The sequence below is a fragment of the Methylibium sp. genome (assembly GCF_013817345.1).
GTDB lineage: Bacteria > Pseudomonadota > Gammaproteobacteria > Burkholderiales > Burkholderiaceae_C > Methylibium.
In genome coordinates this window covers 1-112,684 of record NZ_JACDCW010000001.1, presented here as the reverse complement: position 1 = coordinate 112,684, position 112,684 = coordinate 1, and the positions used below count along the sequence as shown (strand labels likewise).

The 112,684-nt window shown below is 68.0% G+C and carries 101 protein-coding genes (1 of these 101 cut by a window edge); 46 read left to right on the top strand and 55 right to left on the bottom strand.

The genetic code is table 11. The features are described 5' to 3' along the window. Positions 1-646 carry the 5' portion of a 3-oxoadipate enol-lactonase gene (gene pcaD / locus H0W40_RS00505; protein WP_292441992.1) on the bottom strand. It extends 629 nt beyond the left edge of the window, so only the first 646 of its 1,275 coding nucleotides appear in the window; it begins with the start codon at positions 644-646; its stop codon lies off the left edge, out of view. Positions 647-782: 136 nt separating this feature from the next. On the opposite strand from pcaD, the gene H0W40_RS00500 reads away from it, so the two are divergent. Both H0W40_RS00500 and H0W40_RS00495 read left to right on the top strand, forming a co-directional pair. Further along, entirely contained in the window at positions 783-1,838 is a 1,056-nt protein-coding gene (locus H0W40_RS00500; protein WP_367153713.1) for a septal ring lytic transglycosylase RlpA family protein, read from the top strand. A gap of 438 nt (positions 1,839-2,276) precedes the next feature. Further along, positions 2,277-3,212, top strand: coding sequence for a DUF4394 domain-containing protein (locus H0W40_RS00495; protein WP_292441991.1), 936 nt, complete (start codon positions 2,277-2,279; stop codon positions 3,210-3,212). Positions 3,213-3,372: 160 nt separating this feature from the next. Here the strand turns inward: H0W40_RS00495 and H0W40_RS00490 are convergent, their stop codons facing one another. Next, positions 3,373-4,893 (bottom strand): CoA-acylating methylmalonate-semialdehyde dehydrogenase, encoded by a 1,521-nt coding sequence (locus H0W40_RS00490; RefSeq protein ID WP_292441989.1) that lies wholly within the window; start codon positions 4,891-4,893, stop codon positions 3,373-3,375. 102 nt (positions 4,894-4,995) lie between these two features. On the opposite strand from H0W40_RS00490, the gene H0W40_RS00485 reads away from it, so the two are divergent. After that, on the top strand, positions 4,996-5,943 hold the full coding sequence (locus H0W40_RS00485; protein ID WP_292441988.1) for a LysR family transcriptional regulator: 948 nt from the start codon (positions 4,996-4,998) through the stop codon (positions 5,941-5,943). 352 nt (positions 5,944-6,295) lie between these two features. Here H0W40_RS00485 and H0W40_RS00480 read toward each other — a convergent pair whose 3' ends face one another. After that, the gene (locus H0W40_RS00480; protein WP_292441986.1) at positions 6,296-7,606 is read right to left on the bottom strand and encodes a D-amino acid dehydrogenase; all 1,311 of its coding nucleotides are present in this window, start codon (positions 7,604-7,606) and stop codon (positions 6,296-6,298) included. 131 nt (positions 7,607-7,737) lie between these two features. On the opposite strand from H0W40_RS00480, the gene H0W40_RS00475 reads away from it, so the two are divergent. Beyond that, the gene (locus H0W40_RS00475; protein WP_292441984.1) at positions 7,738-8,676 is read left to right on the top strand and encodes a LysR family transcriptional regulator ArgP; all 939 of its coding nucleotides are present in this window, start codon (positions 7,738-7,740) and stop codon (positions 8,674-8,676) included. Between the two features lie 173 nt (positions 8,677-8,849). Here H0W40_RS00475 and H0W40_RS00470 read toward each other — a convergent pair whose 3' ends face one another. Together H0W40_RS00470 and H0W40_RS00465 are read right to left on the bottom strand one after the other, a co-directional pair. Continuing rightward, complete coding sequence (locus H0W40_RS00470; protein WP_292441983.1) at positions 8,850-9,641, bottom strand: metallophosphoesterase; 792 nt, start codon at positions 9,639-9,641, stop codon at positions 8,850-8,852. A gap of 56 nt (positions 9,642-9,697) precedes the next feature. Continuing rightward, the gene (locus H0W40_RS00465; protein ID WP_292441980.1) at positions 9,698-10,462 is read right to left on the bottom strand and encodes a UPF0149 family protein; all 765 of its coding nucleotides are present in this window, start codon (positions 10,460-10,462) and stop codon (positions 9,698-9,700) included. A gap of 104 nt (positions 10,463-10,566) precedes the next feature. Between H0W40_RS00465 and H0W40_RS00460 the strand changes: the two genes are divergently transcribed. Then, complete coding sequence (locus H0W40_RS00460) at positions 10,567-10,791, top strand: hypothetical protein (RefSeq protein WP_292441978.1); 225 nt, start codon at positions 10,567-10,569, stop codon at positions 10,789-10,791. A gap of 93 nt (positions 10,792-10,884) precedes the next feature. Here the strand turns inward: H0W40_RS00460 and H0W40_RS00455 are convergent, their stop codons facing one another. Beyond that, entirely contained in the window at positions 10,885-12,807 is a 1,923-nt protein-coding gene (locus tag H0W40_RS00455) for a phosphoenolpyruvate carboxykinase (GTP) (protein ID WP_292441977.1), read from the bottom strand. Between the two features lie 235 nt (positions 12,808-13,042). Between H0W40_RS00455 and H0W40_RS00450 the strand changes: the two genes are divergently transcribed. The 6 genes from H0W40_RS00450 (at position 13,043) to H0W40_RS00425 (ending at position 19,299) form a co-directional block, all read left to right on the top strand. After that, positions 13,043-13,888 carry a substrate-binding domain-containing protein gene (locus H0W40_RS00450; RefSeq protein ID WP_292441974.1) on the top strand — a complete coding sequence of 282 codons (846 nt, stop codon included), beginning with the start codon at positions 13,043-13,045 and terminating at the stop codon, positions 13,886-13,888. Between the two features lie 98 nt (positions 13,889-13,986). Next, a complete protein-coding gene (locus tag H0W40_RS00445) occupies positions 13,987-14,571 on the top strand; it encodes an MOSC domain-containing protein (protein WP_292441972.1) in 585 nt (194 codons plus the stop codon). Further along, the gene (locus tag H0W40_RS00440) at positions 14,568-15,437 is read left to right on the top strand and encodes a ChaN family lipoprotein (protein WP_292441970.1); all 870 of its coding nucleotides are present in this window, start codon (positions 14,568-14,570) and stop codon (positions 15,435-15,437) included. The genes H0W40_RS00445 and H0W40_RS00440 overlap by 4 nt, the downstream gene beginning before the upstream one ends. Positions 15,438-15,605: 168 nt before the next feature. Continuing rightward, positions 15,606-16,460, top strand: a complete 855-nt coding sequence (locus H0W40_RS00435; RefSeq protein ID WP_292441968.1) for a 23S rRNA (adenine(2030)-N(6))-methyltransferase RlmJ — start codon at positions 15,606-15,608, stop codon at positions 16,458-16,460. 63 nt (positions 16,461-16,523) lie between these two features. After that, positions 16,524-18,434, top strand: a complete 1,911-nt coding sequence (locus H0W40_RS00430) for an MFS transporter (RefSeq protein WP_292441967.1) — start codon at positions 16,524-16,526, stop codon at positions 18,432-18,434. A gap of 187 nt (positions 18,435-18,621) precedes the next feature. Next, positions 18,622-19,299 carry a CAAX prenyl protease-related protein gene (locus H0W40_RS00425; protein WP_292441965.1) on the top strand — a complete coding sequence of 226 codons (678 nt, stop codon included), beginning with the start codon at positions 18,622-18,624 and terminating at the stop codon, positions 19,297-19,299. A gap of 21 nt (positions 19,300-19,320) precedes the next feature. Here the strand turns inward: H0W40_RS00425 and tgt are convergent, their stop codons facing one another. Both tgt and queA read right to left on the bottom strand, forming a co-directional pair. Next, positions 19,321-20,466: a tRNA guanosine(34) transglycosylase Tgt gene (gene tgt, locus H0W40_RS00420; RefSeq protein WP_292441963.1), complete on the bottom strand. Its 1,146-nt coding sequence runs from the start codon at positions 20,464-20,466 to the stop codon at positions 19,321-19,323. 44 nt (positions 20,467-20,510) lie between these two features. Then, positions 20,511-21,617 carry a tRNA preQ1(34) S-adenosylmethionine ribosyltransferase-isomerase QueA gene (gene queA, locus H0W40_RS00415; RefSeq protein WP_292441962.1) on the bottom strand — a complete coding sequence of 369 codons (1,107 nt, stop codon included), beginning with the start codon at positions 21,615-21,617 and terminating at the stop codon, positions 20,511-20,513. A gap of 50 nt (positions 21,618-21,667) precedes the next feature. On the opposite strand from queA, the gene recG reads away from it, so the two are divergent. From recG to katG, 6 genes are all read left to right on the top strand, one after another. After that, on the top strand, positions 21,668-24,001 hold the full coding sequence (recG, locus tag H0W40_RS00410; RefSeq protein WP_292441961.1) for an ATP-dependent DNA helicase RecG: 2,334 nt from the start codon (positions 21,668-21,670) through the stop codon (positions 23,999-24,001). A gap of 114 nt (positions 24,002-24,115) precedes the next feature. Beyond that, on the top strand, positions 24,116-25,039 hold the full coding sequence (locus H0W40_RS00405; protein ID WP_292441959.1) for a LysR substrate-binding domain-containing protein: 924 nt from the start codon (positions 24,116-24,118) through the stop codon (positions 25,037-25,039). A 50-nt stretch (positions 25,040-25,089) separates the two neighbouring features. After that, positions 25,090-25,404, top strand: a complete 315-nt coding sequence (locus H0W40_RS00400) for a polyhydroxyalkanoic acid system family protein (protein ID WP_292441958.1) — start codon at positions 25,090-25,092, stop codon at positions 25,402-25,404. 241 nt (positions 25,405-25,645) lie between these two features. Next, positions 25,646-26,143: a Dps family protein gene (locus H0W40_RS00395; protein ID WP_292441956.1), complete on the top strand. Its 498-nt coding sequence runs from the start codon at positions 25,646-25,648 to the stop codon at positions 26,141-26,143. A gap of 12 nt (positions 26,144-26,155) precedes the next feature. Beyond that, positions 26,156-27,079 (top strand): 4-hydroxybenzoate octaprenyltransferase, encoded by a 924-nt coding sequence (gene ubiA / locus H0W40_RS00390; protein ID WP_292441955.1) that lies wholly within the window; start codon positions 26,156-26,158, stop codon positions 27,077-27,079. Between the two features lie 189 nt (positions 27,080-27,268). Then, entirely contained in the window at positions 27,269-29,524 is a 2,256-nt protein-coding gene (katG, locus tag H0W40_RS00385) for a catalase/peroxidase HPI (protein ID WP_292441954.1), read from the top strand. 86 nt (positions 29,525-29,610) lie between these two features. On the opposite strand, the gene H0W40_RS00380 is transcribed toward katG, so the two are convergent. The 5 genes from H0W40_RS00380 to H0W40_RS00360 form a co-directional block, all read right to left on the bottom strand. Then, a complete protein-coding gene (locus H0W40_RS00380; protein WP_292441951.1) occupies positions 29,611-30,018 on the bottom strand; it encodes a type II toxin-antitoxin system VapC family toxin in 408 nt (135 codons plus the stop codon). 12 nt (positions 30,019-30,030) lie between these two features. Beyond that, positions 30,031-30,273 (bottom strand): AbrB/MazE/SpoVT family DNA-binding domain-containing protein, encoded by a 243-nt coding sequence (locus H0W40_RS00375; protein WP_292441948.1) that lies wholly within the window; start codon positions 30,271-30,273, stop codon positions 30,031-30,033. Positions 30,274-30,356: 83 nt separating this feature from the next. Next, positions 30,357-31,658, bottom strand: coding sequence for a Glu/Leu/Phe/Val dehydrogenase (locus H0W40_RS00370; RefSeq protein WP_292441946.1), 1,302 nt, complete (start codon positions 31,656-31,658; stop codon positions 30,357-30,359). A 287-nt stretch (positions 31,659-31,945) separates the two neighbouring features. Beyond that, on the bottom strand, positions 31,946-32,770 hold the full coding sequence (proC, locus tag H0W40_RS00365) for a pyrroline-5-carboxylate reductase (RefSeq protein ID WP_292441944.1): 825 nt from the start codon (positions 32,768-32,770) through the stop codon (positions 31,946-31,948). Between the two features lie 171 nt (positions 32,771-32,941). Beyond that, positions 32,942-36,082, bottom strand: a complete 3,141-nt coding sequence (locus tag H0W40_RS00360) for an L-glutamate gamma-semialdehyde dehydrogenase (protein WP_292441942.1) — start codon at positions 36,080-36,082, stop codon at positions 32,942-32,944. 283 nt (positions 36,083-36,365) lie between these two features. On the opposite strand from H0W40_RS00360, the gene H0W40_RS00355 reads away from it, so the two are divergent. From H0W40_RS00355 to H0W40_RS00335, 5 genes are all read left to right on the top strand, one after another. Beyond that, positions 36,366-37,136 (top strand): ABC transporter ATP-binding protein, encoded by a 771-nt coding sequence (locus tag H0W40_RS00355; protein WP_292441941.1) that lies wholly within the window; start codon positions 36,366-36,368, stop codon positions 37,134-37,136. Continuing rightward, entirely contained in the window at positions 37,136-37,852 is a 717-nt protein-coding gene (locus H0W40_RS00350) for an ABC transporter ATP-binding protein (protein ID WP_292441940.1), read from the top strand. The genes H0W40_RS00355 and H0W40_RS00350 overlap by 1 nt, the downstream gene beginning before the upstream one ends. Positions 37,853-37,888: 36 nt before the next feature. Further along, entirely contained in the window at positions 37,889-39,100 is a 1,212-nt protein-coding gene (locus tag H0W40_RS00345) for an ABC transporter substrate-binding protein (RefSeq protein WP_292441939.1), read from the top strand. A gap of 47 nt (positions 39,101-39,147) precedes the next feature. Beyond that, positions 39,148-40,035, top strand: coding sequence for a branched-chain amino acid ABC transporter permease (locus H0W40_RS00340; protein WP_292441937.1), 888 nt, complete (start codon positions 39,148-39,150; stop codon positions 40,033-40,035). A gap of 130 nt (positions 40,036-40,165) precedes the next feature. Beyond that, positions 40,166-41,149, top strand: coding sequence for a branched-chain amino acid ABC transporter permease (locus H0W40_RS00335; protein ID WP_292441936.1), 984 nt, complete (start codon positions 40,166-40,168; stop codon positions 41,147-41,149). A 31-nt stretch (positions 41,150-41,180) separates the two neighbouring features. Here the strand turns inward: H0W40_RS00335 and H0W40_RS00330 are convergent, their stop codons facing one another. Continuing rightward, entirely contained in the window at positions 41,181-41,879 is a 699-nt protein-coding gene (locus H0W40_RS00330) for a YggS family pyridoxal phosphate-dependent enzyme (RefSeq protein ID WP_292441934.1), read from the bottom strand. Between the two features lie 53 nt (positions 41,880-41,932). On the opposite strand from H0W40_RS00330, the gene H0W40_RS00325 reads away from it, so the two are divergent. The 4 genes from H0W40_RS00325 to H0W40_RS00310 all read left to right on the top strand — a co-directional run bounded on the left by H0W40_RS00325 (position 41,933) and on the right by H0W40_RS00310 (position 45,728). Further along, entirely contained in the window at positions 41,933-42,976 is a 1,044-nt protein-coding gene (locus tag H0W40_RS00325; protein ID WP_292441933.1) for a type IV pilus twitching motility protein PilT, read from the top strand. A gap of 31 nt (positions 42,977-43,007) precedes the next feature. Then, positions 43,008-43,595, top strand: a complete 588-nt coding sequence (locus H0W40_RS00320) for a cyclic nucleotide-binding domain-containing protein (protein WP_292441932.1) — start codon at positions 43,008-43,010, stop codon at positions 43,593-43,595. Between the two features lie 35 nt (positions 43,596-43,630). After that, positions 43,631-44,767: a PilT/PilU family type 4a pilus ATPase gene (locus tag H0W40_RS00315; RefSeq protein ID WP_292441930.1), complete on the top strand. Its 1,137-nt coding sequence runs from the start codon at positions 43,631-43,633 to the stop codon at positions 44,765-44,767. Positions 44,768-44,834: 67 nt separating this feature from the next. Continuing rightward, positions 44,835-45,728, top strand: coding sequence for an NAD(P)-dependent oxidoreductase (locus tag H0W40_RS00310; RefSeq protein WP_292441928.1), 894 nt, complete (start codon positions 44,835-44,837; stop codon positions 45,726-45,728). Between the two features lie 24 nt (positions 45,729-45,752). Here the strand turns inward: H0W40_RS00310 and H0W40_RS00305 are convergent, their stop codons facing one another. From H0W40_RS00305 to H0W40_RS00295, 3 genes are all read right to left on the bottom strand, one after another. Beyond that, a complete protein-coding gene (locus H0W40_RS00305; protein ID WP_292441926.1) occupies positions 45,753-46,439 on the bottom strand; it encodes a BON domain-containing protein in 687 nt (228 codons plus the stop codon). Between the two features lie 53 nt (positions 46,440-46,492). Beyond that, positions 46,493-47,089 carry a phosphoheptose isomerase gene (locus H0W40_RS00300; RefSeq protein WP_292441925.1) on the bottom strand — a complete coding sequence of 199 codons (597 nt, stop codon included), beginning with the start codon at positions 47,087-47,089 and terminating at the stop codon, positions 46,493-46,495. 159 nt (positions 47,090-47,248) lie between these two features. Then, the gene (locus H0W40_RS00295) at positions 47,249-47,617 is read right to left on the bottom strand and encodes a YraN family protein (RefSeq protein WP_292441923.1); all 369 of its coding nucleotides are present in this window, start codon (positions 47,615-47,617) and stop codon (positions 47,249-47,251) included. Between the two features lie 10 nt (positions 47,618-47,627). Between H0W40_RS00295 and rsmI the strand changes: the two genes are divergently transcribed. The 4 genes from rsmI (at position 47,628) to H0W40_RS00275 (ending at position 52,766) form a co-directional block, all read left to right on the top strand. After that, on the top strand, positions 47,628-48,527 hold the full coding sequence (gene rsmI / locus H0W40_RS00290; protein ID WP_292441921.1) for a 16S rRNA (cytidine(1402)-2'-O)-methyltransferase: 900 nt from the start codon (positions 47,628-47,630) through the stop codon (positions 48,525-48,527). Positions 48,528-48,701: 174 nt separating this feature from the next. After that, positions 48,702-50,165, top strand: coding sequence for a metalloprotease TldD (tldD, locus tag H0W40_RS00285; RefSeq protein ID WP_292441919.1), 1,464 nt, complete (start codon positions 48,702-48,704; stop codon positions 50,163-50,165). Between the two features lie 38 nt (positions 50,166-50,203). Beyond that, complete coding sequence (locus tag H0W40_RS00280; RefSeq protein WP_292442008.1) at positions 50,204-51,424, top strand: threonine ammonia-lyase; 1,221 nt, start codon at positions 50,204-50,206, stop codon at positions 51,422-51,424. A gap of 223 nt (positions 51,425-51,647) precedes the next feature. Then, positions 51,648-52,766: a 3-deoxy-7-phosphoheptulonate synthase gene (locus H0W40_RS00275; protein ID WP_292441917.1), complete on the top strand. Its 1,119-nt coding sequence runs from the start codon at positions 51,648-51,650 to the stop codon at positions 52,764-52,766. Between the two features lie 187 nt (positions 52,767-52,953). Here H0W40_RS00275 and H0W40_RS00270 read toward each other — a convergent pair whose 3' ends face one another. Then, positions 52,954-53,535, bottom strand: coding sequence for a cob(I)yrinic acid a,c-diamide adenosyltransferase (locus H0W40_RS00270; protein WP_292441915.1), 582 nt, complete (start codon positions 53,533-53,535; stop codon positions 52,954-52,956). Between the two features lie 152 nt (positions 53,536-53,687). On the opposite strand from H0W40_RS00270, the gene H0W40_RS00265 reads away from it, so the two are divergent. Continuing rightward, positions 53,688-55,103: an FAD-linked oxidase C-terminal domain-containing protein gene (locus H0W40_RS00265; RefSeq protein ID WP_292441913.1), complete on the top strand. Its 1,416-nt coding sequence runs from the start codon at positions 53,688-53,690 to the stop codon at positions 55,101-55,103. Positions 55,104-55,187: 84 nt separating this feature from the next. Next, complete coding sequence (locus H0W40_RS00260; RefSeq protein ID WP_292441911.1) at positions 55,188-55,745, top strand: hypothetical protein; 558 nt, start codon at positions 55,188-55,190, stop codon at positions 55,743-55,745. A 118-nt stretch (positions 55,746-55,863) separates the two neighbouring features. Here the strand turns inward: H0W40_RS00260 and H0W40_RS00255 are convergent, their stop codons facing one another. The 11 genes from H0W40_RS00255 to mnmG form a co-directional block, all read right to left on the bottom strand. Then, positions 55,864-57,480, bottom strand: coding sequence for a SpoVR family protein (locus H0W40_RS00255; RefSeq protein ID WP_292441909.1), 1,617 nt, complete (start codon positions 57,478-57,480; stop codon positions 55,864-55,866). Next, positions 57,477-58,787: a YeaH/YhbH family protein gene (locus tag H0W40_RS00250; protein WP_292441908.1), complete on the bottom strand. Its 1,311-nt coding sequence runs from the start codon at positions 58,785-58,787 to the stop codon at positions 57,477-57,479. Before H0W40_RS00250 ends, H0W40_RS00255 begins: the two co-directional genes overlap by 4 nt. A gap of 24 nt (positions 58,788-58,811) precedes the next feature. Further along, positions 58,812-60,734 carry a PrkA family serine protein kinase gene (locus H0W40_RS00245; RefSeq protein WP_292441906.1) on the bottom strand — a complete coding sequence of 641 codons (1,923 nt, stop codon included), beginning with the start codon at positions 60,732-60,734 and terminating at the stop codon, positions 58,812-58,814. Between the two features lie 407 nt (positions 60,735-61,141). Further along, positions 61,142-62,119, bottom strand: coding sequence for a ParB/RepB/Spo0J family partition protein (locus tag H0W40_RS00240; RefSeq protein WP_292441905.1), 978 nt, complete (start codon positions 62,117-62,119; stop codon positions 61,142-61,144). 4 nt (positions 62,120-62,123) lie between these two features. Further along, positions 62,124-62,654 (bottom strand): alpha/beta hydrolase, encoded by a 531-nt coding sequence (locus H0W40_RS00235; protein WP_292441903.1) that lies wholly within the window; start codon positions 62,652-62,654, stop codon positions 62,124-62,126. 91 nt (positions 62,655-62,745) lie between these two features. Next, on the bottom strand, positions 62,746-63,573 hold the full coding sequence (locus tag H0W40_RS00230) for a GNAT family N-acetyltransferase (RefSeq protein ID WP_292442006.1): 828 nt from the start codon (positions 63,571-63,573) through the stop codon (positions 62,746-62,748). A 10-nt stretch (positions 63,574-63,583) separates the two neighbouring features. Next, positions 63,584-64,357 carry a ParA family protein gene (locus H0W40_RS00225; RefSeq protein ID WP_292441902.1) on the bottom strand — a complete coding sequence of 258 codons (774 nt, stop codon included), beginning with the start codon at positions 64,355-64,357 and terminating at the stop codon, positions 63,584-63,586. Positions 64,358-64,362: 5 nt separating this feature from the next. Next, positions 64,363-64,779, bottom strand: a complete 417-nt coding sequence (locus H0W40_RS00220; RefSeq protein WP_292441900.1) for a type II toxin-antitoxin system VapC family toxin — start codon at positions 64,777-64,779, stop codon at positions 64,363-64,365. Beyond that, positions 64,776-65,018, bottom strand: a complete 243-nt coding sequence (locus H0W40_RS00215) for a type II toxin-antitoxin system Phd/YefM family antitoxin (RefSeq protein WP_292441898.1) — start codon at positions 65,016-65,018, stop codon at positions 64,776-64,778. Before H0W40_RS00215 ends, H0W40_RS00220 begins: the two co-directional genes overlap by 4 nt. 140 nt (positions 65,019-65,158) lie before the next feature. Beyond that, positions 65,159-65,845, bottom strand: coding sequence for a 16S rRNA (guanine(527)-N(7))-methyltransferase RsmG (gene rsmG / locus H0W40_RS00210; protein WP_292441896.1), 687 nt, complete (start codon positions 65,843-65,845; stop codon positions 65,159-65,161). Further along, positions 65,842-67,839, bottom strand: a complete 1,998-nt coding sequence (gene mnmG, locus H0W40_RS00205; protein WP_292441895.1) for a tRNA uridine-5-carboxymethylaminomethyl(34) synthesis enzyme MnmG — start codon at positions 67,837-67,839, stop codon at positions 65,842-65,844. Before mnmG ends, rsmG begins: the two co-directional genes overlap by 4 nt. Before the next feature lie 291 nt (positions 67,840-68,130). Between mnmG and H0W40_RS00200 the strand changes: the two genes are divergently transcribed. Together H0W40_RS00200 and H0W40_RS00195 are read left to right on the top strand one after the other, a co-directional pair. Continuing rightward, positions 68,131-68,394 (top strand): YkgJ family cysteine cluster protein, encoded by a 264-nt coding sequence (locus H0W40_RS00200; protein WP_292442004.1) that lies wholly within the window; start codon positions 68,131-68,133, stop codon positions 68,392-68,394. Beyond that, a complete protein-coding gene (locus tag H0W40_RS00195; RefSeq protein ID WP_292441893.1) occupies positions 68,391-69,170 on the top strand; it encodes an SDR family oxidoreductase in 780 nt (259 codons plus the stop codon). The genes H0W40_RS00200 and H0W40_RS00195 overlap by 4 nt, the downstream gene beginning before the upstream one ends. Positions 69,171-69,228: 58 nt before the next feature. On the opposite strand, the gene otsA is transcribed toward H0W40_RS00195, so the two are convergent. The 6 genes from otsA to H0W40_RS00165 form a co-directional block, all read right to left on the bottom strand. After that, the gene (otsA, locus tag H0W40_RS00190; protein ID WP_292441892.1) at positions 69,229-70,614 is read right to left on the bottom strand and encodes an alpha,alpha-trehalose-phosphate synthase (UDP-forming); all 1,386 of its coding nucleotides are present in this window, start codon (positions 70,612-70,614) and stop codon (positions 69,229-69,231) included. Between the two features lie 18 nt (positions 70,615-70,632). After that, positions 70,633-72,432, bottom strand: coding sequence for a glycoside hydrolase family 15 protein (locus H0W40_RS00185; RefSeq protein WP_292441891.1), 1,800 nt, complete (start codon positions 72,430-72,432; stop codon positions 70,633-70,635). A 94-nt stretch (positions 72,433-72,526) separates the two neighbouring features. Then, a complete protein-coding gene (gene otsB / locus H0W40_RS00180; protein WP_292441889.1) occupies positions 72,527-73,309 on the bottom strand; it encodes a trehalose-phosphatase in 783 nt (260 codons plus the stop codon). Between the two features lie 105 nt (positions 73,310-73,414). Continuing rightward, on the bottom strand, positions 73,415-75,565 hold the full coding sequence (locus H0W40_RS00175) for a peptidase domain-containing ABC transporter (RefSeq protein ID WP_292441888.1): 2,151 nt from the start codon (positions 75,563-75,565) through the stop codon (positions 73,415-73,417). Between the two features lie 165 nt (positions 75,566-75,730). Next, on the bottom strand, positions 75,731-77,014 hold the full coding sequence (locus H0W40_RS00170) for an HlyD family efflux transporter periplasmic adaptor subunit (RefSeq protein ID WP_292441887.1): 1,284 nt from the start codon (positions 77,012-77,014) through the stop codon (positions 75,731-75,733). A 361-nt stretch (positions 77,015-77,375) separates the two neighbouring features. Then, positions 77,376-78,101: an autoinducer binding domain-containing protein gene (locus H0W40_RS00165; RefSeq protein WP_292441885.1), complete on the bottom strand. Its 726-nt coding sequence runs from the start codon at positions 78,099-78,101 to the stop codon at positions 77,376-77,378. Between the two features lie 135 nt (positions 78,102-78,236). Here H0W40_RS00165 and H0W40_RS00160 point away from each other — a divergent pair, with 135 nt between their 5' ends. Further along, positions 78,237-78,707 carry a hypothetical protein gene (locus H0W40_RS00160; RefSeq protein WP_292441884.1) on the top strand — a complete coding sequence of 157 codons (471 nt, stop codon included), beginning with the start codon at positions 78,237-78,239 and terminating at the stop codon, positions 78,705-78,707. A 132-nt stretch (positions 78,708-78,839) separates the two neighbouring features. On the opposite strand, the gene H0W40_RS00155 is transcribed toward H0W40_RS00160, so the two are convergent. The 7 genes from H0W40_RS00155 to H0W40_RS00125 all read right to left on the bottom strand — a co-directional run bounded on the left by H0W40_RS00155 (position 78,840) and on the right by H0W40_RS00125 (position 86,983). Beyond that, positions 78,840-80,033 (bottom strand): ABC transporter permease, encoded by a 1,194-nt coding sequence (locus H0W40_RS00155; protein ID WP_292441883.1) that lies wholly within the window; start codon positions 80,031-80,033, stop codon positions 78,840-78,842. Further along, positions 80,030-80,815: an ATP-binding cassette domain-containing protein gene (locus H0W40_RS00150; RefSeq protein ID WP_292441882.1), complete on the bottom strand. Its 786-nt coding sequence runs from the start codon at positions 80,813-80,815 to the stop codon at positions 80,030-80,032. The genes H0W40_RS00155 and H0W40_RS00150 overlap by 4 nt, the downstream gene beginning before the upstream one ends. Further along, the gene (locus tag H0W40_RS00145; protein ID WP_292441881.1) at positions 80,812-82,368 is read right to left on the bottom strand and encodes an alpha/beta fold hydrolase; all 1,557 of its coding nucleotides are present in this window, start codon (positions 82,366-82,368) and stop codon (positions 80,812-80,814) included. The genes H0W40_RS00150 and H0W40_RS00145 overlap by 4 nt, the downstream gene beginning before the upstream one ends. A 154-nt stretch (positions 82,369-82,522) precedes the next feature. Then, positions 82,523-83,284 (bottom strand): TSUP family transporter, encoded by a 762-nt coding sequence (locus H0W40_RS00140; RefSeq protein ID WP_292441879.1) that lies wholly within the window; start codon positions 83,282-83,284, stop codon positions 82,523-82,525. Positions 83,285-83,678: 394 nt separating this feature from the next. Then, positions 83,679-85,349: a GMC family oxidoreductase gene (locus H0W40_RS00135; RefSeq protein WP_292441877.1), complete on the bottom strand. Its 1,671-nt coding sequence runs from the start codon at positions 85,347-85,349 to the stop codon at positions 83,679-83,681. A 181-nt stretch (positions 85,350-85,530) separates the two neighbouring features. Further along, positions 85,531-86,169, bottom strand: a complete 639-nt coding sequence (locus tag H0W40_RS00130) for a MarC family protein (protein ID WP_292441876.1) — start codon at positions 86,167-86,169, stop codon at positions 85,531-85,533. A gap of 34 nt (positions 86,170-86,203) precedes the next feature. After that, a complete protein-coding gene (locus H0W40_RS00125) occupies positions 86,204-86,983 on the bottom strand; it encodes a helical backbone metal receptor (RefSeq protein WP_292441875.1) in 780 nt (259 codons plus the stop codon). 207 nt (positions 86,984-87,190) lie between these two features. Here H0W40_RS00125 and H0W40_RS00120 point away from each other — a divergent pair, with 207 nt between their 5' ends. Further along, on the top strand, positions 87,191-87,718 hold the full coding sequence (locus H0W40_RS00120; protein ID WP_292441874.1) for an RNA-binding protein: 528 nt from the start codon (positions 87,191-87,193) through the stop codon (positions 87,716-87,718). 122 nt (positions 87,719-87,840) lie between these two features. On the opposite strand, the gene H0W40_RS00115 is transcribed toward H0W40_RS00120, so the two are convergent. From H0W40_RS00115 to H0W40_RS00100, 4 genes are all read right to left on the bottom strand, one after another. Then, positions 87,841-88,641 carry an SDR family oxidoreductase gene (locus tag H0W40_RS00115; protein ID WP_292442003.1) on the bottom strand — a complete coding sequence of 267 codons (801 nt, stop codon included), beginning with the start codon at positions 88,639-88,641 and terminating at the stop codon, positions 87,841-87,843. 109 nt (positions 88,642-88,750) lie between these two features. Continuing rightward, entirely contained in the window at positions 88,751-89,452 is a 702-nt protein-coding gene (lptC, locus tag H0W40_RS00110) for an LPS export ABC transporter periplasmic protein LptC (protein WP_292441872.1), read from the bottom strand. Positions 89,453-89,513: 61 nt separating this feature from the next. Further along, positions 89,514-90,137 carry an HAD family hydrolase gene (locus tag H0W40_RS00105; protein ID WP_292441870.1) on the bottom strand — a complete coding sequence of 208 codons (624 nt, stop codon included), beginning with the start codon at positions 90,135-90,137 and terminating at the stop codon, positions 89,514-89,516. Further along, on the bottom strand, positions 90,137-91,096 hold the full coding sequence (locus H0W40_RS00100; protein ID WP_292442002.1) for a KpsF/GutQ family sugar-phosphate isomerase: 960 nt from the start codon (positions 91,094-91,096) through the stop codon (positions 90,137-90,139). The genes H0W40_RS00105 and H0W40_RS00100 overlap by 1 nt, the downstream gene beginning before the upstream one ends. 147 nt (positions 91,097-91,243) lie before the next feature. Here H0W40_RS00100 and H0W40_RS00095 point away from each other — a divergent pair, with 147 nt between their 5' ends. The 4 genes from H0W40_RS00095 to H0W40_RS00080 all read left to right on the top strand — a co-directional run bounded on the left by H0W40_RS00095 (position 91,244) and on the right by H0W40_RS00080 (position 95,656). Beyond that, a complete protein-coding gene (locus tag H0W40_RS00095) occupies positions 91,244-93,247 on the top strand; it encodes a cation:proton antiporter (protein ID WP_292441869.1) in 2,004 nt (667 codons plus the stop codon). Positions 93,248-93,413: 166 nt separating this feature from the next. Then, positions 93,414-94,373 carry an MBL fold metallo-hydrolase gene (locus H0W40_RS00090; RefSeq protein WP_292441868.1) on the top strand — a complete coding sequence of 320 codons (960 nt, stop codon included), beginning with the start codon at positions 93,414-93,416 and terminating at the stop codon, positions 94,371-94,373. Positions 94,374-94,443: 70 nt separating this feature from the next. Continuing rightward, entirely contained in the window at positions 94,444-95,046 is a 603-nt protein-coding gene (locus H0W40_RS00085; protein WP_292441867.1) for a histidine phosphatase family protein, read from the top strand. Positions 95,047-95,116: 70 nt separating this feature from the next. Beyond that, complete coding sequence (locus H0W40_RS00080) at positions 95,117-95,656, top strand: adenine phosphoribosyltransferase (protein WP_292441865.1); 540 nt, start codon at positions 95,117-95,119, stop codon at positions 95,654-95,656. 94 nt (positions 95,657-95,750) lie between these two features. Here the strand turns inward: H0W40_RS00080 and H0W40_RS00075 are convergent, their stop codons facing one another. The 6 genes from H0W40_RS00075 to rpmH all read right to left on the bottom strand — a co-directional run bounded on the left by H0W40_RS00075 (position 95,751) and on the right by rpmH (position 100,396). After that, on the bottom strand, positions 95,751-96,209 hold the full coding sequence (locus H0W40_RS00075; RefSeq protein WP_292441864.1) for a cyclic nucleotide-binding domain-containing protein: 459 nt from the start codon (positions 96,207-96,209) through the stop codon (positions 95,751-95,753). Between the two features lie 104 nt (positions 96,210-96,313). Further along, complete coding sequence (gene mnmE, locus H0W40_RS00070; protein ID WP_292441862.1) at positions 96,314-97,684, bottom strand: tRNA uridine-5-carboxymethylaminomethyl(34) synthesis GTPase MnmE; 1,371 nt, start codon at positions 97,682-97,684, stop codon at positions 96,314-96,316. Between the two features lie 103 nt (positions 97,685-97,787). Continuing rightward, on the bottom strand, positions 97,788-99,467 hold the full coding sequence (gene yidC, locus H0W40_RS00065; RefSeq protein WP_292441860.1) for a membrane protein insertase YidC: 1,680 nt from the start codon (positions 99,465-99,467) through the stop codon (positions 97,788-97,790). Next, entirely contained in the window at positions 99,464-99,769 is a 306-nt protein-coding gene (gene yidD / locus H0W40_RS00060; RefSeq protein WP_292442000.1) for a membrane protein insertion efficiency factor YidD, read from the bottom strand. The genes yidC and yidD overlap by 4 nt, the downstream gene beginning before the upstream one ends. Before the next feature lie 5 nt (positions 99,770-99,774). Beyond that, positions 99,775-100,236: a ribonuclease P protein component gene (locus H0W40_RS00055; protein WP_292441859.1), complete on the bottom strand. Its 462-nt coding sequence runs from the start codon at positions 100,234-100,236 to the stop codon at positions 99,775-99,777. Between the two features lie 25 nt (positions 100,237-100,261). After that, complete coding sequence (gene rpmH / locus H0W40_RS00050; RefSeq protein WP_292441858.1) at positions 100,262-100,396, bottom strand: 50S ribosomal protein L34; 135 nt, start codon at positions 100,394-100,396, stop codon at positions 100,262-100,264. A 416-nt stretch (positions 100,397-100,812) separates the two neighbouring features. Here rpmH and dnaA point away from each other — a divergent pair, with 416 nt between their 5' ends. From dnaA to gyrB, 3 genes are all read left to right on the top strand, one after another. Beyond that, positions 100,813-102,216, top strand: coding sequence for a chromosomal replication initiator protein DnaA (gene dnaA / locus H0W40_RS00045; RefSeq protein ID WP_292441856.1), 1,404 nt, complete (start codon positions 100,813-100,815; stop codon positions 102,214-102,216). Between the two features lie 235 nt (positions 102,217-102,451). Continuing rightward, positions 102,452-103,570 (top strand): DNA polymerase III subunit beta, encoded by a 1,119-nt coding sequence (gene dnaN, locus H0W40_RS00040; RefSeq protein WP_292441854.1) that lies wholly within the window; start codon positions 102,452-102,454, stop codon positions 103,568-103,570. Between the two features lie 107 nt (positions 103,571-103,677). Continuing rightward, on the top strand, positions 103,678-106,233 hold the full coding sequence (gene gyrB / locus H0W40_RS00035; protein ID WP_292441853.1) for a DNA topoisomerase (ATP-hydrolyzing) subunit B: 2,556 nt from the start codon (positions 103,678-103,680) through the stop codon (positions 106,231-106,233). A 69-nt stretch (positions 106,234-106,302) separates the two neighbouring features. Here gyrB and H0W40_RS00030 read toward each other — a convergent pair whose 3' ends face one another. Beyond that, positions 106,303-106,980 carry a hypothetical protein gene (locus H0W40_RS00030; protein ID WP_292441852.1) on the bottom strand — a complete coding sequence of 226 codons (678 nt, stop codon included), beginning with the start codon at positions 106,978-106,980 and terminating at the stop codon, positions 106,303-106,305. Positions 106,981-107,035: 55 nt separating this feature from the next. Then, positions 107,036-108,127, bottom strand: a complete 1,092-nt coding sequence (locus H0W40_RS00025) for an NAD(P)H-dependent oxidoreductase (RefSeq protein ID WP_292441851.1) — start codon at positions 108,125-108,127, stop codon at positions 107,036-107,038. 201 nt (positions 108,128-108,328) lie between these two features. On the opposite strand from H0W40_RS00025, the gene H0W40_RS00020 reads away from it, so the two are divergent. Continuing rightward, positions 108,329-109,066, top strand: a complete 738-nt coding sequence (locus tag H0W40_RS00020) for a hypothetical protein (RefSeq protein ID WP_292441850.1) — start codon at positions 108,329-108,331, stop codon at positions 109,064-109,066. Positions 109,067-109,072: 6 nt separating this feature from the next. Here the strand turns inward: H0W40_RS00020 and H0W40_RS00015 are convergent, their stop codons facing one another. Continuing rightward, positions 109,073-110,695: an MFS transporter gene (locus H0W40_RS00015; RefSeq protein ID WP_292441849.1), complete on the bottom strand. Its 1,623-nt coding sequence runs from the start codon at positions 110,693-110,695 to the stop codon at positions 109,073-109,075. 227 nt (positions 110,696-110,922) lie between these two features. Here H0W40_RS00015 and H0W40_RS00010 point away from each other — a divergent pair, with 227 nt between their 5' ends. Further along, positions 110,923-111,654: an ABC transporter ATP-binding protein gene (locus H0W40_RS00010; RefSeq protein WP_292441848.1), complete on the top strand. Its 732-nt coding sequence runs from the start codon at positions 110,923-110,925 to the stop codon at positions 111,652-111,654. Then, positions 111,638-112,684, top strand: a 1,047-nt coding sequence (locus H0W40_RS00005; protein ID WP_292441847.1) for an FtsX-like permease family protein, incomplete at its 3' end; no start/stop codon positions are given. The genes H0W40_RS00010 and H0W40_RS00005, both read left to right, overlap by 17 nt.

Below are 112,684 nucleotides of genomic sequence, written 5' to 3'. Positions count from 1 at the left end.
GGTCGTAGCAGATCACGCGGTGCTGCGCGGCCAGCGCGTTGGCCAGTTCGTCCCACAGGCTCGCGTCGCAGCCGAGCGCGTGGCTGAGCACGAAGGTGTGCGGGGCCGGCGCGCCGCTGCGCGGCTCTCGCAGCGTGTAGTGCAGGGCGGGGCTGCCCTGGCTGCGCCGCGAGCGGCCGGTACCGGGGTGCACCGCCTCGGTGGCCGGCAGCGGCGGCAGTTCGCGACCGATTTCGCGCAGCAGCCGGGTGGCGATCGCCACGCCCGTGTTGGCGGCCGGCACGCCAGCGTAGATGGCGGCTTGCATGAGCACTTCCTTGACCTCGTCGGGCGTGAGCCGCGTGTCGGCGTGATCGCCCGCGCCCAGGCCGGCGCCGCTGCCGCCGGTGAGTGCAGCTCGCAGGTGCAGCTCGTATTCCTCCCAGCGGCCGAGCGCACAGGTGATGGCCAGCACGATGATGCGGCGCGTCCTGGCGTCCAGGCCAGGGCGGCCCCACACGTCGTTCCAGGCGTAGCGGGTGATGAAGTTCTGGAAGTCGGCGTTGAACGCGTTGGCGTTGGCGACCGACTTGTCGACCCAGGCGTCGCCGAGGATGGCGCGGCGGTTGCGCATGCCGCGTTCGAGATCGTGGTCGTAGGGGTCCATGAACGAGGCCTCGCAATGAATCGAGTTGAGAGCCCGGCCGGCAAAGACGCACCGACCGCGACATGTTCGACAGTGTCGCGCCAGCGGGCGATGCGCGCGGCGGTGGTCCGCGGATCGCTCGGTTATGGTCGCGGCCATGCACGATCGCGCCGCCCCGCCCGTCGGCCCGTTGCCCGGCTTCATCGCCGCGGCCCCCTCGATGGGTGCTGCTCGGCGCTTCGCCGTTAGGCCCGGGCGTTGCGCCCCCGTTGCTGCGCTGCTGCTGGCCCTGCTGCTCGGCGCTTGCGCCTCCGGTCCGCGCACCGGCGGCGGCGACGGCCCCCCTTCGGACCCACCGCGTGGCCTGGAACGCACGCCGGACGCAGTTCCCCGCATCGAGCCGCTGCGTTCGGGCGGCCCGAACAAGCCCTACCGGGTGCTGGGCCGCAACTACACGCCGGAGGCGCGAGACGTCCCCATGCGCGAGCAAGGCCTCGCTTCCTGGTACGGCCGCAAGTTCCACGGCCGGCGCACTGCCAACGGCGAGGTGTACGACATGTACGCGATGACGGCGGCGCACAAGACGATGCCGCTGCCCAGCTATGCGCGGGTGCGCAACCCGTCCAACGGAGCCGAGATCGTCGTGCGGGTCAATGACCGCGGGCCCTTCGTTCAGGGCCGCGTCATCGACCTGAGCTACGCGGCGGCCCGGAAGCTGGGCGTCGACGGCGTGGCGCCGGTGGAGGTGGAGCGCCTCACCTTCGAGGCGATCCGCACCGGCGAATGGCGCCGGCCGACGCGGGTCGCGCCCGGCGACATCACTTCGGGCGGCGCCGTGGCCGCTGCGCCGACGACGGTCTCGCCGCCGCCCGCTCAGACGCAGCCGGCGGTGAGCATGCCGTCGCCATCGGCGGCTCCGGCCACTCCGGCGGCAGAGATGGTTCAACGCGCCGCGGAGCCCACCGCGAGTGCCGACACGCATGGCTTCTGGGTGCAGCTCGGCGCCTTCCGCGAACGCGGTGGTGCCGAAGAGTTCCAGCAGCGCGTCTCGGCCGATCTCGACTGGCTCGCGCCGCTGATGGCGGTGTTCAGCGATGCGCCGCTGTTCAGGCTCCAGGCCGGCCCTTATGCGTCTCTCGACGACGCGCGCGGCGCCGCCGAGCGGGTGCGCGAGGCGCTGCGGCTGGTGCCGGTGATCGTCGAGCGGCGTTGAGCCGCGGCTCGCCGCCGGGCTCGGCCCCCTGCGAGGTCGATGATCGCGATCGACGACACGTTGCCGATCGCGCCTCCGTGACCCGTGGGGTCGACATCAGGGCCTGCGCCGCTGCCTCGTCGCGCACGAATTAACGGCAACGGCCCCGCCGCGGCGTGCGGCCAGGCGTGCGGTGGATGCAACGATGCCGCGGCCAGCGAGGGCGATGGCGATGGCGATGGATGGCGCTGCCGCTGGCGCCGGTGACGAGCCGCACGTTTTTCATGCCTGCACGGCCATCAGGTCGGTTGTTATCCCGCGTTCAGGGGGGGTCCAGCACAAAAGCGGCATTCATAAGCATCTGTGCACATCTTTTGCCCGTTGTCTCGGTGTGTGCTGGTGGATTCCCACTGCGCACGTCCGGACGTCAACCACCCATTCTTCAGCACAGGAGTTCCCATGCAGAAATTCTTCAAGCGCAGCGGCGTCGCCGCTGCCATGGCCACCGCGTTGGTCGCGGCCGCCCCGGCTTCTGCCGAAACACTGATCGGCCTGACCGTGACCAACAGGCTGGTCACCTTCGACAGCGGCAACCCGATGTTCGGCGGCCCGGAGATCGCCATCACCGGCCTGGTCGGCGACGAACGCCTGCTGGGCATTGACCTGCGCCCCAAGACCGGTGAACTTTTCGCTGTGTCGAACGCGAACAACCTGTACACCCTGAATGCCGGCACCGGCGCGGCGAGCTTCGTGGCGGCACTCTCTTCACCGCTAGCCGGCAGCTCCTTCGGCTTCGACTTCAACCCGGTGCCCGACAACGCCGCCGCCGGCCCCAACTCGCTGCGCATCATGTCCGACAGCGGCCAGAACCTGCGCGTGCAGGTCGCCACCTCCGGCGGCGCCACGCCGGCCGGCAACGTCATCGTCGACGGTGCACTCAACGGCGCCACCAATCGCCTGGACGGCGTGGCGTATGCCAACAACGACCGCGATCCGGCCACCGGCACCATGCTGTTCGGCATCGACGCCACCTCGGATTCGCTCTACAGCCTGAACGCCAACGCCGGCACGAGCACCCTGCTCGGCGGCCTGGGCCTGGACGTCACCGCGGTGGTCGGCTTCGACATCGCCGGCACCGGCAACCGAGCCTTTGCAGCGCTGGTGATCGACGGCGTGGGCGATGCCAAGACCGGCCTGTACGAGATCGATTTGGCAAGCGGGGCGGCCACGTCGCTGGGCCTGTACGGCATCGGCGGCCTGAGTTCGGGCGCTTCGCAGCTGCAGGGGCTGACCGTGGCGGCGATCCCCGAGCCTTCGACCTATGCGCTGATGCTGGCCGGCCTGGCCGGCGTCGGCTTCATGGCCCGCCGCCGCTCGGCGAACGCCAAAAGCTGAGGCCCGCGTGCGCCGCTGAACGCGGCAGCCGTTGCGATAGTCAAGGCACCCGCGAGCCGGAAGGTGGCCGTGGAGCCTCTTCGGAGCGCAAGCGGCTGCCGGCGCCCCGGCAGACAACGAAAAAGCGAGGCTTTCCGGCCTCGCTTTTTTTCACCGGGTCTTACTTGGCCGTCGGCATCGCGAATTCGGCGCCCTTACCAGTGCTCTCCGGCCAGCGCTGCATGATCGACTTCTGCCGGGTGTAGAAGCGCACGCCCTCTTCGCCGTAGGCGTGGGTGTCGCCGAACAGGCTCTTCTTCCAGCCGCCGAAGCCGTGCCAGGCCATCGGCACCGGGATCGGCACGTTGATGCCGACCATGCCGACCTCGATGCGCCGCGCGAACTCGCGGGCAACGTGGCCGTCGCGGGTGAAGCAGGCCACGCCGTTGCCGAACTCGTTGGCATTGACCAGAGCGACCGCGGCCGCGAAGTCGGGGACGCGCACGCAGCACAGCACCGGGCCGAAGATTTCCTCGCGGTAGATCGTCATCTCCGGCGTGACGCGGTCGAACAGCGTGCCGCCGATGAAGAAGCCTTTCTCGTGACCGGCGACGCGGTGGCCGCGGCCATCGACCACCAACTCGGCACCTTCTTGCGCTCCCTTCGCGATCAGGCCCTCGATGCGCTCCTGCGCCGCCGCGGTGATGACCGGGCCCATTTCCGCATCGAGCTCCATGCCGTTCTTGATCTTCAACGATCGCGCCCGCTCGGCCAGCTTGGGCACGATCTTGTCGGCCACGTCACCGACCAGCACGGCCACGCTGATCGCCATGCAGCGCTCGCCGGCCGAGCCGTAGGCCGCGCCGATCAGCGCATCGACGCTTTGCTCGAGGTCGGCGTCGGGCATCACCACCATGTGGTTCTTCGCGCCGCCGAGCGCCTGAACGCGCTTGCCATGGCGCGCGCCGGTTTCGTAGATGTAGTGCGCGATCGGCGTGGAGCCGACGAAACTGATGGCCTTGACGTCGGGGTGTTCCAGCAGCGCATCGACCGCCAGCTTGTCCCCCTGCACGACGTTGAACACGCCGTCCGGCAGTCCGGCGCGCTTGAACAACTCGGCGATGAAGAGACTGGCGCTCGGGTCCCGCTCGCTCGGCTTGAGCACGAAGCTGTTGCCGCAGGCGATGGCCACCGGGAACATCCACATCGGCACCATGACGGGGAAATTGAACGGCGTGATGCCGGCCACCACGCCCAGCGGCTGGCGCAGCACCCAGTTGTCGATGCCGGTGCCGATCTGGTCGGTGAAGGCCGACTTGAGCAGCTGCGGCGCGCCGCAGGCGAACTCGACAATCTCGATGCCGCGCGTGACCTCGCCCTGGGCGTCGGTGAAGACTTTGCCGTGCTCGGCGGTGAGCATCGCGGCGAGCGTGTCGCGCTCCTCGATCAAAAGCTGCAAAAACTTGTTGAGCACCCGCGCTCGCTTGAGCGGCGGCGTGTCGGCCCAGGCCGGAAAGGCCGCTTGCGCGGCGGCCACCGCGGTGTTCACTTCGGCCTGGGAGGCCAGTGCCACTTGGCGCGCGACCGCGCCGGTGGCCGGGTTGAACACCGGCTGGCGGCGCCCGCTGGTGCTCGCGACCTTGCGGCCGTCGATGTAGTGGCCGATTTCGGCCGTGGCGGTGAAAGCTTCGGGGGCGCCCATGATGATCTCCTTGCAGGTACAACGCTTAAGACTAGGCGCTGCACGCCGGGCTGAACAGGCGAAGGAGCTGACTTCATTGTTCGCTGTAGTGAACAATGGGCGATGACGACGACACCGACGCCGCCGCTGTGGGCCCACGTGCATGCGCTCGGGCTGGTTGCGCAGCTCGGCAGCTTCACGCAGGCCGCCCAGCGGCTCGGCCTGTCGAAAGCGGCGGTGAGCCAGCGCATCGCCGAACTGGAGCGCAGCGTGGGCGTGCCGCTCCTGCAGCGCACCACGCGCAGCGTGCGGCTCACCGAAGCCGGCCGGCAACTGGTCGACGAGACCTCGGCCGGCTTCACGCAGATCGAGCAGGGCCTGGCCGCCGTGCGCGACCTCGCCCTGCAGCCGCGCGGCCTGCTACGGGTGAGCGCCCCGGTCGCCCTCGGTCGCCAGCAGGTGGCGCCGCAGCTCGAACCCTTCCTGCGCGCCTGGCCGGGTATCCGCGTGGACCTCGCCCTCGAGGACCGGGTGGTCAACCTGGCGCACGAGGGCTTCGATCTCGGCGTGCGCCACACCAGCACGCCGCCCGACAGCCACGTCGCCTGGAAGCTGTGCGCGTCGCGGACTTTGCTGGTCGCCACCCCTGCTTACCTGCGCCGGCGCGGAGTGCCCGAGCATCCGGGCGATCTGGCCGCGCACGACTGCGTGGCCTATCTGCGCCCCGGCCCGGCGGTCTGGCCCTTCGAGCGGCTGCCGGTGCGCGGCTCCCGTGCCGCGGCGGAGCCGGAGCGCGTGCGCGTGACAGTGAGCGGCGCGCTGCGCGTCAACAATTCCGAAGTGCTGCGCGACGCGGTGCTGGCGGGCCTGGGCATCGGCCTGTTGCCCGACTTCAGCGCCGCGGCCGCGCTCAAGGCTGGGCGCCTGCGCGAGTTGCTGCCGCTGTGGCGGCCGATCGGCTTTTTCGGCGATGCGGTGTACGCGCTGCGGCCGTGGAGCCCGCAGGTGCCGCGAGCGGTGCGTGCGCTGGTCGAGCATCTGCGTGCCGCGCTCGCCGCCGGTTTCGGCTGAGCCAAAAAAACAGCCCACCCGTTGAAGGGTGGGCTGGGGAAGTCCTTCAGAAAGGACGTCGTTGGGACCGGTCACTTCGCGGGGCACAGCCGCCTGCGAGGGCCGACACGCCGAGTTCCGAAGAACAGCGCGGCAGCGAATCCGAAGACTGTAGAAGTCGGCTCGTTGCGAACCCATCCCAAGAATGTAGGACCGGGCTTGCACACCGGCTGTGCGCACCGTCCATAGCGACGCAGCGAGACTTCTGCGGCGGCCATAAAGACCCGGCAACCTTGCCCCGGCTGTGCGCACGGTCCATAGCGACGTAGCGCGACCGCAGCATGCTCCCCGTTGCGTGCGGCGCGCCGCGTCTTCACACGCTCGCCGCGAGTTCTCCCAAGGCCCGCGGCGCCGGCTGGCCGTGAAAGCGAAAGTCCAGCGCCGGGCGCTTGCCGCTGATCAATTCGGCCAGCGCGCGCCCGGAGCCGGCGCCATGCGTCCAGCCCAAGGTGCCGTGGCCGGCGTTGAGCCACAGGTTGGCGATGCGGCTGCGGCCGATGTAGGGAATGTTGGTGGGCGTGCTCGGTCGCAGGCCGGCCCAGAAACTCGGCTCGTCCAGATGCGCCACGCCGGGAAACAGCTCCTCGTAGCGGCTCACCAGCGCCGCGCAGCGGGTGCGCGCGGTCGGGCCGTCCAGGCTCGTGTCGTAGCCCGCGAGCTCGGCGGTGCCGGCGATGCGCACCTGGTCGCCCAACCGCGAGATCGCGATCTTGCGGCTGTCGTCGATCATGCTCACGACGCTCGCGCGCTCGGGCACCTTGAGCTTCAGAGTCGCGGAGTAGCCCTTGGCCGGATAGATGTTCAGGTTCACGCCCAGCGGCCGCAGCAGCGGCGCGGTGAAGCTACCCAGCGCGGCGACGAAGGCATCGGCGCGCAATTCGCGGCGCTGCTGTGTCGCCGTGTCGATGACGTGCGCGGCGCTGATCTCGCCGCCGGTGCGCTCCAGCGCCTGCACCGCATGGCCGAACAGGAAGCGTGCCCCGCGCAGGGTGCAGCGCTGCGCGAGCTGTTGCGTGAACACGCGCGCATCGCCCGACTCGTCGCTGGGCGTGTAGGTGCCGCCGGCCAACTGCGGGCCGTAGGCGGCCAGAGCCGGCTCCACCTCGAGCACCTGCCCGGGCGACAACACGCGCCGGTCCACGCCGTGCCGGCGCATCAGCTCGGCGCCCGCGGCACCGGCCTCGAAGTCCCTCTCGCTGGAGAAGAAATGCAGGATGCCGCGCTCGATGCGGTGATAGTCAATGCCCGTCGCCGCAACCAGGGACTTGAGCGACTCCTGGCTGTACCGGCCGAGGGCGACGAGCTGTTGCACATTGCGCTCGAAGGCGGCGTCGCTGCATTGGCTCAGAAAAGCGAGGCTCCAGCGCCACTGCCAGGGATCGAGCCGGGGGCGAAACAGCAACGGCGAATCGGCCCGGGTGAGCCACTTCAGCAACTTGAGCGGCGCCTGGGCATTGGCCCAGGGCTCGCAAAAGCTCACGGAGATCTGCGCGCCGTTGGCAAAGCTGGTTTCCATGGCCGCGTCGCTCTGGCGATCAACGACGGTGACCTCGTGGCCTTGCTCGAGCAGGTACCAGGCGGTGCTCACGCCGACGATGCCGGCACCCAGGACGATGACTTTCATGAAAGATCCCTTCGAGGCTTCAGGCCGTTCGCGGTGCCTCGATTTTGCGGAGACGCCCCGCTGAAGTGAAGCGACATTAACGTTATTCTTTATTCATTAGCTTTTCTGATAGCGGAAGCGCAGAACACGCCATGCAAGACCTCGATCCCGCCGCCCTCGACTGCCTGGCCGCGCTCGCCGACGACGGCAGCTTCGAGCGTGCCGCGCAGCGCCTGTCGATCACCCAGTCGGCCGTCTCGCAGCGGCTGCGCGCACTCGAAACGCAGTCGGGGCAGTTGCTGGTGGTGCGCTCCCGGCCGCTGCGGCTCACCGAACCGGGCAAGGTGCTGCTGCGCTTCGCCCGCCAGATGCAGGCAATGCGTGCCGACGTGGCGCGCGAACTTGGCGAGCAGGTGCAGTCGCAGTCGCGGCTGCCGATCGCCGTCAATGCCGACAGCCTGGCGACCTGGGTGCTGCCGGCCCTGGACCCTCTGGTGCAGCAGGGGCTGCAGGAGGGATTCGGGCTGGAGCTCATCGTCGACGACCAGGACTTCACTCACGAGTGGCTGCGCCAGGGCCAGGTGCTGGGTTGCGTTTCCACCGTGGCGCGGGCGCTTCGGGGCTGCCGCGTCACGCCGCTGGGGGCGATGCGCTACATCGCGGTGGCCAGTCCCGGCTTCGTTCAGCGCGAGCTGGGCGGTGACGCAGCCGGCGGTCTGCACCGCGGGAACTTTGCGCGCACGCCTTTCCTGGTCTTCAACCGCAAGGACGACATGCAGGCGCAGTGGGTGGCTCGCGCCTTCGGCGTGCGCGCGCCGAAGCTGGCAGAGCGCTTCGTGCCTTCATCGGAGGCCTACGTGCGGGCGGCGGAACTGGGCTGGGGCATCGGGGTCGTGCCTGAGCTGCAGGCGCGCGAGCGCATGCAGCGCGGCGGGTTGCTTCAGTTGCGACCGGAAGTCGGCATCGACGTGATGCTGCATTGGCACCAGTGGAAGCTGGGCAGCGAGCTCGCGGCACCGGTACGTGCGGCGCGGCTCGATGAAGTCGGGGCGGCACTGGTTGCGGGCGCTGAGCAGGCCCTGCGCCATTGAACTGGTGCGGTGCCGGCGGCCGGCCGGAGCGTTGTGGCAACGAGTTACGGGCGCGCGACTTCGAGCCCTCCTGATCCATCGAGCGTTCGAGCCCGATCCTGCTGGACCCTCTTACTTACTGGCGTGCCGCCTCGACGAGGCGTCTTAGCATGAACCCATACCGCCCCGCACCATCACACAGTCATGCACTTCAAACCGTCGTGCCCGTTCGACTCGCCTTTCTGGCTGTGACCGCGCGCGTTGCTGACCACGCGGGTGAAAGCGCGCGGCGTGCCTGCGGGGTGGGCAACCCGGTAGTCATGTCGGCAGTGCAGGTGCCCGTGCAGCCACAGGTCAGCGAGCGGCAGCAGGTCGTCATCGGCATTGCAGAAGCTCGCTGTGCCCGGCTGCTCGCCGTAACGCGGATCGACGCTTCGTAGGCTCGGAGCATAGTGAGTGATAACTACTGTTGCATCGGCCTGCTTGGCGTCATCGGCAGGCCCCGAAAGCGTTCGGACCAGCCAGTCGCGACAAGCCAACGCCTCTTCGCGCACGGCCGCCGCGTCGAGCACCAAGCCGTCCCGCGTGGACCGCATCACCTCGACGAAATACCGCGCAGCGCGTTGGCAGCGGTCACGCCGGGCCTCGCCGAAGAGGTCGAAATCGCACCAGCGCGTGGTGCCGACGAAGCGGATGCGCCGCCCGTCGTCACCGCGCAGCACCCGCTCCTCGCGTTCGAGCAGGTCGATGCCGAGCGCGGTGCAGCGCGCCCGCAAGGCCGGCCAGGCGGTGTTCAGTTCGCGCCGGTCGAATTCATGGTTGCCGGCGACGAAGAGCACCGGCCGCGGCCAGGACGCAAAGCGCTCCAAGCCGACCCAGGTGCTGTCGATGTCGCCGGCCAGTATTAGCAACTCGGCGTCGGGCGCCGGCTGCGGCGCGAAGGCTTCGGTTTCTAGGTGCAGGTCGGACAGCAGTTGCAAGCGCATCGCGGCTGGCCCGGTTCAAACCGCGCAGACCGCGTACACCGCGCCGCGCGTGCGGCTCACGCCTCGCGGCCGTGGCATTGCTTGAACTTCTTTCCGCTGCCGCAAGGGCAGGGATCGTTGCGCCCGACCTTGGGGCCTGCGCGGCGCACGGTCTCGACCTTGAGCCGTTCGCCGCGGGCAAGATCGCAGATCGCGACCACGTTGCCGACGAGATCCTCGATGGCCTCGTCCAGAGTGCGCAGCGGGTGTTCGCTGTCGAGCGCCCGGGTGAAGGCCTGGTCATCGCCTTCCTGCTCCGGCAGATGACGGCGCACGCAGGCCAGCAGGTCGGGCAGTTCGCTGGCCGTCAAGGACTCGAGGGCAACGAACTGATTGAGCGCGTGCTCGAAGCCGACCGCCCACGGCGCCAGAGCCGGCACAACGGCGGCGGTGCCTTCGAGCGGCAGGCCTTCGTCGCTCTCGGGCTGCATCACCAGCGGATCGAACCAGGCGTCTTCGCGCAACTGGCGCTCCAGCACCGCGTGATGGCGCATCACCAGTGCGAGCAGTCGCTCGTGCTTGGCGGCGTGCCAGCCGGGTGTTTCCAGCGTGAGCGCCTGGCCGGCGCCGGGCTGTTCCGGGTCGCCCCAGTTCCAGTCGAATGCCGGCGGCAGCCAGTCGGCGGCGTCGATCAGCACCGGCTGCGCCAGTACGCCGCACAGGTAGCCGTCGAGCATCACCACGTCGAGCGCTTGGAGCGGCTCGGGAATCGCGGCCAGCAGATCGTCGAGTTCGCCGATTTCGGCGTCGCTCAGGGGTGTCGAAGTCATTGAATCAGGCATCGAACAATTGTCCTATGGCCGCAAGCGTGGCAAACGACCGACCAAGGATCTGACGAGGAATGAGGGTTTACCCTAGAATCAGGCTTCTCTTCTGAAAGCTTCTCATGACCACGCTGTCCATCCAACTGCCCACCTTTCGCACCCAGGCGCCGCGTGGTGCAGAGCCGCTTGCTCAAGCGGCCTATGCACTGTGGCACTTCTTCGATCTGATGGTGAGCGCTCGCAAACCTAACGCTTGGGCCGATCAATTCAGCGCCGTGTCGCTGAACGAACCCGATGCTCGTCGCAACGTGGACGCGCTTTACCGCGGCGGTTCCGTGCGCCCGTGACCGCGCACGTGAACGATTGAGTCCGACATGAAAAGGGCCGCTCGAAGGCGGCCCGAATCAGCCCAGGGCTGTCCGCGGAGGGGCTCCGACTGTTCAGGCCGCTAGCCGCTGCTCTATGCGCAGCTTGGTGTCGATCAGTTCGCCCGGCAGATGATGGGCGAGCTGGCTGAACAGCTCCTCGTGGAGCTTGAGCTCCTGCTGCCAAGCGGCGCGATCGATGCCGATCACGCTAGCGAACTGGTCCGGCGTGAAAGCAAGGTCGCGCCACGCCAGGTCTTGATAGCGCGGGCTGATGCCGAAGGCGTGCTCGGTGCCCTGCGCCCGGCCACGCACGCGTTCGAGCATCCACTGCAGCACGCGCATGTTTTCGCCGTAACCCGGCCAGACGAACTTGCCATCTGCTCCCTTGCGGAACCAATTGACGCAGTAAATCTGCGGCAGCTTCGCCCCTGAGCGCTCGCACAGCGTTTGCAGCTTGCGGCCCAGCGCCAGCCAATGGCCGAAGTAGTCGCTCATGTTGTAGCCCATGAAGGGCAGCATCGCGAACGGGTCGCGTCGCACGACGCCCTGCGCGCCGGCCGCCGCGGCGGTGGTTTCCGAGCCCATGGTCGCGGCCATGTAGACGCCTTCGACCCAGTTGCGCGCCTCGGTCACCAACGGCACCGTGGTCGAACGGCGGCCGCCGAAGATGAAGGCGTCGATCGGCACGCCCACCGGGTTGTCCCAGTTGGCGTCGAGCACCGGGTTATTGGTGGCGGCCACGGTGAAGCGCGCGTTGGGATGCGCGGCCGGCTTGGGCTTGCCGAGCGTGGCCTGCTCGCGGGCCAGCGCCGGCGTCCAGTCCTTGCCCTGCCAGTCGATCAGGTGAGCAGGCGGCTGCTCGGTCATGCCTTCCCACCACACATCGCCGTCGTCGGTGAGTGCCACGTTGGTGAAGATCGCGTCGCGTTTCAGCGAAGCCATGCAGTTCGGATTGGTCTGCTCGTTGGTGCCCGGCGCCACGCCGAAATAGCCGGCTTCGGGGTTGATGGCGTAGAGCCGGCCGTCCGCGCCGGGTTTGATCCAGGCGATGTCGTCGCCGATGGTGGTGACCTTCCAGCCCTCGAAGCCGGACGGCGGCACGAGCATGGCGAAATTCGTCTTGCCGCAGGCGCTGGGGAAGGCGGCGGCAACGTGGAATTTCTCGCCCTGCGGGTTTTCGACGCCCAGCACCAGCATGTGCTCGGCCAGCCAGCCCAGGCCATCGGCCTCGACGTCCCGGCGGCCCATCGTCGACGCGATGCGCAGTGCAAAGCACTTCTTGCCGAGAAGCGCATTGCCGCCGTAACCGGAGCCGTAGCTCCAGATTTCGCGCGTGTCCGGGTAGTGGACGATGTACTTGGTCGGGTTGCACGGCCAGGGCACGTCTTTCTGTCCCCGCTCGAGCGGCGCCCCCACGGTGTGCATGCAGGGCACGAATTCGCCGTCTTCGCCCAGCACCTCCAGCACCGGCCGCCCCATGCGCGTCATCAGTTTCATGTTGACGGCCACGTAGGGCGAGTCGCTGAGCTCGATGCCGATGTGTGCGATCGGCGAGCCGAGCGGGCCCATCGAGAAGGGCACCACGTACATCGTGCGCCCGCGCATGCACCCCTTAAAAAGGGCCGGCGTGCCATCGGCCCGGCCGGTCTGCAGCAAGGCGCGCATCTCGGCCGGCGCCATCCAGTTGTTGGTCGGGCCGGCATCGTCCTGCTGGTCGGAGCAGATGAAAGTGCGGTCCTCGACGCGGGCCACGTCGCTCGGATCGCTGCACGCAAGGAAACTGTTGGGACGCTTGGTCTCGTCGAGCTTGCGAAACGTGCCCGCCGCGACGAGTTGCGCGCATAGCCGGTCGTATTCCGCCTGCGAGCCGTCGCACCAGTGAATTGCCTGCGGCTCCGTCAACGCAGCCATCTCGGAAACCCAGGCGATCAGCCGTGCGTTCTTGACATAAGCCGGCGCATCGATGCGCAGACCTTGCATTGCGGGATGGTTCATCGCGGTTCCAGTAAGGGGTTGAGGGATCTCGCCAGTTCCCGTCGAATCAGACGCTGGCGGCATCCATCGCACGACTGACCGAGTTCATTAGGCACAGGCGTTCATAAAAGTGTAGAGATGTGACTAAGCCATGACAGCGGCCCTTCATGCGCTTTATGCATAGCGACATGCGCCGGGCTTTAGCAAGGCGACGCATGAGGACGGCCTACCCCTATAGCGCTCTTAATATGTGGCCATGTCCGCCGTCGATTTCGGTTCCTTGCAGCGTCGGCACCTGGCCGGCGTGCTGGCAGTCTGGGCGCTGCCCGCTTGGGCGCAGCGCCCCGCTTCCAAGCGTTTGCACGTCGCGGTGGAGGGCGCCCTGCTGAGCTCCGGGCTGGCCCATCACCTGCAGCAGGCGATCGGACGCGATACCGGCTTGGCGATCGAGTGGCGCCCCGGCCCGGGCGGTGCGCTGCTGCCCTTGCTGGAACGCGGCGAAGTCGACGCCGCGCTCACCCAGTCACCCGAACACGAACTGGCTTTGGAACGCCGCAACCTCTTGCACGACCGCCGGCCGGTGGCGCGCAGCGAAGTGGTGCTGGTCGGGCCGGCGCCGCGGCGGACGGGCCGCAAGCAGGTAGCCGACGGCGATCCGGCCGGGATCGCCGGGGGTCGCGATGCCTTGGCAGCGCTGCAGCGCGTCGCCCAGGCCGGGGCCAGCGGCACGGCTGGATTCGTCGCCCATGGCGAGCCGAGCGGCACGCGTGAAGTGGAACAGGCGCTGTGGAAAACGCTCGGCCCGCAGCCGCTCGGTCCCTGGCTCCGCACGGCCGCCGCAGGTCCCACCGCGGTGCTTGACCTCGCGCAGCAGACGCAGAGCTATGCGCTGATCGAGCGCGGCGTGTGGCAGGCGCGCGGGGCGAAATCAGGCTTGGCAATCATGGTCGCCGGCGATGCGCGCCTGGCGGCGACCTATCACATCATGCGATCCTTTCGCGTCAATCCGCCCGGCGGCAAGCTGCTGGTGAATTGGCTGGCCGGCCCTAGCGGGCAAGGCGCGGTGCGCAGTTTCGGCCGGGGCTACCGGCCGGCCGCCTGAGCGGGCCGCCGCGCGGCACCGCCCCTGGAGCCAGCCGCGATGAACACTGCCGCCACGAACGCATCGAGCGCCCCGCATGCGCCCACGGGCGCTGCGCCATGACGGCGGCGCCGCGCTTGCTCAGCGTGAACGTCGCCATGGCGCAGCCGTTGCGCATCGGCAGCCGCGAAGTGCTCAGCGGCATCCACAAGCGTGGCGTCGCCGGAGACGTCGAGGTCCGCCCGCTCGGCCTGGCCGGCGATGAACAGGCCGACCCCAGCCTGCACGGCGGCCTGGACAAGGCGGTGTACGCCTATCCCAGCGAGCACTACCGCGTCTGGCAGACCGTGCGTGCACAAGCCGGGCTGGCGACCTGGGACGCCGAACTGCCCGCCGGCTTCTTCGGCGAGAACTTGACACTCGAAGGCCTGCTCGAGAACCAGGTCTGGATCGGCGACGTGCTGAAGTTCGCGCACTGCGAACTGGCCGTGGCGGGTCCGCGCCAGCCTTGCTTCAAGTTCAATGCGGTGATGGGCCTCGGGCAAGCGAGCAAACTGATGGTGCAGTCGGGCTACTGCGGCTTCTATCTGGCCGTGCGCACACCCGGCACGATTGCTGCCGGCGAAGCTTTCGAGCTGGCACCCGGTCCGCGCGAGGTGGGCATCCCCGAGCTGTTCCGCTCGGTCAGGGCCAAGCACCGATGAGAGCACCGCCGCGTGCCTTCGCCGTCCCTTTGTCGCTGGCGCTTGCCGCGGTAGCCTGCGTCGCGCCACCGGCGCCCGGGGGCGCGGCCGAGCCGAGCGTGCGGGTGCCCGCCAGCACGGCAGGGCCTGGCGCCTTGCGCGCCGGCTGGCCTGCCGCCGAGGTGCTGCTGATCGGCGAGCAGCACGATGCGGCCGAGCACCAGCGCCTCGCCGCACAAGTGGTGGAGCGCCTAGCAACACAGGGCCGCCTCATCGCCGTCGTGCTCGAGATGGCCGAGCAGGGCCGCAGCACCGCGGCCCTGCGCCACGATGCGGACGAAGCACGGATGCGCGCCGCACTCGCCTGGGACGAGCGCGGCTGGCCCTGGGCCGCTTACGGGCCGATCGTGATGGCCGCCGTGCGCGCCGGGGTGCCGGTGATCGGCGCCAACCTGGCGCGCAGCTCGCTGCGCGAGGTCATGCGTGATGAGCGGCTCGACACCGAGGTGAACGACGCCCTGCGCGAGCGCCTGCTCACCGACGTGCGCGACGGGCATTGCGGCCTCCTGCCGGCGTCGCAGCTGCCGGGCATGACGCGGGTGCAGATCGGCCGCGACCGCGCGATGGCCACCGCACTGGCGGCGCAGGCGAAGTCAAGCGGTGTGGTGATGCTGGTGGCCGGCGCCAACCACGTCGACAAGACCCGGGGCGTGCCTGAGCACCTCCGCGCGCAGGCGCCCGGCTTGCGCGTGCATGCGCTGGGCCTGGCGGCCGGAAAGCCCGAGGGCGCCGCCGCCGCCGGCTTCGACGAGATCTGGGTCACGCCCGCGCTGCAGCGCCCCGATCCCTGCGAAGGGCTGGCCGAGCGCTTCGCGCCGGCGCGCTGAGCCCGCGCCTTCGTCTTCGGACCGCGCGCCACAACCCTCGCGGGGGCGGCTCGATGCCCGCGATGGCGAGCCCCTGCCATCGGCCGCCAGCGAGCGCCGCGGTCAGCCCTCGCGCCGACCGTCGTCCCTGCGGCGCCCACCGCTCCGAGCGCACGCGACAATCGCGCCATGCTTGCCTACCGACACGCCTTTCACGCGGGCAACCACGCCGACGTCCTCAAGCACACCGTGCTCGCACAGGTGCTGCGCCACATGGGGCAAAAGGACAAGCCTTACTGGCTGATCGACACCCATGCCGGCGCCGGCGGCTATTCGCTCGCAAGCCCCGAGGCGAAGAAAAAGGGTGAGTTCGAGCACGGCATCGCGCGGCTGATGGAGCGTGATGACCTGCCCGAAGCGGTGGCTGATTACGTGGCGCTGGTGCGCGCCTTCAACCCCGAAGGCGGGCTCGGCCGCTACCCGGGCTCGCCTGAGATCGCGCGCGCGCTGCTCCGCCCGCAGGACCGGCTGCGGCTGTTCGAGCTGCACCCGGCCGACGTGCGCATCCTTGCCTCGCACCAGTCGGCCGGGCCCAACACCGAGGTGCACCACGAGGACGGCTTCGAGGGCCTGAAGGCGCAATTGCCGCCGCCCTCGCGGCGCGCGGTGGTGCTGATGGACCCGTCCTACGAGCTCAAGGCCGATTACGGCCGGGTGGTGGCCGCCGTGCGCGAGGCGCTGCAGCGTTTCGCCGAATGCGTGGTGGTGGTCTGGTATCCGCAGATCAACCGGCTCGAATCGGCGCAACTGCCCAAGCGGCTGCAGTCGCTCGCTCAGGAGGTGAAGACGCGCAGTTGGCTGCACGCCCGGCTCACGGTGCAGCCGCTCGACCGGCTCGGCTTCGGGCTGGCCGGCAGCGGGGTGTTCGTGATCAACGCGCCTTGGACGCTGCACGCCGCGTTGAAGGACAGCCTGCCCTATCTGGCGAAGACGCTGGGGCAGTACGAGGGCGCCAGCCAGCTCCTGCAACACAAGGCGGTCTGAGCGCTGCGTCGAGCAGAAGATGCGGGCGCTTGCGCGACACTCGCGCGCAACCAAAGCCCCCTTGTGAGCCTTGCCCCTCCCCGCGCCGACCCCGCGCTCCACGAGCGTGCGAACCAGTTCTCGCTGCTCACCCAGCGCCGCTTCGCGCCCTTCTTCTGGACCCAGTTCCTGGGCGCCGGCAACGACAACCTGTTCAAGTTCGCCCTGACGGTGCTGGTGACCTACCAGCTGCAGCTCGCCTGGCTGCCGCCGGCACAGGCCGGCGTGGTGATCGGTGCACTCTTCATCCTGCCCTTCCTGCTGTTCTCGGCCACCTGCGGGCAGCTGGCCGACAAGTTCGAGAAGTCGCGCCTGATGCGCTTCACCACGAGCCTGGAGATCGCCATCATGGCTCTCGCCACGCTGGGCCTCCTGTGGCAGAACGTCCCGTTGCTCCTGGCCTGCATCTTCCTCATGGGGGTGCAAGCGACCCTGTTCGGCCCGGTCAAGTACGCCTACCTTCCGCAGCACCTGGGCGAGCGGGAGTTGACGGGGGGCAACGGCATGGTGGAGATGGGCACCTTCGTCGCCATCCTCCTCGGCAACGTGGCGGGCGGCCTGCTCATCTCGGTGCCCGAGGTCGGCCGGCACTGGGTCGCCTTCGCCTGCCTCGCGCTGGCGGTGCTGGGCCGCCTCACCGCGCAGTCCGTGCCGCATTCGCCCGCCACCGCGCCGCAGCTCGTCATCAACTGGAACCCGGTCAGTGAAACCTGGCGCAATCTGAAGCTCGCGCACGGCAACCTGACGGTGTTCCGCTCGATGCTCGGCATTTCGTGGATGTGGTTCTTCGGCGCGGTGTTCCTGAGCCTGTTCCCGGCCTTCGCCAAGGAAGTCCTGGGCGGCGACGAACGAGTCGCCTCGCTGCTGCTGGTGGTGTTTTCCATCGGCATCGGCACGGGCGCGCTGCTGTGCGAGAAGCTGAGCCGCCGGCATGTGGAGATCGGCCTGGTGCCCTTCGGCGCGATCGGCATGAGCGTGTTCGCGATCGACCTCTACTTTTCCTCGCGCGGTGCGCCGCCGGTGGCGCTGACGGGCATCGGCGAGTTCGTGCAGCAGCCCGGCCGCTGGCGGGTGATGGTCGATCTGGCGCTGCTGGCGCTGTTCGCTGGCTTGTACAGCGTGCCGATGTACGCGCTGGTCCAGTCGCGCTCGCAGGCCACCCACCGCGCACGCATCATCGCGGCCAACAACATCCTCAATGCCCTTTTCATGATCGTGAGCGCTGTCATGGCCGGCGGGCTGCTGATTGCCGGCTTCACGGTGCCGGAAATCTTCCTCGTCACCGGCATCCTCAACGCGCTGGTCGCCGCCTACGTCTTCCTGCTGGTGCCCGAGTACCTGTTGCGCTTCACGGCCCTGCTCGTGGCGCGGTTGATGTACCGCTTTCGCGTTCGCGGCGACGAGCACATCCCGACCACGGGTGCAGCGCTGCTCGTGTGCAACCACGTGAGCTTCGTCGACCCGATCCTGCTTATGGCGGCGAGCCCGCGGCCGATCCGCTTCGTCATGAATCACCGGATCTTCGCCACCCCGGTGCTCGGCTGGCTGTTCCGCCTGGCCGGCGCGATTCCCGTGGCTCCCCGGTCCGAGCATCCGCAAATCTATGAGCGCGCATTCGCCGAGGTGGACCGTGCGCTGGCCGAAGGCGAACTGGTGTGCATCTTTCCGGAAGGCGGCCTCACGCACGACGGCAGCTTGCAGCCCTTCAAGGCCGGCGTGATCAAGATCCTGCAGCGCCGGCCGGTGCCCGTGGTGCCGCTGGCGCTGCACAACCTCTGGGGCTCGTTCTTCTCGCGCCGCGACGGCGCCGCGATGTCGAGGCCGTTTCGCCGTGGCGTGTGGAGCCGCGTGGGCCTGCGCGCCGGCGCGCCGCTGTTGCCCGCCGAGGTGACGCCCGCCTTGTTGCAGCAACGAGTGCAAGCGTTGCTTGCCTGAGCGAGAACTCGCTCGCGAGGCCGGACGCGGCAGCCGTTGCGCAGCGAACCCCCCGTCCGCCGGAATTGGCCGCAAGGGCCACGTCGAGTCAAGCCCCCCGCGAGCCGGCGTACGGCATCGCTTGCCGGCCGGCGAGCGCTCAGCGGACACTCGCGGCGCCGTTACACCACTTACTGGAGCATCCCGAATGGGAGGACTGATGGACCGGGCCGCGTTGATCCGCGTGCTGCCCTTTGGCGTTTTCATCGTGCTGCTGGCACTGCGCGGCCTGCTGCCCGAGGGCAGCGCGCCCTTCGGCATCGATCCGCGCTGGCTCTATGCGCTGCAGGCCGGCGCGGCCGGCGCATTGCTGCTGTGGTTCTGCCGCGAATACGTCGAACTGGCCGCCTGGCCGAAGCTTCGCGATACGGCGCTGGCCGTCGCCGTGGGCCTGGCGGTGTGCTGGCTGTGGGTCGCACTCGACGAGCCGTGGATGCGCATCGGCGTGCCCAGCGCCGTGTTTCACCCGGTCGACGACAACGGCGACCTGCAGTGGGGACTGATCGCCGTGCGCTGGCTCGGTGCGGCGCTGATCGTGCCGGTGATGGAAGAGCTGTTCTGGCGCAGCTACCTCATGCGCTGGCTCGAGCGCGTCGATTTCCTGAAGGTCGATCCGCGCACGGTCGGCTTGAAGGCGGTGCTGCTCTCCACCTTCGTCTTCACCCTCGCGCACACCGAATGGCTGGCCGCGGTCATCGCCGGGCTCGCCTATGCCTGGCTCTACCGGCGCACCGGCTCGCTGTGGGCGCCGGTGATTGCGCACGCGGTGACCAACGGCGTGCTGGGCATCTGGGTCGTAGGCGGCGGGCACTGGGCTTATTGGTAGCGTCGAGCCAGCGAGGGCTGCTCAAACGCCACGTGCCCGATCAGCCTTGAACTGCGCGCGCCACGCCTCGAAACGACCCGCCTCCAGCGCCTCACGCATCTCGCGCATGAGGTTGAGGTAGTAATGCAGGTTGTGGATGCTGGTGAGCATGGGCGCCAGCATCTCGCCGCAACGGTCGAGGTGATGCAGGTAGGCCCGGCTCACGCCTCCTGCGGCGCCCGAGCCCGCGCAGGCCTGACAGCCGCAACTCTCGTCGATCGGGCGCTCGTCGAGCCGGTAGCGCGAATTTCGGATGCGCAGATCGCCGTAGCGGGTGAAGAGGTGGCCGTTGCGGGCGTTGCGCGTGGGCATCACGCAATCGAACATGTCCACACCGCGGGCCACGCCCTCGACCAGGTCTTCGGGCGTGCCCACACCCATCAGGTAGCGGGGCTTGTCGGCGGGCAGGCGGTGCGGGGTGTGCGCCATGATGCGCAGCATTTCTTCCTTCGGCTCGCCGACGCTCACGCCGCCGACCGCGTAGCCGGGCAAGTCCATCGCCACCAGGGCCTCGAGCGATTCCTGACGGAGATGCTCGAACATGCCGCCCTGCACGATGCCGAACAGCGCGTTCGGGTTCTCCAGCCGGGCGAACTCGGCCTTGCAGCGCTCGGCCCAGCGCAGGCTCAGCGCCATCGAGCTGCGCGCCTCGGGTTCGGTGGTGAGCCGGCCCTTGCTCTCGTAGGGCGTGCATTCGTCGAACTGCATGACGATGTCGCTGTTCAGCACGGCCTGGATCTGCATGCTGATCTCGGGCGTGAGGAAAAGCTTGTCGCCGTTGACCGGCGAAGCGAACCTGACGCCCTCCTCGCTGATCTTGCGCATCTCGCCGAGCGACCAGACCTGGAAGCCGCCGCTGTCGGTGAGCATCGGCCGCTGCCAGCCCTCGAAGCGGTGCAGGCCGCCGAACTGCTTCAGCACTTCCAGCCCCGGTCGCAGCCACAGATGGAAGGTGTTGCCGAGGATGATCTGCGCGCCCATCTCCTCGAGCGAACGCGACATCACGCCCTTGACCGTGCCGTAAGTTCCTACGGGCATGAAGACCGGCGTTTCGACGACGCCGTGCGTGAGCGTCAAGCGGCCGCGGCGGGCCTGGTTTTCGGTGGCGAGCAGGTCGAAACAAAGCATCGGGCGGATTGTCGCAGCGCCGTTGTCGTCGTGTTGCCGACGGCTCAGCGAAACGGGTCGCCGCTGCGTTCGAGCAGCATCGCGTCGCCATAGCTGAAGAAGCGGTAGCGCTCGTCGATCGCATGCGCATACAGCGCGCGGATGCGCTCAAAACCGGCGAAGGCGCTGACCAGCATCAGAAGCGTGCTCTTGGGCAGATGAAAGTTCGTGAGCAGCACGTCGACCACGCGGAACTCGAAGCCCGGCGTGATGAAGATGTCGGTCTCGCGCGCGCCCGCCTGCAGCCGGCCGTCGCTGCCGCGGGCGGCCGATTCGAGCGCGCGCAGCGTGGTCGTGCCGATGGCGACGATGCGTCCGCCGGCGGCCCGGGTGCGCACGATCGCATCGATGGTGGCCTGTGGCAGATCGAACCATTCGCTGTGCATGCGGTGCCGGGCGATGTCGTCCGCACGCACCGGCAGGAATGTGCCGGCCCCCACGTGCAGGGTCACGGCGGCGCTCGCGACGCCCCGCGCGGCGAGTTCGGCCAGCACCGCATCGTCGAAGTGCAGTGCGGCGGTCGGCGCGGCCACTGCGCCGGGCGCACGGGCGAACACGGTCTGGTAACGGCGTTCGTCATCGGCATCGTCGGCATGGCCGATGTAGGGCGGCAGGGGCACATGGCCGTGGCGCTCCAGCAGCGCATGAGGGTCGGTCGGAAAGCACAGGCGGAACAGATCGCCCTCGGGTCCGCAGCGGCCCAGCACCTCGACCTCGAAGGCCGCGCTGCCGTCGCGCGCGCAGAAGCAAAGGCGGCTGCCGGGCCGCGGCGACTTGCTCGCGCGCAGATGAGCCCAGACCTCGAAGCCGGCGTCGGCGGCCGGGGGCAACACCCGCTCGACGAGCGCCTCGACCGCGCCGCCGCTCGCCTTGAACCCGTGCAGTCGCGCCTTGATCACGCGCGTGTCGTTGAACACCACCAGGTCGCCCGCTCGCAGCAGAGCGGGCAATTCGCGGAAGCGGCGGTCCGCCGGCGGCAGCAGGCGGCCATCGAGCAAACGCGAGGCGCTGCGCTCGTCGGCGGGATGCTGGGCGATCAAGTCGGCCGGCAGGGCGAAGTCGAAATCGGCGAGGGTCAAGCGCGGCGGCGCGCCGTCTGGAACAGGGGGCATGGGCGTTCAGGCTGGACCGGCCTGAGGGGAGCAAGGGGCAGAATTGTTCCATGCCCGAGTCCCGCCACGACGCCGTGACCGCTGCCCGCGCTGCGACCGGCCCGGTTGCAGCGCGCAGCGCTGAAGCGACTGCGACTGCGACTGCGACCACGGTCGCGGCCGCGGCCGCGACCGCAACCGCGACAGCCTCACCCGAGGCCGGGCCGGCCGGCACGAGCGCTGCAGCCACCGCCTCCGAACACCGCGCGGTCCGTGCGAAGAGCCCCAAGCAAATCGCGACGAAACCGGCAAGCCAGACCGCCCCCAAGTCCGGCCCGGCCCGCGCGCTCGAAAAGCTCGGCCTCGTGCGCGACATCGACCTGGCGCTGCACCTGCCGCTGCGCTATGAGGACGAAACCAGGATCAGCCGCCTGGCCGATGCACGCGACGGCCAGACGGTGCAGATCGAGGGCGTCGTCACCGGCAGCCGCATCGAGCAGCGCGCACGCCGACAACTGCTGGTGCATATCGACGACGGCAGCGGCGAGCTGCTGCTGCGCTTCCTGCACTTCTACCCGTCGCACCAGAAGGCGCTCGCCGTCGGCGCGTGCGTGCGGGTGCGCGGCGAGCTGCGCGGCGGCTTTCTCGGTCGCGAAATGGTCCATCCCAGTTTCAAGCCGGTGACGGGCGAGACGCCGCTGGCGACGGCGCTCACGCCGGTCTATCCGACCAGCGCGCAGCTTCCTCAGGCCTACCTGCGCAAGGCCGTCGCGTCGGCGTTGCAGCGGGCGCCGCTTGCCGAGCTGCTGCCGTCGGGCTGCGTCCCGCGAGGCCTGCCGCCGCTGAAGGAGGCGCTCGAGTTCCTGCACCAGCCGGCGCCCGAAGTGCCGCTGGGTGCACTCGAAGACCGCAGTCATCCAGCCTGGCAGCGGCTGAAATTCGACGAGTTGCTGGCGCAGCAGCTCTCGCGCTTGCAGGCTCAACGAGAACGCGCCGCCCTGCGTGCGCCGGCGCTTCGCACACCGGCCCCTCGCGCCGCGGTGCCCGCTGACCCCGCGTCGCCCGATGGCGCTCGGGGCCTGCATGAGCGCTTGCTCGCCGCGCTGCCCTTTCAGCTAACGGCCGCACAGCGCCGCGTCGCCGAGGAAATTGCGCACGACCTGGCCCGGCCCCAACCGACGCACCGGCTGCTTCAGGGCGACGTGGGCTCCGGCAAGACGGTGGTGGCCGCGCTGGCCGCGACGATCGCGATCGATGCCGGCTGGCAATGCGCGCTAATGGCGCCCACCGAGATCCTGGCCGACCAGCACTTCCGCAAGCTCGTCGGCTGGCTCGAGCCGCTGGGCGTGGGCGTGGCCTGGCTCACCGGCGGCCAAAAGGGCAAGGCGCGCGCGCAGATGATGGCGAGCGTGGCCGACGGCAGTGCGCGGCTGGTGGTGGGCACGCACGCCGTCATCCAGGACCGCGTGGTGTTCCAGCGCCTGGGCCTGGCCATCATCGACGAGCAGCACCGCTTCGGCGTGGCGCAGCGGCTCGCCTTGCGGCAAAAACTCGTCGAACAAGCCGGGGCTTCCCCCGCGCTCGAACCGCACCTGCTCATGATGTCGGCCACGCCGATCCCGCGCACGCTGTCGATGACCTACTTTGCGGACCTTGACGTCAGCACCCTCGACGAGCTGCCGCCGGGCCGCACGCCCATCGTCACCAAACTCTTCGCCGACACCCGCCGCGACGACGTGATCGCCCGCGTGCGCGAAGCGGTGGCGAGCGGGCGGCAGGTGTACTGGGTCTGCCCGCTGATCGAGGAATCTGAAACGCTGGATCTGAAGAACGCCACCGCGACGCACGCCCAGCTCGCCGCTGCGCTGCCCGAAAGCGCGGTCGGCCTGCTGCACGGGCGCATGGGGGCCGCCGAGAAGGCGGCGGTGATGGAAGGCTTCACCGGCGGCCACATGGCGGTCCTGGTCTCGACCACCGTGATCGAAGTCGGCGTCGATGTGCCGGGCGCCAGCCTGATGGTCATCGAACATGCCGAGCGCTTCGGCCTGTCGCAGCTCCACCAGCTGCGCGGGCGCGTCGGCCGCGGCAGCGCGGCCAGCGTGTGCGTGCTGCTCTACACCCCGCCGCTGTCGGACACCGGCCGGGCTCGCCTGAAGGCCATGTCCGAAACCAACGACGGTTTCGAGATCGCCCGCCGCGACCTCGACATCCGCGGCCCGGGTGAGTTCATGGGCGCGCGGCAAAGCGGCGCGGCGCTGTTGCGTTTCGCCGACCTCAACGAGGACGACGTGCTGCTCGCGCACGCCCGTGCGATGGCGCCGGGCCTCCTCGCGAACCACCCGGGCGCGGCTCGGGCGCACGTGGAGCGGTGGCTCGGCGGCAAGGCCGACTACCTGAAGGCTTAGGAGCGTTGTCGCTTGCTCCGTCTCCCATGAGCGCGCGGGGAGAGAGCGAAGCAAACCTTCGCTGCCGCCCTTCTCGCGCGAATCGCATCGCGATCGGCTGCGATATCCTGCTTCATGACCTTGACCGAGCTGCGCTACATCGTCGCCGTCGCGCGCGAGCGGCATTTCGGCCGGGCGGCCGAGGCCTGTTTCGTGTCGCAGCCCACCCTGTCGGTGGCGATCAAGAAGCTGGAAGACGAGCTCGAGGTCAAGCTGTTCGAGCGCGGCAGTTCGGAGGTTTCGGTCACGCCGCTGGGCGAGGAGATCGTGCGTCAGGCGCAGTCGGTGCTCGAGCAGTCGCAGGCCATCCGCGAGATCGCCAAGCGCGGCAAGGACCCGCTGGCCGGGCCGCTGCGGCTCGGCATCATTTACACGATCGGGCCCTACCTGTTGCCCGATCTGGTCAAGCAGGCGATCGAGCTGTTCCCGCAGATGCCGCTGGTGCTGCAAGAGAACTTCACCGTCAAGCTGCTGGAGATGCTGCGTGCCGGCGAGCTGGATGCCGCCATCCTGGCCGAGCCCTTTCCCGACGCCGGACTGGCCATCGCGCCGCTCTACGACGAGCCCTTCGTGGTGGCGGTGCCCGACAGCCATCCTCTGGCCCGGCGCGACAGCATCTCGTCCGAGGAGCTGAAGAAGGAGACCATGCTGCTGCTCGGCACCGGCCACTGCTTTCGCGACCACGTGCTCGAGGTCTGCCCGGAATACGCGCGCTTCGCCAGCGACGCCGAGGGCATCCGCAAGAGCTTCGAGGGCTCCTCGCTGGAGACCATCAAGTACATGGTGGCTTCCGGCATGGGCATCACGGTCGTGCCGCAGCTTTCGATGGCCAGCGGCCAGCAGCAGCACATGAGCTATGTACCCTTCGCCGCGCCCGTGCCGACGCGCCGCGTGGTGCTCGTCTGGCGACGCAGCTTCACACGCTATGAGGCCATCGCCGCGCTGCGCAATGCCATCTACGCCTGCCAGCTGCCGGGCGTGAGCCGGCTCACCGGGTGAGACGCTTACGGCCTCGGTGTTCAGCGCACGCGTCTTGCTACACCCGCTAGATGACGACCCCGATCACCGTCGACATTCCGCATCAGCTCGGCCGCGCCGAGGCGCGCCGCCGCATCGAGGACGGCTTTGCCAAGATGCTGCAGCAATTGCCCGGCGGGGGCGCCGGCCACGTCACCGAAAGCTGGGACGGCGACCGCCTGGCCTTCAGCGCTTCGGCGCTCGGCCAGACCGTGCGCGGCGTGATCGACGTGCTCGACAACACGGTGAAGATGGAGATCGAGCTGCCGGGCTTCCTCGGCGCCATCGCGAACGGCCTCAAGGGCCGCCTGCAGAAAGCGGGGCAGTTGCTGCTCACCCGCAAGTAGGGCCGCCAACCTGCGGCGCGGCCTTGCGCCAGGTTCGGTCCGGAAATTGAGAATCCGGGCTCCCGCGGAGGTGTATGGATCCAGCGATGTGCACCGGGCCTTCGTGCAGAGCTTCGTGGCCGCCCGGACCACGGTGATGAACCGGGATCGCTACGACCTCCTCGCCTGATCCAGTACACGCCGGCGGCCCTTTTGGCTACAGTGACAGTCACCCCGCTGCAGTGATCAAGGAGCTCCCGCGATGGCAAAGCCCAAGAACAAAGTGCCCATTGTGGACATCGGCATCGCCGAAAAGGACCGCAGCGCCATCGCCGACGGCCTGAACGCCCTGCTGGCCGACACCTACACGCTCTATCTCACGACCCACAACTTCCACTGGAACGTGACGGGGCCGATGTTCAACACGCTTCATACCATGTTCATGGAGCAGTACACCGAGTTGTGGAACGCGGTCGATCCGGTGGCCGAGCGCGTGCGCGCGCTCGGCTTTCCGGCCCAGGGCTCGTATCGCCAGTTCGGCGAGCTCAGCTCGCTGGCCGACGTGCCGGCCACGCCGCCCAAGGCGATGGAGATGGTGCGCATCCTGGTCGCAGGCCACGAGGCGGTAGCGCGCACGGCGCGCAAGCTCTTCCCACTCGCCGACAAGGCCCACGACGAGCCGACCGCCGATCTGCTGACTCAGCGCCTTGCCGTGCATGAGCAGTCGGCGTGGATGTTGCGCAGCTTGCTGGAGGAGTGAGGAATCGCGCGGGTGAGCAACTCCTCGGTCGCGCCCACCTCCACCTCGCGCCTGGCGCTGTGGCTGGACCTGATCCGCTGGCGGCGCCCCGCTGGCTGGCTGCTGCTGCTGTGGCCCACCTTGTCGGCGCTGTGGCTGGCCGCGGGGGGCTTTCCGGGCTGGCACCTGCTGGCCGTCTTCACGCTCGGCACCATCCTCATGCGCAGTGCCGGCTGCTGCATCAACGACGTCGCCGACCGCGACTTCGACCGTCATGTAAAGCGCACGGCGCAGCGACCGGTGACGCGCGGCGCGGTGTCGGTGCGCGAGGCCCTTTTGCTCGGGGCTTTCCTGGCGCTGGCTGCCTTCGCGCTGGTGATGACGACGAATCGGGCGACCGTGCTGCTGTCGTTCGCGGCACTCGCCATCACCATGGCCTATCCGTATGCGAAGCGTTTCGTGTCGGTGCCGCAGGCCGTGCTGGGAGTGGCCTTCAGCTTCGGCATCCCGATGGCTTTTGCGGCCGTGCACGGTGGCACGGTCGAGGGTGTTGCTGCCGGATTCGGCAAGGCCGTGCCGCCGCTCGCCTGGGCCCTGCTCGCCGGCAATCTCTTCTGGGTGCTGGCCTACGACACCGAATACGCGATGGTCGACCGCGACGACGACCTGAACATCGGCATCCGCACCTCGGCCATCACGCTCGGCCGCTTCGACGTCGCCGCGGTGATGGGCTTTTACGGCATCTACCTGGCAAGCTGGGGCCTCCTCGGCGTTCAGCAGGGCCTGCGAGGCCCCTTCATGCTCGGTCTGTTGGCCGCGCTCGCGCAGGCGTTGTGGCACTGGGCGCTCATCCGCGAGCGAGGCCGCGACGGCTGCTTCAAGGCCTTCCGGCTGAACCACTGGCTCGGCCTCGCGGTGTTCGCCGGAATTGCTGCCGACTTCATGCTGCGCCGCTGAAGGCGAGTCGCACGAGCCAGCGAACTCGATCGGCAATGCCGGGGCGTCCAGGTAGGGTGTGAGCCTGCCCCAGGCCCGCGGGCTATCGACGGGATAGCGTGTTTCTCGTCGAGTCAGGCCGCTTGTGCAAGAGAATTTGCTGGCCCCTGATCACTTTCCCTCTCACTGCAAAAAATAGGAGTTGCCAAGATGGGTAGCGAAAAGACCGAAGCGAAGTGTCCGTTCAGCCAAGACGCAACCAGTGGCACGACCAACCGCGAGTGGTGGCCCAAGCAATTGCGCGTGGATCTGCTCCATCAGCATTCCTCCAAGTCCGACCCGATGGGAAAGGGCTTCGACTACGCCGAGGCTTTCAAGAGCCTCGATCTCGCTGCAGTGAAGCAGGACCTCGCAGCCTTGATGACGGACTCCCAGGACTGGTGGCCGGCGGATTTCGGACACTACGGTCCGCTGTTCATCCGCATGGCGTGGCACAGCGCCGGTACCTACCGCATCGGCGACGGCCGTGGGGGTGCTGGCCGCGGCCAGCAGCGCTTCGCGCCGTTGAATAGCTGGCCGGACAACGTGAGTCTCGACAAGGCCCGCCGCCTGCTGTGGCCGATCAAGCAAAAGTACGGCAACAAGATCTCGTGGGCCGACCTGATGATCCTCACCGGCAACGTCGCGCTGGAAAGCATGGGCTTCAAGACCTTCGGCTTCGGCGGCGGCCGCGCGGACGTGTGGGAGCCCGACCAGGACGTGTACTGGGGTCGCGAGACGAAGTGGCTCGGCGGCGACGAGCGCTACGCGCGAGGCTCGCCCGGTGTCTCGGGCCAGAGCGTGCTCGACTCGGAGGACGACAGCCAGGTCGAGCACACGCGCGACCTCGAAAACCCGCTCGGCGCCGCGCAGATGGGCCTCATCTACGTCAACCCCGAAGGCCCGGACGGCAAGCCCGATCCCATCGCTGCCGCGAAGGACATCCGCGAGACCTTCGCCCGCATGGCGATGGACGACGAAGAGACGGTGGCGCTGATCGCCGGCGGACACACCTTCGGCAAGACCCACGGCGCGGCGCCCGCGACGAACGTCGGCGACAACCCCGAGGCCGTCGAGCTCGAGCACCAGGGCTTCGGCTGGAAGAACGGCTTCGGCACCGGCAAGGGCGGCGACACCATCACCAGCGGCCTGGAAGTCACCTGGACGAGCAAGCCGACGCAGTGGACCAACGAATACTTCGAGAACCTGTTCGGCTTCGAATGGGAACTGACGAAGAGCCCGGCCGGCGCGCAGCAGTGGGTGGCCAAAGGGGGCGCCGGCGCAAACAAGATTCCGCACGCCCACGACCAGGCCAAGCGCCTGCCGCCGACGATGCTGACCACCGACCTCTCGCTGCGCCTGGACCCGGCCTACGAGAAGATCTCCCGGCGCTTCATGGAGAACCCCGACCAGTTCGCCGATGCCTTCGCGCGGGCCTGGTTCAAGCTGACGCACCGTGACATGGGGCCCCGCGCCCGCTATCTGGGCCCCGAGGTGCCTGCCGAAGAACTCCTCTGGCAGGACCCGGTCCCCGCGGTCGATCACGCGCTGGTCGACGAACAGGATGTCGCTTCCCTCAAGAAGAAGGTGCTGGCATCGAGCCTGACGGTGGCGCAACTCGTCTCGACCGCCTGGGCGTCGGCGTCCACCTTCCGCGGCTCGGACAAGCGCGGCGGCGCGAATGGCGCGCGCATCCGTCTCGCGCCGCAGAAGGACTGGGCCGTCAACCAGCCGGAGCAATTGGCGAAGGTGCTGCAGGGGCTGGAAGGCATCCGCAACGAGTTCAATGCGGCGCAGGCGGGCGGCAAGAAAGTCTCGCTGGCCGACCTGATCGTGCTGGCCGGCGGTGCTGGTGTCGAGAAGGCCGCCCGCGATGCCGGCCACGAGGTCACGGTGCCGTTCACGCCGGGCCGCACGGATGCCTCGCAGGATCAGACCGACGTGCCGGCCTTCGCGCCGCTCGAACCGGTCGCGGAGGGCTTTCGCAACTACCAGAAGGCGCGCTACAGCGTGCCGGCCGAGGCACTGCTGATCGACAAGGCGCAGTTGCTGACGTTGACGGCGCCGGAAATGACCGTCCTCGTGGGTGGCTTGCGCGTGCTGGGTGCCAATGTCGGCCAGAACCGGCACGGCGTCTTCACCAAGAAGCCGGGCACCTTGACCAACGACTACTTCGTCAACCTGCTCGACATGGGCACCGAGTGGAAGGGCGTCTCGGACGGCCAGGAACAGTTCGAAGGCCGTGACCGCAAGACCGGCGAACCCAGGGGGACCGCCACGCGGGTCGATCTGGTCTTCGGTTCGAACGCGCAGCTGCGCGCCATCGCAGAGGTCTACGGTGGCTCGGACGCGCAGAAGAAGTTCGTCGAGGACTTCGTGGCTGCGTGGGCCAAGGTGATGAATCTCGACCGTTTCGACATCGCCTGAGACTGGCGCCGCCGTCCCTTCGCCGGGCCGGACAACGTCCGGCTTGCCAATCGAGCATGACGGCGGCGCCATGCATGTCGACGACTTCAGTCCTTCTCCGGAGCGATCAACGCCACACTCGGAAAGTAGCCACGGTAGCGACGCACGTCACGCGTCAGGATGGCGCAACCGAGCACCGCGGCGTGTGCGCCGATGAAGAAATCGGCCAGCACGTTGCTCTTGCGACCGCCGGCTCGGCGATATTTGACAAACGCCTTGCCGGCAAGGAACAAGGCCGGGCGCGGCAATTCCCGAATCTCCAGCCCCATGCCGCCGATGGCCTCGTCGAGCGCTTCGACGGATTCGAAGGTCAGCGACAACTCCGAGTAAATCACCGGGTTGATCAACAGTTCGTGCACCTGCGACTGCGCGCGCAACTGGCGCACCGACCAATTGGCCCAATCGGGATCGTCCTCGAGCACGTCGACGAGGACGTTTGTGTCGATCAGCAGCACGCGGCGGGCTCTTCAATCCGTCCCGCGGAGCAACTTCATCAAGTCGTCGGTGCGCCACTTCACCTGCGCGGTGCCGCGTGCCGCCTCGAAGCGATCACGCTTGCCGGTGGGTCGGTTGCCCCCGGCCTTGTTGACGACAATCTGGCCCTCGCGATTGACGCCGAAGTCCACGCTGTCGCCCGGGGCGAGCCGCAGCGCGTCTCGCACCTTCTTGGGAATGGTGACCTGCCCCTTGACGGTCATGGTGGTGGCCATTGGCGACTCCGCGAGTAATACACAAAGCCGCAGTGTATTACTCGGTGGCCGGGCAAATGTGCCGGGGTCGGCGACCTGGACTATCAGGGATACAAGCCGCGCTCCTCGCGCGCGATGAGGATGCGTTCGCAGGCCACCGCGAAGGTGGCGGTGCGCAGGGTGGTCTTGTGGCGGTCGGCGGTGTCCCAGATCTTGCGCAGCGCATCGACCATGATCTTGTCGAGCCGCACGTTGATCTCGTCTTCCGTCCAGAAGAAGGACGAGAAGTCCTGCACCCATTCGAAGTAGCTGACCGTCACGCCGCCGGCGTTGCAGATCACGTCGGGCACGATCAGCACGCCGCGGTCGTGCAGGATGTCGTCGGCCTCGGGCACGGTCGGGCCGTTGGCGCCTTCGAGCACGAGCTTGGCCTTGATGCGGTGGGCACGCGCCGCGGTGATCACGCCTTCGAGCGCAGCCGGGATGAGGATGTCGCAATCGACATCCCAGAAATCCTCGTCAGCCGCCTTCTCGCAGCCGGCGAAGGTGCCGATGCCGCCTTCGCGCCTGAGCAGCGGCATCAGTTCGGAGAGGTCCAGGCCGCCGGTATTGACGATGGTGCCGGTGTGGTCCTGCACCGCGACGATCTTCGCGCCGGCCTGCGCGAACAGTTCCGCCGCCGAGCTGCCCACGTTGCCGAAGCCCTGCACCGCCACGCGTGCGCCGTCCAGGCTCATGCCCAGGCGCCGCGCCGCCTCGCGGCCGGTGACGAACACCCCGCGGCCGGTGGCCTTCACCCTGCCCAGCGAACCGCCCAGGTGGATGGGCTTGCCGGTGACGACGCCGGTCGCGGTGGCGCCGGTGTTCATCGAATAGGTGTCCATCATCCAGGCCATGATCTGGCCGTTGGTGTTGACGTCCGGCGCCGGGATGTCGCGTTGCGGGCCGATGATGATGCCGATCTCGCTGGTGTAGCGGCGCGTCATCTTCTCCAGCTCCTTGAGGCTGAGCAGCTTGGGATCGACGCGGATGCCGCCCTTCGCACCGCCATAGGGCAGGTTCACCGCTGCGCACTTCACCGTCATCCAGGCCGACAGCGCCATCACCTCCTCGAGCGTCACGTCCGGGTGATAGCGCACGCCGCCCTTGCCCGGCCCGCGCGAGAGGTTGTGCTGCACGCGGTAGCCCTCGAAGTGGCGCACGCTGCCGTCGTCCATTTCCATCGGCACATCGACGATGAGCGCGCGCTTGGGGCGCTTGAGCGTTTCGGCCCAGCGGCCGAGTTCGCCCAGATAGGGCACCACGCGATCGACCTGCGACAGATAGGTGCCCCAGGGGCTGGTCGGCGAGGGCGTGACGTAGGAGAGGAAGGAGGTCTGCGGCGGCATCGGCGAGGTCGGGCTCATGCGGTGTCCTTGGGGGTCGTCGTGATGCGGCCGTGCGGGCGGCGCGGTACGAAGCACTTTAGGCCGGAGAAGGGGAACGCGCGAGGGGCATCGATGCCGGCTTTGCATGCGGGCCGGCGAAGCTGCTCATGCCCCGACGCCGCCTGCGGCGGCGGGCGGCGCCGCCCGGCTCGGTCCCGGCGATGCCGATCCGCCGAAGGAGGCCCTTCCGGCGCTCGATCACCTTGAACCCGCGGATACCGCCGCCGAGAACACGGCGCATAGACACCGCCGCCCCGCAAGGGCGCTCAGCGCCCGAACTCGTCGCCCAGCTCGGCGGCCCGGCGCTGCGCCGCGCGCACCGCGCGCACGATCGCCTCGCGCACGCCGTCGGCCTGCATGGCGCTCAGTGCGGCGTGCGTCGTGCCGCCCTTGGACGTGACGCGCTCGCGCAGCACGGCAGGCGGCTCGGGGCTCTGCTCGGCCAGGGCAGTGGCCCCCGCAAAAGTGCCCAGAGCCAGTGCGCGGCCTTGCTCCGCGCTCAGGCCCATGTCGCGCGCTGCCTCGATGAAGGCCTCGAGGAAGAGGAACACGTAGGCCGGGCCGGACGCCGACAGCGCGGTCACCGCATCGAGGTCCGCTTCCCGATCGACCCAGAGCAGGCGGCCGGTGGGCGCCAGCAGCGTCTCGACGCCGGCACGTTCTTGGGCACCGACTTCGGGCCGCGCATACAGCCCGGCGATGCCCTGGCCGATCAAGGCCGGCGTGTTGGGCATGGCGCGCACCACGCGCTCGCTGCCGCTGGCGCGCACGATCGCGTCGCTGCGGATGCCGGCCATCACGCTGAGCTGCGCCGCGCCGGCGACATGCGCCCTGCAAGGCGCCGCTGCCTCCTGGAAAAGCTGCGGCTTCACCGCCCACACCACCAGTCTCGCCGCAGCCAGGGCCGGCGTGGCCTGCTCGTGGGCCACGATCTCGAACTCGCGCCTCAGCCGTTCGCGCTGCTCGGCCCAGGGCTCGACCACGATGATGTCGGCGGCCGCGACGCCGCTGCGCCGCAGGCCCCCGATCAAGGCGCTGGCCATGTTGCCGCCGCCGATGAACGCGATCGCGGAGGAAGAGGCAGTTGTCATGTCACGGCTCCATGAAGGGGGCGTTGAGGGCGTGGCGGAGCGGTTCTGGCGGAGTCTAGCCAGCGAAAAGGCCGCAGCACACGGCGGGCGATCGCCGATGCTCGAAGCGCAATCGCCGATCGATCGCGCCCCTCCAGCAAGCCGTTTCGCCCCCGCGCCGGCAGTTTCACGTCACGTCATCAGCTCAACGTTGCCTCCTGCCGCCGCCGTATTGACCGTCACCGTCTGTTCACCGCAGAAGCGGTACAGATAAAGCGGCCCGCCCGCCTTCGGTCCGGTACCCGACAGGCCCTCGCCGCCGAAGGGCTGCACGCCGACCACGGCGCCGATCATGTTGCGGTTCACGTAGACGTTGCCCACACGCGCGGCGGCGGCGATGTGTCGCGCGCGCGAGTCGATGCGGGTCTGCACCCCCAGGGTCAGGCCATAGCCCAGTGCGTTGATCTGCGCCACCAGCGTCTGCACATCCGGCGCTGCCGTGCCCGGGCCCCAGCGCAGCACGTGCAGCACGGGGCCGAAGACCTCGTGCCTCAAGTCGCTCACCTGTGCGATCTCGTAGGCGACCGGGGCGATGTAGGCGCCGACCAGTCCGTCAGGCAGCTCGCGCCGCGCGATGCGTCGCGCTTCGCGCTCCAGCCGCTCCACATGCGCCTGGATGCCGGCTTGCGCCTCGGCGTCGATCACGGGGCCGACGTCGGTGCTCAGCTCGGCGGGATCGCCCACGCGCAGCTCCTGCATCGCGCCCGCCAGCATGCTCAGCAGACCGTCGGCGACGCTGGCGTGCACGCACAGCAGCCGCAGGGCCGAGCAGCGCTGGCCGGCCGAGCGGAAGGCGCTCTGCACGACGGCATCGACCCCCTGCTCGGGCAGCGCACTGCTGTCCACGATCATCGCGTTGAGGCCGCCGGTCTCGCAGATCAGCGGCACGATGGCGCCGTCCTTCGCGGCCAGGCTGCGCTGGAGGGCCTTGGCGACCGCCGTGGAGCCGGTGAAGCACACGCCTGCCGCAAGAGGGTGGGCCACCAGGCCGGCGCCGACCGTCTCGCCGGGCCCGTGCAGCAGCACAAGCACCTCGCGCGGCACGCCCGAACGGTGCAGCAGATCGACAAAAGCGCGCGCCACGCCGGGGGTCTGCTCGGCCGGCTTGGCCGCCACGCTGTTGCCCGTGACCAGCGCCGCGGCGACCTGGCCCGCGAAGATGGCAAGAGGAAAGTTCCACGGGCTGATGCAGACGAACACGCCGCGGCCACGCAGGTGCAACGTATTGCTCTCGCCGGTGGGCCCGGGCAGTTCGCGCGGCGCCAACTGTTCGCGGGCCTGGCTGGCGTAGTAGCGGCAGAAGTCGATGGCCTCGCGAACTTCGGCCACGCAGTCGCCGAAGGTCTTGTGCGCCTCCTCGACGAGCAGCGCGCACCACGCCGGCAGATCGGCTTGCAGCGCGTCGGCGGCGCGCTCGAGCACCGAGGCACGTTCGGCCAGCGGCACGACGCTCCAGGCTGGGAAACCGCTTGCGAGCCGCTGCATCGTCGCGTCGATCGCAGCAGCAGGCGTCTCGGGCACCTCGGGCACGGAGCCCACCGCCACGGCCGCAAGCAGCGGCTCGCACTGGGCCGTGATGCTCAGGTCCACGCCCGCCGAATTTCGGCGCGCCGCTCCGTACAGCGCTGCCGGCGCCGGCTGACCGGGCGCCGGCGCAGCATGCACAGGCGAGGCCAGCAGCTCCTCCACATCGATCTGCGGATCGGCAAGCTGATGCACGAATGACGAGTTCGCGCCGTTCTCCAGCAGCCGCCGCACCAGATAGGCCAGCAGATCACGGTGCTCGCCCACCGGCGCATAGATGCGCAGTGGCGGCGAACCAGAGCCGCGCCCTCCGCCCTTGCGTGTCAGGCCCCCTTCCTGGGAAGGGAGAGGGGGGGAACGGGGCGACCTCTCCTCCGAAGGAGAGAGTCTGTACCGCGAGATTTCGCGGTACAGACTCTCTCCCATGCCGTGCAGGCGCTGCAGCTCGAAGTCCGCGCCTCGCACCTGCGCCATCTGCACGATCGCCGCGATCGTGCCGGCGTTGTGCGTCGCGAACTGCGGGTAGATCACCTCGGCGTGGTCGAGCAGCGCCTTGGCGCAGGCCAGGTAGGAGATGTCGGTGTGGTGCTTGTGCGTGAACACCGGATAGGCGGCCAGGCCGAGCTCCTGCGCACGCTTGACCTCGCTGTCCCAGTAAGCGCCCTTGACCAGCCGCAGCATGAAGCGCAGGCCGTGCGCGCGGGCGATGGCAGCCACGGTATGCACGCACTCTTCGGCGCGTGTCTGGTAGGCCTGGATCGCCAGGCCGAAGCCGCGCCACCGCGGGTGATGAGTCTGAATATGCGCCGCCGCCGCCTCGATCAGCTCCAGCGAAAGTTCGAGGCGGTCGCTCTCCTCGGCATCGACCGTGAGGTTGATGTCGGAGCGCGCTGCGTCGTCGATAAGCAGCAGCAGGCGCGGCAGCAGCTCGCCCAGCACGCGGTCGCGCTGCGACGCCTCGTAGCGCGCGAACAGCGCCGAGAGCTTGATGGAGATGCCGTCGCGGTCCTCCGGGCCACCAGAGTGCCCACTGTGCCTCGCCCCACGGCCACTCGCGGCGATGGCCGCGATGGCCTCGCGGTAGGAAGCCAGATAGCGCTGCGCCGCAGCGTCGGTGCGCGCCCCTTCGCCGAGCATGTCGAAGCTGTAGCGCAGGCGGGGCGTGCTGCGGCGCTGTGCTGCGGCGTGTTCGAGCGCTTCGCCGATCGACTGCCCGAGCACGAACTGCCGGCCGAGCAACTGGATGGCCCGCACGGTGGCCGCCACCACGGTCTGCGCGCCGAGCCGCCTGAACAAGCTGGGCGGCTGCTCGCCTTGCGGGAGGAACTTCTTCGACAACTCGATGGCGCTGGCCGACAGGCCGGCCATCAGTTGCTGCGTGCCGCCGGCCCTGCCGTGCGCGCCGCCTTCGAAATCTGCGCGGCCGAGCTGATCCGCCGTCAGCGCGATGGCAGTGGCGGCATCGGGCACGCGCAGCAGCGCTTCGGCCAGCCGCATCAGCGCCAGGCCTTCGCTGCTCGAAATCGGGTACTCGCGCAGCAGCGACTCCATCGCCCAGAACGGCGCCGGCTCGTCGCGCGCCGCCCGCACCCAGGGCCGGGCCATGGCCTGCACGGCGGACCAGTCGAGCGCGCCGGCCAGCCCGTGCAGGTGTGCCTGCAGCACGAGCAGCTCGTCGCGCAGCGGACAGGGCAGGCGCGCAGCCGGCAGGCGCGACAGCACGGCAGACACGTGAACAAGCTCAGGCATGGCGGGTGTTCCTCCGCAAGCGGCTGGCCGGCGTCAAGCGCAGGCCGAGCCGCAAGCGTAAGGCCGTACCGCGAAACGCCTTGCCGTCACAGACTTTCCGACACCGACAAGAGGCTTCCGATGCTTCGTGCCTGCGCCCCTCGTGCCCTCACCGTCTTCCCATGCAGCATGACTGTCGCCTAAGCGACTGTTCAAGCTTGCAACTCGTTCGCAACTTAGGGGCAACCCCGCTACTGCACCGCAACACGCCTGCCTACAGTCTCAAACCTTGCCTGCCACCCCCATGAGCGACTTCATACTCGAGACACGCGAGCTCACCAAGGAGTTCAAGGGCTTCACGGCCGTGGACCGAGTGAACCTGCAGGTGCAGCGCGGTCACATCCACGCCCTGATCGGCCCCAACGGCGCCGGCAAGACCACGTGCTTCAACCTGTTGACCAAGTTCCTTGCACCCACGCGCGGCACGATTCATTTCAACGGCCACGACATCACCGGCGAAGCGCCGGCGCAGATCGCCCGGCGGGGCGTGATCCGCTCCTTCCAGATCTCGGCGGTGTTTCCGCATTTGAGCGTGTTGGAGAACGTGCGCATCGGCCTGCAACGCTTCACCGGCACCTCATTTCACTTCTGGAAGAACCTGAGCGGCCTGCGCGCGCTCGACGCCAAGGTGCTCGAGCTGCTGGAGCTGGTCGATCTGCGCGACATGGCGCAACTCCAGGCCGCCGATCTGCCCTACGGCCGCAAGCGCGCGCTGGAGATCGCCACCACCATGGCGATGAGTCCCGAACTGATGCTGCTCGACGAACCCACGCAGGGCATGGGCCATGAAGACGTGGAGCGCGTCACCGCGCTCATCAAGCGCGTGGCCGAGGGCCGCACCGTGCTGATGGTCGAGCACAACATGCGCGTGGTCGCCAGCATCGCCGACCGCATCACCGTGCTGGCGCGCGGCGCGGTGCTGGCCGAAGGACCGTACGAAGAGGTGTCGCGCCATCCTGCGGTGCTGGAGGCCTACATGGGCAGCGAGGCCACTGAACTGCAAGGGGCGCATTGATGGCCGACGCACCGGCGATCGAAATCCGCAAGCTGCACGCCTGGTACGGCGAAAGCCACATCCTGCACGGCATCGACCTCACCGTGCCGCGCGGCCAGGTCGTCACGCTGCTCGGGCGCAACGGCGCCGGACGCACCACCACCTTGCGCGCCATCCTGGGCCTGACCGGCGATCGCAAGGGCTCCATCAAGGTGCACGGCGAAGAGACGATCGGCTGGCCCACGCACCGCATCGCCCACCTCGGCATCGGCTACTGCCCGGAGGAGCGAGGCATCTTCGCGTCGCTCTCCGCCGAAGAGAACCTCCTGCTGCCGCCGCGCCTGAAAACCAGCCGCGGCAAGCCGATGAGCGAGGCCGACATCTACGCGATGTTCCCCAACCTGGCCGAACGCCGCGCCAGCCAGGGCACGCGGCTGTCAGGCGGCGAACAGCAGATGCTGGCGGTGGCGCGCATCCTGCGCACCGGCGCCGACATCCTGCTGCTCGACGAGATTTCCGAAGGCCTCGCCCCCGTGATTGTGCAGGCGCTCTCGCGCATGATCACCACGCTCAAGACCCAGGGCTTCACCATCGTGATGGTGGAGCAGAACTTCCGTTTCGCCGCGCGCCTGGCCGACCATTTCCACGTGATCGAGCACGGCAACGTGGCCTTGTCTTTCCCCGCGGCGCAGCTTGCCGACAAGCAGGCGGCGCTCGACGAGCTGCTCAGCGTCTGATCCCGACGCTTTCTTATCTACCAAGGAGATATCGACATGACCTTCGCCCTCAAACGCATCGCACTTGCCGCCGTTGCCGCCTGCGGCTTCAGCGCCGCTGCCCAGGCTCAGATCTCGGACGACGTGGTGAGGATCGGCATCATCACCGACATGTCGGGCCTGTACGCCGACATCGACGGCGCCGGTGGCGTCGAGGCCATCCGGATGGCGGTGGAAGACATGAAGGGCCAGGTCGCCGGCAAGAAGATCGAGGTGCTCTACGCCGACCACCAGAACAAGGCCGACGTCGCCGCGAGCAAGGCGCGCGAATGGTTCGACCGGCAGGGCCTGGACATGCTGATCGGCGGCACGAACTCGGGCACCAACCTGGCGATGGCGAAGATTGCCGCCGAGAAGAAGAGGCCGTTCATCTCGATCGGCGCGGCCTCGGCCCGGCTGACCAACGAAGACTGCACGCCCTTCACCGTGCACTACGCCTACGACACCGTCGCGCTGGCCCGCGGCACCGGCAATGCGGTGGTCAAGTCGGGTGGCAAGACCTGGTTCTTCCTCACCGCCGACTACGCCTTCGGTCATTCGCTCGAGGCCGATACTGGGGCAGTGGTCAAGAAGGCCGACGGCAAGGTAGTCGGCGCAGTGCGGCACCCGCTGTCGGCCAGCGATTTCTCCAGCTTCCTGCTGCAGGCGCAATCCAGCGGTGCGCAGGTGCTCGGCCTGGCCAACGCCGGCGGCGACACCATCAACTCGATCAAGGCCGCCAACGAGTTTGGCATCACCAAGTCGATGAAGCTGGCCGGCCTGCTGATGTTCATCAACGACATCCATTCGCTCGGACTCAAGCCCACGCAGGGCATGTACCTGACCGACGGCTGGTATTGGAACCAGAGCCCCGAATCGCGCGCCTGGAGCCGCCGCTTCTTCGAGAAGATGAAGCGCATGCCCTCGATGCTGCAAGCCGGCGACAACTCGGCGACGACGCACTACCTGAAGGCGGTCGAGGCGCTCAAGAGCGACGACGGCGCGAAAGTCATCGCCAAGATGAAGGAGACCAAGATCAACGACTTCTTCGCCAAGAACGGCACGATCGGGCCGGACGGCCGCATGCGCTACGACATGTACCTGATGCAGGTCAAGACGCCGGCCCAATCGAAGGAGCCCTGGGACTATTACAACGTCGTGCAGACGATCCCGGCCGCCGAGGCCTACACCTCCCTGGCCGAGTCGAAGTGCCCGCTGGTCCAGAAGTGATAGCCCCGCGCGCCTAACTTCGAAGATGACGCAAGGCTGAGCCGAGCATGATCGAAATCTTCGGCATTCCGCTGTCCGCGTTTCTCAGCCAGCTGCTGCTGGGCCTGGTGAACGGCTCGTTCTACGCGATGCTGTCACTGGGCCTGGCCGTCATCTTCGGCATGCTCAACATCATCAACTTCGCGCATGGCGCGCTGTACATGATGGGCGCCTTCCTGGCGTGGATGGGGCTCGAATACCTGGGCCTGAACTACTGGGCGATGCTGCTGCTGGCGCCGCTGGCGGTCGGCGTCCTCGGCATCCTGATCGAACGGCTGATGCTGCGGTGGCTCTACAAGCTCGACCACCTGTACGGCCTGCTGCTGACTTTCGGCATCACCCTGGTGGCCGAGGGCGTGTTCCGCTCGTTCTACGGCGTGTCGGGCCAGCGGTACGCTGTGCCCGACCTGCTCACCGGCGCCACCGACCTGGGCTTCATGGTGCTGCCGAACTACCGCGCCTGGGTGGTTGTCGCTTCGATCACCGTGTGCCTGGCGGTCTGGGCGCTGATCGAGAAAACCACGCTGGGCGCCACGCTGCGCGCCGGCACCGAGAACCCCCGCCTCGTGCAGGCCTTCGGCATCAACGTGCCGCGCATGGTCACGCTCACCTATGCCGGCGGCGTGGCGCTGGCCGCCTTTGCCGGCGTGCTGGCCGCGCCCATCCTGCAGGTTCAGCCGCTGATGGGCAGCAACCTGATCATCGTGGTGTTCGCGGTGGTGGTGATCGGCGGCATGGGCTCGATCCTGGGCTCCATCCTCACCGGGCTGGGCCTGGGCGTGATCGAGGGGCTGACCAAGGTGTTCTATCCCGAGGCCTCCAACACGGTGGTGTTCCTCATCATGGACATCGTGCTGCTGATCCGCCCGGCCGGGCTGTTCGGCAAGGAGAGATGACGCCCACCCCCGTTGCGGCTTCGCCGCTCCCCCTCGAGGGGGCGCCGCTGGCGGACCGGCGAAGCCGGATCCGCGGCGGCTGCTGGATGGGCTGGCGCGCCTTTTGCGCCTTGCAGCTCGAAGGAATCAGATGACCGCTGTTCGTTCGCCACTGATCGGCTACGCCGTGCTCTTCGCGGCGGTGGCGCTGCTGCCGGCCATCGGCGCGTATCCGATCTTCGTGATGAAGGTGATGTGCTACGCGCTCTTCGCGTGCGCCTTCAACCTGCTGATCGGCTTCACCGGGCTGCTGTCCTTCGGACATGCCGCCTTCCTCGGCACCGCGGCCTACTGCGCCGGCCACGCGCTCAAGGTCTGGGGCCTGCCGGCGCCGATGGGCCTGCTGGTCGGCACCGGTGCTGCGGCCATCGTCGGCCTGGGCTTCGGCTGGCTGGCGATCCGCCGCTCGGGCATCTACTTCTCGATGATCACCCTGGCGCTCGCCCAGATGCTGTTCTTCGTGTTCCTGCAGGCGCCTTTCACCTACGGCGAAGACGGCCTGCAAGGCGTGCCGCGCGGCAACTTTCTCGGCCTGGACCTGAGCAGCGACCTGACGCTGTACTACGTGGTGCTGGGCATCTTCATTGCCGCCTTCTGGCTGATCTACCGCACCGTGCATTCGCCTTTCGGCCAGGTGCTGACGTCCATCCGCGAGAACGAGGCGCGCGCCGTTTCGCTCGGCTACGACGTGGAGCGCTTCAAGCTGGTCGCCTTCGTGCTGTCGGCCGCGCTGGCCGGCTTGGCGGGCGCCACCAAGACGCTGGTACTGGGTTTTGCCACGCTGTCCGACGCGGTATGGACCACTTCCGGTCTGGTCATCCTGATGACGCTGGTGGGCGGCATGGGCACGATGATCGGCCCCATCGTCGGCGCGCTGATCATCATTGCGCTCGAGAACAAGATCGGCAATCTGGGCCGGGCGCTGGCCGAGATGACCGGCGTCGAGTGGTTCAACACCCTGGGCGAATCGGTGACGCTGGTAACCGGGCTCATCTTCATCGTCTGCGTGCTGGCGTTCCGGCGAGGCATCGTGGGCGAGCTGCATCACTTCGTGACCAGGAAGCGCAAGGCCTGAGCGTCCGGCTTCGCTCGGCGACTTGCACCGTTCAGACTGCGGTGGATCGGCCGCCGAAGATCGCCGTGCCCACGCGCACGATCGTCGCGCCTTCGAGCACGGCGGCCTCCAGATCGGCGGTCATGCCGATGGACAAGGTGTCCAGCGCCAGTCCCGCGGCGTTCAGGCGGTCGAGCAGGTCTCGAAGCGCCCGGTGCGGCCGGCGCTGCGAGTCGAGATCGCCGCCGCCCTCGGGAATCGCCATCAGGCCGCGCAGTCTCAGCCGAGGCAAGGCCGCCACCGCGCGTGCCACCGGCTCCACTTCTGCCGGTGCCAGGCCGCTCTTGCTGGCCTCGCCGCTGATGTTGACCTGCAGGCAGACCTGCAAGGCCGGCAGATGCGCCCCCCGCTGCTCCGACAGGCGCTGCGCAATCTTCAATCGATCGACCGAATGCACCCAGTCGAAGTGTTCGGCCACCACGCGCGTCTTGTTGCTCTGCAGCGGGCCGATCAGGTGCCATTCGAGCTGCTCGCGCGCCGCGGCCAGCGCGGCCATCTTGTCGAGCGCCTCCTGCACATAGTTCTCGCCGAAACGCGTCTGCCCCGCCGACATCGCCTCAAGCACCGCGTCGGCGGAAAACGTCTTGCTGACCGCGAGCAGCGTGACGCTTGACACGGGCCGCCCCGCCGCATCGCAGGCGCGTGCGATGCGCCCGCTCACTTCGTCCAACTTGCTCGCTATCGTCGCCATAATCGTTTCGATCCCTCGTCTTTCGGGCCCGCCCTGGCCTCGTCTCCGCCTCCATGGACATTACCCAACTGCTGGCGTTTTCGGTCAAGAACAAGGCTTCCGACCTGCACTTGTCTGCCGGCCTGCCGCCGATGATCCGGGTGCATGGCGACGTGCGGCGCATCAACGTGGACCCGCTGGACCACAAGAACGTGCACGAGATGGTGTACGACATCATGAACGATGCCCAGCGCAAGGCCTACGAGGAGCTGCTGGAATGCGACTTCTCTTTCGAGATCCAGGGTCTGGCCCGCTTTCGCGTCAACGCCTTCAACCACAACCGTGGCGCCGGCGCGGTGTTTCGCACCATCCCCAGCAAGATCCTTTCGCTAGAGCAGCTACAGGCCCCCAAGATCTTCGCCGACCTCGCGCTCAAGCCGCGCGGCCTGGTGCTGGTGACGGGTCCGACCGGTTCGGGCAAGTCGACCACGCTGGCCGCGATGGTCAATCACCTCAATGAGCACGAATACGGCCACATCCTCACCGTCGAGGACCCGATCGAGTTCGTGCACGAGTCCAAGCGCTGCCTGATCAACCAGCGCGAGGTCGGGCCGCACACGCTCTCCTTTTCCAACGCGCTGCGCTCGGCACTGCGCGAGGACCCGGACTGCATCCTGGTCGGCGAAATGCGCGACCTGGAAACGATCCGCCTGGCCCTCACCGCCGCTGAAACCGGCCACCTCGTGTTCGGCACGCTGCACACATCGTCGGCTGCCAAGACCATCGACCGCGTGGTCGACGTGTTCCCGGCCGCCGAGAAGGACATGGTGCGCGCCATGCTCTCCGAATCGCTCATCGGCGTGATTTCGCAGACGCTGTGCAAGACGAAGGACGGGGCGGGGCGCGTCGCCGCGCACGAGATCATGCTGGGCACGCCGGCCATCCGCAACCTGATCCGCGAGAACAAGGTCGCGCAGATGTACAGCTCGATACAGACCGGCAACAGCATGGGCATGCAAACGCTCGACCAGAACCTCACCGACCTGGTCCGCCGCAACCTGATCTCGCCCGCCGAAGCGCGCGGCCGCGCCAAGACGCCGGAAAACTTCCCCGGTTGAAGTGGTGCACACCGTTTTGCCCGATGTCGCCGTGAAACCGTCGCTCGAACGCCCGGACGAGAGCCAGGCCGCCATCGACGGCGAGGACACACCGCTGCCCATCAGCTGGACCGCCCGCGCCGAGCGCGTGATGGCTCAGCCCTTCGCCGCCGAACGAGGCCGCGAGCTGTTTACCGCGGTATGGCGGGCCGACCGTCAGGGCATGGCGCTGACGCCCATCGAGGCAAACCGCTTGGCAGGTCATTTCGATTTCGTGCTGGTGCCCGCGGCGCAGGCGGTGATCGGCCAGGACGAGGCGGGCGACTACCTCCTTGTCGTCCTCGAAGGCCGGCTGTCGGTCGATCGGGTGCAAGGCGACGGCTCGCGCGTGCGTCTGGCCGAGGCGCACGCCGGCGATCTGCTCGGCGAGATGGCGCTGCTCGACGCCGGCGCACGCTTTTCCGCCTGCACCACCCTGACGCCCTGCGTGCTGGCGGTGCTCGACGCACGCAGGCTCGAGGCGCTGATGGCGAGCGAGCCGCGACTGGCGCTCGCGCTGTTGGCCTCGCTGGCGCGCCGCCTTTCGCTGCGGCTGCGCCAGGTCAGCACCCGTTTGTCGGCGCTGCTGGCCGGCGGCTGAGCGCCCCTCGATAAAACGCACACGAAAGAGTATTCATGGAACGCGACCAGGCATCGAAATTCGTCAACGACCTGCTGCGGCTCCTGATCGCCCGCACCGGCTCGGACCTGTTCCTCACCGCGGACTTTCCGCCGGCCGTCAAGGTCGACGGGCGCGTAATTAAGGTCTCGCCGCAGCCGCTGACGCCGCAGCACACGATCGCGCTCGCCCGCTCGATCATGAACGACAAGCAGGCAGCCGAATTCGAGCGCACGAAGGAATGCAACTTCGCCATTGCGCCGAGCGGCATCGGCCGCTTTCGCGTCAACGCCTTCATGCAGCAGGGCCATGTGGGGCTGGTGCTGCGCACGATTCCGAACACCGTGCCCACCATCGACTCGCTGCGCCTGCCGAGCGTTCTGAAAGAAGTGGCTTCGAGCAAGCGCGGGCTGGTGATCTTCGTCGGCGCCACCGGCTCGGGCAAGAGCACTTCGCTGGCGGCGATGGTGGATCACCGCAACGAGAGCTCCTTCGGCCACATCATCACGATCGAGGATCCGGTGGAGTTCGTGCACCCGCACAAGAACTGCATCGTCACCCAGCGCGAGGTCGGCATCGACACCGACGGCTGGGAGGCGGCACTGAAGAACGCGCTGCGCCAGGCGCCCGACGTGATCCTGATGGGGGAAATACGCGACCGCGAGACGATGGAGCATGCGGTGGCGTTCGCCGAGACGGGCCACCTCTGCATGGCCACCCTGCATGCCAACAGCGCCAACCAGGCGCTCGACCGGATCATCAACTTCTTTCCCGAGGAACGGCGCGCCCAACTGCTGATGGACTTGTCGCTCAACCTCAGGTCGCTGGTGTCGCAGCGCCTCTTGCCGCGCCAGGAAGGCACGGGCCGTGTGGCGGCAGTCGAGATTCTGCTCAACACGCCGCTGATCTCGGAGCTGATTTTCAAGGGCGAGGTGGCCGAGATCAAGGAGATCATGAAGAAGAGCCGCGAGCTCGGCATGCAAACCTTCGACCAGAGCCTGTACGACCTCTACGAAGGCCAGATGGTCACCTACGAAGACGCCCTGCGCAACGCCGACTCGGTCAACGACCTGCGGCTGCAGATCAAGCTCAACAGCCGCCGTGCGCGCAACGCCGACCTGTCCGCCGGTACCGAGCACCTGACGATCGTTTAGAGCATCATTCGCCCCTTCAAGCCGGCCTCCTTTCGAGGCCGTTCGCTTTACAGGAGACGAAAAACCGATGAGCACCCGCACTTACGAATCCACCCCCCCGCGCACCGTGGCCTTCCTCGGCCTGGGCGTGATGGGCGCGCCCATGGCCGGCCACCTGGCGAAAGCCGGCCACCGCGTGACCGTCTACAACCGCACCGCCGCCAAGGCCAAGGCATGGGTCGCGGAGAACGGGGGCGCTTCTGCCGCCACGCCGCGTGAGGCCGCCGCGGGCGCCGACATCGTGTTCGCGTGCGTCGGCAACGACGCCGACCTGCGGGCCGTGACGCTCGGCGAGAGTGGCGCCTTCGGCGGCATGAAGCCCGGCGCGGTGTTCGTGGATCACACCACCGCCTCGGCCGACATTGCGCGCGAGCTCGACAAGGTGGCACGTGAGCGCGGCCTGGCCTTCATCGACGCGCCGGTCTCGGGCGGCAACCTCGGCGCCATCAACGGCGCACTGACCGTCATGTGCGGGGGCGAGGCAAGCGCGTTCGAGCGCATCCAGCCGGTGGCGATGGCCTTTTCGAAGGCGGTCACCCTGCTCGGTGCGGCCGGCTCCGGCCAGCTTGCCAAGATGGTCAACCAGATCGCCATTGCCGGCCTGGTGCAGGGCTTGGCCGAAGCCATCGCCTTCGGTCAGAAGGCCGGGCTGGACATGAAGGCCGTGCTCGGCGTGATCGGCAAGGGCGCCGCGCAGAGCTGGCAGATGGACAACCGCGGCCCGACCATGATCGAAGACAAGTTCGACTTCGGCTTCGCGGTCGACTGGATGCGCAAGGACCTGGGTTTGTGTCTGGCCGAGGCGCAGCACCATGGCGCCCGGCTGCCGGTCACGGCCTTGGTCGACCAGTTCTACGCCGACCTGCAAGCCAGCGGCGGCGAGCGGCAGGACACCTCTAGCCTGATCCGCCGCTTGCGCTGATCGTCCCCGCGCGACGTGGCCCGCTCAGAGCGGGCGCGGCGTAAGCCCCGTCGGCGAAGCCGGCGCGGAAGCCGGGGCACGCGTTGCGGCAGGTGCGGAAGCAGCGGCCGCCCGCGGGGCGCGCCGCGCCAGATCTTCCTCGCTGATGATCTCGAAGGCCTTGACCACCTTCCTCACGCCGCTCACGCCACGCGCCAGTTCGACGGCGCGGTCGGCCTCGCGCTCGGTGACGAGGCCCATCAGGTAGACAACGCCGTGCTCGGTGACGACCTTGAAGGCGTTGGCCGAAATGTCGCGCGCGTCGACATAGCTGGCCTTGACCTTGCTCGTCAGGAGCGAGTCGTTGGACATCTCCGCCAGCGAGGCGATCGGCGTCACGGCCAGCTCGTTGAGCGTGGAGCGCACGTTTTCCACGCCGGCGATGGCGGTACCGACGGCGGCCTTGTCGGCCTCCTTCGGCACCTCGCCGGTGATCAGCACGGTGCGGTTGTAGCTGGTCACGTTGACATGGGCGCGGTCGCCGACCGTCTCGCGCACGCGCGCCTTGGCCTTGAGCTCGATGGTCTGGTCTTCGATCTGCATGCCGGAGGTGCGGCGGTCGCTGTACATCATCGCGCCGCCGACCGCGCCGCCGACGGCCAGCGCGGCGCAGCCGCTCAAGGCGCCGGTCAGCGACGAGGCGACCAGCAGGCCGAGGCACAACGAGCGCATCGGCAGGTGTCGAAGGCTCGAAAACCGGGGAGCAGCAGAGTTGAAACTGGGTGTCATGTAGGGTCCTGATCGCCGAGCAATTGCACATCGACCGCGTCGCACAGGCAGTGGATCGCGAGGATGTGGACTTCCTGGATGCGTGCCGTGCGTTCGTGCGGCACGCAGATATGCACGTCGGTTTCCAGCAGCCGCGCGCCGAGTTTGCCGCCGCCACGACCGGTGAACGCGATCACCGTCATGTCCTTGTCGTGGGCCGCATCGACCGCGGCCAGCACGTCAGCCGAATTGCCGCTGGTCGACAGCGCGATCAGCACGTCGCCCGGGTTGCCCAGTGCCTGCACCTGCTTGGAGAAGATCAGGTTGAAGCCGTAGTCGTTGCCGATAGCGGTGAGGATGGAGCTGTCGGTGGTGAGCGCGATGGCCGCCAGGCCGGGCCGTTCACGCTCGAAGCGGCCGATGAACTCGGCTGCGAAGTGCTGCGCGTCGCTGGCCGAGCCGCCGTTGCCGCAGGCCAGCACCTTGCCACCGGCGGTGATGCAGCCGAGCACCGCCTGCACGGCATCGGCGATGGGCTTGCTCAGCACCTCGGCGGACTGGTTCTTCAGGTCGGCGCTGTCGAAGAAATGCCGCTGGATGCGTTGTTCAAGCATGCTCATGATGATAAGACACCGCCTCGAAGCGGCGGGTTCCGGGGGCAGGGGTGCCGATGACCGAAACGCGCCCGCGCGCCAGACGCTTGCCGGAGAACTTTTCGCCGATTCGCATGCCTCGCATGACTCTCCTTGTTCGCCAGTGCAGGCCTTCGCACTTCAAGCAGCATTGAACGCGCCGGCCAACCACTCCAGCCGCTCGCCGTCGATCGCTACTACATCGAAGCGGCAGGGCGGCGGCGTCGAGTACCGCCGCAGATAGTGCTGCGCGGCCAATACCAGGCTGCGCTGCTTGCCATATGACACGCTGGCCGCAGCCCCGCCGTAAGCGGCGGCAGCGCGCTTGCGCACCTCCACGAACACCAGCGTGCCGTCGCGCGCACGCAAGACCAGGTCGATCTCGCCGCCGCGCGCCCTCGGCCCGCGGGCGACTCGATAATTGCGCTCCACCAGCTCGAGGCCGGCGCGCTGCAGATGAGCCAGCGCACGGGCCTCGCCCTCGTCTCCCACTGCCTTGGTCGTCAGCATCGATGCCTCGTTGATCCAGCAAGCTGCCGCCGGCGCGGCGGGCGCGCAGCAGTATCCCAAAGGCGCGCTCTACGTCGTGGCCACGCCGATCGGCAATCTGGCCGACATCACGCTGCGGGCGGTGCATGCCCTCGTGTTGGCCGACGCGGTGGCCTGCGAGGACACGCGGGTCAGCGCCGGGCTACTGCGCCACCTGGGCCTGGACAAACCGCTGCTGGCGCTGCACGAGCACAACGAGGCGCAGGCGGCGCAGGCGGTGATCGAACGGCTGGCGCGCGACGAGCGAGTGGCCTACATGAGCGACGCCGGCACGCCGGCCGTCAGCGATCCGGGCGCCAGGCTGGTCGCGGCCGTAGGCGCGGCTGGCTACCGCGTTCTGCCGCTGCCGGGCGCCAGCAGCGTGACCACGGCGCTCAGCGCAGCGGGCGACGCAGGAAGCGACGGCTTTCGATTCGTCGGTTTTCTCGCCGCCAAGGCCGCCGAGCGCGCCGGCCAGCTGCGCGAACTGGCGCAGCGTGCCGAGACCACCGTGCTGTTCGAGGCGCCGCACCGCATCGGCGCCCTGGCAGCGGCGTTGGCCGAGGCGATGCCCACCCGCAGATTGACGCTGTGCCGCGAATTGACCAAGCAGTTCGAGAGCATTGCGACGATGCCGGCCGCCGAGCTGTCCGCCTGGCTGGCTGCAGACGCCAACCGCGTGCGTGGAGAGTTCGTGCTGGTGCTGCACGCGCAGCCACAGCACGAAGACTCCGGCATGGCCGCCGACACCGATCGGCTTCTGCGCACCTTGCTTGCCGCGCTGCCGCTGAAGCAGGCCGTGGCGCTGACGGCCGAGGCCAGCGGCGCGGCGCGCAACGCCCTCTATGAGCGCGCGCTGGCATTGCGCAACGAAGATCAAGTACCCGAGTAAGCGAACGCGGGCCGAGCCGAGCAGCACAAAAAGCTGCGCCGCTGCGCACCGACCGCCGCTAGACAAGCCGGAGCCGCGTTAGCCCGCGACGACCACCGACTCGGCGTACAGCGGCAATCGCGGCGGCATGGATTCTCCAAAACGCAGACCGGGCTCGCTGCCTAGAATGAAACCATGATTTCACGCGAACCCACCATCGAACGCTTGGCCATCGCCCGGCAACTCCTGCTCGAGCCCTTCGGCCTCGACGAAGCCAAGCTGGCCGGCGCGCTGCGCGTGATCGGCGAGCACCGCATCGACGACGCTGACCTTTACTTCCAGTACACGCGCAGCGAGGGCTGGAGCCTGGAAGAAGGCATCGTCAAGAGCGGCAGTTTCGGCATCGACCAGGGCGTGGGCGTGCGCGCCGTGGCTGGCGAGAAGACCGCGTTCGCCTACAGCGACGACATCTCCGAGGCCGCACTGCTCGATGCCGCGCGCACGGTGCGCAGCATCGCCGCCAGCGGCGCCAGCAAGCGAGTCAAGGTCGGCCCCGCCCGCAGGCTGGCGTCCAGCCGCGTGCTGTACGCGCCGATGGACCCGATCGCCACGCTCGACAGCACGCAGAAGGTTGCCCTGCTCGAACGCATGGAGAAGATGGCGCGCGCCAAGGATCCGCGCATCAAGCAGGTCATGGCGGGGCTCGCCGGCGAATACGACGTGGTGCTGGTCGCGCGCGCCGACGGCACGATTGCCGCCGACGTGCGGCCGCTGGTGCGCCTGTCGGTCACCGTCATCGCCGAACAGGACGGCCGGCGCGAAATGGGTTCCGGCGGCGGCGGCGGGCGTTTCGGGCTGGGTTACTTCCACGACGACGTGATCGCCGGCTACGTGGACCAGGCCGTCAACGCGGCGCTCACCAACCTGGAGAGCCGCCCGGCGCCGGCCGGCGAGATGACGGTGGTGCTCGGCCCCGGCTGGCCCGGCATCCTGCTGCACGAGGCCATCGGCCACGGCCTGGAAGGCGACTTCAACCGCAAGGGCTCGAGCGCCTTTGCCGGGCGGGTCGGTCAGCGCGTGGCCGCCAAGGGCGTGACGGTGCTCGACGACGGCACCATCCCCGACCGGCGCGGCTCGCTCAACGTCGATGACGAGGGCAACCCGAGCCAGCGCAACGTGCTGATCGAGGACGGCATCCTCAAGGGCTACATCCAGGACTCGATGAACGCCCGGCTGATGAAGGTTGCCCCGACCGGCAACGGCCGCCGCGAGAGCTATGCCCATGTGCCGATGCCGCGCATGACCAACACCTACATGCTGGGCGGCGACAAGTCGAAGGAAGAGATCGTTGCCTCGATGAAAAAGGGCCTGTACGCCACCAACTTCGGCGGCGGCCAGGTCGACATCACCAGCGGCAAGTTCGTGTTCTCGGCGAGCGAGGCGTTCTGGGTCGAGAACGGGAAGATTCAGTACCCGGTGAAGGGCGCCACCATCATCGGCAACGGCCCTGATTCGCTCACCCGCGTGAAGATGATCGGCAACGACCTGGCGCTCGACACCGGCATCGGCACCTGCGGCAAGGAAGGCCAGAGCGTGCCGGTCGGCGTGGGCCAGCCCACGTTGCGCATCGACGGGCTGACCGTCGGGGGCACCGCCTGAGCCTTGGCGGGGAGCCCGCCCCGGCCAGCGCCGCCGCGCTGGCTTCAGTCGGCTTGGCTGACGTGCAGGCCGCTGCGGAGCGGTTGGCAGGGCATGTGCTGGAAACGCCTTGCGTCGAGTCGAAGACGCTTTCGCAGATCACCGGCGCGCATGTCTTCCTGAAGTTCGAGAACCTGCAGTTCACCGCCTCCTTCAAGGAGCGGGGCGCACTCAACAAGCTGCTGGCTCTGGTGGCCGAGCGCGGCGCCGGCGGGGCACCGCTGACCGGAGTGATCACCGCCTCGGCCGGCAACCATGCCCAGGGGGTCGCCCATCACGCGCAACGTCTGGGCCTGCGGGTGGTGATCGTGATGCCGCTGGCCACACCGGCGGTGAAAGTCGAGCGCACACGCGGCTTCGGCGCGGAGGTGCTGCTGCACGGCGACGGCTTCGACGAAGCGCGCGCCCATGCGCTGCGCCTGGGCGAGGCGCAAGGACTGGCCTTCGTGCATCCCTTCGACGACCCGCTCGTCATCGCCGGCCAGGGCACCATCGGCCTGGAGATGCTGCGTGCGCAGCCCGACCTGGACACGCTGGTGGTCGCTGTCGGCGGCGGCGGGCTGGTTTCCGGCATCGCCACGGTCACCCGCGCAATGAAGCCGCGCCTCGAGGTGATCGGCGTGCAGACGGCCCGCTATCCGGCAATGTTCAATCTGATCAAGGGCACTGCTCACGCGCAGGGCAGGAATTCGATCGCCGAAGGCATTGCGGTGGGCGAGCCGGGGCACATCACCCGCGAGCTCGTGCGCAACTTGGTGGACGATCTGGTGCTGGTCGAAGAGGGCGACATCGAGCAGGCCATCGTCATGCTGCTCGAGATCGAGAAGACGCTCGTCGAAGGCGCCGGCGCCGCCGGTCTGGCGGCACTGCTGAAGGAGCCGCAGCGCTACGCCGGCAGACGGGTCGGGCTGGTGCTGTGCGGCGGCAACATCGATCCGCTGTTGCTGGCGGCGATCATCGAGCGCGGGATGGTGCGGGCGGGGCGGCTGACCCGCATCCGCGTCGACGCGCGCGATTCGCCGGGAGTCCTGGCAAGAATCACGGCGCTTGTGGCCGAAGCGGGCGCCAACATCGAAGAGGTGCATCATCAGCGCGCCTTCACCAGCCTGGCCGCTCAAAACGTGGAAGTCGAACTGGTGCTGCAGACCCGAAACGCGGCCCATGTGGCGGCGCTGATCGCGCGGCTCGAACACGAGGGCTTCGGCGCCAAGGCCTGTTGAGGCGCCTCAGGGTCAGCGGATGCGCCCGTGCTACATTCGCGCCCATGCTCCGCAGCACCTTCTTTTTTGCGTATTTCTGGTTCTCGCACCGCTCTGGCGGAGGAGAGGCCAGCGCCTAAGCAAGAAAGCGCTGCCGAATCCCCAACCGCCGGGCCTGTCCCTCGGCGGTTTTTTTTCGTCTTTGCGTTTGACCCCGTTCCCGACTCGTCGCCAGGAGATCCCGATGAATGCCCTGTCCACCAACGCCCCCGACGGCTGGGCCCCGCCCGCCGACAAGACCAGCCAGACCGATGACGAACGGATCGAAAACGTCATGCCGCTGCCGCCCCCGGAACACCTGATCCGCTTCTTTCCGGTGCGCGGCACGCCGGTCGAGGCGCTGGTCGGCAACACCCGGCGCGCCATCCGCGAAATCATGGCGGGCACCGACGACCGGCTGCTCGTGGTGATGGGGCCGTGCTCCATCCACGACCCGGTGGCCGCCGTGGAGTACGCCCGCAAGCTCAAGGCCGAGCGCGACCGCTATGCCGGCACGCTGGAGATCGTGATGCGCGTGTACTTCGAGAAGCCGCGCACCACGGTCGGCTGGAAGGGCCTGATCAACGACCCTTACCTCGACGAAAGCTTTCGCATCGACGAGGGCCTGCGCATCGCCCGCCAGTTGCTGATGGAAATCGGCCGCCTGGGCCTGCCGGCCGGCAGTGAGTTTCTCGACGTGATCTCGCCACAGTACATCGGCGACCTCATTTCCTGGGGCGCCATTGGCGCGCGCACCACCGAGAGCCAGGTGCACCGCGAGCTGGCTTCGGGCCTGAGTGCGCCGATCGGCTTCAAGAACGGGACCGACGGCAACATCCGCATCGCCACCGATGCGATCCAGTCGGCCGGCCGTCCGCACCACTTCCTTTCGGTGCACAAGAACGGCCAGGTGGCGATCGTCGAGACGCGCGGCAACAAGGACTGTCACGTCATCCTGCGCGGCGGCAAGGCGCCGAATTACGACGCCGCCAGCGTGGCGGCGGCGTGCGCCGATCTGACGGCGGCCAAGCTGCCGGCCAGCCTGATGGTCGACTGCTCGCATGCCAACAGCGCCAAGCAACACCAGCGACAGGTCGAGGTGGCAAAGGAGATCGGTCAGCAGATTGCCGGCGGCAGCCGGCAGGTGTTCGGCCTGATGGTCGAGAGCCACCTCAACGCCGGTGCCCAGAAGTTCAGCGCCGGCCGCGACGACCCCACTCAGCTAGCCTACGGCCAGAGCATCACCGATGCCTGCATCGGCTGGGATGATTCGTTGGCGGTGCTGGAGGTGTTGAGCGGGGCGGTGAAGGCGCGGCGCGGCTAGTGCCTTGCCCGCGCCGCCGGACGCGGCAGCCGTTGCGAAGCAAGGCACCCGCGAGCCGGAACGGGGCCGCGTAGCCTTGCCGAATGGGATGCCCTTTGGGGGCACGACAGACGATGCGGCGCCAGCCCAGTGACACGCAGGCGCTTGTTTTGCGAAGCGCAAAGCCAACAAGGGGCCTGCGGCCCCGTCAGCCCGGGCTGGCCTGCATCCTCGTGCTATGCCAGTACACGTCGTCGCCGCCCAGGCCGTCGAGGTTGGCCCGGTTGAGCACACGAGCCAGCACAAACAACAGGTCGCTCAGCCGATTGAGGTACAACCGCGGCGCGGCGCGCACGGCGTCGGGCTCGGTGTTGACCAGCGCGATCACGGTGCGCTCGGCGCGGCGCGCCACGGTACGGCCAACATGCGCGAGCGCGGCGCTGCGCGTGCCGCCCGGAAGAATGAACTCCTGCAGCCGAGGCAGCGCAGCGTTGTGTTCAGCGAGCGCGGCATCCAGCGATAACACCGCCTCGTCCTTGAGCAACGCGTAGCCAGGAATCGAAAGCTCGCCGCCCAGATTGAACAGCTCATGCTGGATGTCGACCAGGAGCTTTCGCACCTGATCAGGCAAGGGCTCGCACAGCAGCACGCCGAGGGTCGAATTGAGTTCGTCCACATCGCCCATCGCCTGCACGCGAAGGTGATCCTTGGGGACGCGGCTGCCGTCGCCCAGGCCGGTGGTGCCGTCGTCGCCGGTGCGCGTCGCGATCTGGGATAGTCGATGGGCCATCGGTCGATGCTAGCAGCGCCCCGCGGGTCACTGATGCGAGCGCAAGCAAGAGCGCAAGCCTTGCCTGGCTCACGAGTTCAACGCGGCCGAGGCGGCTCCCTACCTCCCTACAATTGCGCCGCAACGCAAGGCCGCTCAGGAGAACCGCCCCCATGAACGCTCCGGTCGAACTGCTGCCCCAGCTAGCTCCTCGGCCGATACCCGCCGTGATGCTGGACGCGCTCGGAGCCCGCTTCGGTGCGCGCTGCTCGACCGCCCGAGCGGTGCGCGAGCAGCACGGCCGCGACGAATCGCCTTTCGACGTGCCGCCGCCGGATGCCGTGGTCTATTGCGAATCAACCGAAGACGTGAGCTTCGTCGTTGCGCTCGCCAATGCGCATGCGGTGCCGGTGATCGCTTACGGCGCCGGCTCTTCGCTCGAAGGGCACCTGCTGGCGGTTCAGGGCGGCGTCAGCCTCGACCTGAGCTGCATGAACCGCGTGCTGCGCGTCGATGCCGAGGATCTGACGATCACCGTGCAGGCCGGCGTGACCCGCAAGCAGCTCAACGAGCACATTCGCCACGATGGCCTGTTCTTCCCCATCGACCCCGGTGCCGACGCCTCGATCGGCGGCATGGCCGCCACCCGCGCCAGCGGCACGAACGCCGTGCGCTACGGGACGATGCGCGAGAACGTGCTGGGCCTGACGGTGGTCACGGCCAGCGGCGAGGTCGTTCGCACCGGCACCCGCGCGCGCAAGAGCAGCGCCGGCTACGACCTGACCCGCCTCTTCGTCGGCAGCGAAGGCACCCTGGGCGTGATGACCGAGATCACGCTTGAGCTCCATCCGCTGCCCGAGGCGATCAGCGCGGCGGTGTGCAGCTTTCCGAGCATCGACGCGGCGGTGCGCACGACGATCCGCATCATCCAGACCGGCGTGCCGATCGCACGCTGCGAGCTGCTCGACGTGCATGCCGTGCGCGCCGTCAACGCGCACGACCGCCTCGGCCTGCGCGAGGCCCCGCTGCTGCTGATGGAGTTCCACGGCAGCCCGGGCGGCGTGAAGGAGCAGGCCGAGACGGTGCAGGCCGTCGCGGCAGAGTTCGGCGGCGAGGACTTCGATTGGGCGACGACGCCCGAGGCGCGCACGCGGTTGTGGACCGCACGCCATCACGCCTACTTGTCGGCATTGCAGACGCGGCCGGGCTGCCGGGCGGTGACGACCGACACCTGCGTGCCGATCTCGCGACTGGCCGAGTGCATCGACGAGACGGTGAAGGAAGTCGATGCCAGCGGCCTGCCCTACTTCATCGTCGGCCACGTCGGCGACGGCAATTTCCACGTCGGCTATCTGATCGATCCCCTGCAGCCGCAGGAGCGCGAGACGGCCGAACGGCTCAACGCGCAGCTCGTCGCCCGCGCGCTGCGGCTCGAGGGCACGTGCAGCGGCGAGCACGGCATCGGCCTGCACAAGATGGGCTTTCTGATCGACGAAGCCGGTGCGGGCGGCGTGGCGCTGATGCAGGGCATCAAGCGCGCGTTCGATCCGAACAACATCCTCAATCCGGGCAAGATTTTTGTGCTGTGAGCCGCGGACCCGGACGTGTCCCGCGGCAACACCTGCTTGCGTCGGCTCACGCCTGCGCGGCCCTCGCTGCGATACACCCTCGACATGATCAACATGGCTTTTCTCGCCCTGGCGCTCACGCGTCCCACGCTGGTCGGAGCACTGGCGCCTTCGTCACGCCGGCTGGCGCGCGCGATGGCTGAGCAGGTGGGATCGGCAAGCACGGTCATCGAGCTCGGCGCCGGGACCGGCGCCGTGACCGCCGCGTTGCGCGCCGTGGCGCCGCATTCGCCGCTGCTTGCCGTGGAGCTGCAGCGCCATCTCGCCGCCGGCCTGAAGCGTCGCTTTCCCGACGTCGAGGTCAGTTGCGCGGCCGCACATGAGGTGCTGGAGGAGCGCGCCCTGGCACCCGGCGACACGGTGCTCGTGTCGTCGCTGCCCTTTCGCAGCCTGCCCGAGCCCTTGCGCACGACCACCTTGCAGTCGCTGCTGGTGTTCGTCGAGGCGCACCCCGGACGCCGCCTGGTGCAGTACACCTACCAACCCCGCGCACCGTTCGCACTGCCGCGCGCGAGCCGGCTGCAATGGACGCTGCGCGAGGTGGTGTGGGGCAATTTGCCGCCCGCCGGCGTGTGGGTGCTGAAAAACGCCGGCGCCGCCTGATGAGCCGCTGAGCGACCACAAGCTCCGGTATTCGCCGGGCGCTCTGACCGGCCCCGGCTTGTGGCATGACGGCCGCAGGCGCAGCAGGGGGCGGGCACTTGGCCTGCAATGAGACGGATCAGTGCCGCGGACCCGTCACCGTCCAGCGCTTCTCGACTTCGCCCTCGCTGTCCACGCTCTCCAGGTGCGCATCGAAACCCCAGAGCCGCGCCACGTGCTTGAGCACCTCCTGCGTCGCGTCGCCCATGGGGCGGGCGTTGTGCTGCGTGTGCCGCAGGGTGAGCGAGCGGTCGCCGCGCAGGTTCACGCTCCAGACCTGGATGTTGGGCTCGCGCGAGCCCAGATCATATTGCCGAGATAGCGCTTCACGCAACTTGCGGTAGCCCGCTTCGTCGTGGATGGCGCTGACTTCGAGTTCCGGCTCGTCAGAATCGTCCCTGATCGCGAACAGGCGGAATTCCCGCATGAGCCGCGGTGACAGGTACTGGCCGATGAAGCTCTCATCCTTGAAGTTGCGCATCGCATGGTCGAGCGTCGCCAGCCAGTCGCTGCCCGCAAGATCGGGAAACCAATGGCGGTCCTCCTCGTCGGGCTTCTCACAGATGCGCTTGATGTCCGTGTACATCGCGAAGCCGAGCGCATACGGATTGATGCCGCTGTAGCCCGGGTGATCCACCGGCGGCTGGAACACCACGTTGGTGTGCGACTTGAGCCACTCGATCATCATGCCGTCGCTCAGCAGGCCGTCGTCGTACAGCGTGTTGAGCAGGGTGTGGTGCCAGAAGGTGGCCCAGCCTTCGTTCATGACCTGGGTCTGACGCTGCGGATAGAAGTACTGCGCCACCTTGCGAACGATGCGCACGATCTCGCGCTGCCAGGGCTCTAACAGCGGGGCGTTCTTCTCGATGAAGTAGAGCAGGTTCTCCTGCGGCTCGGCCGGAAAACGCTGCGCCTCCGCATCTTCGACCGACTTGTCCGCCTTCTTCGGCAGTGTGCGCCACAGGTCGTTGATCTGCTGCTGTGCGTACGCCTCGCGATCCTCGCGGCGGGCACGTTCCTGAGCCAGGCTGAGCTTGCTCGGCCGGCGATAACGATCGACGCCGTGGTTCATCAGGGCATGGCAGGAGTCGAGCGTTTCCTCGACGGCGTTCAGGCCGTGGCGCTCCTCGCATTCGGCGATGTAATTCTTGGCATAAACCAGGTAGTCGATGATCGACGACGCATCGGTCCACATGCGGAACAGGTAGTTGCCCTTGAAGAAGCTGTTGTGGCCGTAGGCGGCGTGGGCAATGACCAGCGCCTGCATCGCCATCGGGTTCTCCTCCATCAGGTAGCTGATGCAGGGGTCGGAATTGATGACGATCTCGTAGGCCAGGCCCATGTGACCGCGCCGGTAGTTCTTCTCGTTGGAGATGAACTCCTTGCCGAAGCTCCAGTGCCGGTAGTTCACCGGCATGCCGACCGACGAATACGCATCCATCATCTGCTCGGCCGTGATGACCTCGAGCTGGTTGGCGTAGGTGTCCAGCCCGTAGCTTTCGGCGGTGGCGCGGATCGCGTCGTGGTACTGCTCGATCAGCTCGAAGCTCCAGTCACTGTGGCTGGGCAGCGGCTGCGCCGCGCGCTCTCGCCGGACGATGTCGCGGGCGAAACGAACGCGCGCTTTCCCACTCGCGCCCGGGACGTCGAAGAGATCCGGCGTCGGGTCGGGCGCCGCCTCGAAGCGTTTGTTCATGCCGCGCTCCCTTCCTTCTTGAACAACTCCCGGAACACGGGGTAGATCTGGGCAGCCTCGAGCACCTTGCGCATGGCGAAGTGCGGGTGCTGCGCGGCGATCTGGGCGTACTCCTCCCAGAGGTTCTGCTCCGGCTCGGCCACCTGCACGTAAGCGAAGTAGCGCACCAGCGGCAGGAGCTGCTCGGAGACGATCTGGCGGCAGCGGCCGCTGTCGTGATGCCAGTTGTCGCCGTCGCTGGCCTGCGCGCCGTAGATGTTCCACTCACTGGTGGGGAAGCGGTTGCGAATGATCTCTTCCATCAGCACCAGCGCACTGGACACCACGGTGCCGCCGGTCTCGGTGGAGTGGAAGAAGCCTTCTTCATCCACCTCCTGCGCCTGCGTGTGGTGTCGGATGAAGACCAGCTCGATGCGCTCGTAGTGGCGCGTGAGAAAGAGGTAGAGCAGGATGAAGAAGCGCTTGGAAAGATCCTTGCGCGCCTCGTCCATCGACCCCGACACGTCCATGACGCAGAACATGACCGCCTTGGTGGTCGGCACCGGCACGCGGATACGGCTGCGGTAGCGCAGGTCTATCGGATCGAGGTAGGGAATGCGCGCGACCTTCTGACGCAGCAACTCGATCAAGGCCTCCGTGTCGCGGATTTCGCGCAAGCGCATTTCGCGGCCCGGGTCGAGATCGAGCCAATCGCTGTCGGCCCGCATGTGCTGCTGGAGGTGCAGCAGGTGCGCCTCGAGCTGGCGCAACTCGCGCCTGGCATCCGCGCCCAGCGCGATGCGCCGGCCGATCGCGCCGCGCATCGAACGCACGACGTGCAGGTTGTTCTGCGTGCCGTCGGTGCTGTAACCCGCGCGCTGCGTCTTAAACTCCGGCGTGTCCGCCAGGGTGGTTTTGATCAGGTTGGGCAGCGCCAGATCGTCGAAGAAGACCTGCATGAACTCCTCGCGGCTGAGGTGAAAGACGAAATCGTCCTCGCCTTCGCCCGAGTCGCTGGCCTGGCTACCGCCGCGGCCGGCGCCGCCTTCGGGCCGCTTGATGCGGTCACCGCGGACGTACTCGCGGTTGCCCGGGTGCACCATCTCGCGCGAGCCGCCCTGGCCGTGGTGGAACACCGGCTCGGAGACGTCGCGCTTGGGCAGCGAGATGTCCTCGCCCTGCTCGATGTCGCGGATGCCGCGGCCGCTGACCGCCCGGCGCACCGCCTCGCGGATCTGGTCCTTGTGGCGGCGCAGGAAGCGCTCGCGATTGCCAATGGACTTGTTCTTGCCCGCGAGCCGCCGGTCGATGATCTGCTGCAGCGCCATGGAGTGCCCGGTCGCCCCGCTGGTTCAGGAGCTCTTGCGCACGCGCAGGTACCACTCGCACAGCAGGCGCACCTGCTTGGGCGTGTAGCCCTTGTCGACCATGCGGTTGACGAAGTCCTCGTGCTTCTTGGCCTCGTCGGCGCTGGCCTTGGCGTTGAAGCTGATGACCGGCAGCAGTTCCTCGGTGTTCGAGAACATCTTCTTCTCGATCACCGCGCGCAGCTTCTCGTAGCTGGTCCACAGCGGGTTCTTGCCGGCGTTACCGGCCCGCGCACGCAGCACGAAGTTGACGATCTCGTTGCGGAAGTCCTTCGGGTTGGAGATGCCGGCCGGCTTTTCGATCTTCTCGAGCTCGCCGTTCAGCGAGCCGCGGTCGAACACCTCGCCGGTGTCGGTGTCGCGGTACTCCTGGTCCTGGATCCAGTAGTCGGCGTAGGTCACGTAGCGGTCGAAAATGTTCTGACCGTATTCGCTGTAGCTTTCCAGATAAGCAGTCTGGATCTCCTTGCCGATGAATTCCGCATAGCGCGTCGACAGGAACTCCTTGATGTAGCCCAGGTACTTCTGCTCGGTTTCGCTGGCGAACTGCTCGCGCTCGATCTGCTGCTCCAGCACGTACATCAGGTGCACCGGGTTGGCTGCGACCTCCATGCTGTCGAAGTTGAAGACCTTGGACAGGATCTTGAAGGCGAAGCGGGTCGAGACGCCGCTCATGCCTTCGTCGACCCCCGCGTAGTCCCGGTATTCCTGGTAGCTCTTGGCCTTGGGGTCGGTGTCCTTGAGGCTCTCGCCGTCGTAGACCAGCGCCTTGCTGAACAGCGACGAGTTCTCCGGCTCCTTCAGGCGGGTGAGCACCGAGAACTGCGCCATCATCTTCAAGGTGCCCGGCGCGCACTTGGCCTCACTGAGCGACGAGGTGCGGATCAGCTTCTCGTAGATCTTGACCTCTTCGCTTACGCGCAGGCAGTACGGCACCTTGACGATGTAGATGCGGTCGAGGAAGGCTTCGTTGTTCTTGTTGTTGCGGAAGGCCTTCCACTCGCTCTCGTTGCTGTGCGCCAAGACAATGCCGTCGAAGGGAATCGCGCCGAAGCCCTCGGTCCCTTTGTAGTTGCCTTCTTGGGTAGCGGTCAGCAGCGGGTGCAGCACCTTGATCGGTGCCTTGAACATCTCGACGAATTCCAGCAGGCCCTGGTTGGCCAGGCACAGGCCGCCCGAGTAGCTGTAGGCGTCGGGGTCGTCCTGGGCGTAAGTTTCGAGCTTGCGGATGTCGACCTTGCCGACCAGCGAGCTGATGTCCTGGTTGTTCTCGTCGCCCGGCTCCGTCTTGGAGATGCCGACCTGCTTGAGGATGCTCGGCCGGCGCTTGACCACCTTGAACTTGCGGATGTCGCCGCCGTACTCGTCGAGCCTTTTCACCGCCCAGGGCGAGAGAATGCGATTGAGGTAGCGGCGCGGGATGCCGTATTCCTTTTCCAGCGTGGCAGCGTCTTCGATCGCGTCGAAAAGCCCCAGCGGCGACTCGTTCACGGGAGAACCCTTGATCGCGTAGAAGGGCACTTCCTGCATGAGCTGCTTGAGCCGCTCGGCGATCGAGCTCTTGCCGCCGCCCACCGGGCCGAGCAGGTAAAGGATCTGCTTGCGCTCCTCCAGGCCCTGCGCGGCGTGGCGGAAGTAGGAAACGACCTGCTCGATCGCGTCTTCCATGCCGTAAAACTCGGCAAACGCCGGGTAGCGCTTGATCACCTTGTTGGCGAAGAGGCGCGACATGCGCGGCTCGTTGCGCGTATCGAGCAGCTCCGGCTCGCCGATCGCCTTGAGCATGCGTTCGGAGGCGGTGGCGTAGGCCGTTGCTTCGCGCTTGCAGATATCGAGGTATTCCTCGAGCGTGAATTCCTCTTCGCGGCTGCGCTCGTAGCGCGCTGCAAAGCTCGTGATCACATCCATCGCTTCCTCCAATTCGGTATCGGGAGGCGGCGTCGCCACGGGCTGGCCGGCATTCGGCTCGCCGTGCAGCGCTGCCTTCGGTTTCTCACTCTATCGGTCCAACGATCATGCGTGCGTTTCACATCGGTGTGATGCCCGGAGAACCCGGTCTTTTGACCGCATCTTCACGATGAACCAGATGCAACGGCTTTGCCACGCTGTGCAATTAGCATGCCCCTTTCGTGCCGCGAGCGCCACGCCGAAGTAGGAGCCCGTGTGCAGCAGTGTGGTTCCGCGGGCACAGCGTGCATCGTCCTCGTTAACGTGCGAACGCGGCTCGGTTCGCCGAGATTGCACCGCGTGCAAGGCGCGCGAACTCGTCAAGCATTCCGGCGCGGTGGGCAGTAGCGCGCGCCGAAACCCGACGGTCAGCCGCCCGAGGGCGTCGCACGCCGAAGCTTGTCGAGCAGGCCGCCGAGTTCATCGAGCGAGCCGAACGCGATGGCCACCTCGCCCTGCTCGCCGCGACCGGAGCGCTTCTTGATGCGGATCTCCACGGCGGCGGTCAGCAGGTCGGCAAGCTCTTCCTCGAGCCGCGCAACATCGCGCGACTTCGAAGGCAGCGCTTGCCGTGGCGGCTGCTGTCCAATTGAAGAGGCCGCGCGTGCGACCAATCGCTCGGCTTCGCGCACGTTGAGCTTGCGGGCAACGACTTCTGTTGCGGCGATGATCTGTTGCGCCTTCTCCAGCGCCAGAAGTGCACGCGCATGGCCCATGTCCAGGTCGCCGGCCATCAGCATCTGCTGGACGGGTTCGGCGAGGTTGAGCAGGCGCAGCAGGTTGCTGGCCGCACTGCGCGAACGGCCGACCGCCTGGGCGGCGAGCTCATGCGTCAGCCCGAACTCGTCGGTCAGGCGCCGCAGACCCTGCGCTTCTTCCAGCGGGTTCAGGTCCTCGCGCTGCATGTTCTCGATCAGGGCCATGACGGCCGCCGACTCGTCCGGCACCTCGCGCACGAGAACCGGCACTTCGGACAAACCGGCCAGTTTGGCGGCCCGCACACGGCGCTCGCCGGCAATGATTTCATAGCGATCAAAGCGAGCGCCAACTCCGCTCTTATCGCTTGGAAACATTGGTGCATTTGTGCCGTCCATCGATCCAGACCCCGTCACCGGCCGGACGAGAATGGGCTGCATGATCCCTTGCGACTTGATGCTTTCGGCAAGTTCGTAGAGCGATCCCTCGTCCATGCGCGTGCGCGGCTGGTACTTGCCAGGCTGCAGTTGCTCGAGCCTGAGCGTGGTCGGCTTTGCGTCGCCGGCCGCCGGCTCGGGGCGGTCCTGCACCTTGGGGCCGAGCAGCGCTTCGAGGCCGAGCCCGAGGCCCTTGGGTTTCTTCGTCGCCATGGTGTCAGTCGTGTTGAAGGTCATGAAGCAGCGCCAGCCCTTGCGGCCAGTCGCCGAGGCCGGAGTCGGCATTGAGGTGGCCGAGCGGACCGGCAGGCACGAGCAAGGCGCCCCAGGCCTGGGCCATTTCGGCGGCCCGTTCGGTCGTGCAGTAAGGGTCGTCGCTGCTCGCCACCACCGTCGCCCGGAACGGCAGGCGCGTGCGGACGATCGGTCGCCAGGTGTGGAGCTGGGGCGGCATGTCGGGCCGCTCCGTGTCGGGCGGGGCAACCAGGAGCGCTGCATGCACTCTCGCCGTGTGGCGCGAGTGCGCCGCCCAGGCTGCCACCAACTGACAACCCAGACTGTGGGCGACCAGCAGCGCCGGGGACGGCTGCGCCAGCAGCACTTCTTCGAGCCGCGCCATCCAGTCGCCCCGGCGGGGTTGCAGCCAATCGTGCTGCTCGACACGGCGGTGGCCGCAAAGACGCTCCCAGCGCGATTGCCAGTGCGTGGCGGGCGAGCCCTGCCAGCCGGGCAGCGTCAGGATTCGCATGTCGTGTCGCGCGGCTCGGACGGGTGATTGCGGGGCGTGGGGCGCCATGGCCACAGGCGCCAGTTCCCGGCGGCTGTCATGGGCCGTTGGTTTATCCGAGTTCATCAGTGTCCTGGCTGCGGTAGTGATAGGCGTAGGCATCGACAAAACCCAGGCGCGCATAGACCGAGCGCGCCGCGTGGTTGTCGGCGTCTAGCTGCAGGTAGGCGCAGCGCGCCCCGCGCTCGTGCGCCAGCCGAAGCAACTGCAGGCATAGCGCGGTGGCCAAACCGTTTTGGCGCTGCTCGGGGACGGTGAACACGTCGTAAAGCCCGACGAGATCGTCCTCCATCGCGAGCTGGCCACAGGCGAGCAGGCTGCCGCCGCGCTTGAGTAGCAGCCCGCTGTAGGCACTCGGCGACTCGCGAAGGCGCTGCGCATGCGCCTGACGCTGCGCTAGTGGCGTGCCGCGCAAGGCCCCGACCGCCTCGGCGAATGCGCCGTGGCCGGGCGCCTCCAGCTCGCAACCGGCGGGCAGCGTTGCGGGGCCCAAACCGTCCAGGCCGACGCGGACCATCACCCGCGTGTCGTCGAAGGCCTTGAAGCCACGCGCCTGAAGCAGCGCATCGAGCGTGGCCGGCTGCGTGAAGGGGGTGATGCGCACGATGAAGGGCAGACTCGCCAGCTCGAACACGGCTTCGGCACGCGCCAGCAGTTCGGGCAGCGGCAGACGGCCGACGGCCAGCGCGTTGACGCACCGCGCACGCTTGGCCTTGCCCGGCGACAGCCGCAGGATCCAGCCGCCCAGCACCCGCTGTTGCGGAGGCGCGGACGCGTTCAGCCCGGCGTCTTCGATGCGCGCCAGCAGTCGCGCGTCGAAGGCCGGCGACAGGCCGGCCGCTGGGAGGCGGGCGACGGCCGGCGGCGCATGGACGATCATCGTCACCGCCTCAGCGCAGGCTCTCGATGCGCACGACCATCTCTCGGGCGAATTCGACGAATGCCTGGGCGCCCTTGCTTTGCGGATCGAACACCACCCCGGGCAAACCGTAGCTCGGCGCTTCCGCCAACCGCACGTTGCGGGGGATCACGGTGTTGAACACCTTTTCGCCGAAGTGCGCCTTGAGCTGCTCGCTGACCTGCTGCTGCAGCGTGATGCGCGCATCGAACATGACGCGCAGCAGGCCGATGATCTGGAGCTCCGGATTGAGGTTGGCATGCACCTGCTTGATGGTGTTGACCAGGTCCGACAGGCCTTCCAGCGCGAAGTATTCGCACTGCATCGGCACCACCACGCCGTGTGCCGCACACAGGCCGTTGAGGGTGAGCAGACTGAGCGAGGGTGGGCAGTCGATGAGCACGAAGTCGTAGTCGTCCGCAGCGGGGGCCAGCGCGGCTTTCAGCCGTTGGTCGCGCCGCTCGAGCTGCACGAGCTCTACCTCCGCGCCGGCCAGTTCGCGGTTGGCGCCGATGACGTCGTAGCCGGCCTTTTCGCTGCGCTGGCGGGCTTCGGCGATGGAGGCCGATTCGAGGAGCACGTCGTAGACGGTCAGCTCGAGCCGGCGCTTGTCGATGCCCGAGCCCATCGTCGCATTGCCCTGCGGGTCGAGGTCCACGATCAGTACTCTTTGGCCGATCTGCGCGAGCCCGGCCGCCAAGTTGACGCTGGTCGTCGTCTTGCCGACGCCGCCCTTCTGGTTCGCAATGCAGAAAATCTTGGCCATGGGCATCAGGGAGCGAGAGTGGGTATGCGCAAGGCCGCTGCGGCGCGCTGCAAGGACGGATCGAAAGTGGCCAAGGGTAACTGCCGGCGCATCGCCAGATCGAGATATGTCGCGTCCTGGACCGACAGGCCCGTCTCCTGCGCGAGGAGCAGCACGTCATGGCGCGCTCGCTCGGGAGCAGCGGCGTCTGTCTGAATTTGCAGGCGGTCGAACAAGGCGCCCAGGAGGCGCAATTCGGTGGATTCCAGAAGGCCGTGTCGTTGCGCGGCGAGCAGCGCAGCGGCCATTTCGGTGTGCCAGAGCATGGGCACCAGCACGCCGCTTTGGGTTGCTTGATCCAGCAGCCGCTCGCTGAAGGACTCGTGCTCGTCCGCAAAACACCAGCTCAGGGCAGCGGAGGTATCCAATACGAAGGAGCTCACCTGCTGCGGCCTTCGTCGCGCAATCGGCGCCAGGTCAGCGCGCCCATTGGGTGATTGCGCCTGAACAGCCTTAGCTGCTCTGTCAAGCCTTCAGCGTCTTGCCCTGCCGGCGCTGGCGGAACCAGCCGTGCCACCGGGCGGCCATGGCGCGTGATGACGATCTCTTCGCCACGCTCGACGCGCTCCAGCAGTGCCGACAGATGCGTCTTGGCTTCGAACGCGCCGACGAAGGCATTCATTAGGTCGAGTCAAACCAGAAGTTTTGGCTGGTCGTATTTTCTGGTTTGTGCGAGTGCTGCGTCAAGCCAAGCTTGACGCAGCCCGCCCTCGCCTCAGCCGCGCTTGACCTGCCTTGCTATCGACGTTGCTATCGAGAGCCCTATACGCGCTGGGCGGCCATCGTCCGGCGCATCCATACGATACAGCGCTCTGCATTCAACCCCGGCACCTCCAGTGGTTCCACGTGAAACACTTCTATGTCTTGAGGCAACTGCGCAATCTCTTGATTCGGGACCTTGCCCTTCATAGCAAGCCACACGCCTCCCTCTGCAAGTAACGGCGCTGTCGACGCGGTAAAACTGGCAAGCGAAGCGAAGGCGCGTGACACGATCACTTGCCAAGGCTTAGGTACCAGCGCCTCCACACGCGAATGCACTGCCGCAAGGTTGCGCAATCCCAGTTCCACTCCCACTTGACGAATGAACCCGGCCTTCTTGCCAACGGCATCCACGCAAGTCATTGACCATTCTGGGCAGGTAACCGCAATAGAAATGCCCGGCAGGCCGGCGCCACTGCCGACGTCGAGCAGAGAAACTTCACCCCGCCACCCGTTGCTAGCAACCACCTGCCGAAGCGGCCGGACTGCCGCCAAGCTGTCGAGCAAGTGCTGCGTGAGCATGTGCGCCGGTTCTCGTACGGCAGTGAGGTTGTAGACGCGATTCCACTGCTCGATCAGCGCGAGGTGCCGCAGTAAAAGGCCTTGCTGCACGCCGTCCAAATCGAGTTTCAGACCAACAAGTCCTTCCCTTAACGTTGCGGCCAGCCGGTCTTGGCTTTCAAACGTCATGCTGGAGCGTCCACACCCACTGGCTGGATCGTCTGAGAATCGTCGAAGCGCCCTTTTTTCAGATGAACCAGCAAGAGCGATATCGCCGCCGGTGTCACTCCTGCCATTCGCGCCGCTTGCCCCAGTGTTTCTGGCCGGTGGGTCTGCAGGATGTGCCGAACCTCGTAGCTCAGGGCTTTGATCTCGCGGTAATCCATCCCTACTGGCAATCGCAGCTCCTCGTGGTGTACTGCACGGTCGATCTCGTCATTCTGCTTGTCGATGTAGCCCGCATACTTGGTTGTGATTTCCATCTGCCCGATGACAGCGTCGGCAAGCCGCTCCCCGAGCTCTGTGCGCAACTCACTACGGCCGCGAGTCGCGAGGTCAGGCCGTGCTATTCGGCTCACCTCCGTCACCAGGTCAAAGTCACAGTCAGGCCGACGCAGCAGGTCAAACAACGAGTGTTCATGTTCCAGCGCCTTACCCAATAGCCGCACTGCCTCAGAAGCAATCAACAGCTTTGGATTCACCCAAATCGATCGAAGTCGTTCTGTTTCACGTGAAACAGCGTCACGCTTGCGGTTGAAGGCTTCCCACCGAAGATCATCAATCAGTCCGAGAGCCCGTCCCGAGTCGGTCAAGCGGACGTCGGCGTTGTCTTCGCGAAGCTGCAGTCGAAACTCGGCTCGGCTGGTAAACATGCGGTAAGGCTCGGTTACCCCCTTGGTGATCAAGTCATCGACAAGGACTCCCAGATAGGCCTGACTTCGGGTCGGCACCCAAGCGGGTTGATCGTGGGAATGAAGTGCTGCGTTGATGCCCGCATGCAAGCCTTGCGCTGCAGCTTCTTCGTACCCGGTCGTTCCGTTGATCTGCCCCGCAAAGAACAGGCCCCGGATGGCCTTCGTTTCAAAGCTCGCACGCAGCGCGCGAGGATCGAAGTAGTCGTATTCGATCGCATACCCCGGCCGCAGGATGTGCACCCGTTCCAAACCGGGCATCGAGTGAACCGCCTTGAGCTGAACGTCGAAGGGTAGAGAAGTGGAAATCCCGTTCGGATAGAACTCGTTCGTCGTGAGCCCCTCCGGCTCCAGGAAAATCTGGTGACTGCCCTTGTCGGCAAAGCGGTTCACCTTGTCCTCGATGCTGGGGCAGTACCGAGGTCCGACACCGGCAATCCCACCAGTGAACATCGGACTGCGCGTAAAGCCGCCGCGGATGATCTCGTGGGTGCGCTCGTTCGTGTGCGTTATCCAGCATGAAATCTGGCGCGGGTGAAGATCCGTACGGCCCATGAAGCTGAACACCGGCACGCCTTCGCCCGCAGCTTCATCCGCTCGTGTTACGCCGTCGCCCGGTTGCTCGGTGAGGCGGTCGAAATCGATCGTACGTCCATCGAGGCGCGGCGGCGTGCCGGTCTTGAGGCGGCCTTGCGGCAGCGCGAGTTCCTTGAGTCGAGCCGACAAGCTCATCGCCGACGGATCGCCGGCACGCCCCGCGCTGTAATTCTGAAGGCCGACGTGGACCTTCCCGTCGAGAAAAGTGCCTGCGGTGAGCACCACCGTCTTTCCACGGAAGCGAATACCCACTTGCGTGACGGCCCCTGTCACTCTGTCTCCTTCGGTCATCAGATCATCCACGGCCTGTTGGAACAACCACAGGTTTGGTTGGTTTTCGAGCCGCCGCCGGATCGCCGCCTTGTACAGAATGCGATCGGCCTGCGCACGCGTGGCTCGCACCGCTGGGCCCTTGGAGCCGTTCAGAATTCGAAAGTGAATACCCGCTTCGTCCGTCGCCAGTGCCATAGCGCCCCCAAGGGCATCGATCTCCTTGACGAGGTGCCCCTTTCCTATCCCGCCGATCGACGGGTTGCAGCTCATCTGACCGAGCGTCTCGATGTTGTGCGTCAACAACAACGTGGCGCAGCCCATGCGGGCAGCCGCCAGCGCCGCTTCGGTGCCGGCATGGCCGCCGCCGACCACAATGACATCGAATTCCTGGGGATAAAACATGGCAAGCCTTTTTCGCCCGGCCAACGGCTAGGCACACTCCGCCCTGGAGCGGGCGAAGCCTAAATTTTAAGCAGCACGGCATTGAGAGGCGCAGACCTCACGCCCCTCAGACGCTCCGCCCATCTCCGAGACCGATGTCTGCGGACGCGCCCTCGACTCCCGTCGGACAATGCCGTGCATGAAATTGCGTCATCCCTGCGCCGCCTCTGCCCGCCGCATCGCGATGGCGATCTCGGCACTGCGCCGCGCCTGCGTCCGGTAAGGCGCTTGCCGACTGAAGGCGAGGGGAACGTGAACTGCCGCTCTGGTTGCGGCGCATGCTGCATTGCGCCCTCGATCTCCAGCCCTATCCCGGGAATGCCGGCCGGCAAGCCTGCCTCGGTGCGATGCGTTCAGCTCGACGTCGCCAACCGCTGCAAGCTCTTTGGCGATCCGCGTCGTCCCGCCGTGTGCGGCAGCCTCCGGCCCTCGACCGAGAGGTGCGGGTCGTCGCGGCAGCAGGCTTTGCGCGGGCTCGGCTGGCTGGAGCAGGCAACGGCCGGTCCCTGCGCATGAACGCGGCTTTCGCACTCGACGGAAAGATCGCCCTCATCACCGGAGCGGCGCGTGGCCTCGGCTTCGAGATTGCCCGCGGCCTGGCCGCCGCTGGCGCGCACGTTCTGCTCAACGGCCGCGACCCGGCGGCACTGGCAGCGGCCCGGGCGGCGCTGCAGGCCGAGTTGCCGGCCGCGGCGATCGACCTTCTGGCATTCGACGTCGCCGACGCCCAGTCGGTGGAGGCTGCCTTCGAGCAGATCGAGCGCAGCCCCGGCCGCCTCGACATTCTGGTCAACAACGTCGGCCAGCGCGACCGGCGTGCGCTCGACGCATTCACCCTCGATGAAGTGCGCCGCTTGCTGGAGGTGAACCTCGTCGCACCATTCGAACTGGCGCGTCGCGCGGCACGGCTGATGGGCCGCGGCCCACTGAGCGGCGGCGGGCGCATCGTCAACCTCACGTCGATTGCCGGCCCGATTGCGCGCGACGGCGACGCGGTCTACACGGCCACCAAAGGCGCCCTCGATGCTTTGACGAGGGCATTGGCCGCCGAGTTGGGGTCGCGCGGCATCACCGTCAACGCCGTCGCTCCGGGATTCTTTGCGACCGAGACCAACGCCTCGCTCGCCACCGACCCTCGCACGCTCGACTGGCTCCGGCAGCGCAGTTCGCTCGGCCGTGTCGGGCAGCCGGCCGAGATCGCCGGCGCGGTGGTGTTCCTGGCCTCGCCGGCCGCCAGCTACGTCACCGGCCACACGCTCGCGGTCGACGGCGGCTACCTGGCGCACTTCTGAGCTGCAAAGGCGAACCGGACATGGTGGCCACGGCAAAAGCGCAAGCCGCCGAACCGACTCAACCCGGCGCTCGCTCGGCCTCTTCCAGCGCGCGCAGGAAGCTGATCCGCCACCAGTGCACGTCCTGCTCGCGAATGCGCGTCAATAGCGCCTGATGGCGCTCGCGGCGCTCGCCCAGCGGCATGCGCAAGGCGCGCTGCACCGCTTCGGCGGTGGCACCGGTGTCGTAGGGATTCACCAGCAAGGCCTCACGCAGCTGTTCGGCTGAGCCGGCGAAGCGCGACAGCACCAGCACGCCCGGATCTTCCGGATCCTGAGCGGCGATGAACTCCTTCGCCACCAAGTTCATGCCGTCGCGCAACGGCGTCACCAGCGCCACCCGCCCCGCACGGTAGAGCCCCGGCAGACGGCGGCGCGCCAGTGTGCGGTGGATGTAGCGCACCGGCATCCAGTCGAGTTCGCCGAACTCGCCGTTGATCTCGCCCGACAAGCCTTCCAGCTCGCGACGGATGTCGGCGTAGGCATTCAGACCCTCGCGCGTGGGCGTTGCCACCTGGATCAGCGTGGCGCTCTTCAGGTTCTCGGGGTAGTTGGCGAGCAGCCGCCGAAAGGCGCGCAGCCGCTGCGGGAGGCCCTTGGAGTAGTCGAGCCGGTCCACGCCGATCAGCAGTTGCCGCTTGGCGTACTGCTCGTGCAGCGTCTTGCGAATCTCCATCGACTCGGCCGTCTCGCCGAGCGCGGCGAACTCGTTCACGTCGATGCCGATGGGGAAGGCGCGCGCGCGCACCTGCCGATCGAAGGCGCGGTAGTGGTCGTCGCCCAGGGGCTCGGCACCGGCCTCCGACTTCACATAGCGCGAAAAGTGCTCCACGTCGGCCTCGCTCTGCAGGCCCACCAGGTCGTAGGCAAACAACGAGCGCATCAGCCACTCGTGCGCCGGAATCGCGGCAAGGATCAGCGGCGGCGGCAGCGGGATGTGCAGGAAAAAGCCGATGCGCTGCGTGCAGCCGGCCGCCCGCAGTTCGGCGGCCAGCGGGATGAGGTGATAGTCGTGAACCCAGATCACGTCGTTGGGCCGCAGCAGCGTCATCAGCTTGCGCGCGAAGAGGCGGTTGACTCTCTGGTAACCCTCGAAAAAGCCGGCCTCGAAGTCGGCGAGATCGAGCCGGTAGTGAAACACCGGCCACAGCACGCGGTTGGAATAGCCCTCGTAATAGGCCTCGTGGTCGGCCGCGTTGAGGTCCAACGTCGCCAGGGTCACCTTGCCCGACTGCTGCGAATGCATCGCCCCGCTGTCGCCTTGCTCGACCACCTTGCCGCTCCAGCCGAACCACAGGCCGCCACTGGCAGCCAGTGCCTCGCCTACCGCCACCGCCAAGCCGCCGGCCGCCGGCTTGCGAGGGTCGCCGACCCGGTTGGACACCACCACCAGCCTGCCTGCCATTGCCGTGTCCTTCAGTGTTCAGATCACCGAATCCCACGGCGCCGACAGGCGCACAGCGGCGTTGATCACGCCGACCATGGAATACGTTTGGGGAAAGTTGCCCCAGAGCTCGCCGCTCCGGGGATCGGTGTCTTCCGAGAGCAGGCCTAACGGGTTGCGCACCGCCAGCATGGCCTCGAAGATCGCCCGCGCCTGCTCGCGCCTGCCGATGCGTACCAGCGCATCGATGCGCCAGAAGGCGCAGATGTTGAAGGCGGTTTCGGGCTTGCCGAAATCGTCGGCCGCTTCGTAGCGGCGCATGTAGGGCCCATCGCACAGGCTCGCTTCGAGCGCGTCGACCGTGGCAATGAAACGCGGATCGCGGGGATCGATGAAGCCGACCTCCGCCATCAGCAGCACGCTGGCGTCAAGGTCGTTGCCGCCCAGACTCTCGGCGAAGGCCTGGCGGCGTTCGCTCCAGGCCTCCCTCAATACCCGCTCACGGATGGTGTCGGCCCGCGCGCGCCAAAGGAGCGCGCGTTCCGGAAGCGCCAGCGCCACGGCGATCTTGGCGAGGCGGTCACAGGCGGCCCAACTCATCAGCGCCGACGACGTGTGCACGCGTGCGCGGGTGCGCAGCTCCCACATGCCGGCGTCGGGCTGATCGTGCGTGGCCCAGGCGCGCTCGCCCACCGCTTCGAGCAGGGCGAAGTCGCCGGCGTCGGCGCGCCGGAAGAGCCGCCGGTCGTGGAAGGACTGCGCGGCGCCGAGAATGACATTGCCGTACACGTCGTGCTGGAAGTGTTCCTGCGCCTGATTGCCCACGCGGACCGGGCCCATGCCGCGGTAGCCGCGCAGGTGATCGAGCTGAACCTCCGGCAGGGTCTTCTCCAGCCCGATGCCGTAGAGCGGCTGGATGTGCCCGCCCGCCGCCTCGCGCACCACGTTGTGCAGCCAGCGCAGGTAGTCCTCCATCGTGCCGACTTCCGACAGGCTGTTGAGCGCGCGTACCACGAAGAAGGCGTCGCGCAGCCAGCAGTAGCGGTAGTCCCAGTTGCGCTGGCTGTCGGGCGCCTCGGGAATGCTCGTCGTCATTGCCGCAACGATGGCGCCGGTCTCCTCGAACAGGCACATCTTGAGCGTGATGGCGGCCCGGATCACTGCGGCCTGCCATTCCAGCGGCAGGGCCAGCGCGCGCGTCCAGCTGCGCCAGTAATGCGCGGTCTGCTCCTCGAACTCCCGTGCGACCTCGGCCACGCCGCGCTCGACCGTCTCGTCCGGGCCGAGCAACATGTTGAGCGGCCCGCCCAGCGAGAACCAGATCTCGGCCTCGATGTAGGTGATGGGCGCGTCGGTGGTGAGGCGCAAGGTGCCGGCGGGGCCGCAATAACGCAGGTGATGGCCGCCTCGCGTGATCTGCGGCACCACGCGGCCCCAGTCGGCCATCGGCCGCATGCTGATGCGGATACGCGGGTGGCCGCGCACGGGATGGACACGCCGAATCAGCACCGCCGGGCGAAACGGCCGATTGCGCGAAAAGAATCGCGGCGCGAAATCGACCACCTCGATCGCATCGCCGTTGCGGCCGATCAGCCGCGTGCGCAGGATGGCGGTGCCTTCGTCGTAGGACTGCTCACTGCGCTCGAAGTCCTCGATCTCGATCGTCCAGCTACCGTTGGCCGGCCACGAGGGCGGATCGGCCAGCAAGGCATGGAACACCGGGTCGCCGTCGAAGCGCGGCAGGCAATACCAGACGATGCGCGCCTGCGCGTCGATCAGCGCGCTGATGGAACAGTTGCCAATGAGGCCGAGGTCGAGCGAGCTGCCATGCGGCCTCATGGACGCACCCAAGCTCTTCGCCCCGCCCAGCCGAGCGCAGGGGCGCGCCGCGTACAGGGAAGGGGGCCTTGCTTACCCCGGCGGCCCTGCCGGCTCATGGCGCGCTCTGCGGCTGGGCCGACTGCGGCCACTGCGCGAGGGCCGCCTGCAACCAGACGCGCACCGCATCGGGGTCGGCCAGGCGGTGCAGCGCACCGCTCGGCCCGGGCCCGACCTTGACGCCGGCACCGCCCGCGGCCTGCACCGCAGTGAAGCCGTCTTCGTCGGTCGCGTCGTCGCCGATGAACAGCGGCACGCGACCGGCGAACTCCTCGCTTTCCATGAACTCGATCACCGCATGCGCTTTGGTGGCCCGCTTGGGCTTGAACTCCACCACGCACTTGCCGAGCAGCACGGTCCAGTCTTCCTGGTGCGGTCGCACCGCCGCCAGCAGGGTCTGCTGGCACACGTCGCCGAGATGCGGCGCTTCGCGGTAGTGCAAAGCGAGCGCCGAAGGTTTGCGCTCGAGCCGCAGCTCCGGGTAGCGAGCCACGACACGCTCCACTGTGTAGAGCACATCGGCCGGCGGAGCACCGGCCTGCACGCGCGTGCGGCCCTGGGCATCGCGCCGCTCCACGCCGTGCACGCCGGCGGCCGGCAGGCGCAGCGGCGCGAGGAAGGCATCGAGCTCGCTCAGCGGCCGCCCGCTGATGATCGCAAGCGCCCCATTCAAACGGGACTGCAGGCTGCGCAAGGTGGGCACCAGCCAGGCGCCGACCTCGACATCCTGCGGCCGCAGCATGATCGGGGTGAGCGTGCCATCGAAATCGAGAAAGAGCGCGCAACGCGGATGCAGTTGCGGCAGTGGCGGTGCGTCGTCATTCACAACGCGCACCATAGCAAACCCTCGGTGGGGCCGGCACGGCGCGAGCGAAATGTCACACCTCGCCAGCGCCTTTGTGTGCCGCAGCGCACCGGCCCGAGCTCGCGTTCGGTCTGTGCTTCAGGGGCCGGTTTCGGATTGCGCGTGATTAGGCACGCTGCGCAGATCCTGCGTCACGCGGCCACCCTGCAGCACGATGACCCGTGCCGCCGCTGCAATGGTTTCCGGCCGGTGGGCCACGATCACGCGCGTGATGTCGAGCCCGCGGATCGCCTGGTTGACCATCCGCTCGCGGTCGACGTCGAGCGCACTGGTGGCTTCGTCGAGAAAGAGGATGCGCGGGCGTTTGTAGAGCGCGCGGGCGAGCAGGACGCGCTGCTTCTGCCCGCCCGACAGGCTCGCGCCCATGTCGCCGATCAGCGTGTGATAGCCCATCGGCAGGGCCTCGATCTCGTCGTGCACGCAGGCCAGGCGTGCGCATTCCTCGACCCGAGCTGCATCCATCTGCACGTCGAAAAAGCCGATGTTGTCGGCGATGGAGCCGCCGAACAGCTGGTCGTCCTGCATCACCGTGCCGATCATGTCGCGCCAGCGTGCCAGGCCGAGTTGCGCGAGCGGCACGCCGCCGACGCGGATCTCGCCGCTTTGCGGAGCGTGAATGCCGAGCATCAGCTTGAGCAAGGTGGTCTTGCCGCAGCCCGACGGTCCCACGATGGCCACCGATTCGCCCGGCTCGATGACCAGGCTGGCGCCTTCGAGCACCTTCGGCTCGGTGTCGGCGTAGCGGAAATCGACGTCGCGCACCTCGAGCCGCGCTGCCGGTTCCTGCCGGGCGTCTTTGTCCTCGACCTGCACCTCGGGTGCGGTGAGCACAATGTCGGCCAGGCGCTCGCCCTGCAGCCGCAGCATCTTCAGCTCGACCACCTTGTCGATCAGGCCGGCCACGCGTTGCGCGAACTGTTCCTTAAATGCGAGGAAGGCGAACAGCATGCCGACCGTGAACAGCTCGTCCATCACGAGCAGCGCCCCGACGCCGATGACGGCGATGCGCTCCAGGCCGAACACGAGCTTGTTGGCGACGCCGAAGGCGAGATCAAGCTTCTTGGTGGCGATGTCGGCATTCATCGCATCGACCACCAAGTTCATGAAGCGGGCACGGCGCTCGTCCTGCCGGTTGAACAACTTGATGGCCTGCACGCCGCGCAGCGATTCGAGGAAGTGCGTCGAGCGCGTGGCCTCGTGCACGATCGCCTCCTCGGTGGCGTCGCGCAGCGGGCGGAAGAAGGCCCAGCGCAACACCGCGTAGATCGCGACCGCGCCCAGCGCAATGCTGGTCAAGAGGGCGCTGTAGACCCACATCACGGCGAGCGTCACCACGACCAGCAGGCCGTCGAGCACTGCCTCGATGAAGCTGGTGGTGAGCGTTTCCTGAATTTTCTGGATTGCGCCGAAGCGCGACATCACGTCGCCGGCATGGCGCTTCTCGAACCACGCCACCGGCAGGCGCATGAGGTGCGCAAACACATTGCCCAGCCACTGCAGGTTGAGCGTGCTCGACAGATAGAGCACCGCCCAGGAGCGCAACGCACCCGTCGCCACCTGCAGGCCCATCAGGAGGCCGAAGCCGATCACCAGCGTGATCAGCAAGTCGCGGTCGCCGCTGAGCAGGGCGCCATCGACCACCCACTGCAGCAGGAAGGGCGCGAGCAGCATGAACAGCTCCAGCGCCAGGGCGAGCACGAAGATCTGCACCAGCGAGCGCTTCAGGCCGCGTACCGGACCGAGCAGCTGGCGCAGGCCGACATGCTGGCGTTCCGTCTTGGCCTCGAAGCCGGCGCCGGGCAGCAGTTCGAGCACCACGCCGGTGAAATGCCGGGACAGCTCGGCCAGCGGCAGCCGCCTGATGCCGCGCGCCGGGTCGTGAATGGTTGCCACCCAGCCGCCTCGCGCGCGCTTGACGTCGCTCAGCACCACGAAGTGGTTCAGATCCCAATGCAGGATGCAGGGCAACTGCAATTGCGAGAGGTGCTCCAGCTCGGCGCGCAGGGGCCGGGCGTTGAGCTGCAGCGCTCCGGCGAAGCGCACGAGGTCGGCCAGGGTCGCGCCCTTGAGCGACAGCGAGAAGCGTTGACGCAGCGTGGCCAGGTCGGTGCGGTGGCCATGATGCGCGGCCACCATCGCCAGACAGGCCAGTCCGCATTCGGCGCCCTCGGTCTGCAGGACCATCGGTACGGCAGAGGCGCTCCAGCCCCAGCGCAGACCGTCGCTCACTGGGGCACCTGCGGTGCGCGCAGCGGCCTGCAGGCCGCTGCCGCTCGGCGGGCTCGCCGCATGCGGCTCGAAAGACCCGCCTTGCCCCTACGCGCTGCGCGCGGTCCCGCCGAGCGGGAGCATGAGCCCTTGGGGCGGCCCGGCGTGCTCATGCTTTGGCGCTGCTCATGTCGGCTCGGCAGCGACGCGCCCGGTCAGGCCGAGCAGCGGTTCGAACAACCACTCGATCAGCCGGCGGCGGTCGAGTTGCACATCGGCCTCGAGCTGCATGCCCGCCACCAGCGCTTGCGGCTGGCCGTAAGCGGAGACGGTCTGGCGGTCGAGCGCCACGGTGATGCGGTACAGCGGCTCGCCGCTCACGTCGGAGAACGCGGCCACGCCGGCCAACGGCACGCCGGCCATCTCGGTGGCCTGCAGCGGCGTGCGCGAGACCTGCAGCACCTGCCCGGTCTGGTGACCGAACTTCTGGTACGGATAGGCCTGGTAGCGCAGCAGCACCGCCTGCTCGGGGCGCACGAAACCCAAGGCGCTGGACGGTGCATACAGATGTGCCTGCAGGCGCGCATCGGCCGGCACCAGGCTGGCGAGTGCGGCGGCCGGCGTCACCGGCTGGCCGGGCTCGGCCAGCACCGCGCCGAGCACGCCGTCGCTGGGCGCATGCACGAGGATGCGGCGGCGGGCCTCCGTCTGGGTCGCCTCGCGCGCCACCATGGCGAGATCGCGCTCGAGTTCGCCCCGGGCGGCCTGCGCCTGCAGCGGAAGCTCGCGGCGTTCGCCTTCGAGCACGCCGATCTCGCGCTGCTGCGCGGCCCGCTGCCGTTGCAGCGCCTGGAGCTGGGCGCGCACCGCCAGCACTTCCTCTCCCTTGGCGCGCAATTGCGCGAAGGAGATGAAGTTGTCGCGGTGCAATGAGTCGTACTGAGCGAGCGCCTGCTGCGCCAGGTCGAGCCGTTCGCGGTGCAGCGTCGATTCGGTTTCGATCTGTGCCAGTTCGCCGCGTCGATCGGCGATCTGGCGGTCGAGCGCGGTGCGCCGGGTGTCGAGCAGAGCGCTTTGGCGCTGCAGCGCGTCCTGCAGGCTGCGCTCCGTGAGCGCGAGACTGCGCTGCACGGAGGCTTGGGCATCGCCGCCGGCGGTGGCGCGATCGGCCGACAGCACAAACAGCAATGCCCCGCGCTTAACCGACTGCCCTTCGTGCGCAAGGCGCTCCAGCACGTTGGCCGGCTCCGGCGGCATCAGCCGGATCACTCCCAGATCGGGCACCAGCACCCCGCCGATCCGGGCCTTGCGCGTGTACTCGCCGAAGAACAGATAGCCCATGACCAAAAGCGCCGCGATAACGGCGCAGGCGGTCAGGAAGGACAGCGACAGCGGCCGGATGAGCTGGATGCCGCCCAGCCAGGCTTGCTGGCGGGCTTCGACAACTTCGGGGCGAAAGAGGGAGGGCATCGGTGGGCGCGGTCAGCGCCCGAGCGGCCCCGCACCGGTCGCGGCTTGCGGTCTCGGTGCGGCTAGTCCGCTTTGCGCGCGATCACCAAGTGGTTCGCGGGGCCCGCGGACCGGCACCGCCGACATGCGTGAGAAGGCCGGGATCCAGCGGAAGCGGTGCCGTCTGTCCTGCAGGGAGGGGGCGATCAACACGGCGATTTGCAGCAACGGTGTCGGGAACTTGGCGGTTTTTTTGCACGGTGGCTCCAGTCTGTGTTGACATGCATCCGCAATGAATGCAATGCCCAGATTGAAGCAGCGCCAGATGGCAGAGGGTACTGACAACTCTTACAGGGGCGGGTAAACCCTGAGTTACGTCAACTCAACGGATCAAACCGAGCCGCAGCGCTTTGAGCACCGCTTGGTGCTTGTTGTTGCAGCCGAGTTTGTGCATCGCGTTGCTCACATGCAAGACGGCGGTTCGTTCTGTGATGCCGAGTACGGCGCCGACCTCCCAAGCAGTTTTGCCTTCCATGGTCCAGCGCAAACTGTCGAGCTCTCGAGGAGTGAGCTTCGGCCGTTCAGGCTGCAATCGCTCGGGGACCAACACGCGCATGGCGGTGTCCTGCGCATGAACGGCGAAGAGCTGCAAGTCGGCAACGATGCGCGTGACTTCGGCGCGATCGTTCGGCAAGGCCTGATCGCGGTCGACACCCAGCATGAAGTGCCTGCCGTCCGGCATATGCAGCGCGAGGCAAATGCCGGCACGGTATCCATAGCGCGCCTGAATTTCCCAAAGCGCCCCTTGGCCCGCTGACACATAGGTGCCTTGATCCCAAATGATCGGCACGCTGTGACGTTTGCAATGCTGCATCACCGGATCGAGTTGACCGCCTTGCGGATCCTGCATGGCGTCGCGCCAGGCGTCCGGCGCGTTGTCGACTTCGATGAACTCCGAGTCGCCGATGTGATGATCAATGATCGTCACTGCCGCAACCGTCTCGAAGCCCAGCTGCTTCGTGAAGCGCACGACCTCGTTGCGAAACTCCTCGCGGTTGCGCGCTTCGAGAACCGATTGGTAGCTGCCTTGCAGCATCGCGTCCTTCAAGTTCAATGTGTGCCGGTGTGCGGCATCGCACACCGTTCGATGCAGCCCTGACAAGGTTTACAGCTTTCAAGCCCGGCTCGCCGCTTCACACTGGCAAGCACCAAAACCGACTTCGGGCGCAAGCCCGACTCAATCATGACTCCTGCATGGACCGTGGGCGCGTGGCCGCCTGTATTGTGGCAGCCGGCTCTCGAATCGAGACCGCACTTCGTGCATCTTGGCACGCATGTCGCGCTGCCTCTGAACGCCGATTGGCCGTACACCGGGCAGACGGTGTGGGGCGGCCGCGCCGCCGACAGCGCGGCCGGCGTGTCATGGGACTGGATCGAAGTGGCGCAGGGCGTGATTGCCATCGCCGACCCCATGATGATGATCACCAACCTGCGCCTGATCGGCAACGAAGGCGAGGTGCTCACCGCGCACGAAGCCGCGCCGCATCTCAACGGCATCGTTCATGGTCTGCCGTGGCAGGCGGAGGTGCAACGTGCGCTCGAGGAGTCGCAACGCGAAGAGCGACACCGGGCGACAGGCGACGCCCCGCCGGCCCGCCGCCTCGGCAGCCGCGGCGCTGGCTCGCGCGACTCGGGCTTCATACCGCTGGCATGAACCGCGCGGTGTACGCGACGCTGCGGAGCAACCAGCGGCGTTCGCGGGCGCCGACAAATCCACTGAAGATCTAATGCGTTCGAGCCGATACGCGCGGCAGCGGCCGTGAAGCGCGCTGCCGGCGTACCCCCTTCAGCGCACCGCCACCGAACGCAGATGCCGCGCCACGAAGGCCAGGCACAACGCGGTGAGCACGAGGCCCACGACCAGCGAGACCAGCACATCGGCGGTGCCCAGCGCCTCGCCGCGCAACACCCGGTTCATCAAGGTGTACTGCGCCAAGGCCGGCACCCACGCGAACCAGGGCTCATCTCCACCCTGATTGAACAAGGCCACCAGGGGCATCAGCGACACGCCGAGGATCACCGCCGTGTTGTTGGCCTGCGCCTCCTTAAAGCTCTTGCAGCGGATCGCCACCGCCATCATCAGCGCCGACAGCCCGGCCGCCAGCGGCACCAGCACCAACAGGAAGCGCGCCGCCTCGGCCGAGCCGAACACGAACAGAGAACGCAAGGTCTCGCTCTGGATCAGCAGGCGCGCAGGCAGGAAGCTCAGCACGCTGAGCAGCGCGATCAGCATGGCCACCGTGACCACGGCCGCCCATTTGCCGAGCACCAGCGCCATCGGCGAGGCCGGGTTGGTGAGCAGCGGCTCCAGCGAGCCGCGCTCGCGCTCGCCGGCCGTCGTGTCGAGCGCCGCGTTCAGCGCGCCGTAGAGCACCGCCATGATGACGAAGAAGGGCAGCATGCCGGTGAGCTGCGTGGCGCGGCTGCGTGTGTTGGCGAGGTCGTGATCCTGCACGTCGATCGCCTGCAGCAACTGCGCCGGCACGCTGCGCAGCGCCAGCAGCAGGGAGCCGCGCTCGCGGTTGAAGCCATCGAGCAGACGCTGCAGCCGGCGGGCACCGGTTTCGGCCTGACGGTTGCTGCTGTCACTGACGATGGCCACCGAAGGCGCCTCACCGCGGGCCAGCCCCGCCTCGAAACCGGGCTCGATCAGCAGCACCGGCTCGCCGAGCGTCGAGGCTTTCAGCCGGGCCTCGTAATCGGGCGGGGCGGCCTCGATGCGGTAGGTCTGGCGCTCGATGAAGTTGCGCAGGGTCGGCGCGTGCTCCATGCCGGCCGCCACCACGACGCGCCGCTCCGCACGCTCCTCCAGTCCCGCGACCAGGCTCGACAGCAAGGCCAGCACCAGCGGCCCCAGCAACACCGAGCTGACCAGCACCATGGCGAGCGTGCGGCGGTCGCGCAGCGCGTCGACGATCTCCTTGACGAAGACGGCGCCGGCGCCGGCCCACACGTCGCCCTTGTGTAGCGCGCGCGTCATGCGCGGGCGCCCTGCTGAGTGCCGAATGCCAGCGTCACGAACGCTTCCTCCAGATCGCTTTCGCCGCTCTGCTCGCACAACTGCGCCACCGTGCCCTCGGCCACGGTGCGCCCGCCGGCGATCACGATCACGTGGTCGCACAGCCGCTCGACCTCCTGCATCACGTGGCTCGACAACACGATGCACTTCGAGCCCCCCGCCGGGCTGCACAGATGGCGCAGCGCCTCGCGCAAGGCGCGTGTGGAGAGCACATCGAGCCCGTTGGTCGGCTCGTCCAGCAGGATGTTGGCGGGGTCGTGGACCAGCGCGCGGGCCAGCGCCGTCTTCATGCGTTCGCCTTGGCTGAAGCCCTCCGTGCGGCGCTCGAGCAGCGGCTTCATGTCCAGCGTCTCGGCCAGCGTCTCGGCGCGGGCCTGAGCGGTGTCGCGGTCGAGCCCGTGCAGCCGCGCGTAGTACACGATGTTCTCGCGGGCGCTGAGCCGCGGGTAAAGGCCCCGGCCGTCGCCGAGCACGCCCATGCAGCGCAGGGCGGCTTGCGGGTCACGGGTCACGTCGATGCCGTCGACATCGATGCGGCCGCCGTCCGGCAGGACCAGCCCGGCCACCATGCGCAGGGTCGTGGTCTTGCCGGCGCCGTTCGGACCGAGCAGGCCGGTGATGAGGCCATTGGTCGCCGTGAAGCCGACGTCCGCGACAGCGACCAGCGGCGGCGGCCGGCGGCGGCCGAAGAGGCCCTTGGCCGCAACCGCAAAGCGCTTGTGCAGCGCCTCGGCGCGGATCACCCGGCCAACTCCGGCCGGGGCGGCTCGAAAGCCGGTGGCCGCGGCAGCCCGGCCAGGCACGAAGCGTCGGCCGACATCGCGTCCGCTTCGCTTTCGACATCGATGAAGCGCTGCAGCACTTCGCGCGTGCAGTCGACCGCGAACACTCCATGCCCGACGTTGGCGACGACCACATGGCGCGCCTTGCCGCCGGATTCCACCGCGCCCAGTGCCCGCACCACCCGCTCGCCATGACGCGGCGGCGTCACCGGGTCCAGCGTTCCGCTGAAGGCGAGCAAAGGCACCGTGCTGCGAGGCAGTGTGTAGAAAGCCGGCGGCACCTCGCTGCGCGGCCAGTCAGCGCACACCTCGCGGTAGGGCCGCAGGAAGGCCTGCGAGAACGCATTGGCAGCCTGCGCCGGCGCGGCTGCATCGGTCCTGTTCCACACCGTTTCGTCTGCTGCGGCGTCCGCCGTTGCGCCTGACCTCGTACCGGTCGCAGGCGGCGCATCGAGCCGCGGCATGTCTTCCGCGCAGACCACCGAAAAATGCATGCCTTCGGCTGTTTCGAGCGCACGCGTGCCGCCGCCCAGGCTGCCGGCCAAGCCGATCAGCGGCGCAGCACGCCCGGCCAGCGCCTCGTTGATCGCGAACGGCAGCGCCGCAGCCAGCGCCGGCGCGTAGAGCGGCCCTCGCACAGCGGCGGCAACGGTCTCCCGGCGCAGCGTCACGGTGCTCGTGATTCCGGTAGCGGGATCCACGGCGCTCATCCGTGCCGGCAGACTGGCCAGCAGCGTCTGCCAGCGCTCGCGCAGTTTCGGGTGGCGGGCGGTGCAGGCAGCGTCCCGTGCGCAATCGGCGAACAAGGCTTCGAGCGCCGCGGCGGTATCGAGCGACAGGCTGCGCGGCAACGCCATGTCGGGCGGCGCCACGCCGTCGAGCACGACGCGTCGCACGCGTGCGGGAAACTGGCGCAGATAGTCGAGCGCGGCACGGCTGCCGTAGGAGCCGCCGACCAGGTTCACTTGCGGAGCGCCGAGCGCGGCACGCACCGCCTCGGCGTCCGTCGTCGCGATGACGGTGGTGTAGCGGCGCAGGTCGCCGTGCGGCAGCGCCTGCAGTGTTTCGCGGCAGGCGTGCAGCCGGGCGATCGCCCGGTCCGGATCGAGTCGCTCGGCCAGCGGCAGCGCATCGTCGCTCGCGCACGTCAACGGCGCCGAGCGGCCGGTACCGCGCTGGTCGATGAAGACGATGTCACGCCGGTTGTTGAGGCGCTGGAACAAGGGCATGACCCGGCCGGCCAACGCGATGGCGCTTTGCCCGGGGCCGCCGGCGAAGAAGAACACCGGGTCGGGTCGCTTGGCGAGGGCTGTGGCCGGCACCACGACGTAGTGCACGTCGATTCGCCGGCCGGCCGGCTGAGCCGGGTCTAGCGGGCGCGATACCCGGCCGCACAGTACCTCGTGGCGCAGACCGTCGACGCGGCACGGTGCGGGTGCGTGTGAAGGATCGGCGTCTTGCGCGAGGCTCGCTGCCGGCAGCACCATCGCCGCGGCGGTCGAGGCCGTACACATTGCCGCGGCAAGTCGTCGCGAGAGGCGAGAAGCAGGTCTGGCGGGGAGCGTCGTCATTCGACCGCGATTCTGCGGTCCCCGGCGCGGACCAGGCCGAGACGCCGCGTGGCCTTGTGTGCAATGCAGCCCGGGCGGTGGCTCCGGTCGGCCCGCTTCAACGCATGAAGCCGTCGAACGCCGTCTTGAGGATCAGCATCGACACCACCACGATGAACACGACCCGCACGAAGCCGGCACCGTGACGCAGCGCCAAGCGAGTGCCGACGAGGCTGCCCGCCACGTTGGCCACGGCCATCACCACGGCGATGTGCCACCACACGTGCCCGGTCCAGGCAAAGGCGCCGAGTGCAGCGAGGTTGGTGGCGGTGTTGAGCAGCTTGGCGCTGGCGCTGGCGTGCAGGAAGTCGTAGCCGAGCGCGCGCACGAACAGGAAGACGAAGAAGCTGCCGGCGCCGGGGCCGAAGAACCCGTCGTAGAAGCCGACGATCGCGCCGATCAGCGAGGCCCAGCCGGCCTCAGCGCGCCCGTGATGGAGCGGCGCATGACTGCGGCCGAGGTCCTTGCGGGCGAGCGTGTAGACCAGCACCGCCAGCAATACGAAAGGCAAAGCGCGGCGCAGGCCGTCGGCGCTGATCTGCGTGACCGTCCAGGCCCCGGCGAAGGCGCCGATCAGTGCCGCGGCAGCGGCCGGCAGCAAGGCGGACCAGGGCAGCCGGACGCGGCGCGCGAACTGCGCGGTCGCCCAGGCCGTGCCCCACACGGCGGCGCCCTTGTTGGTGCCGAACAGGGTGGCCGGCGCGGCGTTGGGAAACACGCTGAACAGCGCCGGCACCAGGATCAGCCCGCCGCCGCCGACGATGGCGTCGACGAAACCGGCGAAGAGCGAGGCCAGCGTGACGATGGCGAGGTCGAGCATGGCGGGCGCCGCAGCGGCAGGAGGACGGGCGGCGAGGGTAGCCCAAGCGCCGGGCCCGAACTGCGGTGGCAGGCAACGAACGCGATGCCACAAAACAAAGAGCGCCGGGGGTACCGACGCTCTTCAAGCGCAGACGGATGGGCCCGCGCCGTGTTTGTGTGACCTTTGTCGGTCGCGGCGGAACATCGTCCGCCATTTTTTGCTTTGTCTCCTCGGTCCCCCGTCAGACGGGCAGGCCCGTCGCGAGTCTGCGCACTTTAGGCAGTCGCGGTCGGGCGGTGCATCGGGGTTTACCTTCGGCCGATGTGCGGCGGCGCGCGTTCGCTAGCGCACCGAATCGTCCGGCCACGCCGATGGCGGCAACACCGTCGCTGCGGCTCTGCGGCCCTGCGGCTCAGCGCCGGTGGCCGCCATCGGCGGCGATCCAGGCTGCTGCCTGCTCCGCGATCATCAAGGTGGGGCTGTTGGTGTTGCCGCTCGTGATGGTCGGCATCACGCTGGCGTCCACCACGCGCAGTCCGCTTACGCCCCGCACGCGCAGCCGGGCATCGACCACCGCATCGGGATCGTCGACGCGGCCCATGCTGCAGGTGCCCACGGGGTGAAAGATGGTGGTGCCGATGTCGCCGGCAAGCTGGGCCAGTTCCTCGTCGCTCTGGTACCGCAGGCCGGGGCGAAATTCCTCGGGCCGGTAGCCGGCGAGCGCCGGCTGGGCGGCGATGCGCCGCGTGACGCGCAGGCTGTCGGCGGCGACCTGGCGGTCCTCGGCGGTGGAGAGGTAGTGCGGCGCAATGGCGGGCGCGTCCTCGAAACGCGGGCTCTTGATGCGCACGTTGCCGCGGCTGGTCGGATTCAGGTTGCACACGCTCGCGGTGAAGGCATCGAAGCCGTGCAACGGTTCGCCGAAGGCCTCCAGGCTCAGCGGCTGCACGTGGTATTCGAGGTTCGGCCACGCGTGCTCGGGGGAGGAGCGCGTGAAGGCGCCGAGTTGCGAAGGCGCCATGCTCATGGGCCCACTGCGCCGGGCGGCGTACTCCAGTCCAATGAGCGCCTTGCCCCACCACGAGGCGGCTCGGGTGTTCAGCGTGAGCCGGCCGGCTCGGGCGCCCGTTACCTTGAACACGGCCCGGATCTGCAGGTGGTCCTGCAGGTTTTCGCCAACGCCCTGGAGTGCGCGCTGCACGGGCACGCCGCGCTGCGCAAGCAGCTCGGCCGGTCCGATGCCGGAGAGCTGCAGCAACTGCGGCGAGCCGATCGCGCCCGCGCAAAGCAGCACTTCGCCGTCGACCTTGACCGTCTGCAGCCCCTGCGGCGTGAGCACTTCGCAGCCCGTGCAACGCAGCGCACCGTCGCCGCCGCGTTCGAGCAGCAAGCGGGAGACTTGCGCGCCGGTCCACATCGTGAAGTTCGGCCGGCCATGACAGGCCGGCCGCAGAAAAGCCCGCGCCGTGTTCCAGCGCCAGCCGGCGCGCTGGTTGACCTCGAAGTACCCGACGCCCTCGTTGTTGCCCCGATTGAAATCGCTGCTCGCCGGGATGCCGGCCTGCTGCGCGGCCAGCGCGAAGGCGTCGAGCAGATCCCAGCGCAAGCGCTGCTTCTCGACCCGCCATTCGCCGCCGCGCCCGTGGAAGGCGGCGAACCCGGGGTCGACGGCGTCGCTGCCATGGTGGTCCTCGTGCTGCCGGAAGCGCGCCAGCACCGCCTCCCAGCGCCAGGCGTCGTCGCCGGTCACGTCGGCCCAGTGTTCGTAATCGCGCGATTGCCCGCGCATGTAGATCATGCCGTTGATGCTGGAGCAGCCGCCGAGCACCTTGCCGCGCGGGTAGCGCAGCACGCGGCCGTTCAGCCCGGGATCGGGCTCGGTGCGGTAGAGCCAGTCGGTGCGCGCGTTGCCGATGCAATGCAGGTAGCCGACCGGGATGTGGATCCAGTGGTAGTTGTCGCGCCCGCCCGCCTCGATGAGCAGCACGCGTTTGCCCGGGTCGGCGCTGAGCCGGTTGGCGAGCAGGCAGCCGGCGGTGCCGGCGCCGATGATCACGTGGTCGAAGCGCAGCGCGTCGCTCATTGGAGCCCCTCGTGCGACGGGTACATCGGCCGATCCCCTAAGGGGAGCAAGCGCCGCGGCTCCAAAACCGCCTGCGCGGACTTGGACGGCACGAGCGCCAGCCGCGTCTCGCGGCTGGCCGAGGCCGGCTGGGGCGCGGCCCGATCCTCGGTCCGCAACGGACAACTCATCGCGAAATGGCTCAGCGCGGCAGCGCCGTCGCCAGCACCGGGAACAGCTGCATCAGCCCCGCGGCCATGATCTCGACCGCCATGGCGGCGAGGATCAGGCCCATCAGCCGCGTCATCACGTTGATGCCCGTCTGGCCCAGCACGCGCGCGATGCGCCCCGAGGCCATGAAGGCGACGTACACCGCCACGCCGATCACCACGCCGTAGAGCACCAGCGTGCCAAGCTGCCACCAGTGCGGACTCTGCTGGGCATAGATCACCATCGTCGAGATGGTGGCCGGGCCGGTGAGCAGCGGAATGGTCAGTGGCACCACGGCGATGCTGTCGCCGGCATCGGCACGCTCGGCGCCTTCGCTGACGTCTTCCTTGCTTGTCTCGGCTGGCTGGGCATGCAGCATCTGCAGCGAGCTGATCAGGAGCAAGGTGCCGCCGCCGACCTGGAAGGAGGCGATGCTGATGCCGAAGAACTCGATGATGCGCAGCCCGGCGAGAGCGCTCACGGCGATCACCACGAAGGCACTGAAGGCGCTGACGCGGATCGTGCGCTGGCGCTGCGCACGGCTGAAGCCGCTGGTGAAGCTGAGAAAGAAGGGGATAGCGCCGATCGGGTTGACGATCGCCAGCAACGCAATCAGCGGCTTGAGGTCCATGACGCGATTCTCGGGCCAGCGCGGCGGTCTGCAATCAGCCCGACTCGGCCAGGGCGCGCAGGTAGCGCAAGCCGGCCGCCGCACGCGGCCCGTACCAGCTGAGCTGTTCGCCATCGACAAGCTGGGCCCGCGCGCCCGGGCACAGCGCCTTTGCTTCGGCCAAGTGGCTGGCGTCGAAGCGGTAGGGCTCGCTGCTGAGCAGCACGCGGTCCACGCCGGCGAGCCACGGCTCATCGCCCTGCAGCACCGGGTAGCGCGCAGCGCCGCTCGGGCCGCCGTCCTGCGCGGGCAGGCTGCGCCAGTTCACGGTGGCAAGCATGCAGGCGATGTACGTATCGCGCGCCACGGTCATCCAGGGTGCGCGCCAGATCAGGTACAGCACCCGCTGCGCCGGCCAGGCCTGCGCTTCGCTGCGGGCCAGCTCGTCGGCCAACTCTTCGCCGAGCGCGGCAGCACGCTCGGCGATGCCGGGCTCGGCGGCGAAGGCCGCCCGCAGTTGCTCGAACAACGCCAGGTTGTCGCGCGGCGAACAGGGGTGCGTGACGATCACCTCCGGGATGAACTCGCGCAAGGACTCGACCGTCTCGCGCCGGTTCTCGTCGATGTTGACCAGCACATGCGTCGGCGCCAGCCGGCGCAGCTTGGCGAGGTTCACGTCCTTGGTGCCGCCGACCTTGGACACCTCGGCCACGGCATGCGCCGGATGAATGCAAAAGCCGGTGCGCGCCACCAGCCGAGGGCCCAGTCCGAGGGCGATCACCAGCTCGGTGAGGCTGGGCACCAGGCTGGCGATGCGCACCGCGTCACTGCGCATCTCAGCCGGCGCACAGGCCGGTGCCAACGGGGACGGCGCCGTTACAACACTCGTGGGATGGCACCGTACTCAAACGCAAAGCTTCACACATAATGGTTTCGTTTTTTCGGTGCGGCGCCTTCTCTGGATCGGTTCCGGCGGGTTGAGGCTCCACATGGTGTTTCGGGTACCGAGGTACCGTTTAAAGAGGAAGAAAGGCGCTCCCCCATGGGAAACAAGCTCTATGTAGGCAATCTGGCCTACGGTGTACGTGACGAAGAACTCCAGCAGTCCTTTGGTCAGTTTGGCACGGTCACATCGGCCAAGGTCATGATGGACCGCGATACCGGCCGCTCGAAAGGCTTCGGCTTCGTCGAGATGGGCAGCGATGCCGAGGCGCAGGCCGCCATCGAAGGCATGAACGGGCAGTCCTTGTCCGGTCGTGCCATCGTCGTCAACGAGGCCCGTCCGCGCGAAGAGCGCCCGGGTGGTTTCCGCGGCCCCTACGGTGGCGGCGGCGGTACCGGCGGCGGCGGTGGTGGCTACGGCGGCGGTGGCGGTGGACGCAGCGGCGGTGGGGCTGGAGGCGGCGGCTATGGTGGCGGTGGCGGTGGTGGAGGCGGCTATGGCGGCGGCGGTGGTGGTGGCCGCAGCGGTGGCGGCGGCGGCACCGGTGGTTACGGCGGCGGCGGCGGTGGACGCAGCGGCGGTGGCGGCGGATATGGCGGCAGCGGCGGTGGACGCAGCGGCTACTGAATCACGCTGGTGACTCGTGCCGGCCGGTCCATGCCGGCGCGTCGCTCGAACAAAGAAAAGGCGGTGGCGCTCAGGCCCACCGCCTTTTTGTTTTGCCTGAGCGTTGCGCCGGCGCGACCCGCCTACTGCCCCTGCCGGTTCTTGCGCCCGCGCCCGACGAGCAGGCGATCGAGCAGGGCATTGGGCAGCAAGCGCAAGAGCTTGGCCGCCACCCCCATCTGCCATGGGATCACCCGGTAGCTGGCTCCTCCCTGGATCGCGCGAAAGGCGCGCTCGGCGAAATCGTCGGGCTTCATCAGGAAGGGCATGCCGTATCGGTTGCGCGCAGTCAGCGGCGTGGCCACGTAGCCGGGCAGCAAGGTCACCACCTTGATGCCGAAGGCGCGGCATTCGCCGCGCAGGCTTTCGCAATACGCCACCACCCCGGCCTTGCTCGCGCAGTAAGCGCCGTGGCCAGGCAGGCCACGGATGGCGGCCATGCTGGCGATGCCGACCAGCGTGCCGGGGCGCCCCACGCCACACTTCTGCGGCCTGCGCTCTCGCATTGGCCCGAGAAAGGGCTGAAACGTCGCCGCCATGCCGAGGTTGTTGGTCTCGAAGGTGGCGCGGATCACGTCCAAGTCTTCGTACTCCGCGGTGTCCACGCCGATGCTGATGCCGGCGTTGGCGATCACCACATCGGGCAGGCCCTGAGCAGCGAGGCAGGCCCGCCCGGCGGCCGTGATCGCGGGCACATCGCGCACATCGGCGCCATAGACTGCCCAGCGCTCGGTCGGCCAGCCTTGTTCGCGGCACCAGCGTTCGATGTCGCCGGCGCGCCGCGCCACCAGCGCGAGCCGGTAGCCTTCAGCGGCGAAGCGCGCAGCGAGTGCCTGGCCGATGCCACTGGAAGCGCCGGTGATGAAGACCAGCGGCGCGGTCATGTCGTCCCGAGCGCCGAACGCTGCAGGCAAGAGAAGCTCCTGCGGCCGATCGGTGCACTGCGCCACCGCCGCTCGGGCGCACCCAGGCACGGCCCGGCTGCGGCGCGCCTCACGGCTTCGGCAGCGGCGCCGGCTGCAGGACGCCCGTGACCCGCCCGTCGAGCCGCGCGACGCGGTCGGTGTGGTCGTAGTCGAGGCTGTTCGCCTGCAACTGCCCCCGCTCGGTGATCAATGTGACCGGTCGGTCGGAGTGCACCCGCTCGCTTTCGGTATCGACTTCGAGCACCTCGCCCCGGAATTCGATGCGCTCGCCAGCCGCCTCGCTCGGGCCCGGCTCGCGCACGACGCGTGCGTCGCCGACCAGGCGCACCTGGGTGGCAGCGCCATTGCTGAAGCCGCGATCGGCGCTGCCGAGGGTCACGCGCCCCGACTCGTCGAGCGCACGCAGGCGCACGCCCTGGACCTCGACCGTGTCGCTGTACGGGTAGTGCTGCAGCACATCGCCCTCCAGGCGAGTGAGAAGCGTTCCGTCCGCGTTGTAGCTGCTCACGGCGAAGTCGCGCATCGTGTAGTCGGGCGCCTTGCTCGGCGGCTGCGCGTTGCCGGCGTCGCCGGGCTGCGGCGTGTTCTTCACCAGCCACCAGGTCAGCGCCGCCAGCAGCCCCATCAGCAGCACCGGCAGATAGCTCATCAGCCGCTCCCACAAGCGCGCTCCGAGCGGCCCGCCGCGGTGCACGCGTGGACCGGCGAGCGGCGCCAGCGGCGCCAACTCGCTGAACGGCGCCTCGGCCATGTCGCCGCGCTCGGTCATGCGGCGCCCTTGCGCTTCGTGCGGCTCCGCCGGGCGGAAGGCTCGCGCTCGAAGGTCGGACTCATGGCGCGCCGCTGTGGTCGAGTGTTTCGAGGTGGCTGTGCAGCAATGCGGCGTAGCAGCCGCTGGCCACCAGCAGCAGATCGCAGAACTCGCGCGCCGCGCCGTGGCCGCCCCGCGCGGCGGTGACATGGTCGGCGATGGCGCTCACCTCGGCATGGGCATTGGCCGGTGCGCCCGCGAAGCCGGCGCGCGCGAGCAGCGGCAGGTCGGGCCAGTCGTCGCCGATCACCGCGACCTGCGGCCAGGCCAGGCCGAGCGTGGCAAGCAGCGTGCAGGCTGCCGCGAGCTTGTCGTGCACGCCGTAGACGGCGTGAGCCAGCCCCAGGTCGGCGACGCGCCGGCGCACCGCCGGTGAGTCGCGCCCGGTGATGACCAACGGCGCAATGCCCGCCAGCGCCAGCAGCTTGAGCCCCTGCCCGTCGAGCGTGCTGAAGGCCTTGACCGTCTCGCCGTGCTCGCCGATATAAACGCGCCCGTCGGTCAGCACGCCGTCGACGTCGAAGATCGCCGCGCGGATGCCCTGCGCACGGAGCAGCAGTTGCGGCGCGAACGCGAGCGTCGCGCGCACCGGCCGCAACACGTCGCCTTGCGGATCGCTCGCCGCCGGGTTCGCTGCGTTCATCAGATCACCTTCGCGCGCAGCAGATCGTTGATGTTGAGCGCGCCGACCAGAGCATCTTCGCCGTCGACGACCAGCACGCTGGTGATGCGAAACGCCTCCATCATGTCGGCTGCATCGACCGCCAGCGCATCGTCGCGCACGGTGCGCGGATTGGCATGCATCACGTCGGCGGCCCGCAGCGCACGCAGGTCGCTGCCGTTTTCGACCAGGCGGCGAAGATCGCCGTCGGTGAAGATGCCGAGCACCCGGCCGGCATCGTCGGCCACCGCGGTCGCGCCCAAGCCCTTGCCGCTCATTTCGCGCATCAGGTCAGTGAAGGCGGTGTCCGGCGCCACGCGAGGCACCGCGCGGCCGGAGCGCATGACGTCGCGCACATGCGTGAGCAGCTTGCGGCCGAGCGATCCGCCCGGGTGCGAGCGCGCGAAATCGGCCTCCTTGAAGCCGCGCGCGTCGAGCAGCGCCACCGCGAGCGCATCGCCGAGCGCCATCTGCGCGGTGGTGCTGGCCGTCGGCGCAAGGTTCAGTGGGCAGGCCTCCAGCGCGACCGAACTGTCGAGCACCGCCTCGGCATGAAGCGCCAGGCCCGACTCGGCGCGGCCGGTGATCGCCACCACGGTCACGCCCAGGCGCTTGAGCACCGGCAGGATGGCGCTCAGCTCCTCGCTTTCTCCCGAGTTCGATATTGCCAGCACCACGTCCTGCGGCGTGACCATGCCGAGGTCCCCGTGGCTGGCCTCGGCCGGGTGGACGAACATCGCCGGCGTGCCGGTGGAGGCGAGCGTGGCGGCGATCTTGCGCCCGACATGGCCGCTCTTGCCCATGCCCATCACGACGACGCGGCCCTGGCAGCCCAGCACCAGCGTGACGACTCGCGCGAAAGCCGGTGCCATCGGACCCTTAATGCGCTGCTCGAGCGCGACCAAGGCTTGTGCTTCGATGGCCAACGCCTGCGCGCCCATCGCGACGCTGCGCTCGGCGGATGAAACAAGGGGGGTGTTGCTCACAGGGTGCGCCCCGGGGCTGGCGCCACGAAGCCTTGAGTAGCATCGAACGATTCTAGGCGGGGCCTGCACGGGCATGACCTGCTCACCCTTTGCCTCTCGCCCATGGCCACCACGCTCGAAGTCGTTCTGCTGTACCTGATCGCCGCGGTACTCGGCGTGGTGCTGTGCCGCTCGTTGAAGCTGCCGCCCATGCTGGGCTATCTGACGGTCGGCGTGCTGATCGGCCCCAACGCGCTGGCGCTCGCCGAGGACTCAGCCAACGTCGAGTACCTGGCCGAGTTCGGCGTGGTGTTCCTCATGTTCGTGATCGGCCTGGAGTTCAACCTGCCCAAGCTGCGCAGCATGCGCACGCTGGTGTTCGGCCTGGGTCTGTCGCAGGTGGCGCTGACCATGGCGGCGGCGATCGGCGGCAATGCGCTGCTGGTCTGGGGCCTGGCGCTCGCCGGCCGCTCCGGCGGGCTGCCCTGGCAAAGCGCCGTGGCCCTCGGCGCCGCGCTGGCGATGAGCAGCACCGCCATCCTCGTCAAACTGATGGCCGAGCGGCTGGAACTAGAGACACCGCACGGCAAGCGCGTGATGGGCGTGCTGCTGTTCCAGGATCTGGCCGTCGTGCCGTTCCTGGTGCTGATCCCGGCGCTAGGCCAGAACGCCGATGGCGACGACATGACACGCGCACTGCTGTTCGCCGCGCTGAAGGCCGGCGCATTGCTCACCGTGCTGCTGGTCGGCGGCCAGCGGGTGATGCGCTGGTGGCTCACGTTGGTCGCGCGCCGGCGCAGCGACGAGCTGTTCATGCTCAACCTGCTGCTGGTCACCCTGGGTCTGGCCTGGCTCACCGAGCATGCCGGGCTCTCGCTCGCGCTCGGCGCCTTCGTGGCCGGCATGCTGATCGCGGAGACGGAATACAAGCATCAGGTCGAAACCGACATCCGGCCCTTCCACGACGTGCTGCTGGGCCTCTTCTTCATCACCATCGGCATGAAGCTGGATTGGCGCGCGGTGGCCGGCGCGTGGCCGCTGGTGCTGTTGCTGACCACGCTGCCGGTGCTGTTCAAGTTCGGCCTCGTCACCCTGCTGGCCCGCCTCTTCGGCGCACAGCCGGGCGTGGCTGTGCGCACCGGCCTCTATCTGGCGCAGGCGGGCGAGTTCGGCTTCGTGCTGCTCGTGCTGGCTTCGCAGAACGGGCTGCTGCCGGCGCAGCTCGAGAGCCCGGTGCTGGCCTCGATGGTGCTGTCGATGATGGCCACGCCCTTCATGATCCTGTACAGCAACCGCATCGTCATGCGCCTGGCGGCGAGCGACTGGCTGCTGCAGTCGGTGGCCATGACGACCATCGCCAAGCGCGCCATCAATGCCGAGGCACACGTCATCATCTGCGGCTACGGGCGCAGCGGCCAGAACCTGGCGCGGCTGCTCGACGCCGAGCACATCCCCTACATGGCGCTCGATCTCGACCCCGACCGCGTGCGCCAGACCGCGGCCGCCGGCCAGAGCGTCGTGTACGGCGACGCCGCGCGGCTGCAAAGCCTGATGGCCGCCGGCCTGGCGCGCGCGAATGCGGTCGTGGTCAGCTACCACGACACGCTCTCGGCGCTGAAGATCCTGCGGCTCGTTCGCGAACACGCGCCCACCGTGCCGGTCATCGTGCGCACACTCGACGACAGCGACCTCGAGGCCCTGCAGGCCGCCGGCGCCACCGAGGTGGTGCCCGAGGCGATCGAGGGCTCGCTGATGATGGCCACGCATGTGCTGGCCCTGGTCGGCGTGCCGATGCGCCGCGTGATCCGCGTCGTGCAGGAGCAGCGCGACGCGCGCTACGGCCTGCTGCGCGGCTACTTCCACGGCGCCGACGACGACACCGCCGAGGAGCTGCAGCAGGCTCGGCTGCAGAGCGTCACCCTGTCGGAAAGCGCCGCCAGTTTGGGCGCCACGCTCGGTCAGCAGGCGCTCGGCGCACTGGCCGCGCAGGTGGTGTCGGTGCGCCGGGCCGGCGGCGCGGTGGTGCGGCCGACCGACGATCTCCGGCTCGCCGTCGGCGACACGCTGGTGCTGGCCGGCCGGCCCGAGGCGCTGGCGCTGGCCGAGGCGCGCTTGCTCGAGGGTTAAGCCCGTTGACGCCACGGGAGGGTCCGCGCGCGGGATTGCCGTAGATCGCCGCCCGCCGCGCGACCCCGACAAAGACCCGCCGCAGCGCTGCGCTTTGCGAAGCGGCGTCGCGTGGACTTGCGGCGCGGATCGATGATCCGCGCCTACGCCACTCACGGAGGTCCGCATGCTCAACCGCCGCACGCTGCTCAAGGCCGGCCTGGGCGCCGCGGTTCCTAGCCTTCCCGCCTGGGCCCAGGACGGCCCGGGCTTCGGCGTCCCGCCAATCCCCTCGACGGGCTATCGGCGCAAGAAACTGGGCGACATCGAGGTCATCGCGCTGAGCGACGGCGTTTCGCGCCGGCCCCTCACGGAGCAGTTCGTCACCAACGCGCCCCTGGCCGAGGTGCGCGCCCTGCTGGCCGTGCAGGGCCTGCCGACCGACTACATCGACGTGCCCTACACGCCTTTCGTGCTCGTCTTCGGCGGCCGCAAGCTGCTGTTCGACGCCGGCCTCGGCGAGTACGGCGGCCCGACCGCCGGCAAGCTGCTGACTCATCTGCGGGCGGCCGGCCTGCAGGCCGGCGACATCGACACGGTGGTGATCTCGCACTTCCACGGCGACCACATCCACGGCCTGCGCAACAAGGCCGGCGACCTGGCTTTTCCCAAGGCGCGGGTCCTGGTGCCGGCGCCCGAGTACGCGTTCTGGATGGACGACGGCAAGGCCCGCGCCGCCACCGACGAGCGCTCCAAGGGCCTGTTCGCCAATGCGCGGCGCGTGTTCGGCGACATGCCCGAAGCGATGCTGCAGCGTTTCGAGCCCGGCGCCGAACTGCTGCCCGGTTTGCGCTCCATGCCGGCCTACGGCCACACGCCCGGCCATACGGTGTTCGAAGCGGGCCGCGGCCCGCACCGCTTCCACTATCTGGCCGACCTGACGAACGTGCCGGCGCTGTTCGCACGCCAGCCCGACTGGGCGGTCGGCTTCGACATGGACCCCGCGGCGGCGAGCCGGGTGCGGCGCGAAATCTTCGCGCGGCTGGTGAGCAGCCGCGCGATGGTCGGCGGCTTTCACTTCCCCTTCCCCGCGTTCGGCCACATCGAGGCGGCGGGTAGCGGCTATGCGTTCAAGCCGCAGGTCTGAGGCCTCGCCCGCGCGGTCCGACGCGGCCGACATGGCGGCCGTCGAGGCTGCCGCAAGCCGGAACGAGGCTGTGAGGGCCGAGTGCTTTGCGCCGATCGATCGACGTGCGCTGCTGCGCGCGACCGCGGCGCTGGGCTGCACCCTCGCCATGCCGACCACGCTGAGAGCGGCCGAGCCGGCACCTGAGGTGATGAAAGCACTGCGCGGCGGCGGCGTGGTGGTCATGCTGCGCCATGCTTTGGCGCCGGGCACCTTCGATCCGCCGGAGTTCCGGCTCGGCGAATGCGGCACGCAGCGCAACCTCGACGACGCCGGACGCGCCCAGGCGCGCCGCATCGGTGCGTGGTTCCGCGAACGCCGGCTGCAGCCGGCGGCGGTGCGCTCCAGTCCCTGGTGCCGCTGTCTCGACACCGCCCGGCTGGCCTTCGGCGAGACGGTCCAGGCCTGGCCCGCGCTCGGCTCGCCGCGCATGACCGAAGACCGCGAAGCGCAGGTGGCGCAACTGCGCCGCGCCTTGGTCGATCTGCCCCGGCACGGCTTCGAAGTCTGGATCAGTCACCAGTTCACCCTCGGTGCGCTGGCGGGCGGCAGCGCCGCCTCGGGCGAAGGCCTGGTGCTGCGGGCGGGCCGCGACGGCGCGCCGCAAACCATCGGCCCGTTCGCGCCCGCCTGAGCCCCGCGCCGCGACAGCTGCCGAGATAATGCGGCCCTCGCTTGACCGGCGCGCCGCGCCCCTCGCCGCCATGGACGATCGCGCCCTCATCCGCCAGACGATCCGCACCGTGCCAGACTGGCCGACGCCCGGCGTGCAGTTCCGCGACATCACGCCGCTGCTGCAGAACCCGAAGGTCTTTCGCGTGCTGATCGACCAGTTCGTGCACCGCTATTTCGACCAGCGGCCGGGCGCGGTGGCCGGCCTGGATGCGCGCGGTTTCATCATCGGCTCGGTACTGGCCTACGAGCTGAACATCGGCTTCATCCCGATCCGCAAAAAGGGCAAGCTGCCCTACGCCACCGTGGCGGAAAGCTACGAGCTGGAGTACGGCTCGGCCACCGTGGAGATGCACACCGACGCGGTGCAGCCCGGGGACCGCGTGCTGCTGATCGACGATTTGATCGCCACTGGCGGCACCATGATGGCGGGCAAGCGCCTGCTTGAGCGGCTGGGTGCCGTGGTGATCGAAGGCGCGGCCATCGTCGATCTGCCGGAGCTCGGCGGCGCGGCCAAGCTGCGCGCCTCTGGTTTGCAGCTGTTCACGCTGGTGAGCTTCGAGGGCCATTGACAACGAGCGAACGGGTAGGACGGGCGCCCGTTCGCCACCGCCGAAGACCGGGGGCCGCTGTGCGGCGCTTTTCTTTGCTACCCGCGCGAAGCGGTCAGGCGATCTGCGCGATGTTCGCCCGCATCCGCAAAGCCATCACCGAGCCGGCTGCTCGCAGGATTTCCAGCGCGATCGCCGGCGTGCGCGCGCACAACTCCTCGAAGCGAGGCAGCCGCATCGCCCACACCGTGCTGGTCGTCATGGCCGCGACGTTGGCCGTGCGCATGCCGTCGGCGAACAGCCCCGGCTCGCCGCACATCGCCCCGGGTCGCAGGATGGCACTTCGACTCGCGCCCGCCGTACCCCCCGTTGCATAGACCTGCAGGCTGCCTTCGCCAAGGAAATAGACGGTCCGGTCCAGCTCACCTTGCTTGACGAGCAGTTCGCCGCTGCGAATGTGGTGCGCCGTCAGGTACTGCAGAAAGTTGCGCCACTGCGCCGCGTCCAGCCGCGGCCTGAACGCGTCGGCAGCGTTCAGCGACTGAATGGCATGCAGCAGTTGTTCGTGGCTCATCGGAAAGTGGGGAAAGGCGGGTGCCGGATTATCGGCACCGTTCTGGGGCGCTAAAGCGCGGTGCTGCCAGCGCGGGCACCGTGCCGCAGCCGGCGTGAACTGCATCACTTTCCGATGCAGAACCGTCCGAAGATTTCACCCAGCAGATCATCGGCCGTGAAGCGGCCCGTGATCGCACCGAGCGCGTCGTGCGCGCAGCGCAGTTCTTCGGCCAGCAAGTCGAGCGCCGCATCGTCGCGGGCGGCCAGCGCTTGCGCTTGCTCGACATGCGCGCGCGTGGCGTGAAGTGCCTCCAGATGCCGCGCCCGGGCGATGAACACGCCTTCGGCGCCGGCCTGCCAGCCGGCGAGTTGCAGCAGACGCTGTCGTAGCGCCTCGAGTCCATCGCCGGTACGCGCGGAAAGCGCCAGCGCGTTGGCCGGCAGCACTTGCGCATCCACCGCATCGATCTTGTTATAGACGTCGAGCACGCTCACGCCAGCCGGGAGGCGCCCCGCGATCTCCTGCTCACCGGCTCGATAAGCCGCGTCGTCGCCGCGCGTGAGGTCGTGCAGGAAGATCACCACGTCGGCCGAGCCGATCGCGCCCCAGCTACGCTCGATGCCCAGGCGCTCGACCTCGTCGCTCGCCTCGCCGTCGGTGCGCAGACCGGCGGTGTCGATCACGTGCAGCGGCACGCCCTCGATCTGGATGGTTTCGCTGACCTTGTCGCGCGTGGTGCCCGGAATGGGCGTGACGATGGCCAGCTCGGCCCCCGCCAGCGCATTGAGCAGCGAGCTCTTGCCCACGTTGGGCTGGCCGGCCAGCACCACGCTCAGCCCCTCGCGCAGCAGCGCGCCCTGGCGCGCTCGCATCAGCACGGCATCGAGCGCCGCGGCAATGCGTGCGAGCCGCCCGCGGGCGTCGGCCTGCTGGAGGAAATCGATCTCCTCCTCGGGGAAGTCGAGCGTCGCCTCGACCAGCATGCGCAGCTCGATCAGGCGATCACGCAGCCCGTCGATCTCGTGCGAGAAGGCGCCCGCCAGCGCGCGCGAGGCCGAACGGGCCGCAGCCTCGGTGCTGGCGTCTATCAGGTCGGCCACCGCTTCGGCCTGGGCCAGGTCGAGCTTGTCGTTGAGAAAGGCGCGTTGCGTGAACTCCCCCGGTTCGGCCACGCGCGAGCCCGGCAGCGCCTGCAGGCAGCGCGCCAGCAGCAGTTGCAGCAGCACCGGCCCGCCGTGCGCCTGCAACTCGAGCACTTCTTCGCCGGTGTAGCTGTGCGGCGCCGGAAAGTGCAGCGCCAGGCCTTGGTCGATGACGCCGCCCTGGCCGTCGATAAAGCTCAGGTAATGGGCATGCCGTGGCACGAGGGCCTGCCCGCATACCGCTCGAATCAAGCCGCCCAGGTCGCGCCCCGACACGCGCACGATGCCGACCGCCCCACGGCCGGGCGCAGTGGCGATGGCGGCAACAGGGTCGTGAAGACGCGCGAGCATGGCGTGATTGTCGAGTCTTCAATGCACAACGCCCCGCGGGGCGGGGCGTTCGGTTCACGCTGCCCCGCGGGGCGGGGCGTTGTGGGCTTCGGGCGCGACTGTCTCAGCTCACGCCGAGCCGCCGGTTGATCAGGTACTGCTGCGCGATCGACAGGATGTTGTTGGTGATCCAGTACAGCACCAAACCGGCCGGGAAGAGGAAGAACATCACCGAGAACACCATCGGCATGATCCACATCAGGCGTGCCTGCATCGGGTCCGGCGGCGTGGGGTTGAGCCAGGTCTGCAGCAAGGTGGTCGCAGTCATCACCATCGGCAGGATGTACCAGGGGTCGCGCACGGACAAGTCGGTGATCCAGCCGATCCACGGCGCGTTGCGCATCTCCACGCTCGACAGCAACACCCAATAGAGCGCGATGAACACCGGCATCTGCACAAGGATCGGCAGGCACCCGCCCAGCGGGTTGACCTTCTCCTCGCGGTAGATGCGCATCATTTCCTGCTGCATCTGCTGCGGCTTGTCCTTGAGCCGCTCACGCATCTCCGTCACCTTGGGGTTGACCGCCTTCATCTTGGCCATCGACTTGTAGGCGTGGGCGTTGAGCGTGTAGAAGGCCGCCTTCAGCAGCACCACCAGCGCCACGATGGCCCAGCCCCAGTTGCCCAGGATCTTGTGCAGCTGGTCGAGCAGCCAGAACAGCGGCTTGGACAGGATGGTGAACCAGCCGTAGTCCTTGACCAGGTCCAGCCCCGGGGCCAGCGCCTCGAGCTTCTTCTCTTCCTGCGGGCCGACATACAGCAGGTTGTCGAAGGTCTTGCTCTGGCCAGGTGCGATGCTGCCCAGCGGGTAGATCGTCCCCACCGCGTAGAGGTTGTTGTCCACCTTGCGCGTATAGAACTCGCGCGGCGCCGGATCGGTGTGCAGCCAGGCAGAGAAGAAGTAGTGCTGGACCATGGCGACCCAGCCGTTGTCGGCCGACTTGTCGAAGCGGGCGTCGCCGTCCTCGATGTCGCCGAAATCGATCTTCTGGAACTTGGCCGCGTCGGTGTAGGCCACCGGCCCGGTGAAGGTGAAGTAGAAGCTCGACTCGCCGGGCGGCGGATTGCCGTCGCGCACCAGTTGCGTGTAGAGCTGCGGCGACACCGGCTCGCCCGAGGTGTTGATCACCTCGTGACGCACCTTCAACGCGTAGTCGCCGCGACCGAAGCTCAAGGTCTTTCTCAGCTTGACGCCGCCCTGCTCGGCCGACTCGAACACGACGCTGACCGAATCGCTGCCCGGCGCCAGCGTGGTTTCTCCAGGCTGCAACTCGAGCGGCGTCAGGTGGTTGGGCAGGCCGGGGGCGCCGATGAGGCCGGTCTGGGCCAGATAGACACGCTCGGGCGAGCGGTCGAAGACCAGAACGTTGCGGCTCGGGTCGTTCTGGTCCACGTGGTTGAGCAGCTCTGCGCGCACCACATCGCCGCCGCGTGTGTCGAGGCTGACCTGCAGCACGTCGGTCGTGACGGTCACGGTTCGCGACGGAGCCGCCACCGGTGCACCGGCCACCGGCGGCGCGCTGACCGCCGGGCTCGACGCGGCCGCGGCCGCGATCGTCGCCGCCGCAGGGACCGAACCCGGCACCGTGCCGGACGGCTGCGCCGGCGCGGCCGCACCAGCCGCCGGGCGCGACGTGGGACCGAACAGCGAAGGCTGGCCGGTGTGCTTGTTCCAGCCGTCCCACAGCAGAACAAGAGACATCGTGAAAACCACCCAGAGCAGGGTGCGGCGCATATCGGTCATGGCGAAATCTCGAAAGGGGATCGGGGAGCTGGCTCGGCGGCCCGGCGGCCCCGAGAGCCTCCCAGGCGTGAAAGCCAGCCGGGCAAATCGGCCGGCACGGGGTCATGGCCGCCGGCGCAGCCCGGATGGCAACGAAACACCCGCCCGGTAGCGAGCAGGCTGCCCGCCAGCGCGCCATGGCGCTCGAGCGCGTCCTGCGCGTAGGCCGAGCAGGTGGGCTCGAACCGGCAACCGCTACCCAGCCAAGGGCTGAGCAGCAGGCGATAGCCTCTCACCAAAAAAATCAGCAAGCGTTGCGGCACGCGCTTCATGCGCGCGTGCTCTTCGGCTCGCCGGCCCGCGCGTTGGCCCGGCTGGCGCCGACAAACAGGGCCTGCAGTTCTTCGCGCACCCGCTCTTGCAGCGCAGCGGATGCGGCGCTGGGAAACTGTGCGGTCGGGTAGGGGCTGCGCAGGCGCAACAGCCAGTCGCCGGCAAGGAGTTGTGCCGCGGAGGACGCGAACGCAGTGCGCCCCTGACGTTTGATGAGGCTGCGCGTCACTGACCGGCGAGCATGGCGCTTGGGCACCACGAGGCCAAAACGGTGGCGGTCATCCACAGGCGCCCATACCTCAGCGTTTTCATCTGTTGACAACTTCGGCTTCGCTGGTCCAGAAGCGCAGGCCACGTGGTGCAAAAAGAAGTGCTCGCTTCGCGCACAGGGCCGGGTCGACAAAGCGCGTTGGAAGTCGGCGGCGCGCAGATCGGGGCCGCCGCTGGTAGGGCTCACGGCCGGGCCGGCGAGGTCGGCCGGATCAGACCGCGAGGCGCTTGCGGCCCTTGGCGCGGCGAGCGTTGAGGATCTGACGGCCGGCGCGCGTCTTCATGCGCAGCAGGAAGCCATGGGTGCGGGCGCGACGGATCTTAGAAGGTTGGTAGGTGCGTTTCATGATGAGCCTTCGTGGAGCAAACAGATGCCCCGGAGATGGTGCTGACCGGATCGCCGGGGAACCGGCGCTGACTCGGGTTGAATGCGGCGTTGCTGGCCCGAATCCTTTTGGAAAAATCCCTTTGGAAGATCCTCGCCTTGCCTGACTCCGCGCCTTCGATCGAGCGCTTTTGACCGTGCGCCCAGTGACGCACAGTAAGAAGCGACGCTGGAACAAAGTCCATCGATCGCCTCGCGGAAAACCTGTGATTAGAGCAAGAAAGTCTTTTCCGGTCAACGACTTGCCGGTTTGGGGCCTCTGCGCGCGCTCGTCAGAAGCGCGCGCGGGCGGGCTCCACAAACTGTGGATAACACGGTTTTTGCGGCCGATGCCCCGCTAGAATCCTATCGCTCCGACCTTGATTGTCCACAACACCGATGAGCGCCGATGTCTGGTCGCGCGGCTGCGAACGCCTGGCGACCGAGCTGCCCGAGCAGCAGTTCAACACCTGGATACGACCGCTGCCGGCCGCCGACCTGATCGACCAGGGCGACGGCGCCGTAGCCACCTTGCGCGTGCCCAACCGCTTCAAGCTCGACTGGATCCGCAATCAGTACGGCTCTCGCATCGAGAACGTGCTCAGCGAGCTCGTCGGCAAGCCGGTCCGGCTCGAATTGCTGCTCGCTGCGCGCGAAACGCCGCCACGCGGCGAACCTGCAATCGCCAACGGCCAGCCCCAAGCCCTCGGGGCCTGGCTGGGGGCCACCCCGCGGCCGGTGAGGAGCACTACGGCTTCCCCGGCCGGCGCCGCTGCGCAGCCACAGCATCGGCTGAATGCCAACCTCACCTTCGACACCCTGGTCCCCGGTCGAGCCAACCAGATGGCCCGCACGGCCGCATTGCACGTGGCCGGCGCTCCGGGCGCCATGTACAACCCGCTCTTCATCTACGGTGGCGTCGGTCTGGGCAAGACCCACCTGATCCATGCGGTGGGCAACGCACTGCTGGGCGACCGGCCGGACGCGCGCATCCTGTACTTGCATGCCGAACAGTTCATCACCGACGTGGTGAAAAACTACCAGCGCAAGACCTTCGACGAGCTCAAGGCCAAGTACCACTCGCTCGACCTGCTGCTGATCGACGACGTGCAGTTCTTCGCCGGCAAGGAGCGCACGCAGGAGGAGTTCTTCAACGCGTTCGAGGCGCTGCTTGCCAAGCGCGCGCACATCATCATGACCAGCGACACCTACCCCAAGGGGCTGGCCGACATCGACGAGCGCCTCACCTCGCGCTTCGACGCCGGGCTCACGGTGGCCATCGAGCCGCCCGAGCTGGAGATGCGCGTCGCCATCCTGATGAAGAAGTCTGACGTGGAGGGCGCGCCCATGCCCGAGGACGTGGCCTTCTTCATCGCCAAGAACGTGCGCGCCAATGTGCGCGAGCTCGAAGGGGCGCTGCGCAAGGTACTGGCCTATGCGCGCTTCTCGCAGAAGGACATCAACATCGCGCTGGCGCGCGAGGCGCTGAAGGATCTGCTGTCGATACAGAACCGGCAGATCTCGGTCGAGAACATTCAGAAGACCTGCGCCGACTTCTACAAGATCAAGGTCGCCGACATGTACAGCAAGAAGCGGCCTGCCTCGATCGCCCGGCCGCGCCAGATCGCCATGTACTTGGCCAAGGAGCTCACGCAAAAAAGCCTACCGGAGATCGGCGAACTGTTCGGCGGTCGCGACCACACCACCGTCTTGCACGCGGTGCGCAAGATCGGCGCGGAGCGCGGCAAGAACACCGAACTCAACCAGCAGTTGCACGTGCTCGAGCAGACCCTCAAAGGATGAGCACGCCCATGCCGGTGCCGTCAAGTGACAAGCCTGGGGACAAGTTCTCGTCAAGTGCCAGACTGTCCACAGGTCAGAGCGCAGTCGCAAAGTTGTTGCCGATCGCTCCCGCACGATCGGCGCATCCGCGCACAGGCTTCGGGGCGTGCTAAACCCCTGCCGTATCAGGCGAAAATAGCCTTGTCCACAGGACAGCGCTCTCCCTACTAATACGACTAGTCTCAAAGAGGTTCAAATGATTGTCTTGAAGAGCCCGCAGGAAAAGTTTCTCGCTGCGCTGCAGGCCGTGGCCGGCATCGTCGAACGCCGTCACACCCTGCCCGTGCTGGCCAACGTGCTGCTGCGCAAGACCGGACCGGAGATCGAGTTCACGACCAGCGATCTGGAAATCCAGGTGCGCACCCGGGCCAGCTTCGATGGCGATCCAGGCGACTTTCAGGCGACGGTGGGGGCGCGCAAGCTGATCGACATCCTGCGCACGCTGCCGGCCGATCAGAACGTCACGCTGAGTTCAGCACAGAGCAAGCTGACACTTTCGGGCGGCAAGAGCCGCTTCACTTTGCAGACGCTGCCGGCCGAGGACTTCCCGCTGGTGCAGGAGGCGGCCGATTTCGGCCCGGCCTTCAGCGTGCCGCAGAAGTCGCTCAAGGCGCTGATCGCGCAGGTGCACTTCGCGATGGCGGTGCACGACATCCGCTACTACCTCAACGGGATTTTGTTCGTCGCCGAAGGCAAGAGCCTGACGCTGGTTGCCACCGACGGCCACCGTCTCGCGCTCGCCCAGGCCACGCTCGAGGTCGAGATGCCCAAGCAGGAGGTGATCCTGCCGCGCAAGACCGTGCTCGAGTTGCAGCGCCTGCTGCGTGACGACAAGGAAGGCGGCGAGGGCGCCATCGAGATGCGCTTCGCCGGCAACCAGGCCAAGTTCGCTTTTTCGGGCATGGAGTTCGTCACCAAGCTCGTCGAAGGCAAGTTCCCCGACTACAACCGCGTCATTCCGAAGAACCACAAGAACCACGTCACCCTGGGCCGTGCGCCGCTGCTCGCCAGCCTGCAGCGCGCCGCCATCCTGACCAGCGAGAAGTTCAAGGGCGTTCGGATCAACATAGAGCCCGGCACGCTGCGCATTGCGTCCAGCAATGCCGAGCAGGAAGAAGCCAAGGAAGAGCTCGAGATCGACTACGGCGGCGACGCCATCGAGATCGGCTTCAACGTCACCTACCTGATGGACGCGCTGGCCAACATGGACCAGGAGATGGTCAGCCTGTCGCTGCAGGACGGCAACAGCTCGGCACTGGTGACGGTGCCCGAGCAGGCCGGTTTCAAGTACGTGGTCATGCCGATGCGCATCTGAGCCGCCCACCACGCCTTGCCAGCACAGCGGGCCGCGAGCCCGCTGCCGCGTTTTGAAGGGGCCGGCTTTCTCGACAAGCCCAGGCCCCGCGAGTGAAAAGAGCCCTCATGAGCGACCCGAAAATCCCGCAGCACAACGCCGACAACGGCGTGACCCGGCAGCCCGTGCCTTCGGCCGAAGGCCACGTCATTTCCATCGGCTCGGACGCCTCGGTCGCCTATGGCGAAGGCTCGATCCAGATCCTCGAAGGCCTGGAGGCGGTGCGCAAGCGCCCGGGCATGTACATCGGCGACACGTCCGATGGCACCGGCTTGCACCACCTGGTGTTCGAGGTGGTCGACAACTCCATCGACGAGGCACTCGCCGGGCACTGCGACGACATCCTCGTCACCATCCATTCCGACAACTCCATCTCCGTCATCGACAACGGCCGCGGCATCCCCACCGGCGTGAAGATGGACGACAAGCACGAACCCAAGCGCAGCGCCGCCGAGATAGCGCTGACCGAGCTGCACGCTGGCGGCAAGTTCAACCAGAACAGCTACAAGGTTTCGGGCGGCCTGCACGGCGTGGGCGTGAGCTGCGTCAACGCCTTGTCCAAGCAGCTACGCCTGACGGTGCGCCGCGAGGGCAAGGTGCACCTGATGGAGTTCAAGCGCGGCGTGCCGCAGGAACGCGTGATCGAGCAGCGCAACGGTTTCGAGATCAGCCCGATGCGAATCACGGGCGAAACCGAGAAGCGCGGCACCGAAGTGCACTTCCTGCCCGACGAAGAGATCTTCACCAACATCGACTTCCACTACGACGTGCTGGCCAAGCGCCTGCGCGAGCTCAGCTTCCTGAACAACGGCGTGAAGATCCGCCTGGTCGACGAGCGCAACGCGAAGGAAGACAACTTCGAATATGCCGGCGGCGTGAAGGGCTTTGTCGAGTTCATCAACACCGGCAAGAAGGTGCTGCACCCCAACATCTTCCACGCGCTCGGCGACAAGACCAGCGAGTTCAACACCAACATCGGCGTCGAAGTCGCGATGCAGTGGAACGACGGCTATAACGAGAGCGTCCTCTGCTTCACCAACAACATTCCGCAACGCGACGGCGGCACCCACCTGACCGGCCTGCGCGCGGCGATGACCCGCGTGATAAACAAGTACATCGACGACAACGATCTCGCCAAGAAGGCCAAGGTCGAGATCGCCGGCGACGACATGCGCGAAGGCCTGGCCTGCGTGATCAGCGTCAAGGTCCCCGAGCCCAAGTTCTCCAGCCAGACCAAGGACAAGCTGGTGTCGAGCGAGGTGCGCGGGCCGGTCGAGGAGATCGTCGGCAAGCTGCTCAACGACTACCTGCTCGAGAACCCGACGGACGCCAAGATCATCTGCGGCAAGATCGTCGATGCTGCGCGCGCCCGCGAGGCCGCCCGCAAGGCCCGCGAGATGACCCGCCGCAAGGGCGTGCTCGACGGCATGGGCCTGCCCGGCAAGCTGGCTGACTGCCAGGAAAAGGACCCGGCGCTGTGCGAGATCTACATCGTCGAGGGTGACTCCGCCGGCGGCTCCGCCAAGCAGGGCCGCGACCGCAAGTTCCAGGCGATCCTGCCGCTACGCGGCAAGATCCTGAACGTGGAGCGCGCGCGTTTCGAAAAGCTGCTGACCAGCAACGAGATCCTCACGCTGATCACGGCGCTCGGCACCAGCATCGGCAAGGACGAATACAACCCCGACAAGCTGCGCTACCACCGCATCATCATCATGACCGACGCGGACGTCGATGGCGCGCACATCCGCACCTTGCTGCTGACGTTCTTCTACCGCCAGATGCCCGAGATGGTGGAGCGCGGCCACATCTACATCGCCCAGCCGCCGCTCTACAAGGTGAAGTTCGGCAAGGAGGAGCAATACCTGAAAGACGGCCTGGAGCTCGACGGCTACCTGCTCAAGGTGGCCCTGCGCGAGGCGCGGCTCGAGACCGGCGTGGACGGCGCGGTGCTCGAGGGTGACGCGCTCGAAACGCTGGCGCGGCAATACGTGCTGGCCAACAACGTCGTGCAGCGGCTGGCCAACTGGATGGACGTGGAAGCGCTGCGCGCCATCGCCGATGGCCTGGTCCTCGATCTCGACACCCTCGAGTCCGCCGAAGCCTCGGCGGCCGCATTGAAGGCCGCCCTGCACGACGCCGACGTGCATGCCGAGTTCGACGCCCGCACCGACAAGCACCTGCTGCGCATCGGCCGCCGCCACCACGGCAACACCAAGAGCAGCGTCATCACCGCTGACTTCGTGCACGGCGCCGACTACGAGGCGCTGAGCAGCGCTGGCACCACCTTCAACGGCCTGGTCGCCGCCACCGCCGTGGTCAAGAAGGGCGAAGGCGAGAGGCAGAAGGAAGCCCAGGTCGGCGACTTCCGCGAGGCCATGGCCTGGCTCATGCAGCAGGCCGAGAACAGCGTCGCCCGCCAGCGCTACAAGGGCCTGGGCGAGATGAACCCGATGCAGCTCTGGGAAACCACCATGGACCCCGCCGTGCGCCGACTGCTCAAGGTGCAGATCGACGACGCGATCGAGGCGGACCGGGTGTTCACGATGTTGATGGGCGACGAGGTGGAGCCGAGGCGGGAGTTCATCGAAGCCAACGCGCTGAGGGCGGCGAATATCGACGTTTGAGTGTTGTCGTGTAGGTCGGACAACTACGACCAGTTGCATTCGAAGCGGTAGGGCACAGCCTTCGGAGCATCAGTGAGACGAAACCGGTGACAGCCGGCCTTGGGTCTCTGGTTCATCGGCCCCTGCCGTCTCGGTGCCTTCGTTGACCCGCTTTCCATTCAAGTCGCGGGATCGCTCCAACGCTGGGTCTGTGCCTCCCGCGGTCCCGCCTGTTCGAGCCGACTCGACTGCGCGCTCCATCACGTTGAGAACGAGCTCGGTCGTTACCCCGTAGACCAGATGAGCGATCAGCCCCCTTGCGTGCGCCTGCCATGGATAGGCTTGCGGCTTCGCACCCAGGCCGGTTGCCGTATTGAAGGCTTCATCCTGCAGCAGGAAAACACCAAGGCCATAGAGCAGGCCGCGCGCGGGCCCTCGACCGGGCAACTTGTCTCTCATGACGGCATACCCGGCAGCCGGCCCGATGCCGATCATGTAGTGGGTGATGTCACCCGCGAGATCGTGTTGCCTGTCCGTCGGATTCAGGCCAGCGGCCTTTTCGATCTTGCTGACCAGCGCATGCGACGGCGGCTCGCCATGAGGTCGCACCGAAACGGTCCTTGTGCGGGTTCTCGCGTCCAGACGGTTCCACATGAACCAGTCCACACGATCCAGGGCCCAGACCGCAATCGCGCCGGCAGCGGCGCCCATCAGTGCGGTCGCAGCAACTCCGGTTTCAGTCCCGAGCTCATTCATTCGCTGTTCCATGACTCTTCTCCTTTTGTTGGCTTGGTTGTAGAGGACGCTAGATCGTTTCGCGGGGCTACAGCGCTCGGTCGGCAGCATCGCCGTGGCGGCTTGCTTCGCTGCGTTTCGGTGAGAAGGTGGCGTCTCGGTTGAGCCCGGCCGCCTGTTGCGCCGCAGGCGATGAGCCGGCGGGCGGCAGCCCGGCGTTGAGGCGCAGCTCGCGCCACTTCAACTTCGCGTCGGCCCAGCGGTGCGAGGGTGCCTGGTAGCCGAAGGCGCGGTACTTGCCTGGCGCCACCCGTCCTTTGACCGAGACATGCGCGGCCAGGCGGTCCGCCCAGGCGTCGAAGGCGTCGAAGAATCCCGGCTCGGAGGGCAGTTGCTCGGCCTGGTTGTCCGCGTAGATGCGTCCCTTGCCGAAGTCCTGGTAGGTCCACAACGGATCGGGCACCTCGATACCGCTGAAGCGGCACTGCCAGACAAGCGGCGCATAGGCGTCTCGCAGTCCGTCGCGCATCGGCTCGGCCGCAGGATCGAACCAATCAGGATGGCGAAGGTAGCGGGGCCGCCCATCCCGGTCGCGCTCCTCGGCCGCATCGTCACCGTAGCAGAAGAAAGCGGCAGTGCGCCCCTCCAGATGGTTGAGCGAGAGTTCTTCGCGCCATGCGCCGGTGCGTTCGAGCACCATGGCCTTCTCCGGGTTCTTGTGGTCGATCAGGTCCTCCCGCGGATTGCCGCCGTTGGCACAGACCAGCCGGTCGAACATGAGCTTGAGGTTGGACGTCGGTGCGTACCAGTTGACAGGGGCCACGAAGGCCCAGGCGTCGGCGAGATCCAGCCGCGCATACAGGTCGAGGTCCCACATCAGATCGGGCTCGTTCTTGTCGCCCGCTTCATAGCAATTGCACGGCCACACGCACAGCGCCATCGACGTCGAAACGCACGCGTTGCAGCTCTGGATGCGCGCGCGGCCATAGACGTTGCCGAGGTCCTCGACGTCGATCTCCCATTCGGGGGGGAGCCGATCGGCCAGCCGCAACATGAGCGCGCGCGCCTTCGAGTCGACGCCGGGGCAGTTGTACTGGCGCCTGTCGCTCCCCGCCACCAGCAGCACCCGCAACGGACGCTTCTGTGGCGCCAGCGCGGTGTGTTGATCGTTTGGCTTCATTGTGAGAACTCCTCGCCATTGGGGCTGACCACGAGGGGTCACTGGCGGATTCGGAGCAAGCAGCGCTCCTGAGCGCCTCCGACTCTCGGTAGGATCCGGCCATGAAAAGCCGCTCGTTCCGCGTGTGCCGCGAGTTCTTCCCGCGCAGGAACATCGGTTGCCATCGACGGTTTTGATGGCAGTGCCTGCCGTCACGACCCGATGCCCCAGTTCCTGGTTTCGCTCGTTGCCGTCATCGCGATGGTGGCAATCCACCTTCTCGTCGGACGCTTGAGCGTGCTGTCCGGGACGCCTCGCAGCCGCTGGCTGTCCATCGCCGGCGGTGTGTCGGTCGCTTATGTGTTCCTGCATCTTTTGCCGGAACTGAGCGAAGGGCAAGACGTGCTGTCCGAAACGACGAGCAGCGCGGGGGCCTTCGCCGACCGGCACGTTTACCTGATCGCGCTGGCCGGTCTCGTGGCGTTCTATGGCTTGGAGCGGTTCGCTCTGACGTCGCGCGACGGCGAGCGAGCAAAGCAACGCGAAGACGCGACCAGCTCCGGCGTGTTCGCCCTCCACATCGCGTCGTTCGCGGCCTACAACGTGCTGATCGGCTATCTGCTGGTGCACCGCAATACTTCGGACACCCCTTCCCTCGTGTTCTTCGTGTTGGCCATGGCGCTGCATTTCCTCGTGACCGACTTCGGGCTGTACGAGCATCACAAGAGCCGCTATGACCGTGTGGGGCGGTGGGTGCTGGCCGTTGCAGTCTTCGGCGGCTGGCTGCTCGGCCTTTACGCGGAGATCGAAGCCGCGGCGGTCGTGGTGCTGATCGCGCTCGTGGCAGGAGGCGTGATTCTCAACGTGATGAAGGAAGAGCTTCCCGAGCGGCGGGAGAGCCGGTTCTCGGCGTTCCTGCTTGGCGTCGCCGCATACGCGGTGCTGCTGCTCGCGATGTAAGGACAACTACCGCCGAAGCGCCTGCGCGATGTAGCGCGACACAAGCGGCGGCGATTCGCCGACATGGAACGAGAGCCGCCGCTCGCGCAAGGCCACATCGAACGCCGTCATGCGCTCGAAGTGCCGCAGGTGCTCCACCCACGACTCGTCCACATAGTGTTCGATGAAGCGCCGTGAGTCGGCCGCATCGCGGAACAGACCCCACGACAACATGCCATGCAGCAGGCGGTTGCGGCGGCTTTCCTGCATCACCTGCAGGAATTCGTCGGTGCGCGCCGGGTCGATCAGGTAGTCGATGGTCACCAGCACCGGGCCTTCGCGCAGATCGAGGTCGATCTCGGTGCCGGCCGGCCGCGCGAACTGCGTGGGCGTGAGGTCTTCGTCGGCGCCCGGCGTCGGCAGGAAGCGCCGCGTCAGCACCGCGCAGGCCAGCCCGAAAACTGCCGCGCTGATCAGGCTGGTGCGCACATCCGTCCACGTCGCGACCAATCCCCACAGCGCGGCGCCGGCGGCGCTGCTGCCCATCAGTGCCATCTGGAAGATGGACATGCCGCGCGCCCTCACCCAGTCGGGCAAGGCCATCTGGGCCGACACCATCAGAGAGTTCGCCACCGTGAGCCACGCCGCGCCTGCCACCATCATGGCCGGCGCCGCCACGGCGGCGTTGGGGGCCACGCTCACCACCAGCATCGCCGTGGCCTGCAGCATGGTCCCGTAGATCACGAGCGCATCGCTGCGAAACGCGCGGCGCAGGCGCGGCAGGAACATCGCGGCGACGATGGCGCCGGCACCCATCGATGCGAGCAGCAGTGTGAACGTGCCCGCGTCGCCGCCCCGCAGCCCCTTGGCCACCAGCGGCAGCAGCCCGAGCAGCGCGGTCGCCTGCAGGAAGAACAGTGCCACCTGCAGCAGGATCGAATGCATGGGGCGTGACTGCCACACGTATTGCATGCCGACCCGCATCGCGCCGATGAAGCGCTCGCCCGGCAAGGCGCTGACCTTCTGCTCGCGCTTCCAGCGCCGGATGACGAAGGCCGCCGCCACCGACAGCAGCGCGTTGAGCGCGAACACGTAGGCGCTGCCGGCGCTGGCGATGATCGCCCCCGCGATGACCGGCCCGATGATGCGCGACGCGTTCATCGCGATGCCGTTGAGCGCCAGCGCAGCCGCGAGCTGCGGGCGCGGCACCAGTTCCGGCACGATTGCGGCAAACACCGGCCAGCGCATCGCCAGGCCGATGCCGTTGGCGAAGGTCAGTGCAAGAAGGAGCGGCGCAGTCATCGCGCCCAGCAAGACCACGGCGCACAGCAGCAGCGCCACGGCGGCTACCCAGATCTGCGTGATCATGAAATACCGCCGGCGATCCACGATGTCGGCCAGCGCGCCGCTGGGCAGCCCCAGCAGGAGCACCGGCAAGGTGGAGGCCGACTGCACCAGCGCCACCATCAGCGGCGATGAACTCAGCGAGGTCATCATCCAGGCCGCCGCAACGTCGTTCATCCACATGCACGCGTTGGCCGTCACCCACACGCCCCACAGCATGCGGAACACCGGTTGCTTCAGCGGCGCCCAGGGCCCGATGTGCGCGGTGGCTTTCGGAGTCGCCTCCGCGGGTTTGCTCTCGTTCATGGCATCGCTCGGGTGCGCCTTCGTCGAAGTGGTTTCATGACCCGCCTGCCGGCGCACGCCGTGCCCGGGGCCCCGTCGGCGGCGGCGGAGCCGGCCGCTCGAAGCAGGCAAGTCCGATGCCAGTGCCTGCCTTTCGTCCACAAGCTGGCAATGCCCCTGCGCGGCCGACGCAGTGTCGCTCCCGCCACACTGGCCGCTTTTCGCCCGCGCCTCGGCACCGCTTTTCCATGATCGCACTGACCGGCCTTTCCATGCACTACATGATGGGCGCGGCACGCATCGACGTGCTGCGCGGCGTGGACCTGCACATCGCCGCCGGCCAGAGCGTGGCCATTGCCGGGCCTTCGGGTTCGGGCAAGACCTCCTTGCTGCTGCTGCTCGCCGGCCTGGAGCGACCCGGCGCGGGCAGCGTGAGGGTCGATGGCGTGGACCTCGACGCGCTCGACCGCGACGCCCTGGCCGATCTGCGGCGCGACCGCATCGGCATCGTGTTCCAGTCCTTCCACCTGCTGCCCAGCCTGAACGCGCTCGACAACGTGGCGCTTCCGCTGCAGATCGCCGGCCGCAGCGACGCCTACCCCAAGGCGCGCGAGCAGTTGCGCCGCGTTGGCCTGGCGCCGCGCATGGATCACTACCCGAGCCAGCTCTCGGGCGGCGAACAGCAGCGCGTGGCGATCGCCCGCGCGCTGGTGCACAGCCCCGGCCTGCTGCTGGCCGACGAGCCCACCGGCAACCTCGACGACCACACCGGCGAGGTGATCCGCGACCTGCTGTTCGAGCTCAACCGCGACGCCGGCGCGACCCTGGTGCTGGTCACGCACGACCTGGCCTTCGCTGCCCGCTGCGACCGCGTGCTGCGCCTGCACGACGGGCGGCTTCACGAGACCAGCGCGCACGAAGGCGACAGCCCTTGCGAAGTCCGCCCCCTGGGGGCCGCACCGCATGCGCTTCCTGCTTAGCCTGGCTTGGCGCGACCTGCGCGCCAGCGGCCGATCGCTGTGGATCTTCTGCGCCTGCCTCGCCTTGGGCGTGGCGCTGGTCGCCGCCGGCGGTGGGCTGTACCGACAAGTCGCCGGCAGTCTGCAGGCCGATGCACGCGCGCTGTTCGGCGGCGATGTGGAAGTGCGCCACGACCGCCCGCTCGAAGACGCGGAGATCGCCTGGATGCGCGCGCGCGGCGAAGTGTCGCTGCTGACCGAACTGCGCACCATGCTGCGCACCGCCCGGGGCCGCGCGCAGCTCATCGAGCTGCAGAGCGCCGACGCGCGCTACCCCCTCTACGGCAGCGTCACGCTGTCTCCGCCCGGGTCGCTGACTGAGACGCTGGCCTTGCGCGACGGCACCTGGGGCGTCGCGCTCGACGCGGTGCTGGCGCAACGCCTGGGCCTCGCGCCGGGCGACCGCGTCGAGATCGGCGACATCGGCCTGGAGGTTCGCGCCGTGGTCCTGCGCCAGCCCGACCGCAGTCTGCGCGCCGACTGGAGCGGCGCGCCCGCGCTGGTGGCGGCCGGTGCACTGCAGGCCACCGGCCTGGTACAGCCGCTCAGCCGCGTGGCCTACCGCTACCGCGTGCGCACCGAGCTCGAGCCGGCGGCGTGGCGCGACGATTTCATGGCGGCCTTTCCCCGCGCCGATGCCGAGGTGCGCAGCTTCGAGCAGCGCAGCGAGCGCATCGCCGAGGTGCTGGGGCAGATCGGATCGGGCCTGCTGCTGGTCGGCTTCTCCGCGCTGTTCATCGGCGGGCTGGGTGTCTTCAACAGCGTGCAGGCGTATCTGCAGGGCAAGCTCGGAACTCTCGCCACGCTGCGGGCGCTGGGCTTGCGCGATGGCCGGCTGGCGGCGCTGGTGCTCTTGCAGATCCTGATCCTGGCGCTGGGCGCCAGCCTCGTCGGCGCGCTGATCGGCGGGGCGCTTGCGCTCGGCGGCGCGGCGCTCGCGGCCGAGCGGCTGCCGCTGGCGCCCGCGCTGCTTCAGCTCGCCGCGCCGCTG

Bases quoted from the DNA above. Each gene is read 5' to 3' on its own strand.
- rpmH (WP_292441858.1), bottom strand. From the start codon at position 100,396: ATGAAACGCACCTACCAACCTTCTAAGATCCGTCGCGCCCGCACCCAT.
- H0W40_RS00465 (WP_292441980.1), bottom strand. From the start codon at position 10,462: ATGCCTGATTCAATGACTTCGACACCCCTGAGCGACGCCGAAATCGGC.
- H0W40_RS00305 (WP_292441926.1), bottom strand. From the start codon at position 46,439: ATGCGCTCGTTGTGCCTCGGCCTGCTGGTCGCCTCGTCGCTGACCGGC.
- mnmE (WP_292441862.1), bottom strand. From the start codon at position 97,684: ATGCTCGCGCGTCTTCACGACCCTGTTGCCGCCATCGCCACTGCGCCC.
- H0W40_RS00080 (WP_292441865.1), top strand. From the start codon at position 95,117: ATGGACGATCGCGCCCTCATCCGCCAGACGATCCGCACCGTGCCAGAC.
- tgt (WP_292441963.1), bottom strand. From the start codon at position 20,466: ATGCTTTGTTTCGACCTGCTCGCCACCGAAAACCAGGCCCGCCGCGGC.
- H0W40_RS00170 (WP_292441887.1), bottom strand. From the start codon at position 77,014: ATGCCCTCCCTCTTTCGCCCCGAAGTTGTCGAAGCCCGCCAGCAAGCC.
- H0W40_RS00195 (WP_292441893.1), top strand. From the start codon at position 68,391: ATGAACGCGGCTTTCGCACTCGACGGAAAGATCGCCCTCATCACCGGA.
- H0W40_RS00375 (WP_292441948.1), bottom strand. From the start codon at position 30,273: ATGGCCACCACCATGACCGTCAAGGGGCAGGTCACCATTCCCAAGAAG.
- H0W40_RS00490 (WP_292441989.1), bottom strand. From the start codon at position 4,893: ATGGGCGCCCCCGAAGCTTTCACCGCCACGGCCGAAATCGGCCACTAC.
- tldD (WP_292441919.1), top strand. From the start codon at position 48,702: ATGATTTCACGCGAACCCACCATCGAACGCTTGGCCATCGCCCGGCAA.
- H0W40_RS00360 (WP_292441942.1), bottom strand. From the start codon at position 36,082: ATGCCTGAGCTTGTTCACGTGTCTGCCGTGCTGTCGCGCCTGCCGGCT.
- H0W40_RS00185 (WP_292441891.1), bottom strand. From the start codon at position 72,432: ATGAGGCCGCATGGCAGCTCGCTCGACCTCGGCCTCATTGGCAACTGT.
- H0W40_RS00215 (WP_292441898.1), bottom strand. From the start codon at position 65,018: ATGAATGCCTTCGTCGGCGCGTTCGAAGCCAAGACGCATCTGTCGGCA.
- H0W40_RS00325 (WP_292441933.1), top strand. From the start codon at position 41,933: ATGGACATTACCCAACTGCTGGCGTTTTCGGTCAAGAACAAGGCTTCC.
- rsmG (WP_292441896.1), bottom strand. From the start codon at position 65,845: ATGACGTTTGAAAGCCAAGACCGGCTGGCCGCAACGTTAAGGGAAGGA.
- H0W40_RS00155 (WP_292441883.1), bottom strand. From the start codon at position 80,033: ATGACGCGCGCGCTACACAAGGGCGACGTGTGGGCCGGCGCCGGCGCC.
- H0W40_RS00475 (WP_292441984.1), top strand. From the start codon at position 7,738: ATGCAAGACCTCGATCCCGCCGCCCTCGACTGCCTGGCCGCGCTCGCC.
- H0W40_RS00455 (WP_292441977.1), bottom strand. From the start codon at position 12,807: ATGAACCATCCCGCAATGCAAGGTCTGCGCATCGATGCGCCGGCTTAT.
- H0W40_RS00355 (WP_292441941.1), top strand. From the start codon at position 36,366: ATGAGCGACTTCATACTCGAGACACGCGAGCTCACCAAGGAGTTCAAG.
- H0W40_RS00120 (WP_292441874.1), top strand. From the start codon at position 87,191: ATGGGAAACAAGCTCTATGTAGGCAATCTGGCCTACGGTGTACGTGAC.
- H0W40_RS00030 (WP_292441852.1), bottom strand. From the start codon at position 106,980: ATGGAACAGCGAATGAATGAGCTCGGGACTGAAACCGGAGTTGCTGCG.
- H0W40_RS00405 (WP_292441959.1), top strand. From the start codon at position 24,116: ATGACCTTGACCGAGCTGCGCTACATCGTCGCCGTCGCGCGCGAGCGG.
- H0W40_RS00445 (WP_292441972.1), top strand. From the start codon at position 13,987: ATGACGGCGGCGCCGCGCTTGCTCAGCGTGAACGTCGCCATGGCGCAG.
- dnaN (WP_292441854.1), top strand. From the start codon at position 102,452: ATGATTGTCTTGAAGAGCCCGCAGGAAAAGTTTCTCGCTGCGCTGCAG.
- H0W40_RS00300 (WP_292441925.1), bottom strand. From the start codon at position 47,089: ATGCTTGAACAACGCATCCAGCGGCATTTCTTCGACAGCGCCGACCTG.
- recG (WP_292441961.1), top strand. From the start codon at position 21,668: ATGCCCGAGTCCCGCCACGACGCCGTGACCGCTGCCCGCGCTGCGACC.
- H0W40_RS00395 (WP_292441956.1), top strand. From the start codon at position 25,646: ATGGCAAAGCCCAAGAACAAAGTGCCCATTGTGGACATCGGCATCGCC.
- H0W40_RS00015 (WP_292441849.1), bottom strand. From the start codon at position 110,695: ATGAACGAGAGCAAACCCGCGGAGGCGACTCCGAAAGCCACCGCGCAC.
- H0W40_RS00435 (WP_292441968.1), top strand. From the start codon at position 15,606: ATGCTTGCCTACCGACACGCCTTTCACGCGGGCAACCACGCCGACGTC.
- queA (WP_292441962.1), bottom strand. From the start codon at position 21,617: ATGCCCCCTGTTCCAGACGGCGCGCCGCCGCGCTTGACCCTCGCCGAT.
- H0W40_RS00315 (WP_292441930.1), top strand. From the start codon at position 43,631: ATGGAACGCGACCAGGCATCGAAATTCGTCAACGACCTGCTGCGGCTC.
- proC (WP_292441944.1), bottom strand. From the start codon at position 32,770: ATGACAACTGCCTCTTCCTCCGCGATCGCGTTCATCGGCGGCGGCAAC.
- H0W40_RS00130 (WP_292441876.1), bottom strand. From the start codon at position 86,169: ATGGACCTCAAGCCGCTGATTGCGTTGCTGGCGATCGTCAACCCGATC.
- H0W40_RS00425 (WP_292441965.1), top strand. From the start codon at position 18,622: ATGGGAGGACTGATGGACCGGGCCGCGTTGATCCGCGTGCTGCCCTTT.
- H0W40_RS00495 (WP_292441991.1), top strand. From the start codon at position 2,277: ATGCAGAAATTCTTCAAGCGCAGCGGCGTCGCCGCTGCCATGGCCACC.
- H0W40_RS00330 (WP_292441934.1), bottom strand. From the start codon at position 41,879: ATGGCGACGATAGCGAGCAAGTTGGACGAAGTGAGCGGGCGCATCGCA.
- H0W40_RS00105 (WP_292441870.1), bottom strand. From the start codon at position 90,137: ATGAACGCAGCGAACCCGGCGGCGAGCGATCCGCAAGGCGACGTGTTG.
- H0W40_RS00025 (WP_292441851.1), bottom strand. From the start codon at position 108,127: ATGAAGCCAAACGATCAACACACCGCGCTGGCGCCACAGAAGCGTCCG.
- katG (WP_292441954.1), top strand. From the start codon at position 27,269: ATGGGTAGCGAAAAGACCGAAGCGAAGTGTCCGTTCAGCCAAGACGCA.
- H0W40_RS00090 (WP_292441868.1), top strand. From the start codon at position 93,414: ATGCTCAACCGCCGCACGCTGCTCAAGGCCGGCCTGGGCGCCGCGGTT.
- H0W40_RS00340 (WP_292441937.1), top strand. From the start codon at position 39,148: ATGATCGAAATCTTCGGCATTCCGCTGTCCGCGTTTCTCAGCCAGCTG.
- H0W40_RS00245 (WP_292441906.1), bottom strand. From the start codon at position 60,734: ATGGATGTGATCACGAGCTTTGCAGCGCGCTACGAGCGCAGCCGCGAA.
- H0W40_RS00295 (WP_292441923.1), bottom strand. From the start codon at position 47,617: ATGCTGACGACCAAGGCAGTGGGAGACGAGGGCGAGGCCCGTGCGCTG.
- H0W40_RS00260 (WP_292441911.1), top strand. From the start codon at position 55,188: ATGATCAACATGGCTTTTCTCGCCCTGGCGCTCACGCGTCCCACGCTG.
- H0W40_RS00480 (WP_292441986.1), bottom strand. From the start codon at position 7,606: ATGAAAGTCATCGTCCTGGGTGCCGGCATCGTCGGCGTGAGCACCGCC.
- H0W40_RS00255 (WP_292441909.1), bottom strand. From the start codon at position 57,480: ATGAACAAACGCTTCGAGGCGGCGCCCGACCCGACGCCGGATCTCTTC.
- H0W40_RS00240 (WP_292441905.1), bottom strand. From the start codon at position 62,119: ATGGCGACGAAGAAACCCAAGGGCCTCGGGCTCGGCCTCGAAGCGCTG.
- H0W40_RS00160 (WP_292441884.1), top strand. From the start codon at position 78,237: ATGACTCCTGCATGGACCGTGGGCGCGTGGCCGCCTGTATTGTGGCAG.
- otsA (WP_292441892.1), bottom strand. From the start codon at position 70,614: ATGGCAGGCAGGCTGGTGGTGGTGTCCAACCGGGTCGGCGACCCTCGC.
- mnmG (WP_292441895.1), bottom strand. From the start codon at position 67,839: ATGTTTTATCCCCAGGAATTCGATGTCATTGTGGTCGGCGGCGGCCAT.
- yidC (WP_292441860.1), bottom strand. From the start codon at position 99,467: ATGACCGATATGCGCCGCACCCTGCTCTGGGTGGTTTTCACGATGTCT.
- H0W40_RS00125 (WP_292441875.1), bottom strand. From the start codon at position 86,983: ATGCGCAGTGACGCGGTGCGCATCGCCAGCCTGGTGCCCAGCCTCACC.
- H0W40_RS00460 (WP_292441978.1), top strand. From the start codon at position 10,567: ATGACCACGCTGTCCATCCAACTGCCCACCTTTCGCACCCAGGCGCCG.
- H0W40_RS00310 (WP_292441928.1), top strand. From the start codon at position 44,835: ATGAGCACCCGCACTTACGAATCCACCCCCCCGCGCACCGTGGCCTTC.
- H0W40_RS00075 (WP_292441864.1), bottom strand. From the start codon at position 96,209: ATGAGCCACGAACAACTGCTGCATGCCATTCAGTCGCTGAACGCTGCC.
- H0W40_RS00145 (WP_292441881.1), bottom strand. From the start codon at position 82,368: ATGTGTACGGCCTCGACCGCCGCGGCGATGGTGCTGCCGGCAGCGAGC.
- H0W40_RS00095 (WP_292441869.1), top strand. From the start codon at position 91,244: ATGGCCACCACGCTCGAAGTCGTTCTGCTGTACCTGATCGCCGCGGTA.
- dnaA (WP_292441856.1), top strand. From the start codon at position 100,813: ATGAGCGCCGATGTCTGGTCGCGCGGCTGCGAACGCCTGGCGACCGAG.
- H0W40_RS00265 (WP_292441913.1), top strand. From the start codon at position 53,688: ATGAACGCTCCGGTCGAACTGCTGCCCCAGCTAGCTCCTCGGCCGATA.
- H0W40_RS00370 (WP_292441946.1), bottom strand. From the start codon at position 31,658: ATGAGCCCGACCTCGCCGATGCCGCCGCAGACCTCCTTCCTCTCCTAC.
- H0W40_RS00270 (WP_292441915.1), bottom strand. From the start codon at position 53,535: ATGGCCCATCGACTATCCCAGATCGCGACGCGCACCGGCGACGACGGC.
- gyrB (WP_292441853.1), top strand. From the start codon at position 103,678: ATGAGCGACCCGAAAATCCCGCAGCACAACGCCGACAACGGCGTGACC.
- H0W40_RS00275 (WP_292441917.1), top strand. From the start codon at position 51,648: ATGAATGCCCTGTCCACCAACGCCCCCGACGGCTGGGCCCCGCCCGCC.
- H0W40_RS00140 (WP_292441879.1), bottom strand. From the start codon at position 83,284: ATGCTCGACCTCGCCATCGTCACGCTGGCCTCGCTCTTCGCCGGTTTC.
- H0W40_RS00225 (WP_292441902.1), bottom strand. From the start codon at position 64,357: ATGGCCAAGATTTTCTGCATTGCGAACCAGAAGGGCGGCGTCGGCAAG.
- H0W40_RS00335 (WP_292441936.1), top strand. From the start codon at position 40,166: ATGACCGCTGTTCGTTCGCCACTGATCGGCTACGCCGTGCTCTTCGCG.
- H0W40_RS00115 (WP_292442003.1), bottom strand. From the start codon at position 88,641: ATGACCGCGCCGCTGGTCTTCATCACCGGCGCTTCCAGTGGCATCGGC.
- H0W40_RS00500 (WP_367153713.1), top strand. From the start codon at position 783: ATGCACGATCGCGCCGCCCCGCCCGTCGGCCCGTTGCCCGGCTTCATC.
- H0W40_RS00235 (WP_292441903.1), bottom strand. From the start codon at position 62,654: ATGCGAATCCTGACGCTGCCCGGCTGGCAGGGCTCGCCCGCCACGCAC.
- otsB (WP_292441889.1), bottom strand. From the start codon at position 73,309: ATGGTGCGCGTTGTGAATGACGACGCACCGCCACTGCCGCAACTGCAT.
- H0W40_RS00100 (WP_292442002.1), bottom strand. From the start codon at position 91,096: ATGGGCGCGCAGGCGTTGGCCATCGAAGCACAAGCCTTGGTCGCGCTC.
- H0W40_RS00485 (WP_292441988.1), top strand. From the start codon at position 4,996: ATGACGACGACACCGACGCCGCCGCTGTGGGCCCACGTGCATGCGCTC.
- H0W40_RS00440 (WP_292441970.1), top strand. From the start codon at position 14,568: ATGAGAGCACCGCCGCGTGCCTTCGCCGTCCCTTTGTCGCTGGCGCTT.
- lptC (WP_292441872.1), bottom strand. From the start codon at position 89,452: ATGACCGAGCGCGGCGACATGGCCGAGGCGCCGTTCAGCGAGTTGGCG.
- H0W40_RS00345 (WP_292441939.1), top strand. From the start codon at position 37,889: ATGACCTTCGCCCTCAAACGCATCGCACTTGCCGCCGTTGCCGCCTGC.
- H0W40_RS00135 (WP_292441877.1), bottom strand. From the start codon at position 85,349: ATGAGCGACGCGCTGCGCTTCGACCACGTGATCATCGGCGCCGGCACC.
- H0W40_RS00230 (WP_292442006.1), bottom strand. From the start codon at position 63,573: ATGATCGTCCATGCGCCGCCGGCCGTCGCCCGCCTCCCAGCGGCCGGC.
- H0W40_RS00470 (WP_292441983.1), bottom strand. From the start codon at position 9,641: ATGCGCTTGCAACTGCTGTCCGACCTGCACCTAGAAACCGAAGCCTTC.
- H0W40_RS00020 (WP_292441850.1), top strand. From the start codon at position 108,329: ATGCCCCAGTTCCTGGTTTCGCTCGTTGCCGTCATCGCGATGGTGGCA.
- H0W40_RS00250 (WP_292441908.1), bottom strand. From the start codon at position 58,787: ATGGCGCTGCAGCAGATCATCGACCGGCGGCTCGCGGGCAAGAACAAG.
- H0W40_RS00350 (WP_292441940.1), top strand. From the start codon at position 37,136: ATGGCCGACGCACCGGCGATCGAAATCCGCAAGCTGCACGCCTGGTAC.
- H0W40_RS00010 (WP_292441848.1), top strand. From the start codon at position 110,923: ATGATCGCACTGACCGGCCTTTCCATGCACTACATGATGGGCGCGGCA.
- H0W40_RS00400 (WP_292441958.1), top strand. From the start codon at position 25,090: ATGACGACCCCGATCACCGTCGACATTCCGCATCAGCTCGGCCGCGCC.
- H0W40_RS00450 (WP_292441974.1), top strand. From the start codon at position 13,043: ATGTCCGCCGTCGATTTCGGTTCCTTGCAGCGTCGGCACCTGGCCGGC.